Raw genomic sequence first — 113482 nt, forward strand, 5'->3', positions numbered from 1 at the left:
CTGCGTGACCTCGGCGCGCACTGGGCGTCGTTGCGCGCGGCGATCGAGGCGTGCAGCGCACGCATCGAGGCCCACGCGCAACAGGACGCGCGGTGCGTGCGGATCGGTGCGATCGTGGGCGTCGGCCCCATCACGGTCGATGCGATGGTGGCCAGCGTCGGCAACGCCCGGGAGTTCAGGAACGGACGGCAGCTCGCCGCGTGGCTGGGTCTGGTGCCGACCCAGCATTCCAGCGGCGGGCACACGCGACTGGGCACGATCAGCTGCCGCGGTGACGCGTACTTGCGCACCTTGCGGATCCAGGGCGCACGCAGCAGCCTGCAGCGCGCCAAGGCGGTCAGCGTGGAAAGGTGCACACCCGAGCAGCAATGGATACGGCAACTGGACGGCCGCATGCCCTTCGGCAAGGTGCTGGTGGCGATCGCCAACAAGCACGCACGGCAGCTATGGGCGATGCTCGCGCACGATCTCGACTACGACCCGCACGCCAGCGTGAAGCACCCGATGGCGCGTCGTGCGGACAGCCACTGCGCCATGACGGTCGCCGCCATGGCATGAAAAGGTTCCACGTCAGCGCGCAGCGGTAGCAACGGGTCAGACCCACCCGGAGAGAACCTGACTAACCATTTGGACGTCTACAAAGTGTTTCGGCTGATCCTCGAACACCGACGACACCGATGAACGAATGAGGTCTCCGGGCGCGGTTTATACCCTGGTCCGCATCGGCACCATCGATGCAACAAGACCGTTTACGGAAATGCAGTCTGGCAACGTTCAACGCCGCAAGCACTGACACGCACGACGCAACACAGAGGACAACACGATGACCAGCGAAAGCCTGAAAGCTCAAGGCAAGAACATCAAGCGGGCGGTGTTGACGGGAAGTCTCTTACGGAGAGGTTAGGGCTCAACACCTGCCACCTACTCGCGGTCATAAATATCCAAATCGAGCGCGATTCCACGCTGACCGAGAGCAAGCATTGCTTTTGCGGAGAGTGGGAGACCGTCATTGCCACTGCTCATGAAGATACCGCAGAAAAGATTTGGCTTATAGCTCGATAGCGAATCCCATACGGCGAGGTCGTTCGTGAGCTGGCCAAGTAGCTCGAAGACTTGAGCCTCAAGATCCTCAGGCTCACGGCGCGCTGCCTTGAGACGCCAGCTACCCGTTTTAGCAATGCGTACATTGCCAGTTGAAGCGCTGACGACCTCTTGGCCCTTGTGCCAAGACTCCGTGGGGGTCGCCCCCAACGATGCGGAAACATTCTCGGGTACGAGATCGTCGCCGAAGAAACGAAGTGTCGCGGCGGAGTGATCAAGAACTCCCATCTTGGGCCCTAACTACTGAATATACGGACCCGTGGGTCCGGTTATACATCTGGCGCAACGCACCACGAATGGTTACGCAACCCCATGTTTTACAAACGACTTCGCCGCGTTCGGTCTGGCTATTCGGCTGCAGTATAGCCGGACCCAGCAGACGCGCGAATTTCGCTATCTTGATGCTATTCCTACCAGCTGGAGTGACCGTTAGAGGGTGAACTGCCCGGTACCCCCACGTCACCCGGATCAGGTGTCCGCGCGCTGCCGCCGGCGCCATCGTCGTTGAAGATTCCGAGCACAGAACTACTGCTATAGGGCGACCCGACTGATTCACCGACTGGCTCTTGTTGGCCGGTCAGCGACCTTTGGCTGGAGGTCACTCGTTGGCCCGTTGGCGGCTCTTGCCCCATGGTCGCTGACTGACCCATTGCTACCGGTCGTGGAACAAAAAGAGAGAGAATTCCTCTCCCTCGCACAATAGCCTGCACGGCCGAAACCGTGTTCCAAATTGCAACTGACCTACCGTGAGGTAGCCACTGGGGTTAAGCCGCCTCCCGGCACTACCGACATCGCGAGATTAGACGGCTGGATTAGGCTGCAACAATGTGATCAAGTCGTTGATTTCTTTAGGCCGTAGCTACCACCAAAAAGCTGCTCGTCTGGGATAGGCTGACGGGATTAGACTTCAGCTTGAAATCTACTTAGCGTTAGGCCGTTATGTCCGATCTCGATATAGCCGAAATTCCATATCCTTCAGGCATTGTCCACTTCAGGTACTCACGTTACTTGGCTGCGGACGGCTCAGTTTGGATTCGGCACGGCCTATTCCGTGCGTTCCATGAAAATGGTTTGCTCGCCTCCGAAGGGAATTATGAGCACGGTAAAGAGCATGGTATCTGGCGCGACTATCACGCTAACGGCCAACTCGCCGCAGAAGGGACTTATGCTAGCGGTGAGGAGTCAGGCACTTGGGAGTACTGGTCTGCAAACGGTGCGCCCGATCCTTCTGGCGCAGCCTAACAATTCGTTCAAGGCGGACGGCTTCGCCGCCGCTTAACTCCAGCGTTAGACCCTATGAAAATGTTTCTCGCAGTAGCGCTATTAGTCTTGTCAGTCCACGCAACAGGCTCAGATCAGCGCCTAAGCAAAGACGACATCATTAGGTTCGCCAAGGCCCAGGCAAAATCCTTTTGTCACAGCGTCCTCCATGGGCAGTTCACCAAAGTTGGATGCGAATTTTCTGCAACGTTCCATGACAATTCGTGGAGCGTCCTAGCCATTCCGCGTATTGAAAATGGAAAGGGTGAGCGAGTGGCCGCTTCTGACGTAGAGCGCTTTTACATCTTCTCTCCAACCGGCCGACTGTTAAAGCAGTTCAATGCTGAGTAGTCTAACAACTCGTTCAAGGCGGACGGCTTCGCCGCCGCTTAACTCAAGCGTTAGACATACAGCATGAAATCCCGCGAAGCTGACATTTTCACAATCTCGCTTCAGGATGGCCGCGAAGCCCTGTGTCGTATTCTTTATGAGTCGAGCTATTTCAAAAACGTAGTTCTTATCGGGTGCTATGGGGTGCGCTCCGACAACTTTTCTACAACTGAGCAGGTCAGCGTGAGCCCTAAGGCAATGATGTATACCGGCTGGTCAAAGACTTGGCCGGTCATCGGCCACGAGCCCATGGCCAGCCATGAAGGTATTCTCTCCCGGCGTATCGTTGCAGGTGACGTGTGGGAGGGTGACAGGCATATGGGTCAAGCCACAGAAACTGAGTTGGCATCGCTTTCAAAAATGGAAGTTTACGGGCATCGTAGTCTGGTTAGGCAGCTAGCAAAGTATGTCTAACTACTCGTTCAAGGCGGACGGCTTCGCCGCCGCTTAACTCAAGCGTTAGAGCACAAAATGAGAGTTACGGCAGCCGCAAATTTGTCACTTGTAATAGCGGTCATTTCTGTTGCACTGCTGTTCTTCGGATTTGCGTCGGCGCTTGGCGATCCTGCACCATGGGTCACCCCTGCTGAAATTGCATCGCGTAAACTCCATGCGACTATCGCCTTCTCAATAGGAATTTTTATTCTTCCTTTTGCACTTTGGCTTTCTGGGTATAGCTTCCCGGCTGCCCGCTGGCGTTCGTCGATAGCTTTACTTATCTGCTTAATTCCGTTCGGCACCATGTGCGTTCTCTGGTTCACATGAGAAATGTGCTCTAACAATTCGTTCAAGGCGGACGGCTTCGCCGCCGCTTAACTCTAGCGTTAGGCACTAAGGGGAGACTTTTATGGCAACACAAGACAAGATCATCGCGGGCATCTTGCTAGCACACGGTCTTCTTGGCGCCGCATGGACGTACTTTGCCGCTTCTCAACTTAGCTTTCCCGCGATTTTTATGATCTCTAATCTTGTCTTAGTTGCGATTGGCATCGCCGCTGGCATTGGCTGCTTCAAAGGTTTTTATTGGGCTGCCCTACTTGGCATGTTGTTCTTCGCAATCCAGCTTTTACATATAGCCACTCCGTCCTTCCGGTTTTCTTTCACACTCGGACTCAACTTCATCATATCCTTCGGTTGGTTCGGCTCCGGCCAAATAGGCATCAACCTATTCGCCGTGGCAATGTTGCTCTGGTTAGGTTTTCGCCTCGGAGTGCCTAACAAATCGTTCAAGGCGGACGGCTCCGCCGCCGCTTAACTCCAGCGTTAGAGGGCGGCGGGAATGATGTTCTTGGTGTTTTTTTATCTAGCCCTCGCCTTGCTCATGCTTCTTCCGCTTCTGTGCGTCTGGTTCATGGTCAAGCGCGTGCCCGATTCCAAGCGCTCGCTCATTCTCGTCGCTGCCGCCACCATTTTCTTTACCCCTTCTTGGGCGCCCGTAACCATCACTGTGGTCCTTGTTCCGTTTGGGCTCTTGTTTTTCGTTGCACTATTCACTTGGTCGTGGGGTGAGCTTGCGGGGCTAGTGAGTCTGTTTCCGCTCTGGCACGCAATAGCTTTTCCGCTCACAGCTTTGATCTCTTACTTTGTGATTCGCAAGCGGCCCTCTAACAATTCGTTCAAGGCGGACGGCTCCGCCGCCGCTTAACTCAAGCGTTAGGCGGCAGAGCATTTCCTTCTGCGTTTGTCCCGCATCATCTGGTTCGCGTTCCACACAGGTGGTGGTGTTGGCCAGCGTGCGTTGCCGTATTTCTTAGCTCTGTCGTGTATGGCACGTTGCACGCGTTTTCGTTTCTCGCTTCTTCGGGCCGCGCATTTCGCGCGGTTCGCGGTAACGTCCCGGTCATCGCAGGCGTTTCGTGCTCGTCGCGCACGCCATCACCGTCAGGGCATTGCCGACCATTAAAAGCAGCGCTATCGTGCAGTCATACTTCGGCGTGGCGGGCCGCCGTCCTAACAAGTCATTCAAGCGGACGGCTCCGCCGCCGCTTAATTCCAGCGTTAGGCGAAGGATGCGCGTGAAAGAGAACCGCTCAACTGAAATGTTCGACGAGCTTAATGGCGCGCAACTTAGCGCGGTCACCTTCGTTCACGACTACTTGCAACTCTGGTTCGGCGGGCCTGGCATCAACGTCACGAATCCACTCACCGTCCACGCAGCATCGGTCAAAATCACCTCATCGCAACCTGGATTCCGTCACGCAATCTGCGCTCAAATCACCAAGGTTGTGGCCTCGTCGGAACTTCGGTCCAACGATGCATTCGTTATTCGCTTCACCGATGGTTCGTTTCTTTCCGTTTCTCTGCGCCCGGAAGACTACACTTCTGCTGAGGCAATCTATGCACACGGCTTCAAGCGCAATGGGTGGCTTGTCGCCTAACAACTCGTTCAAGGCGGACGGCTCCGCCGCCGCTTAACTCAAGCGTTAGGCATCAAATATGGAAGGTTCTCGCCACGACGTCTGCCAACTTCTCGACCAGCTCGTGGTCGCGCTTTCTGCGCCACTTACAGGCGCAGCTCGCACGGATGGCTGGACTGAAGCTGTTCAAGCCAAGTGGCTCTGCATTTTCCAAGACATGCGCGCGTCATTCGACTCTGGTCGCGACATCCCAGAGGCATCTATCTCGCGGGGCCTTGACCATGACGGGATCATTGCCGGTCACGTGCTCGAAAAAGCAGCAACGCTCAGCAATCTACTTCGTCGGGAAGGCATCTCGCATGCCTAACATCTCGTCCAAGCGGACGGCTCCGCCGCCGCTTAACTCCAGCGTTAGGCTTGCACATGAAGCTTGTCACTACATTGATGGAAACCGCCGCAGCCGACACGGATGTACTTCGGTCGCTTGATCGCAATGGCGATCACTTTTCGGTATTCCGCGACGTTGATTTTCTTCTGGTGGCACCCGACGCAGAAAAGGCTGCGCTCGTTGCATCCTTCGTTAACGAGCACAGCTATGGCAAGGCTGTCCTTCAAGATCCCGCGTCCGTTCTTGTCACTATCAACATGCCCGTAGAGCAACCCGTAGCTCTGTGCGTCTCGGGCTTCTTCACGTGTCTCGCGCAGCTATTCGGCGTCGAGTACGATGGCTGGGGGTGTGTGGCGCAGGCGCAAGCCTAACCACTCGTTCGAGGCGGACGGCTCCGCCGCCGCTCAACTCAAGCGTTAGAACTCAATGGCCACTTCGCGCAAGATTGTTCTACATTCACTGCACGGCTATCGCCCGGAACTCGATGCGATCGTTGCGCAGTGGATTCAAGAGCGCGTCGGTTATGTTGGGGTTGTTGGCATTGGTGCATCAACGATCGAGGACGTCATCGATGAGTTGTGCGTTGGGGACGGCTCAAACTCATACTTCATGCTCACAGCATCCCACGGCTCAAACGAGACACTTCAAGACGCTATCCTTCTTGCAGAGCAACTTTCAGGTGAGCTCGCCGGCGATGTACGTGTCGTTGAGTTCTAACTACTCGTTCAAGGCGGACGGCTTCGCCGCCGCTTAACTCCAGCGTTAGGCGTCAGAGCATCTTTCCTTCGGGGTTGCTTCGCGTGCGTGTCGCGTTCTGGCTTCGCATCAGCTGCATGCATTCTGTCGTTTCGGGCCAGCCTGCGTTGTTGTCTGTAGCGCGCTTGGTCCTTTGTCGCGGCTGGCGCGCGCTGACGTATCTCGCATTCTCATGCTTCGTCGTGCGCGCGGTTCTTCGCAACGTGGCGTTTGTCGTCAGCGGCTCGTTCGTCGCTCGCAGGCCAAAACCTTCGCGGCATTGCCGGGCTTTCAAAGCAGCGCTATCGTGCACTTCACCGACGGCGTAGCGTGCTGCCGTCTAACCCGTCATTCAAGCGGACGGCTTCGCCGCCGCTTAATTCCAGCGTTAGCACTCACAAGCAGGGGGCTCGGTAAATGAACGAGACACGTATCACTCTCCGCAAGGTTGCTACCGGCACCGCATTTAGCTTAGTTGGCTTCATCGTAGGAGGTCTGCTGGTCAGGGCAGCGGCACGCCACTTCGCAGGTTCGCCAGCATGGGTGTTACCGGCAATAATTTGTGGCGCACTAGCTTTGTTTGTCGTTGCCGCTTTGGTTGTCGCCCCTGCTATCGGATCACGCCCGCCCAAGGTTAAGTAGTGCGGTGGCGTGCTAACAACTCGTTCAAGGCGGACGGCTTCGCCGCCGCTTAACTCAAGCGTTATGCTCGAAAGCAGCACTCCGGCATTTAATGAAAACTTGACATTGCGCTGCAACTTTGATAAGCTTCCAAGTCTTCGGAGGTGTGGACGGTTCGAATCCGTCGCTGCTTAAAAAGTCTGTCTTACTGTTTTGTACCAGTGTTGCACTAAGTGTCTTGGCGACTGAGCCAGCCACAGTTATCAATGCAATTACATGCCTAACAGGAGGGCTTATGAATATAATTAATTCTTTTAATGCAGTAATGTTTGCTTCAACCAAGTCAGTCGTATTAACCGCTTCATCAGTAGTGGCAGCCTTGGCAGCGAACGGTTTAACTCCTCACCTACATTAAAGCGCCCTTTCGGGCGCTTTTTTTTGCAAAATTGCATAGAGTTATGCCGCAGGCGGCTCCCTTCTTGCCCCTTCAGCAACCTACTTTCCGTTCTTCCGCGCCTTCTTCCGCAGTTGGCTGATCCGACCCTCGCTCAACTCCAAGTAGTCGGCCGTCGCCTTATTCGACCCAAGCGAAACTGCCAAGTCGTCAGCAAAACGAGCTTTCCCGTTTGCCGTGTGCCCATTGTAAGTCGCCTTGGCCACTGCCCGGGTTACCTCGGCCTCACGGCGGATAGCTTGAGCAGCCGTAGTGAATCCAAACGCAAGCATTTTTTCAAGAGCATCAAGTTCTGGGTTTGTTGCCATTGTCCTTACTCCGGAGTTTAGTCTATCTTTAGCCAGTTCTTCTGGCTTGAGTGGCTCAACCATGCCATATTTTGGTCTTTCGTCAATATCCAGGCTAAAGTTTGTGTAACATTTCACGAGCCTCGGCATGGTGCGCGGTGACGTGCGCATAACAACTCGTTCAAGGCGGACGGCTACGCCGCCGCTTAACTCCAGCGTTAGATGTTTGGAGAATTTAGCTCCATGCTCACAGGCCTTCAAAAGCACTTTGTCCCAGCGCTCTATGTCGTTTTTGGACTGCTTGTCGCAGTAAACACTTTGACGTTGGTTTTGGGTGGTTTGCGTGCCCTATTGCCAATAGCTATTGAGTGCACAGTTTTGGGGGCGGTCTACTTTCGCAAACCTTGGGCTTACATTGCAGTTATGTTGTGGACGGTCATCCCCCTGTTCACCGGAGCCGCTATGTGGCTAGCTGTTCTCCTAGACGGACCTAAATATTTCCATTCTGCGATCTACGGGGTATTTAATACGCTCATGTTCTTTGCTGGCATCTACTTCTTCAAATATGCTAAACCGGCACTCCAGCAACTTCCTGAGCGCATCTAACATCTCGTTCAAGGCGGACGGCTCCGCCGCCGCTTAACTCCAGCGTTAGACCTTACTCCATGCGAGCAACCATCCAGACATTCCTGGCATTCTTAGTAGCGGCTCTCTGCGCGCCGGCTCTAGCCTCTGCGTCTGCAATTTCGAGTTCGTCCGCCTGTGGCCTTCTTAAGGCTGCGGTCGCTCAAAGCCAATCGCCACGTCACGGCATAAACGAGTATCGCTGTGAACTCGATGCGGACGAAGGCAATGGTCGTTACTTCGTCTTTGCGTTGCGCTCAAACTATCCTGCGCCGCCTGGCGCCGTTCCGAATTGGGTTGGTAGCAGCCTCGTAGGCTGGTTTGCCGTGTCGCGTTCGACCGGCATGGTATTCAACTGGGACGTCGCTGCCCTAGCACTTGGTCAAAAGCTCTAGCCTTCGCATTGCTGCCCGTACGGTCTAACATCTCGTTCAAGGCGGACGGCTTCGCCGCCGCTTAACTCCAGCGTTAGCCACCCAGGGGGAGTTTCATGGCAACTGACCAAACGCTCGCCCAGCTGGATGAGTACTACCAGCTCAACGTCCAACACTTGCGTTGGAGTTTCGGCTCAAGCCTGGCCGCGCTATTCGCTGGCTTGGCCGCGTTGCTGGTTGGCATTTGCCTCGTCATTGGCGGCAACTACGGTCTCGCCGGCCAACTAGCTGTTATCGGCGGCGTGCTCACCCAATTTGTCGGTGCCGGCTTCTTCGTTCTGTACAGCCGCAACCTCAAACAGCTCAATGTCTTCTACGACAAGCTAATCAAGCACAAGGACACTTTGTACGCGATCAGCCTAGCAAGAGAGGTTCCAGAGCCCGACAAATCCAAGGCCTTGCTTGCTGTAATCGGAAATCTCCTGGCTCGTGGTGAGCCCCCGTTTCCACCTGAGGTACTCACCGCCTTTGCAAACCGGTCGGGCGGTGGCTAACAATTCATTCAAGCCGAAGCCGCTTCGCGGCTCGGCTTAACTCCAGCGTTAGGCCTCTCGACAGTACATGGTCAAATACGACGACTCTTTTGTATTCCTCCGCACTTGGCAACGCGTGCTATGTGGTCTCGTCGCCGTACTGATGCTCTACAACTACATGCTCCCTTGGCCACCATTGAGCCAGAATCAGTTTGGCCTAGGATTTTTTGGCTTTTTGGCCTGGTCTCTTTTGGCCATCTTTGGCAACAAGGTTCGCGGCGCTCGTTTGCTCGCTGCTACTGCGCTACTTGTGTGGTTGGCATTCTTTCTCACGAAGCTTTCGGGCCATGCGGCCTAACCCGTCATTCAAGCGGACGGCTACGCCGCCGCTTAACTCCAGCGTTAGGCATCATGTCCATTAGCAATCTTGCAGGCACAATCCAATCTGCTTTGTCGTCGGTACAATCGGGCGATACGGGTTGTGGCACGTTAGCAAGCACGCTAACAACTTGCAGTCGCGCAATGGAGGGCTTGTCTTACTCGATGCATCGAGAAGCCAGTGATCTCGCTCTGAGCTTCGAGCAGGCTTCGTGGGCAGCGGAAGACGGGTTTGTTCCAGAGCTAGAACCACTTCTCCGGCAACTCGACGATTGGTTGCGTAAGCTGCCTGTACGGGATGCCTAACAATTCGTTCAAGGCGGACGGCTTCGCCGCCGCTTAACTCCAGCGTTAGCCTTCATGAATTACACCCGAGACATTCTGGTAGCAGCAAGTCAAAGTGGCATCGGTGATGCTTACTACAAATTGTGCAAGGAGCATCCGCTTCTCCCCGGTACGAGCGTCAAGAAAGTCCCGTACAAGGACATCCTTTCGGCCGCAGTGGGAGTGGTTCTGCTCTCTAAACTTGCTGGCCCTGGCATCGTCTTTAAACTTGGCGGGCTGCCAGATGGCGTATGTCTAAATTTCATCATCCAAAGTGGTGGCTGGGTCGAGACTCATTTCGTCATCGCACAAGCGGGGCAAGAGCAACATGGCACTTTCGCCATACTCTGCAATGAAGCGCTCAAGCATGCGGGCCAACCAGCTCCTGTTCCCGCGTATCCACGCCCTGTCTGCTCTTCCGCCACCGAGTTGGTTACGGTTTTCTGCGTGTTTCAAGAGCTTATCCTTGCTCTTTCGAAGGCGTTCCATGAGGCTGGCTAACAATTCGTTCAAGGCGGACGGCTCCGCCGCCGCTTAACTCCAGCGTTAGAACTCAATGGCCAGCATCGGAATCATTGTTCGCTCCAATCAAGAGCTCGTGGAGTTGGGCCACCACTGGGTGCCTCAGCCGCTCGGTGCAAGAGCAGACGTCACCGCGGCAATCAACCGTTGCGTTCCACTGCACGACGGTTCTTTAGCACTCACCCTAGAGGTTGAGGCGCCCGACGAGAGTTCAGAGCCAAGGACCATTTCTGTGTCTGGGGTCTGGGGCCCACGCGAGTCGGCTGCCCTGCGCCAGCTATGCAGCGAACTCAATGCTCGCTTTTACGACGTCGAAGCGGCGGAGTTCATCGAGCTATGAGGTCTAACTATTCGTTCAAGACGGACGGCTTCGCCGCCGCTTAACTCCAGCGTTAGGTCTACATGGGCATTTCGGAAGTTCGTAAGCAGATAGCTCAACAGCAGGCGACCGTTGATGACGTCCTGCATTGTTATACAGACAAGAACGGGTGTCCCTGTAAATGGCCAGAATTCGAATATTGGGTTAGCAAACCGCAGGGCCCAGGGTGGCAAGACAATATTCAAAACGACTTAGTCGAAGCCGCTCTTAAGCTGCCTTGTTTCTCTAATTCGGGCATCACTTGTTCCAATTGCGGTAGAAAATGGCGCCACTCTTCCGAGGAGTGGCGCATGCTTGCCTACCATGAGCGGCTTATTCCAGTTGAGCCTTCAACTACCACTAAAGGGTTTGGCACTGCGGTGGGCACTTACTTCGCTACTGTTGGTCTAGAGCCTACGAATGCTCGTTCGCTCAGCTTGGCTGAATGGGCGCAATTTATGCTCGGCGAACCCTACCAGCCAACCGCAAGCATTCCCGCCACACCTAGTATTCCGAGGAGTCCGCAGCCTTTGGTCGACCGGGTCATTGCTTGGTTCAAGTGGCGGACCTAACATCTCGTTCAAGGCGGACGGCTCCGCCGCCGCTTAACTCAAGCGTTAGGTGCTAAATGAAGTCCATTGCGTTTGGTGGTGAAGAGCATGAGCGCTTGGAGGTCACTGTTTTCGGTTATGAGCGCGCTGCGTCTGGCGACTATCACGACGACAACTGACTATCTGTGGAGGTCTCTGTCCAATGCGGAGCTTTTCACGGCAGGTTTCCCGCCGCGTTCTTAACCGGTGAGCTTGAGTCCTTCCATGCTCAGCTCATTTCCCTCTACCAAACACTCCTCGGTACCGCTAAATTCCAAACTCTTGAGGGTCAACTGGAGCTGCAGGCTACAGGTGACGGCTTGGGCCATGTCAGGATCTCGGGTGAGGCACTTGACCAGGCAGGCATTGGCAACAAGCTCGTCTTTGAAATCGTTATTGATCAGACTCAGCTTCAAACTTCGGTGCAAATGTTGGCAGCGGCGATGCTCGCTTTCCCTGTGCGCACCTAACCATTCGTTCGAGGCGGACGGCTGCGCCGCCGCTCAACTCCAGCGTTAGGCACACAGGAATGGCTATGGAAATTGATCAGCAAAAGCGCACCTCTTGGGGCAAGCCTAGTGCGTTCTTGTGGTTCTTCGGATGCATCTCCGCCATTGGCCTAGCGGCTGCGGCTCGTTGGCGAGAACTAGACATCGCATTTGCGTCGGCTTGGCTCACCCTCCTTGTGGTCGGCTCTTCTGTAGTTCTGTGGCGCGCATGGAGACATACTGGCGAGCCAAGTACAGCCAAACTTGGACAACTTGCGGCGCTACCTCGAAGCTGGCAGCGGTGGCTACTTGGGGAAGACAAAAATGGCAACACGAAATAGCGAGCAAACCGGCACAATGCCTAACTACTCGTTCAAGGCGGACGGCTTCGCCGCCGCTTAACTCCAGCGTTATGTTCAAGAGGGAAGACGATGAGGTTTAGTCAACGGGCCGGCATGGTTGAAGTGAGCGATGTCGTTCAGACCGAAGGAATGAGCGACGCACTCCGGAATTCACTCTGGAACGCAATTGACCAGTGCCTATGGTCCAAAGAAACGTTTTTGATAAATCGTCGCGAGGGTGGGCTCGGCTTCGTAGATGCGTTTAGCCGCCAGCTATGGTTTAATTTCTTCAAGCTTCGCATTGACTCCAGGCCAGAATATGGTTTTGAGATCCTTGATCAAATTCGCAAGTACTTTTTCTCATCCAAGTGGTACGAGGTTTACGATTTCATCGAATTTGTTGTTCAAACCTACAAGATTCCGGGGCTTACAGAACTCATCAACGATGTCTTGGAACGTGAGCTATCTGGGTTTCGTCTCATAGATGGTTTGTTCACACCTGTATCCGACGCCTCAGAGCGGGAAGCCATCGAAAACGCGCTGGCCCCTGGACCATTTGCAGGCGTTCAAGCCCACCTTCATCAGGCGTTGCAACTCCTGGCGAACCGCGATCAGCCGGACTATCGTAACTCGATTAAGGAGTCGGTCTCGGCTATAGAAAGCGCCGTCTGCGAACTAAGCAACAACCCCAAAGCGACGCTTGGCGACGGCTTGAAAATTCTTGAGCGTAGTGGAAAGCTTCACAACGCGTTGAGAAATGGCTTTTCTGCGATATATGGGTATACCAGTGACGCGGACGGTATCCGACACGCCATGCTGGAGGAGACAGCACTCGATGAGGCAGATGCAAAGTTTTTCCTTGTTTCAAGTGCAGCGTTCATAAACTATCTAAAAGCGAAGCAGGCAAAGAGCACATAACCATTCGGTCGAGCGGACGCGCAGAAAACGCGCGCCGCTTACCTCAAGCGTTAGGCCCGCACCCAAATGGCGCTTTTTATACAGCCACCTCCAAATACGTCGGCGGACACGCTCCGCCAAATGTCGCTGGACTACAACTGGAGCGACGGCTTTGCTTTCCCACAAGCAATCGCCGATCACCCAAATTGCGATCTTGCTGTGGCGCTTGAGCTGTTCTGGTTGACTGACGCAATTTCGGTTTATCTTGGCGAGGCTTCTGTGCAAGAACTCAATGTTGCGTGGCGTTCTTTCTGCAAGTTGCTTACTCAACGGCTACTTGGCGGTTACTACATTCACGGTCCTGCTTCATTTCGGGTACCGTTAACAAAAACTCAGATCTACAAGTATCAAAAACTTGGTGTGCCAAGCATCTTTCTAACCGGTGTCGAGCAGGCCTAACATTTCGTTCAAGGCGGACGGCTCCGCCGCCGCTTAACTCCAGCGTTAGGGCTCAGAATGGCAAACGCACGCTTCGTACTGTTCGCCATCGTGTTATTGACCACTGCATGTGCTGGTCTTTCTCAACGCCAAACTACTTATAGCGGCGACTACTTCTACAACTTCGAGTACGCCTCTTTTTTCCCTGACGGCAAAGATGTCAGATGGTGTGTCAATGGAGATATGTCCAAAGCAGAATTGCCTGCCAAAGACGCTAACGGTCCTTGGGGCACGAGTCACGTCATTGTTCAAGGCACACTCGGTTCATCAGGACACTACGGCAACCTGGGAGCCTGTAAGCGCATCCTGACAGTCACTAAAATTCTCAAGGTAAGTAACATGCGGGCGCGCGAGTAACCATGCGCCCTAACAACTCGTTCAAGGCGGACGGCTCCGCCGCCGCTTAACTCCAGCGTTAGACCCTATGAAAATGTTTCTCGCAGTAGCGCTATTAGTCTTGTCAGTCCACGCAACAGGCTCAGATCAGCGCCTAAGCAAAGACGACATCATTAGGTTCGCCAAGGCCCAGGCAAAATCCTTTTGTCACAGCGTCCTCCATGGGCAGTTCACCAAAGTTGGATGCGAATTTTCTGCAACGTTCCATGACAATTCGTGGAGCGTCCTAGCCATTCCGCGTATTGAAAATGGAAAGGGTGAGCGAGTGGCCGCTTCTGACGTAGAGCGCTTTTACATCTTCTCTCCAACCGGCCGACTGTTAAAGCAGTTCAATGCTGAGTAGTCTAACAACTCGTTCAAGGCGGACGGCTTCGCCGCCGCTTAACTCAAGCGTTAGACATACAGCATGAAATCCCGCGAAGCTGACATTTTCACAATCTCGCTTCAGGATGGCCGCGAAGCCCTGTGTCGTATTCTTTATGAGTCGAGCTATTTCAAAAACGTAGTTCTTATCGGGTGCTATGGGGTGCGCTCCGACAACTTTTCTACAACTGAGCAGGTCAGCGTGAGCCCTAAGGCAATGATGTATACCGGCTGGTCAAAGACTTGGCCGGTCATCGGCCACGAGCCCATGGCCAGCCATGAAGGTATTCTCTCCCGGCGTATCGTTGCAGGTGACGTGTGGGAGGGTGACAGGCATATGGGTCAAGCCACAGAAACTGAGTTGGCATCGCTTTCAAAAATGGAAGTTTACGGGCATCGTAGTCTGGTTAGGCAGCTAGCAAAGTATGTCTAACTACTCGTTCAAGGCGGACGGCTTCGCCGCCGCTTAACTCAAGCGTTAGAGCACAAAATGAGAGTTACGGCAGCCGCAAATTTGTCACTTGTAATAGCGGTCATTTCTGTTGCACTGCTGTTCTTCGGATTTGCGTCGGCGCTTGGCGATCCTGCACCATGGGTCACCCCTGCTGAAATTGCATCGCGTAAACTCCATGCGACTATCGCCTTCTCAATAGGAATTTTTATTCTTCCTTTTGCACTTTGGCTTTCTGGGTATAGCTTCCCGGCTGCCCGCTGGCGTTCGTCGATAGCTTTACTTATCTGCTTAATTCCGTTCGGCACCATGTGCGTTCTCTGGTTCACATGAGAAATGTGCTCTAACAATTCGTTCAAGGCGGACGGCTTCGCCGCCGCTTAACTCTAGCGTTAGCTCCCTCCGTATTGAACGGCAGCTATGCGACATGCATTTGCGGCCCGCAAGAGGCCGCTATTGGCCGAATAGAGACTATGCTTCGCGCCGATATCCCACCCGAAGCAGACTTGTGCTCGGCGTGGCTGATCGAAGCGATGTTCGACAACTGAGAGTCTCGCCTAGTTAGCGCCAGCGGCGTCGCTCTTGCTCGGCTTGGGCATCGGCATATACCCATCATCCAGCGCGTGCACGAAGGCGATGATGTCCTGGATATCGAGATTCGACATCGCGGGTTTGTCGCCGGCCTTGCGGTCGAAGGGGGCGTCTTTGGTGTCGACGTTGCCGTGCAGTGCTTCGGGGATGTCGTTGTAGAGGGCGAGCTTGCCGCTGGCGTCGCGGGGGTAGATTTTTTCGGGCTGGACGCTGCGCAGGTTGTAGAAGTCCAGCACCTGTTTCAGCGTGGTGTATGCGCCGTTGTGGAAGAACACGGCGCGGCGGTCGACGTTGCGCAGGGTGGGGGTGAGAAACATGCCGCAGTATTGTTTCTGGCTGGCCAGATCCTTGCGGATGGGACCGCACAGGCCAAGGTCGAAGTGCTGCGGATCCTTGTTGGCCGCGAGGTGCGTGTTGCGCGGTACGCCCAGCGCTTCGTACTGGGTGTCGGTGAAAAGCGGCGGCAGGCCGTCGGCGGTGACCTGGCTGAGGTGGCAGGCAGCGCAGTTGCCTTTTTGCGGATCGTTGAAGGCCTTGAGCCCGCGCATTTCGGCGGCGCTGAGCGTGGCCTTGCCCTGCAGCCACGCGTCGTATTTGCTGGTGAAGGCGTGGAAGGATGGGTCTTCGATCTGGTAGCGCACGAGGGCGAACATCGCCTCGGACACCAGCCTGTCCGGACTGTTGACGATGGCCGGGCCGAACAACTGGACGAACTGCTGGCGGTAGGGCGGCTTGGCCAATGTGCCGGCCAGCGTCGATACGCTGGTGTTGGCCATCTCGGCAGGATCAAGCGCGGGGAAAAAGGCCTGCCTCTGCAGTGAATCGGCGCGGCCGTCCCAGAACAGGCCGCCCTGCGGCACCATGGCGACCGTTGGTGCGGCGCCGGCGGATTTTTGTGCCCGCGGTTGGCTGCTGGTCGATGCGGCGAGAGCGTTGAGATTGACGGTGACATCGTCCGGCGCGGTGTCCGGGCCGATGCTGAAAGGTTGCTGCCGATAGAGATAGGCCAGCGACGGTGGCGGCCGTTCGCCGAGACGATTCATGTCGGCGCCGCCGGGCTGAACGGTGAGCTTGTTCGGCGGGTTGTAGCCGTATTGGGGGCTGTGGCAGGAAGCGCAGGACTCACGCCCCGAGCCCGACAGCGAGGGGTCGAAAAAAATCTGCCTGCCCAGCTGTGCAACCGCGCTGAGCGGCTGCACCGGCGGTAGATTCAATACGACCGGATGAGGATTGATGCCGCCTGATTCGGCGGGGCCGGTGTGGGCCGACGCTTTGGTTCCGCCGACAATTCCGCCAACCAGCAGGCCGCTGCAGACCAGCGCGAGACACCACGCGGTTTTCAATGACGGCGCGCGGCGACGGCGCGCGGATGTTTGACGTGGACGCATGGCGAACGGCAAGAGCGTGTATCCGATAGCTTCAATGGCGTTGTCGCAGCGAACCGGCACGCAGTCAGGCACGGTCGGGGCGTGTGACATCGGGTGAGGCAAGTCGACGACAGAAAACCCCTGCCCGGTGAGACCCGGGCAGGGGCGTCGTCCTTGGGAGATTTACAGTCCCTTGTTCGAACGCGGCACGGCCTGTGCCGTCTGCTGCAGGCGCGGATCGATCGGTGCGGGAACCTTGGTGCCCAGGACGGGATCGAGAAAGATCGGCCTTGCCACGGTGAACTGGTTACGGTTGAAGTCGAACATGCCCATGATGCTGCCGGTGGTCGCATCGTTCGAACCCTGGCCGATGCGCTGGCCGCCGAGCCAGTTGTCCTCGATGAAGCGCACCACGGAGGACTGCGTTACGCGCGTATCGTCCACGTAGTTGACGCGAGCGTAGGGCGAGATGACCAGCATCGGCACGCGCGTGCCCGGACCGCAGCGGCCGTTGACCACGCCACCGTTTACGCCGATGCCGGGCTTGGCATCGGGGCCGGTGCACACGCCCGGGCCGTTGAGCTGATCTGCACCGGTCACCGAACCTTGCTTGGTCGTCGAGTCGAACGACGAAGTGGTCGGCGACGCATAGCGATGGTCGTACCAGCCGTCGGAATCGTCGTAGGTGATGATGATGGCGGTGTTCTTCCAGTCAGGCTGCTTCTCGAGGAAGTTGACGACCTTCACGATGAACTGCTGCTCGTCCAGCGGATCGGAATTGCCCGGATGCGCATCGCCCACTGCCGGCGCTTTCAGGTAGCTCACCGAGGGGAAATTGCCGGCCGACACGGCGCTGAAGAAATCGTTGACGTCGTATTCGTGGTGCACCGGCGTGGCGCCGCTGTCCTTCGGATCGGTGTAGCCGACCTTGGCGATCGAGCTGGGGCGCGCATGCGTTGGGTTGGCCGTGGAGGCGTAGTACTGGAACCAGTTGTGGTGCGGAATGTAGTCGGTCTTGGTCGCCGCCAGCACGCTCGAGTAGGTGCTGCGGGTGCAGCCGGTGCTGCCGTTCTGGTTGGTGGCGGTGAGGTCGAAGCCGCCCATGAAGCCGCCCCAGGTCAGGTTGTGCGCATTCAGCAGATCGCCGATGTTCTTCGAGGTCATGCGCACCGTGCTGGTGCTCGAGGAGCAGCTGTCGTAGGCGGGGTCGGTGTCGCCGACCAGGGTCAGCCCGGACTGACCGTCCGGAATGGTGGACGACGAACCAACGATATTCTGTGCACCGTTCGTGGTGCCGGCGACGACTTCGAGTGCGCCTGGCGTGGAGGGGCCGAACGTGTCGCTGTAGGCGTTGTCATTCAGCGCAAAATGCTGGGCGTAGTTCCACAACGCGGTGACGGTGTTGCCGTCGAAGTAGGCCATGACCAGGCCGTTGGTGCCGAAGGTGCCGGTGCTGCTCACCGTATTGTTGCCGGTGTAAGCGGGGAAACGATCGGCCAGACCGTTGTCGTAGGCCAGCTGCTCCGGCGTGTAGGAGTGATTCTGGCCTTCGGTATTGGCCTGCGTGCGATCCAGACGGAACGGGTTGACCGCGTTGACGCCGTTCACCGGATTGGTGGCGTTCGGGTTCTGGGTCAGCAGCGCCTGCGTCAGGCCCTGTACGGACGGCGTGTTGGGCGCCGCAATGAAGGCCGGCTCGCCTGCGGGATTCTGTGCAACCGGGTAGGTGCCGAAGTAGTGGTCGAACGAACGGTTCTCGCCGAAGATCACGACCAGATGCTTGATCGGGGTGGCGGTGGGCACGGCGTCCTGCGGGGAGGTGTGGACCACCGGGCCGGGAATGATCTGGCCTGTGGCCGGCGCCCTGGCCAGCGGCGATGTCACCTGGGCAGATACGGCAAACGCGAGGCTGACCGAGGCGATCGAAGCGCAAAGCAGCGTTTTGCGGATGGGAGGATGCAGCATGGCAAGGGACTCCTGATGAGAGAGGCAACGAGGGTGGCTAACCGGCCGGGTCGGACCGCAGCAAATTCACTGGAATACCCGGCACGGTTGCGGCAAACCGTGGCAGGAGCGCGCGAAGGTCGACGGGCATTTAATCACCCGTGTATGAACATTCAGAGACAGCGAGGCAGGTGCGGAGCACCTGGCGTGAAGCGGCTCGGCGAGCGCAGGTTTTTGCGTCTTTCATGCGTAAAACCCGCGTAAAACCCTGCGTAAAGCGTGGTGGTGGCGCGCGCAGGCTCGCCGCTGCGCATCGCGGCCTGACTGGCATATGGCTGTTCATGTCCACGCAGGGGTGCAACACTCCTGACACACGGCGATCCATGCCGCGTTCGCGTCAGCGATCCCGATCGAACAGGCACTTGCCCACGATGTCCGCGTCATCCAAGCCTGTTTCCGCTGCCGGCCCCCGCGCTGCGCCGGAGCCGACTGCGGGTGGCCAGGCGAACGGTCGGCGCCTGCCCCGGACGCATTCCGCCTTCTGGGTCATGACCCGTCGCGTCACCCTTCTGGCGGCCTCGGTCGACGCGGCGTTCCTGGTTTTCTTTCTCGCCGTGAGCTCGCCGCTGCTGGCGTGGCTCAACGTGGTCAGCATCGCCATGTATGTCGTGGCGTACGCGCTGCTGGTGCGGCGGCGGAATGTTCCCGCACTGCTGCTGATCTGGGCCGAGGTGGTGGGACACGCGACGATCGGCACGTTGCTGGTGGGCTGGGACAGCGGCTTTCACTACTACCTGCTGATGTTCATTCCCGCCATCGCGGTGAGCGGCAGCGTGCGGCGAGTGGCGCTGCCGCTGATCGTGCTGTTTCTGGCCTATATGGGTCTGCATCAGGCGGCGCATGTCGTCGGCACGCTGGCGCCGATGGGCGATACGCCGCTGCAGATTCTCAGCGTGTTCAATGTCTCGATTTTTTTCGCGATGGCCAGTTATACGGCCCGCTTTTATTACGCGCTGGTGCGCAAGAGCGATCGCAAGCTGCGCGATCTGGCTACCCGCGACGCGCTGACCGGACTGTCCAACCGACGCCATCTGATCGAGCTGGCGAAGCCGGAAATTGCGCGCGCGCGTCACGCCGGTCAGCCGGTGTCGCTGGTGCTTGCCGATATCGACGATTTCAAGCAGATCAACGACGGATACGGGCATGAGGCCGGCGACGTGGTGCTGACACGCGCCAGTGCCGTATTTCGCGACGCCTGCAGCAGCGAGGACATCATTGCGCGCTGGGGTGGCGAGGAGTTCCTGTTCCTGCTGCCGAATATCGGCACTGACGATGCGCTGCCTATCGCCGAGCGCGTGCGTGCGCGGGTTGCCGAGATGGCAGTCGATCACGATGGCCGCCAGATAGGTTTCACGCTGTCGATGGGCGTGGCCTTGCTGATGCCGGAGGAAAATCTGGAAGATGCCATCAGACGCGCCGACAACGCGCTCTATCAGAGCAAGTCCGAGGGCCGCAATCGCGTCACGCCGGCATCGCCGCTGCCCGTGGATGCGCCGCGCCCGTCCGGTGCGGCGCGCGTTTGTTCGCCCTGAGCTGACGCCCTGCACCTGTGGGATTATGCGTCCTCCTTCGTATTGAAGTGCGACGATGCTTTGTACTGACTGCCAATCCGGCTATCACGCGCCCTACGACCGCTTCGAGCGCGTGGCCGCGAATCCGAAAGGCCCGGCTTACCTGATGCGCTGCAAAGTGTGCGGCGCGCTGTGGAACGAGACCTCCGGTCCCCCGGCGCTGATGACCCGCACCGAAGCGCGGTGGGTGTACCCGCAGGCGCGGATCTGAATTGCAGCCTGACCGGTCGGGTATCGATCCGACGCGCAGCGGCGTCGGCGTCGTGGTCGCGCCGGAACGCCGGCATCCGGGCATCGAATGATGCCGGCATGACCTTCGGCATATCCGGCATGGCGCTGCAGGGTCTACGCTCGGTTATCTACCGGGGAGATCCATCCATGTTGAAACCATTGATTGCGGGTATCGCGTTGGCCATCAGCGGCGTGGTCGCCGCCCAGGTGGCGCCCGCCAGCGCATCGACTTCCACCACGCCGGCCACGCCGGACTGGGTCGCCAAGAGCAACGCCGACGCGCAGCCGCTGCTGAAGGCGCTGGCCGATTTCAATCCGGAGTTTGCCTCGCAGTTCGGCTTTCCCGGCTTCGACGACAAGGCCATCGACCTCAAGCCCAACGTGGACGATCGCTCGCGCGCCGCGCTCACGGCCGCGCGCGACCAGCTGCAGAAAAATCTGACGGCAGAAACCGACGCGAACGTGCGCCAGGATCTGGAAATCATGATCAAGGCGGCTGACCGCAGCATCGAGGACAGCAAGCTCAACGAGCAGTACCTGCTGCCGTACAACGACATCGGCCAGACCATATTCCAGGGCGAGTTCACCCTGCTGCAGGATCAGGTCGCGCCGGCGCGCCGGCCGGCGGCGCTGAAACGCCTGCAGTGCTATGTCGGTATGACCGCCGGCTGCGTGCCGGTAACGAAGGAGGCGCAGGCGCTGTTCCAGGCGAAGCTCGGCGACGCGAAGCTGATCGGCCCGTACAAGGTCGAGGTGGAACAGAATCTGGCCAACACCGGACGTTACGTCGACGGCATACGCAAGCTGTACGCGAAGTACAAGATCGACGGGGCGGGTCCTGCGCTGGACAAACTGCAAAAGCAGTTGAACGACTACGACGCCTGGGTCAAGGCCACGGTGCTGCCGCATGCGCGCACCGACTTCCGCCTGCCGCCGGCGCTGTATGCCAACAACCTCAAACAGGTCGGACTCGACATCACGCCGCAGGAGCTGATCAAGCGGGCCGAGCTGGAGTTCATGGAAACCCAGGCGCAGATGCAGATGATGGCGCCGGACGTGGCCAGGGCGGAAGGCATCAAAGGTGCCACCGACTATCGCGATGTGGTCAAGGGCCTGAAGAAGGATCAGCTCGATCGCGATTCGATCGAGCCTTATTACCACCAGGTGATCGGCAAGATTCAGGACATCATCCGCCAGCAGGGCATCGTCTCGCTGCCCAATCGCGACATGATCATGCGCGTGGCCTCCGAGGCGGAAAGTGCGCAGGAGCCCGCGCCGCACATGGACCCGCCGCCGCTGATCAACAACCACGGCGAACGCGGCGCGTTCGTGCTGCCGCTGGGCAATCCGCCCAATGGCAAGGGCGACAACCAGGCCTACGACGACTTCACCTGCAAATCCTGCGCGTGGACGCTGGTGGCGCATGAGGGAAGGCCAGGTCACGAGCTGCAGTTTTCGGCGATGGTCGAACACGGCGTTTCGCTGGCGCGGTCGCTGTTCGCCTTCAACAGCGTCAACGTCGAAGGCTGGGCGCTGTATTCCGAATACATGATGATGCCGTACGAGCCCAAGGGCGGGCAGATGATTGCCCTGCAGCTGCGTCTGCTGCGTGCGGCCCGCGCGTTCCTCGACCCGATGCTCAACCTTGGCCTGATCACCCACGACCGCGCGCACGACATCCTGGTCAACGACGTGGGTCTGTCCGAGGCCTTTGCACGCGAGGAGCTCGACCGCTTCACCTTCCGCTCGCCGGGGCAGGCCACCGCGTATTTCTACGGGTATACCCGCCTGCTCGAGCTGCGCGCGCACACGCAGATCGAACTGGGCAACAGCTTCAATCTGAAACAGTTCAACGATTTCCTGATCGCTCAGGGCCTGCTGCCACCCGACCAGTTGGCCGAGGCGGTGGATACGCAGTTCATTCCCGCCCACGGCGGCAAGCCGGCGCAGTAAGAACGTTGGCGGTTATCGCCCGGCAGACAGTCGTCGGGCGATAACGGCCGCCGGATCTGTCGGCGCGTCGCTCACAGGTCGAGCTTGCCCAGTTCGGCGTAGGCGTTGTTCAACCACACCTTGACCCGCTGGCGTTCCAGCAGACCCAGACCGGTGCTGGCGCGATCGGGATGATTGAGTGCCGCCCAGAAGCTGACGTTCGACTGGTCGATCTTCAGCATGGCGGTGTCGGGCAGGCGGCGCAGGGAAATAACTTTTGCGCCGAGCGCTTCGGCGCGCTGACGCTGCCCGGATGCGTCGAGCATGTCGAAGCGATCGCCGCGCAGCTCGTTCAGCACGATCACGAGATTGAGCTTGCCGCCGAACTGATCCAGCCACTGCTTCAGCAGATCGACCGAATCGCGACCGCTGTCCATCACGTGCCACCAGGTCAGCGTGAGGCCGCTTTCCGTGGCAAGCCCCGGTATATCGGAATCGGTGAGCCAGCGCGTCAGCGCCTCATGCGTTTGCGCCGCGAGGTCGACCAGCACGTGTTGCTCAGGACTTTCCAGCGCGCACTCAATGACCGGGTCGAGGCTGTCGTGCTGGTCGAGTAAGGCCGGCTGGGCGAAGTCGGCATAGAAGCGCAGCAGCGCGCCGTGCGAGCGGTCGGTATCGAAGCCGCGGAACTGCATGCCGTGATCGATGAAATACTGGGCCAGCACGCGGCACACGACCGACTTGCCGACGCCGCCTTTTTCACCACCGATGAAGTGGATGTGGCTCATGTCCGAATTTATCCTGGTTGCTTGAACGGGTGAGAGGTAGCGGAAAAGCCCGAGCGTAGAAAATACCGGGTGAAGATGTCGATCAGACGCTCGCGATTGTTCGTCACCCGCGGCGTCATCGCGCAGGCGATCGCTCGATCGCCCGGCTGTGCCTGCGAGGCATCGTCAGATCGGTGAAACGTGCGGGGCCGGGATATCCCGTCTTCGAAGCCGGTGGACCACAGGGGCGGGCTCAGCGCCCGACGTTCAGCACTTCACCGTACCGCCGGCAACCGGCACGCACGGATGAAAGACGGGCGGGGGAGGCAGGGCGGGCGGCGCGCCGTCGTGATCATGGCCAGGGCCATGACCCTGGTCGTGGTCGTGATCATGACCGTGCTCGCCTCCGTAGGGTAGACCGCCGCCCAGGTAACCGGGCACGGCGTTGTAAAACGGGCCGACATCGTCGTAGACCGGTTGCGCCATCTGATTCTGGTACTGGGCGTTCTGCTGGCGCAGTACATCGTTCTCGCCCTGCAGTCGCCCGCGTGCGGCGGCGGCATCGATCTGCGCCTGCTGCAGATCGGCTTGCTGCTGCTGTCGCTCGGCCGCCGCTTCGTCGGCCTGCTCCTGAGCCTTGGCCGCCATCCGCTGCTTGCGTGCCTCGACGCGCTCCTTGTAGAGCGCGGTAATGTTGTGTGAGACAGCGTAGCGCCTGGCTGCATCGTCCTGGCCCAGGTCGAGATACTGATCGATGATCTCCGTGTCGTCGGCCTGATGCAGCAGTTCGCCCTTGCCGCCGGCGCAGGGTCGATCGGTATAGACGACCTGCCCGGCCTTGGTGCACTTGTAGATATCCTGCGCGCTGGCCGCGCACGAGGTCGCCAAGAGAATCACGGCGAGGCAGAAAAAGCGTTTGGCGTTGGGCTGGCTGCTCATGCTGGCGCTATTTTGCACCTATCGGGCGTAATAAAAGCGTTGAGGCGTAAAACCGCGAGGATGACGGTCCGGCGTCGTTTCACGCTGTTCGACGCGATCGTTATCGGGGGAGATGCACGATACAGCCGGGACCGGCAAAGCGTCCTGCTGCGCATCGTAAGGCTGCATACGCCGGGTCAGCGAAGCGCGAACGGCCAGGTCATGACCTTCGTGCCAGGCGCTCGCCGATATGCCCGCGCCATTCCGGTGACAGTTCCGGTATCTCGATCGCACGCGCCAGCAAGCGCAGCGCTTCGCGATCGTTGGGCTTCAGATAGCCATCGAACAGCGATCGAATCGGCAAGCATCCCGCCCCTCGTGCAACGACATCTACCGTGTCTCCGGCCTTGACGGTCCCTTCCTTCAATACGCGCAGATAAAAGCCGGTGCGCAGGGAAAGCGCAAACATCTTCGGTACGCGCTTGTCCGCAAAACGAATGCCGAGCTTGAAACAGGGCACGCGTGGCTGGCTGATGGTGAACAGCGCGTCGCCAATCTGCAGCTGATCGCCGACGCAAAGCTGCGCCTCGTCGAGTCCGGCCACGGTGAGGTTTTCCCCGAACTGTCCGTAAGTCAGGTCATCCCGGCTGAGAGCCTCGCGCCAGTAGTCGTAATGATCCAGCGAATACGCGTAGACCGCCTTGCTCTCGCCGCCGTGATTGATCAGGTCCGCCTGCCCGTCGCCATCGAGATTGAGCCGGCGCACCGCGACCGCACCCGCCACGGGGCGCTTGAAAATGCCGGTCAGCACCGACGTATCGCCGTGCGGCACTTCCACTGGCCGCGACACATTCACTGACATCAGGCTCATCGGCATCGCGACTCGCTCCACAGGTTTGCCGGGTCGGCCAAATGCACGCCCAACGTCGTTCCGGCGTGCCTTCAGCTTACCCTTATATGAGCCGCTGGAAGGATAGGTGGAAGCGGGCGGGGGGAGAACAAGCGGTCGATATTTCGACGTCAGACGACAGCAGGTTTCGTATCCGCCACGTTGCCTTGACCGGCCTTTTGCCAGCTGCGCACGCCGATGCATGCCAGCACGATGAAGCCGGCATACAGTACCGACGTGATCACCAGATGCTTGTAGACGTATTCGCCCACGTAGATCACGTCCACCACGATCCACAGCCACCAGGCGGCGATATGACGGCGCGCCTGCCACCACTGTGCAACAAGGCTGAAGGCGGTCAGCGCCGAATCGAGCCAGGGCAGCGCGGCGTCTGTCCAGCGGTGCATGACGAAGCCGAGCAACAGCGAACCCACGACACCGATGGCGATATGCGCCAGCGCCTCTCCGGTCGCCAGCGGGGCCACCTGCACGCGACCGTCGTCGTCGAGATTGCGCAGCCAGCGCAGCCAGCCGTAGACGATGAGCACGGCGAAGGCGATCTGCAGCAGGGCGTCGGAATAGAGCTTGGCCTCGGCAAAGATGCCCACGTAGACCGCTACCGAGAGCAGCCCGATCGGCCAGCACCACGGCCGGCGCTGCGCGGTAAGCCAGACCGCCCATGCGCTGAGCAGGGCGCCGACCAGTTCTATCCAGGAGATTTCCATCAGCGTAGTTCCATCACGTGCGGCTCAAAACGCCAGCGTTGCGGAAAGTCGCGCCAGCCGTGGCGCGCCCGGAAACAGGAAGCTGTCGCCGCCGGAGGTGCCGGTATCGCGCCAGTAGAAGTGATTGAACAGGTTGTCGATATTCAATCGCCAGGTCAGCGCGTGGCCTCCCAGCACGGTGGTGTAGCGCATGCCGGCGTCGAAGACGTTATACGCCGGTACGCTGACCAGGCCGTTGGGCGTGGCCGGATTGGCGCTGGCGTAACGCCAGCCGCCGAGCAGGCTGAAGTTGTTGGCGAACGGCAGGCGGTAATCCAGATAGACGGCCGAACGCGCGCGTGGCACGTTCACCACCTGATGGCCTTCGTACGCGGGTGTGCCGGTGTCATACGCTTGCGCCTGAATGAAGTTGAGGCTGGCGGTGAGGCGAAGGTTTTCGGTGAGACGGCCGTCGGCGTTGAGCTCCAGGCCGGTGTGTTTCTCGATGCCCTCCTGCACGAAGGTGAAGCCCGCTGCGGTATTGCTGGGCTGCGCGAACTGATACGGCTGGCTGATGCGATAAAGCGCAGCGGTGAGATCCAATGCGTCGCTCCACGCGTACTTCGCGCCGGCTTCGACCTGCCGTGACTGCAGCGGCGGCAGTATCGCGTCGCCGTTGGAGGTCCAGTACGGCGCCTGGGCGCCGAGCGAAAGGTTTTCGCTATAGCTCACGTAGAGCGTCAGCGGTGCCGTCGGCTGCCACATCACGGCGGCCTGCGGCAGCACCTTGCTCAGGCGCGTGTCGCGCTGAAGCACGCCGTACGGATCGTAGGCGCGCTCTTCCAGATGCACGAAGCGCCCGCCCACAAGCACCTGCCATTGCTCGCCAAAGTGAATGCGATCGAGCCCGAATACCGCATGCTGCCAGCTGGTCAGCGTGCGTGCGGAGGGTCCCGGCTGATTCGGTGAGGGCGCGTAGTAGGGCGGGTTGAATTCGCTGATATTTGCCGTGCCGACGTAGTCGTAGACGTATGGACGCTGATCGAGCGTGCGACGGAAGGCGCTGGTGCCCAGGCTCACCTCGTTGCTCAAGCTGCCGAGATCGAAACTGCCCTTGAGCACGGCCCGCGCCTCGTCGTTCTCGCGGGTGTCGTCGGGGCTGCGGTAATCGTAGATGTCGTAGTCGCCATTGGGCGCGAAAAAGTAGCCGGGCGTTGCGCCACTCGCGCAGGAGGGCGCGTAGAAGCAGCCATACGCATACGCCACGTTGTCGTCGATCACGCTGTGGCTGTGGCTGCCGGAAAGTTGAAGGCTCCACTTGTCGCTGAAGCGGTAGTTGAAGCGCAGCGTGGTGTTGCTGGCGTGGATCCCGACCGGCTGCTGCCACGGCTCGTAGCCCAGCAGCTGGGTGCTGCTCGGATGCGGCGGCAGCGTGGTGCCGCCCAGCAGCTGGTAGCCGGAGACCGAGCGCTGGCCGCTGGTCTGGTAATCGGTATCAAGCTGCAGGGTGGCGCTGTCGCTGATCTTCCAGTCCGCCGCGAGCGAGATAAAGCTGCGCCGGCCGTTGGTATGGTCGACGTAGGAGTGGATGTCCTCGTGTGCCGCGTTGACGCGCACGCCGAAGTTCGGGGTGAGCCAGGCGCCCATGTCCAGCGCGGTGTACTGCGAGCCGTGCGAGTCGGTGCCCACGGTGACGGTGTGCACGTCCGCCGGCCGTTTGCTGACGTAATTGACCAGGCCGCCGGGTGCGACGACGCCGGCTTCGAGACCGGCCAGACCCTTGAGAATCTCGACCTGCTGCTTGTCTTCCAGCGGGGTCAGCTGCTCGGCGGTGATGGTCATGTCGTTGAGACGAAAGCCGGTCGCCAGATCGAGCGGGAAGCCGCGGATGGAAATGTCCTGGTAGTAGCCGACCGGCGCGTAGTTGTCGCCCAGGGCGGCGTCGGAGTGGGCGATTTCGCTCAGCGTGCGCGGCTGGCGATCGTCGAGCTGGTCGCGCGTGATGACCGTGACGGCGGCCGGCGTGTCGTGCAACGGCGCGTTGCCGAAACTGCCGAAGGTGTCGACCTGCGAACTCTCGGCGCGATAGCCCTTGTCGGTTTTGCCTTTGACCTTGACCGTGGCCAGCGGCGTCGCCTGCGCCGCGCTGGGCGTGGTGGCGTCGCCGGCCCGAGCGGCGGGCGCAGCAGCGAACGCCAGTGCAGACAGCATGGCGAGCGTAAGAACATTGCGGGTAATAGTCATCGATCATCGTCTCGTGGTGGCACACACGAAGCGACGGCAAGCCGCGCGCCCGAACGGACGCCAGCGACTCAGCAAGCTCCCTACGCCGGTACTAACCGGGTCAGGTTCCAAGGGACTCTCTCAGCCCGGCAAACGCCGGGCACCCCCGCTTCAAGACCGCTATTGAATCACGAAACGTGGGCTCTGCGTCAGGCCAGCGCGCGAATCGCCTGCAGCAGGGTCTGCCCGTGCGGCGTCGCGAACCACGACGCGTGGCCCAGCAGAAAGGTGTCGTAGGCGACGTCGGCATTGGCGCGCGAGCCGGTGACGGCGTGAAAATATTCCACCTCGGACAGCGCAAAGTCGACGTGCACCAGCGGCAAAAGGTCGGCCAGCAGCTGGATATCGTCGGCGCTCAGTGCGCGTATCTCGCGGTAGCCGTCGATCAGCGCGCGGGCGATATCGGCATGCACGGCGCCATCGCCTTGCTCCAGCGCCAGCCAGGCGATTGCATTGCGTTCGATCGCGGTCGCCAGATCGAATAGCGCAAACGTGCGCGAGGACAATCCGAAATCCAGCACCGACCTAACGCAAGCGCTGGGGCCGGCGTCGCTCCAGCAAAGATTGGAAACGTGCCAGTCGTTGTGGGTCCACAGCGCCGATTGTGTGGCCACGCGCTGCGGCAGCGTGTCATGCCAGGGCGCCAGCACGCGCTGAACATCGGCTGCCCAATCGCGCTGGCGCAGGTAATCGGCCAGGCCCGGCCGATCGGGCAGTTGCTGAGCAAACGCGGCGATGGGGTCGGCCGCGGCAAGCAGTTCGCTGCGTGCTACCAGAATATGCGTGTCGCGCTGATCGGCCGTATAGCTGGCGGCCGCATCGTGCAGCGTGGCCAGCATGCGGCCGGCCGCGCGCGCATGACCGCGTTCGGCGATCGGCGACCAGGAAACGGCGTCGCGGTAGAGGTCGATGCCCTCTGCCACAGTGTGGATCTCATACACCCAGTCGCCGATTGCTATGGCCGTTTGGCCGTCCATACCTGCAAGCAAGTCGGGTATGGGGATACCGCCGGTCTGTAGATGCGCGATGAAGCGATGCTCTTCGCTGAGCGTTGCCACGGAACGCACCAGACGATGATGTCGTTTCACAAAAACAGCGCCTTCGTCGGTGTCGACCAGTACGGCGGCGGACAGCGGCCGCGGGCTATGCCAACGAATGCTCAGCGGCGCGCCCAGGGCGGGGTAGCAACGCAACAGCCGCGCGACTTCGCCGGCGCGCAGCGCTGGCCAGTCTGGTGCAACGCTGTCATCGGCAAGGCCATGCACGCGATGGGTGATGTCCGGCATGGGTGGGCGCGCAAGTCGAAGGAGGCGGGGATTATCGCCCAACGCCGCCACTGCCGCTTTCAGGCGGACGCCGCATCGCGTCTAATAGCTGTTGCTGTCGCCGCCACGCGAGATCCGATGAGTGCCTTGCTGCTGTTGTTTGCCTGTCTCGTGCTCGGCGTGCTGGTGGCGCGTTTCGCCAGCCCGCCAGCCGGCATCGTGCCAGGCATCAACTGGTGGGTGATCAATGCGGCGCTGCCTGCGCTGGTGCTGGAGCTGATCCCCAAAGTCGTCTTCGATCCGCAGCTGTGGTTTCCGGTGGCGACGATGTGGATCACCTTCTTCGGTGCCTGGCTGGTATTCGGCCTGCTCGGCCTGTGGCTGGGCTGGTCGCGCGGCCGCATCGGTGCGCTGATCCTGGTGTGCGGGCTGGGCAATACCTCGTTCATGGGCTATCCGCTGATCCAGGCGCTGCGTGGCAAGGACGGTTTGACCCTAGCCGTCGTGGCCGACCAGTTGGGCTGCTTTCCGCTGCTGGCCTCGGCCGGCGTAGTGGTGGCGTCGATCTACGCCGGGCGCACGCCGCGGCCGGCGATGATCGTGCGGCGCATTCTGACGTTTCCCGCCTTCGTGTCCCTGGTCATCGGCATCGTCGCCGGCCGCCTGGGCGGCTGGCCTTCCGCGATCGATGGCGTACTGGTGCCGCTGGGTGCCACGCTCACACCGCTGGCGCTGTTCTCGGTCGGCCTGCAGTTCACCTTTCGCCCCGGTGAACGCGAATGGGGCGCGGTAGGCGCCGGACTGGGCTGGAAGCTCCTGCTGGCGCCGCTGGTCTGCCTTGCCGTGGGCAAACTGGCCGGCGTGCAGGGACTGGTGCTGACGATAGGCGTGCTGCAGGCCGCGATGGCGCCGATGATTTCGGCGGCGATTCTCGCCGACGAATACGATCTCGACCCGGCGCTGGCCAATACGGTTCTCAGCACAGGCATCGTTCTTTCGCTGGCCACCATACCGCTGGGCAACTGGCTGCTGGGCTAGCCGGCGGCGCTTGCGTGCGGAGGCGGCTGCACCGAGACTGAGGCCATACTCAGGGGAGTGTCGTCGCATGGCCACGTTCGAACGGATCAAGCGGATCTTTGGCAGCGGCCAGCCGGAGCGTCGCGCTGCGCCGCGCAGCGGCGTGCCCAAGGGCCTGCACGTGCTGGTCGTCGATGACTCGCCCACGATCTGCGCCGTGCTCGGCAAGATGCTGAGCCAGGACGGGCACGTGGTGATCAAGGCGACGACTGGCGAAGAAGCGATCGCGCTGGCCGGTCGCGAACTGCCGGATCTGATTTTTCTCGATATCGTGATGCCGGGCATGAACGGCTTCGCCGTGCTGCGCGCGCTGCGCCGCGAGACGCTGACGCACGACATTCCGATCGTGATGATCAGTGGCAACCTGCAGGCGACCGAGCAATTTTACGTGCAGCGCTTTGGCGCCGACGATTTCATGAAAAAGCCGTTCGGCCGCGGCGAAGTCTTTGCGCGTATCCAGGCGCTGACCGGGAGCGGACGACTGACAGTGCGCGAACGTGACCCGGCGGAGCTGGCAGAGGAACCGATCGATCAAACGGTGCACGACGCGATCCCGGATATCGCCATGCCCGATCCGCACGATCGCTGATGCGCCGTGCGCTTTATCGTTGCCAGGGTCGTCACTGACGGGCGATGGTTCAGAAGCGCACGTTGCTGCGGTGGGCGATCGCCTCGACCGCCTGCATGGCTTCCTTCAGGCCGGCGCCGTTGCGCTGGCGGTAAAGCCTGATGGCTTCGATCTTGTTTCCGCTGCGAACCGCCGTCTCGATATGAACGTCCTCGATGTTGAGGTTCGGCGTCCATCGGGCGCGCGAGTCGCGCGCGATGGCGAGCGCCTTGCTGATGCGACCGAACGCATAGCCGGCGACAAATAGCAGCGCACCGGTGATGATATGGGACATATGCCAGTCCATGGTTTTCTCCCTGCTGTGACGTCGATCAGGCGAGACTATCGCGCATGAGCGAACGAGAGAGTGAATCCGTGGATGAAGTGCGTGTCGACATCTGGCTGTGGGCCGCACGCTTCTTCAAGACGCGCAGCCTGGCCAAGCAGGCGATCGAGGGTGGCAAGATCGACGTCAACGACCTCGGCTGCAAGCCGGCCAAGGCGCTGCACGTGGGCGACCGGCTGAAAGTAGTGCGTGGCGACGAGCGGATGGAGGTCGAGGTGCTGGCCCTGTCCGACAAGCGTGGCCCGGCCAGCGTGGCGCAGGCGCTGTACCGCGAAACCGACGCCAGCCGCCTCGCGCGCGAGACGTTGAAGGAGCAGCGGCGGCTCAGCGGCGCGGCCTTCGATCACCCGCCGTCGCGTCCGGACAAGCACGCGCGCCGCGATTTGCGCCGGATGAAGGACGCGCGCTGAGCAGTACATCGCATTCTACCGGCGCAATTTGCGGAACTATCCTCCAACAGTCCCATCGGCACGGCGCGGCGCCGTTTTGACCATGGGTCTACCGAAGGGGATTGCACCATGAGTACCGTCAGTTTCGCCAAGCCCAGTTTTGTCCAGCGTCTGCTCAACAGCATCGGTTCCGGCGCGCGCCCGCAGGCCGCCGCGGGTGCGCGGGTGCTGGTAGTCGACGATTCGCCGACCATCTGCGCGGTGCTTGGCAAGATGCTGGTACAGGACCAATACGCGGTGTTGAAGGCGAACGACGGTCATAGCGCCATCATCATGGCGATTCGCGAGCAGCCGGCGCTGATCTTTCTCGACGTGGTGATGCCCGGGCTCAACGGCTTCGACGTGCTGCGCGCCCTGCGCCACGATCCGCGCACCCAGCACATCCCCATCGTGATGATCAGCGGCAACGCGCAGGCGACCGAGCAGTTCTACCTGCAGCGTTTTGGCGCCGACGATTTCATGAAGAAGCCCTTCGGTCGCGACGAGGTATATCACCGTATCGGTCAGTTGGTGCTGGCCGGGCGGCTGGCGCCTCGTTCCGCGGCGAGCGCCGTCAGCACACCAGCGATGGCGTCGGCCCCCATCGCACACGATTCCATTCCCGATATCGCCATGCCGGATGCAGAGACCGCGCACGGATTGAGCCACTGGCACACCTGAGCTGTTGTAGGTTGGGGTGAGCGCAGCGAACCCCAACACCGAGTGCACGCGTTCGTTGGGGTTCGCTGCGCTCACCCCAACCTACGTGGCTCTGTCGCAATCGTTGATAGGTCTTGTGACGTTCAAATAAAATAAAAACGGCGGCTATCGCGAGCCGCCGTTTTTATTTGGCCATCCAGATGTCTGGAAGGCTTTCTACGTTTTCATCTTGATTACGCCAGATCGAAACGATCCAGGTTCATCACCTTGGTCCACGCGGCGACGAAATCCTTGACGAACTTCTCCTTCGCGTCCGAGCTTGCATAGACCTCAGACAGCGCGCGCAGCTGTGCGTGCGAGCCGAAGACCAGATCCACGCGCGTGCCGGTCCATTTGACTTCGCCGGTCTTGCGATCGCGGCCTTCGAACTCGTCCGTGCCACCGCCGACGGCCTTCCATTCCGTGCCCATGTCGAGCAGGTTCACGAAGAAGTCGTTGGTCAGCGCTTCGGGCTGCTTGGTGAACACGCCATGCTTGCTCTTGCCATGGTTGATGTTCAGCACGCGCAGGCCGCCGAGCAACACGGTCATTTCGGGCGCAGTGAGTTCCAGCAGTTCGGACTTGTCGACCAGCAGCGCCTCGGCCGACACGCGGTACTTGCCCTTGGTGTAGTTGCGGAAGCCGTCGGCGATCGGCTCGAGATAACCGAACGACTCGACATCGGTCTGCTCCTGCGAGGCATCCGCGCGTCCCGCAGTGAAAGGAACGGAGATGGTGTGGCCGGCATTCTTGGCTGCTTTTTCCACGCCCACGCCGCCGGCCAGCACGACCAGGTCGGCCAGTGAGACTTTCTTGCCGCCGGACTGCGCCGCGTTGAACTCGCTCTGGATGCCCCCGAGCGCTTTGAGTACCTTGGCCAACTGCTCGGGCTCGTTGACCTTCCAGTCCTTCTGCGGGGCCAGACGAATACGTCCGCCGTTGGCGCCACCGCGCTTGTCCGAGCCGCGGAAGGTTGAGGCGGCTGCCCATGCGGTGGACACCAGTTCCGAGACCGACAGGCCCGAGGCCAGAATCTTCTCCTTCAGCGATGCGATGTCCTTGTCATCGACCAGGGCATGGTCGACGGCCGGAATCGGATCCTGCCAGAGCAGCTCTTCGGAGGGCACTTCCGGTCCGAGATAGCGCGCCAGTGGGCCCATGTCGCGATGGGTCAGTTTGAACCAGGCGCGAGCGAACGCGTCGGCGAGCTGGTCCGGATTCTCCAGAAAGCGGCGCGAGATTTTCTCGTAGGCCGGATCGAAGCGGAGCGCGAGATCCGAGGTCAGCATGGTCGGCGCGCGACGCTTGGAGGGATCGAATGGGTCCGGAATGGTGCCGGCGCCGCCGCCGTTCTTCGGCGTCCACTGATGCGCGCCGGCCGGGCTCTTGGTCAGCTCCCAGTCGTAGCGGAACATGTTCTCAAGATATTCGTTGCTCCATTTCGTCGGCGTGCTGGTCCAGATGACTTCGAGGCCGCTGGTGATCGCATCCTTGCCCACGCCGGTGCCGAAGCTGTTCTTCCAGCCGAAGCCTTGCTGCTCGAGCGGCGCGGCTTCGGGCTCAGGGCCGACGTTGTCGGCGGGACCGGCACCGTGGGTCTTGCCGAAGGCGTGGCCGCCAGCGATCAGCGCCACGGTCTCTTCGTCGTTCATGGCCATGCGGCCGAAGGTTTCGCGGATGTCGTGCGCCGACGCCAGCGGATCGGGATTGCCGTCCGGGCCTTCCGGGTTCACATAGATCAGGCCCATCTGCACCGCCGCCAGCGGGTTCTCGAGCTTGCGGTCGCCTTCGTTGCGACTCTTTTCGCTGCCATGCAGGTCTGCCTCGGCAACCAACGTGCCATCACCGGGCTTTTCCATGGCTTTCATGTCGTTGCCATAGCGCACGTCGCCGCCAAGCCATTTGGTTTCCGAACCCCAGTAGACGTCCTCTTCGGGCTCCCACACGTCGGCGCGGCCGCCGGCAAAGCCGAAGGTTTTGAAGCCCATCGATTCCAGCGCGACGTTGCCGGTGAGTACGATCAGGTCGGCCCAGGAGATCTTGCGGCCGTACTTCTGCTTGACCGGCCAGATCAGGCGGCGTGCCTTGTCCAGGCTCACGTTGTCCGGCCAGCTGTTCAGCGGGGCGAAACGCTGTTGACCGGCGCCTGCGCCTCCGCGGCCGTCACCGGTGCGGTAGGTGCCGGCACTGTGCCAGGCCATGCGGATGAAGAACGGGCCGTAGTGGCCATAGTCGGCCGGCCACCAGTCCTGCGAGTCGGTCATCACGGCCAGCAGATCCTTCTTCACCGCCGCCAGATCGAGGCTGCTGAACTCTTTGGCGTAGTCGAACTCCTCGCCCATCGGATCGGACAGCGAGGACTGCTGGTGCAGAATCTTCAGGTTGAGCTGGTTCGGCCACCAGTCGCGGTTGGTGGTGCCGCCGCCAGCGGCGTGATTGAACGGGCATTTGGCTTCGTTGGTCATGGGTTCTCCACCTTTAGTTCGTTGGAATCTGGCTACGTGTGTCGTCTCGGCGTACAGGTAGCGGCATCAGTGATTTCTGTTTTGCGGTTGCAGAGGGGGGTGATGCGCCAGCGCCTCGATCACAGTGGACTGCCCGAGGGCAAACATCCCTACGGAGCCGGCGTAGCGTTGGCGTCAGCGGTCGGGCTTGGCCGTACTGATGCCTGTCGGGGTGTCGCGATGGTCTCTCATGGTGCGGGCTCCTTGCTGGCGAGTGGCGGACAAGAGTGGCTGGCTGGTGCCGTGCTGCCCGTTCGAATCTACGCGCTCTGCATCATCAATAGAACTAGATTATTTTTATGTAAACGATAGTGCTGGCCTATGATCGTTTTGCTGCTCCGCATCATGGAGAGGTACAGAAGTACGTGAGTCTCGCGATGAGGTCGACCGCGTTTCGGGCGTCGTGATGCGCTCACTCGCTGCGTCGGCAAGCAACAGCGTTCGACAAGAGCGAGGCCTGCATGGTGGTCTCGGTGCGTCGGCGTGGATAGCGTCGATCAGGGCAGCAGCAGGCCCTGCGTTTCGATGAAGCGAATGATCTGATTGAGCCCGTCTTGCCTGCGCAGATCGGTCATCGCGAACGGCTTGTCGCCGCGCATGCGCAAGGTGTCCTCGCGCATCACCTCGAGCGAGGCGCCGACGTAAGGGGCCAGGTCGGTCTTGTTGATCACCAGCAGATCGGAGCGCGTGATGCCGGGGCCGCCCTTGCGCGGAATTTTTTCGCCGCCGGCCACGTCGATCACGTAGAGGGTAAGGTCGGACAGCTCGGGCGAGAACGTGGCGGCCAGGTTGTCGCCGCCCGATTCGATGAACACGATGTCGGCATCGGGGTAGACGTCGAGCATGCGCTCGATCGCTTCGAGGTTGATCGAGGCGTCCTCGCGGATCGCGGTATGCGGGCAGCCGCCGGTTTCCACGCCCATGATGCGCTCGGGTTCCAGCGCACCGGCCACGGTAAGCAGGCGCTGGTCTTCCTTGGTGTAGATGTCGTTGGTGATCACCACGAGGTCGTAGCGGTCGCGCATGGCCTTGCACAGCATTTCCAGCAGGGTGGTCTTGCCCGAGCCGACCGGGCCGCCGATGCCCACGCGCAGCGGCGGCAGCGCGCGCGTGCGGGGCGGTCGGGTGACATGGCTGCGTGATGCGGTGGCGATGCTCATGAGCGAAACAGCCTCGTGTATTGGGTTTCGTGATGCGCGGACAGAATGCCCAGCATTGGCGTGAAATTGCAGGCCTGGCTTGGTTCACGGGTCATTGCTTGCTCGACCCAGCTCGGCAGGCGGCTGGCGAGGCGGCGCAGCATCGCCTGTCCGGCAATCTGGCCCAGTGGTACCAGCTTCACTGCTGCGGTGGTGAGGTTTTCCGCCAGGCTCCAGCCCATCGCCTGCAGCGCATCGCGCTCGCTCAGGCCGAGCACGGCGGACGCGCACGCGTGCACGCTGGCGTAGGCCGGCGGAAGCAGTCGGCCCAGCATCGCGCGATGGGCTTCGGTGAACGCGGGCAACTGCGGCAGCGCCTGCAGCCACAGCGCCAGCGAGCGGCCGGTCTGTTCGCTCTCCATGCGCAGCTCGGCGGTTTCGCGCATGGCGACCAGCCGTTCGTTGATCGCCAGCAGGGTGCTTTCATCCAGCGTCAGCCACGCGGCGTACTGCGCCCGCCACAGCGGCGCCTCGCCCTCGGCCCATGCCAGCGCGAGGTAATCGGCAATCCACTGCTCGGCGCTGGCGGCATCGCGCACCACGCCCGCTTCCAGCGCGGCCTCCAGCCCGAGCGAATGGCTGAAGGCGCCGATCGGCAGCGCCGCCGACGCCAGCTGCAGCAGCGCGGGCAGGCTCGAGCGATCAGCGCTCATGCGGGTCGTGCAGCGGCGAAAGCTTGGGCTCGTGCCGGCGAAATACGGCCTGCGCCAGCGCGTAATCCTCGGCAAACGTGGCGTCGTGGCCGTGCTTGTGGCCGCCGCCGTAGGCGCCGGTCTCCGGCTGGAACGGCGCTTCGGTCGCCTCGACCCTTACGCCGAGCTGATCCAGCATGTCGCGCAGCACGGGATCAGGAGTGATCGCCAGATAGCCGTCGCCGACCTCGACGGCGATATGCCGGTTGCCCAGGTGATAGGCCGCGCGCGTCAACGCGATCGCTGTGTCGGCGGTTACGCGCAGCACGGGCTCGGGCGCGGCCACCACCACAAACACCGACGCGTCGTCGGCCAGCAGCCGGTCGCCCGGGCGCAGCGTCAGGCCCGGCATCAGCGCCCACGCGAGTTCATGACCGTCGGGCAGCGTGAGCCGGTGCCGGCTGCGCTTGCGGGTGTCGAATGCGAGTTCGAGCGGCACATCGCCGGCCTGTCGCTTCGTCGATGCATCGAGGTGACGATGGATCATCAGCATGCGCTGACCTCACAGTAGGTTGCTTTCAAAACAGGTACTCAAAACAGGAAATAACGCTGCGCCATCGGCAGCACCTCGGCCGGCTCGCACCACAGCCGCTCGCCATCGGCGGTGACCACATAGGTTTGCGGATCGACCTGGATATCGGGCATCGCCGCGTTGTGGATCATGTCGGACTTGCCGATGTGTCGGCAGTTACGCACCGCGACCAGTTTTTTCTGCAGGCCGAGTCGTTCGCCCAGTCCCTCATCCAGCGCCGCTTGCGATACGAAGGTCAGCGAGCTCTGCGTCAGGCTGCGGCCGAAAGCGCCGAACATCGGCCGGTAATGCACCGGCTGCGGCGTGGGGATCGAGGCATTCGGGTCGCCCATCGGCGCCGCCGCAATGCTGCCGCCCTTGAGAATCAGCGCGGGCTTCACGCCGAAGAACGCTGGCTTCCACAGCACCAGGTCGGCCCACTTGCCGACTTCGATCGAACCCACCTCGTGGCTGATGCCGTGCGTGATCGCCGGGTTGATGGTGACCTTTGCCAGGTAGCGTTTGACCCTGCCGTTGTCGTGTCGCGCCGGGTCACCGGCGAGCGAACCGCGCTGCACCTTCATCTTGTGCGCGGTCTGGAAGGTGCGCAGGATCACCTCGCCGACGCGGCCCATCGCTTGCGAGTCAGAGCTGATCATCGAGAACGCGCCCAGGTCGTGCAGGATGTCCTCCGCGGCAATTGTCTCGCGGCGGATACGGCTTTCGGCGAACGCTACGTCCTCGGCGATGCCCGGGTCGAGGTGATGGCAGACCATCAGCATGTCCAGGTGTTCGTCCAGCGTGTTGACGGTGAACGGCCGGGTCGGATTGGTCGAGCTCGGCAGCACGTTCGGCAGTGAGGCCGCCTTGATAATGTCCGGCGCATGCCCTCCGCCGGCGCCCTCGGTGTGGTAAGTGTGGATGGTGCGACCCTTGAACGCGGCCAGCGTCACTTCGACAAAACCCGATTCATTGAGCGTGTCGGTATGGATGGCTATTTGCGTATCCGTCTCGTCGGCCACGCGCAGCGCGCAGTCGATTGCCGCGGGTGTGGTGCCCCAGTCCTCGTGCAGCTTCAGGCCGATGGCGCCGGCGAGGATCTGCTCATGCAGAGCTTCGGGCAGGCTGGCGTTGCCCTTGCCGAGAAAGCCCAAATTCATCGGAAACGCTTCGGCCGCCTCCAGCATGCGCTGCAGATGCCAGGGCCCGGGCGTGCAGGTGGTGGCATTGGTACCAGTAGCCGGTCCGGTGCCGCCGCCGAGCATGGTGGTGACGCCGGACATCAGCGCTTCCTCGATCTGCTGCGGCGCGATGAAATGGATATGGCTGTCGATGGCGCCGGCGGTAAGAATCAATCCTTCGCCAGCGATGATCTCGGTGCCGGGGCCGATGACGATGGTCACACTTGGCTGAATGTCCGGGTTGCCGGCCTTGCCGATGCCGCTGATGCGCCCGTGCTTGAGGCCGACGTCGGCCTTGACGATGCCCCAGTGGTCGACGATCAGCGCATTGGTGATCACCGTGTCGGCGCAGTCGGCGGTCTGCCGCTGGCTCTGGCCCATGCCGTCGCGGATCACCTTGCCGCCGCCGAACTTCACCTCCTCGCCGTAGGTGGTGAAATCCTTTTCCACTTCAATGATCAGATCGGTGTCGGCCAGCCGCACGCGGTCGCCCACAGTGGGGCCGAACATTTCGGCGTAGGCGCGGCGGCTGAGTGTGGTCATGCGTGCCTGTCCATTCGAAACATGTTCATCAGAGCCGCCCCATCACAAGGCGCCCATCACGTCTGCGTTGAAACCGTAGACGATCCGATCGCCGTCTAACGCCACCAGGCTGACTTCGCGTGACTGCCCGGGTTCGAAGCGCACCGCGGTGCCGGCGGCGATGTCCAGCCGAAAGCCGCGCGCGGCAGCGCGATCAAAATGCAGCGCGGTATTGGTTTCGGCGAAGTGATAATGCGAGCCGATCTGGATCGGTCGGTCGCCCGTGTTGGCGACGGTGAGCGTGCGCTTGTCGCGACCCACGTTGAGCGCGATGTCGCCATGGTCGATCAGGTATTCGCCGGGTATGCAGCCACCGCCGTTCATCGGGCTGGGCCTCATGCGCTGATCACTCCCGTCAACAGGGCGACGCCGCTCAGCGCGGTGATGCCGCCGGCCAGTCGCGTGGCCCAATCGGCATGCCGTGATGCCAGCCGGCCGGCCAGCGCGCCGCCCAGGTGCAGCAGCGCCGTGGCGGTCACCATGCCGGCCAGCCACGGCTCGCCCATGACGCAGGTGGGCATCTCCACGCCGTGCGCATAACCGTGAAACAGTGCGAAAGCCCCCGCGATGCCGCAGGCCGCCGGCGTCGGCAGGCGCAGTTTGCCCATCAGCAGTGCGCCCAAGACCATCAGCGAGAGCGCGATCATGGTTTCGCTGGCGGGCGGCCGCAGTACACCGTTCAAGCCGATCAATGCACCCAGCAGCGTGCAGCTGGCAAAGGCCAGCGGCACCATCCACCAGCGTCGCTGCTGCGTGGTGGCACTCCACCAGCCGACCGCGGCCATGGCCAGCAGATGGTCGATGCCGGTGAAGGGGTGGGCGATGCCGGAGACAAAGCCGTGGCCGCATTGGCCCGGATGCGCCATCGCGATGGTGGGCAGCAGGGCGGCGCTGGCGACGATGAGGCGGCGTGGCAGGGTGCGGTGCATGGCAATCCTCAAAGGTTTTCAGGGCTTCAGCGGTGCGGGTTCAACCGATCGGATCGTGCACGGTGACCAGCTTGGTGCCGTCGGGGAAGGTGGCTTCGACCTGGATGTCGGGGATCAGCTCGGCGATGCCGTCCATCACGTCGTCGCGGCCGAGCAGGGTGGTGCCGTAGTGCATCAGCTCGGCGACGCTGCGGCCGTCGCGTGCGCCTTCCATGATCGCCGCGCTGATAAACGCGATCGCTTCTGGGTAGTTGAGCTTGAGCCCGCGCGCCTTGCGCCGCTCGGCCAGCAGGCCCGCGGTGAAGATCAGCAGCTTGTCCTTTTCGCGGGGCGTCAGTTCCATGGTTCATCTCGACGAGTTTGGTTTGTTGCGGCTCAGGTAGACCAGATGCGCGGCCGCTGCGGCGGCATGGCCGAGCTCCATGGCCTCAAGGTATGCCACAACGCTTCGCACAATTCACGCACCGTGTGACCGCTGGCGCCGAGTGCGCGTATCACCAGCAGCTCGGCAGGTGCCCCCAGCCAGCTGATGCCGCAGGGCAGATTGAAGCGTGATGCCGTGGCGCGTGCCGCGGCCAGCGCGTCGGCATGCTGGGCCGAGAGTCGCGGTGAACACGCCCACGCCGCGGCGAATACCGGGTGGCCGGCCAACCGCAGCGGCGAATCGCGCAGCGGGTCGTCGGCATCCAGATACGCCTGTTCCAGCCACACCGGCCGATCGCCGCGGGATAGCGCCAGCCGCTGCTGCCAGAAGCCCTGGTTCCATCGTTCGCCCGCCGCCAGCCGGCCCAGCTGCACGATGTCCCAGCCGAACATCGCCGCGTGCTGCGCCAGGGTGATCTGGCACGACTGGTTCACCTTTGCACCGTCGAAAAGTATGGATTCCTGCGGCAGCCATTCCAGGCAGGCGTCGTCATCCACAGTGAGATGCAGCGACTGCTGCGCCGCTGCGGCATAGCCGGCACGGTACCACTTGGCCGCACCCGGCGTGGTGAGCAGGGCGTGCGCGCCGGTTTCCATATGGACGTCTATTTCAAGCCGGTCGCCGCCAGCGATGCCGCCGGGCGGATGCAGCAGCAGGGCATGGCAGCAGAGCGCACCTTCCGGATACAGCATGCGCTGCACGCGCAGCGGGCCGCGATGGTTTCGATGCACAGCTTCGGTGGTGTCGCCGCGGCGGCCAAAGCGCAGTTCGAGCCGCGCCGACCATGCGTCGAGCTGCGATACCCGGGGAGGGGCGTCGACAGCGGGGGCAGCATCTGGCATCGAGCGATAGGACAACGACGAAATCCCTGCGCGAAATTTGTGGGCGGCTCAACCCGACGTTAGCAGACCTTTAAGCCGGTACAGCGCATCGAGCGCTTCGCGTGGGGTCAGTGCATCCGGATCGATCTCGGCGACGGCACGGTCGAGCGCCGACGGTTCGGGCGCCGCTGGCGCCGGTGTGCCGAAGAGGCCGAGCTGCGGCGACTGCGCGGAACCCCGTTTACGCGACGCATGATGCTCGGCGCCGCCGCGCTCCAGCTCGGCCAGCGTGCGCCGCGCGTCGGCGATTACCGATTTCGGCAGGCCGGCCAGCGCCGCCACCTGCAGGCCGAAGCTGCGGTTGGCCGGGCCGTCCTTCACCGCGTGCATGAAGACCAGCTGCTCGCCCAGCTTTTTGTCGTGAAACTCGACCGCGTCCAGATGCACGTTGGCGATCGACGGATATTCGCCGGCCAGCTCGGTCAGCTCGAAATAATGCGTGGCGAACAAGGTGTAAGAGCGGCTGCTCGCCGCCAGATGCACGGCCGCCGCGCGCGCCAGCGACAGGCCGTCGTAGGTGCTGGTGCCGCGGCCGACTTCGTCCATCAGTACCAGACTATGCTCGGTCGCGTTGTGCAGGATGTTGGCCGTCTCGCTCATCTCCACCATGAAGGTGGACTGGCCGCGCGACAGGTCGTCACCCGCGCCGATGCGGGTAAAGATGCGGTCGATCGGGCCGATCACCGCGCGCGTCGCCGGCACGTAGCTGCCGATATGGGCCAGCAGCACGATGAGCGCGTTCTGGCGCATATAGGTCGATTTACCGCCCATGTTCGGGCCGGTGATCACGAGCATGCGGCGACCCTGCTGACTCGCTGCGTCGTCAAGTATCAGATCGTTCGGCTCGAACGGCTCGTCGCGAACTTTCTCCACCACCGGATGACGCCCGCGCTCGATGGCGATGCCGGGCACGTCGGTGAGTTCGGGGGCGCTCCAGTCCAGTGCGTCGGCGCGTTCGGCCAGGGTGGCCAGCACGTCGAGTTCGGCCATTGCGATGGCGGCGGATTTCAGCGGCTCCAGCTGTTCGATCAGCGCGTCGAGCAGCGCCTCGTAAATCGCTCTTTCGCGCATCAGCGAGCGCTCTTTCGCGGAGAGCACTTTGTCCTCGAAGTTTTTCAGCTCTTCGGTGATGTAGCGCTCGGCGTTCTTGGTGGTCTGCCGGCGCGTGTAATGCGTCGGCGCCTTGTCCGCCTGCGCCTTGGTGATCTCGATGTAGTAGCCGTGCACGCGGTTGTAGCCGACCTTCAGCGTGGTGATGCCGCTGGCGGCTTTCTCGCGCTCCTCTAGTTCAACCAGGTACTGATCGGCGTGGGTGGACAGCCGGCGCAGTTCATCGAGCTCGTCGTCGTAGCCGTCAGCGATGACGCCGCCGTCGCGCTGCAGTACCGGCGGCTGCGCGACCACAGCGCGGCCCAGCATCGCGGCGATGCCGGCGTGGTCGCCGATGCGCTCGACGAGAGCAGCCAGCAAGGGCGACGCTTCTCGAGGAGTGCGGCCAGGGATGGCCGCTTCTTGATCTTCGCGCTCATGGATGAGCGCACTGATACCAGGCGCTGCGGCGAGCCCGTCGCGCAGCGTGGAAAGATCGCGCGGCCGCGCCGAGCGCAGCGCCACGCGGGCCAGGATGCGTTCCAGATCGCCGATGCCGCGCAGCGCTTCGCGCAGCGGTTCATGGCGGCGGGCGTCGATCAATATGCCGATCGCCTGATGCCGAAGACGCAGCACGACGCGCGAGCGCAGCGGCCGGTTGAGCCAGCGGCGCAGCAAGCGCGCGCCCATCGGCGTGACGGTCTCATCGAGCACGCCGAGCAGCGTGTGTTCGGTGCGGCCGCTGGGGTGGGTGTCGATTTCCAGATTGCGCCGCGTGGCGGCATCCAGCGCGATCGTCTCGCTGGCGCTTTCCACCGCCATGCCGGACAGATGCGGCAGCGCGCTTTTCTGCGTTTCCTCGACGTAGCCCAGCAGGCAGCCGGCAGCGGCGATGGCCAGCGGCAGATCGTGCGCGCCAAAGCCGCCGAGGTCGCGGGTGCCGAAGAACCGGTTGAGCTCGCGTTTGGCCGTGTCGATATCGAAATGCCACGGTGGCCGCTTGCGCAGGCCGGGCAGGTTGCCGACGAATTTCGGCCACGCGATGTTTTCGTCGATGAGCGTTTCGGCCGGCTGCAGCCGCGCCAGTTCCGCGGCCAGCGCTTCGGCATGGGGCACTTCGCTGAGCAGAAAGCGGCCGCTGCTCAGATCGACCCAGGCCAGTCCGTAACTGTCGCGCGGGCCGCCGGCGATCGCCAGCAGCAGGTTATCGCGGCGTTCCTCCAGCAGCGCGGCGTCGGTCACCGTGCCCGGCGTGACGATGCGCACCACCTTGCGCTCGACGATGCCCTTGGCCAGCGCCGGATCGCCGATCTGCTCGCAGATCGCCACCGACTCGCCCAGGCGCACCAGCCGCGCCAGATAATTTTCCGCCGCGTGATACGGGACGCCCGCCATCGGAATCGGTGCGCCGCCCGACTGCCCGCGCTGGGTCAGCGTGATATCCAGTAGCCGCGCGGCCTTGCGCGCATCCTCGAAAAACAGCTCGTAAAAATCGCCCATCCGGAAAAACAGCAGCACATCCGGATGCGCCGCCTTGGCGCCAAGGTACTGGCGCATGAACGGGGTGTGCTGGCTAAGATCGTCTTGGGTCATGCGCTGCAGTTATTGGCGTGGTCGCTTGGAGCTGTGAATGGATCGAGTCAGGCGGTTTGCTCCGCGCGACAAATGAAAATTCGAGTTCGTCAGTCTCGCATGGCGGCGCGGTGTGTTCCTATCGATGCGAGCCTGGCACGTACCGCGAAGCCGTGGTCATTCAAGGGCTGAACACCAGCACCAGAAAAACCGCGAACAGCGAGAGGTGGACTGCGCCCTCGAGCATGGTGGTGCGCGAGCCGGAGAACGTCAGGCCACTGAGGATCAGCGTGGCCGCGAGCAGCACGATGCTGGCGGGCGGCAGGCCCAGCACGACTTTCTGACCGGTGATCAGTCCGATGATCAGCACGGCGGGAACGGTCAGCCCCACGGTGGAGGTGGCGCCGCCGAGACAGAGATTGATGGCGCGCGTGAGCTGGTTTCGGCGAATGGCGATCAGCGCGGAAATGCCCTCCGGCGTGAACACCAGCATCGCAATCACCACGCCACCCAGCGCCGGCGGCGCGCCCATGGCGGCGATGCCGTGATCCAGCACTTTGGCCAGGCTCTTGGAGAGAATGACGATCGGCAGAATGTGGACCAGCAGCATCGTCACGTGCCCGAACAGCTTCCGTTTGGAGTGGGCTGGCGTCGCGACGTCGGCGTCGACGACCGCCACCTGATCGCCATTGGCCGGCTCGACGAAAAAGCCCTTGTGCCGTCCCGTCTGCAACCAAAGAAAAATGCCGTACAAGGCGATGGTCAGGATGGAAAAACAGGCGGCCTGAAGCGAGGTCAGCGTGCTGTCCGAGGTGGATGCGGTGAATTTAGGCAGCACCAGCGCAATGGTCGACAGCGGAATGACCACCGCCAGATAAGCCGACGCCCCTTGCAGGTTGTAGGACTGCTCGTGATGACGCGCGCCGCCGATGAGCAGGCCCAGCCCGACCACGCCGTTGAGCACGATCATCAGCACCGCAAACATGGTGTCGCGCGCCAGCGTGGAGGCGTCCTGCGCACTGATCATCACGGCCGAAATCAGCGCTACCTCGATCAGCACGATCGACAAGGTAAGAATCAGGGTGCCGAACGGTTCGCCCAGCATGTGGGCGAGTTCCTCCGCTTCGTGCACGACGCCGAAGGCGACCCAGATGATCACCAAAAAGAGCCACGCGAACAGGCCGATACCCACGATCGGGCTGGCCAGTGCGCTCATCCATCCGGCGCCGAACACTAGAAACAGAGCGACCGAAAGCCATGCAAGGACGGGACGAACAAACGCTTTCATGACGCAGCTCCAATCGACGGCGGATTTCCATGCCCGAAGGGCAGCGGGAGGGTTGCAGCGAGTGTAATGCGGCGAGCCATGGCCAACGGCGTTGGATGGCCTGCGGCGACAGAGACCCAAAGCGGCCGTGACATAATCAAATAACTCCCTGTAATCGAGTGTCCGCGATGGATTTTTCCGATACGCATCTGCATGAGCTGGCCAAGGAAGTAGCCGCCATCGTGATCGCGCAAAAGCTGATGGTGGTGACCGCCGAGTCCTGCACCGGCGGCTGGATCGCCAAGACGCTGACCGATCTGCCCGGAAGTTCGGGCTGGTTCGACACCGGCGTGGTGACCTACAGCTACCAGGCAAAGGAGGCGCTGCTCGGGGTGAATCCGCGCACGCTGGAGCGCACCGGCGCGGTCAGTGAGGAAACCGCGCTGGAAATGGTCTCCGGCGCGCTGGCGCGCTTTGGTGCCGGGGTCGCGGTGGCGGTTACCGGCATCGCCGGGCCCTCGGGCGGGACGGTGGAAAAGCCGGTCGGCACGGTCTGGATCAGCTGGAAGCGGCGCGGCGGCTACGGCCGCGCGCAGTTGTTTCACTTTCCCGGCGACCGCGAGGCCGTGCGCCGACAGACCGTGGCCGCCGCGCTCACCGGCTTGCGCCAAACCCTGACGGAATGAAGCGCCGCACGCCGCCAGATCGGCTTGACGGGTGTGGGATACTTCAACGGTATCGAACCGATCCGCCGTGATCGCAGCCCGTGAGACCCGCGCCGGGCATGATCCTCTCCAGTGACTCACCCGTCTTTCAGCCACACATCATTTCAGACCAACCGGAATTCAAGACCATGACGATCGATGACAACAAGCGCAAGGCACTCACTTCCGCGCTCGGCCAGATCGAAAAGCAGTTCGGCAAGGGCGCGATCATGCGCATGGGCGACCGCGTCAACGAAGCCATCGAAACGGTGTCCACCGGCTCGCTCGGGCTGGATATCGCGCTCGGCGTCGGCGGCCTGCCGCGCGGCCGCGTTGTGGAAATCTACGGGCCGGAGTCGTCGGGTAAAACCACCATGACCCTGCAGGCCATCGCCAGCTGCCAGCGCGCCGGCGGCACCGCGGCCTTTATCGACGCCGAGCACGCGCTCGACCCCACCTACGCCGAAAAGTTGGGCGTGAAAGTGGACGACCTGCTGGTGTCGCAGCCCGATACCGGCGAGCAGGCGCTGGAAATCGCCGACATGCTCGTGCGTTCGGGCGCAGTCGACATGGTCGTGGTCGACTCGGTTGCCGCGCTGACGCCAAAGGCGGAAATCGAGGGTGAGATGGGTGACTCCCACGTCGGCCTGCACGCCCGCCTGATGAGTCAGGCGCTGCGCAAGCTCACCGCCAACATCAAGAAATCCGGCACGCTGGTGATTTTCATCAACCAGATCCGCATGAAGATCGGCGTGATGTTCGGCAGCCCGGAAACCACCACCGGCGGCAACGCGCTGAAGTTCTATGCCTCGGTGCGCCTGGATATCCGCCGCATCGGTGCGGTGAAACGCGGCGACGAGATCATCGGTTCGGAAACCCGCGTCAAGGTGGTCAAGAACAAGGTGGCGCCGCCGTTCCGCCAGTGCGAGTTCGAAATCCTCTACGGCGAAGGCACCTCGCGCGAAGGCGAGATCATCGAGCTGGGCGTGGCGCAGAACCTGATCGACAAGTCCGGCGCCTGGTACAGCTACAAGGGCGACCGCATCGGTCAGGGCAAGGAAAACGTCCGCCAGTTCCTGCGGGACAATCCGGCCATCGCCAACGAAGTCGACGCGCAGCTGCGCGAGCGCCTGCTGGTGCCGGTCGGCAAGCCGGCTGCTGCGTCGACCGAAGAGGCGCTCGAGGAAGCGTGAGTCTTGCATCCTGACGCTGCAAGGCAGGCAACATGGCCCGGCTCGTCCGGGCCATGTGCGTTTGTGGGGGCAACCCCATGAAACGCCGCCCGGGCGCCGATGACCCGGCCAAGCCCAGGCGCAGCGCCTACGACAAGGCGTTGGGCCTGCTGGCGCGGCGCGAGCATTCCAAGCGCGAGCTGAAAACCAAGCTGCGCCAGGGCGGCTACGAGGGCGAGGAAACCACCGAGGCGATCGATCGCCTCGGCGAGCAGCAGTATCAGGACGACGACCGCTTCGGCGAAGTGCTGCTGCGCAGCCGGATCGCGCAGGGCTACGGCCCGATGCGACTGCGGATGGAGCTGAAAACCCACGGGCTCAGCGATGCCCGTATCCGTGAATTGTTGAACGACGCGGAGGTCGACTGGGTCGCTTCGGCATCCTCCCAGCTGCGCCGCCGCTACGGCAGCGTGGGCGTCGCGGACCCCGCTGAAAGGGCGAAGCGGGCGCAGTTCCTCTTGCGCCGGGGCTTTGACGGCTCCACAGTACGGAGTGTTACCCACGCCGACGTGGACGAAGCCGCCGACGACAGCCCCTGAGATCCATCATCCAGCGATGATGCCCGGGCGCCTCGCTTGGGTTCGAGCGCGGCGTGGCCTTCTGACTGATGGCCATGACGATCCGCATGAAAACCTCTGAAATCCGCTCCACTTTTCTCGACTACTTCCGCTCCAAGGGTCACACCATCGTGCCGTCCAGCTCGCTGGTGCCGTCCAGCGATCCAACGCTGCTGTTCACCAACTCGGGCATGGTGCAGTTCAAGAACGTGTTTCTCGGCAGCGAGAAGCCGGGATACGTGCGGGCGGCCGACGTGCAGCGCTGCCTGCGCGCAGGCGGCAAGCACAACGATCTGGACGCCGTGGGCTATACCGCGCGCCACCACACGTTTTTCGAGATGCTGGGCAACTGGTCGTTCGGCGACTATTTCAAGCGCGACGCGATCCATTTCGCCTGGGAGCTGCTGACCGGCGTGTTCAAGCTGCCGGCCGAGAAGCTCTGGGTCACCGTGTATCAGACCGACGACGAGGCCTTCGATATCTGGCACACCCAGATCGGCGTGCCGGCCGAGCGCATCGTGCGCATCGGCGATAACAAGGGCGCGCCGTTTGCCTCGGACAATTTCTGGCAGATGGCCGACACCGGCCCCTGCGGCCCGTGTACGGAAATCTTTTTCGATCACGGCGCGGACATTGCCGGTGGTCCGCCGGGTTCGCCCGATGAAGATGGCGATCGCTATATTGAAATCTGGAACCTTGTGTTCATGCAGTTCGATCGTGCGCCCGACGGCACGCTGAGCCCGCTGCCGGCACCTTGCGTCGATACCGGCATGGGCCTGGAGCGGCTGGCCGCGGTGCTGCAGCACGTGCATTCCAATTACGAAATCGATCTGTTCGCGCACCTGATTGCCGAGGCTGGCAAGTTCACCGGCACGGCGGATCTGGGCAACAAGTCGCTGCGCGTGATCGCCGATCACATCCGTGCCTGCGCGTTCCTGATCGTCGACGGCGTGCTGCCGTCCAACGAGGGCCGTGGCTATGTGCTGCGCCGTATCATCCGGCGCGCCTTGCGGCATGCCTGGATGCTTGGCGTGCGCGGCGACTTTTTCTGGAAGATGGTGCAGCCGCTGGTCGAGGAGATGGGCGAGGCTTACCCCGAGCTGGCCGCGAAGCAGTCGTTCGTCGAGGACGCGCTGCGCACCGAGGAGCAGCGCTTCGGCGAGACGCTGGAGCATGGCATGCGCGTATTCGACGACGTGGCCGGAAAATCCGGCACGACGATTCCCGGCGCCGATGCGTTCCGCCTTTACGACACCTACGGTTTTCCGGTCGACCTCACGGCCGATATCGCGCGCGAGCGCGGGCTTGAGGTGGATATGGACGGCTTCGACAAGGCCATGAACGAGCAGCGCGAGCGCGCCCGTGCGGCGGGCCGCTTCGAGGCGAAAGGATTGATGCCCGCCGACCTTGCCAGCCAGCTCAAGCCCACCGTGTTTCTCGGCTACGACGCCATGTACAGCGACGCCAGCAAGGTCGTCGGCATCGTGCGCGACGGCAAGCAGGTGAGCGAACTGGCCGATGGCGAAGAAGGTCTGCTGATTCTCGACCGCACGCCGTTCTATGCCGAGTCGGGCGGGCAGGTGGGTGATACCGGTGAGCTGATCGCTACCGCCGGCCGGCTCGAAGTGCGCGATACGCTGAAGATGGGCGGCGTGTTCTTCGGCCACGCAGGCCGCTGGCATGGTGCACAGCCGCTGCGCACGGGCGACGTAGTCGAGGCCAGCGTCAACGCGCTGCGTCGGCAGTCCATCGTGCTCAACCACTCGGCCACGCATCTGCTGCATGCGGCCCTGCGCAAGGTGCTGGGCGATCACGTCACCCAGAAAGGTTCGCTGGTAGCGGCTGAGCGGCTGCGTTTCGACTTCTCGCATTTCAAGCCGATGAGTCGCGAGGAGCTGGCCACCGTCGAAGCGATGGTGAATGCCGAAGTGCGCCGCAACGCCGAGGCTGAAATCCACAACATGGCGTATGACGAGGCGATCGAGTTCGGCGCCATGGCCTTGTTCGGCGAAAAATACGGCGCCGAAGTGCGGGTGCTGAAGATGGGCGATTTTTCCACCGAGCTGTGTGGCGGCACGCACGTCAGCCGCACCGGCGACATCGGCCTGTTCAAGATCGTCAGCGAGGCGGGCGTGGCCTCCGGCGTGCGCCGGATCGAGGCGGTCACCGGCGATGGCGCGCTGGCTTACGTGGCCGATGAGGAGCGTCGGTTGAGCGAGCTGTCGCACCTACTGTCCAGCAGCGGCGACGACGCCATCGAAAAGCTGCGGCAGATCTTCGATCGTCAGAAAAAGCTCGAGCGCGAGCTAGAGTCGCTGCGCAGCAAGTCGGCCGGTTCGGCCATCGCTGATCTTGCCGGGACGGCGACGGACGTCGACGGGATAAAAGTCGTCGCTGCGAGGCTTGAGGGGCTCGATGCCAAGTCGCTGCGCGACGGTGTCGATCAGCTCAAGCAGCAGCTTGGCGATTGCGTGGTGGTGCTGGCGGGCGCGGCGGATGGTCGCGTCTCGCTGATTGCCGGCGTGCATGGCAAGGCGCTGGGTCGCATCAAGGCGGGTCATGTAGTGGCCCACATCGCTGCACAGATTGACGGCAAGGGCGGCGGTCGACCCGACATGGCGCAGGGCGGCGGCGCGGATACGCCCCGGCTTCCCGCGCTGCTGGCCGACCTGCCTCAGTGGATTGCCAGCCAGTAATTGAAGCCGGATTTGGCGCCCGAACTGCAGCCTGTCACGGTTCGGACGCATTGCGCGTGGGGATGGCGCTCGGCTAGTATCAGCCTAATGTGCACTTGCCGAACAACGGTGGAGTCACCAGTCGCGACAGCTAATTCAGTGTTGTTGCTGTGAACCGGGAAGGCGGTAGGGCCTTCGATGGATCAATCGTCGAACTGCCATGAAGATGAAGGCTCAGGGGTGAGGCTGTTATCGGCTGGCAGGCCCAAGACCAAACAATTACGGAGTTATAACCATGTTGATTCTGACCCGCAGGGTCGGCGAAACCCTGATGATCGGCGACGAGGTGACCGTCACCGTTCTAGGCGTCAAGGGTAATCAGGTGCGCATCGGCATCAATGCTCCCAAGACCGTCGCAGTGCATCGTGAGGAAATTTACCAGCGCATCAAGGGCGAAGGTCCGTCGGACGACGGCGCCCCGGATGAGGCCGTCGAGCACTGATTGAGCATCAAGCCTTTACCTTGATGACGTCCATCGGTATCCTTGCCGGCTCCACAGCGATGTGGAGAATTATGGAGAGATGCCCGAGTGGCCGAAGGGGCTCCCCTGCTAAGGGAGTATAGGGTCAAAAGCCTTATCGAGGGTTCGAATCCCTCTCTCTCCGCCAAACAGACGACCCGCAGAGATTGTATCGCTGCGGGTTTTTTGTGCGCCAATTTTGACGCGCTTCGATAAAGACACGCAAAGAGATGGGTGGTTTTGAAGGACCACAGTCTGCCCGACTGTCGCGGCGTAACGTCCTTTGCGCCGCTCCCTGAGCATTCAGTCTGCATCCGCCAGGTAAAGATCTGCAAAGTTTCGCGCGCGGTTCGGCCTTCGATTTCGAACGCGGACGCAGTTGGTCTTCAAACTGATCGATCCGGTCATCGAAGCCATCGTGGCTCGTTTCCGCTGGAGCAACGGGGCGAATCGGCCGCGCGATGGTTCCCCCCATGTCGCTCAGCGATTGTCGCGCCTTTCTGGCGGCACCTGTCATTTCTTCCAGTGGCAGCGATCGGCTTTTTGACCTCTAATCGACGCACCGGCGGTCGTGGGGAAATGGCCAAGGATTTGATAGGACGTCACCGGTAACAATCGCTCAAACGTACCCGACCGATGGCACATCGGCCGGGTATTTTTTTATGGCATGCACGGACTGAAGCGCAGGTTTTGCCAGGATCGTCGCCCGGAGCCGGGTTCGTCGGTGCGTGACGCCATGCTAAGCCTGGCCCATGGCTCCCTGCCGGGCAATGGCGATGCTCGAATGGCATCTTGTTCCTATTCGCAGTAGCCTCAACCCAGCGTTTCGAATCCCGGGTGAGAAGGTGCTCTCGATACGCGTTGTAAATCTTAGTCTCGGCTGATTGGGCGGCAATCGAGAGATTGCACACGTGGGGATCAATGGCAAAGGCGTGGCGGGAAGATTGCCTGGATCGGCTGATGTCACAGTCGGCGTCTTCGGCGCGGCTATTGCGGGAGCTCGCATCGATCGCCGATCGACTGGGCTTTGAGTATTGCTCGTACGTACTGCGCATTCCTGCTCCCATCGCCAGCCCCTCGGTGACCTGGTCGAGCACCTATCCAAGCCAGTGGCTGGACCACTACTTCGCCCACAGCTATCTGGACAGCGATCCGGTGATCCAGCAGACGGCCCGTGAACTGGCCCCCGTTGTCTGGGCCAGCGCAGAGGCCAAAGGCCAGCCTGAATTCTGGGAGGAGGCCAGGGCGCATGGCATCCAGCATGGATGGGCGCTTGCGACCCATGGTAAACACATGACCACGGGCATGCTTTCGCTCGCGCGCAGCCACGATAAGGTCAGCGCGATGGAACTGTCCGAAAAAGAGCCTCAGCTGGTTTGGCTCTCGCACGTGACGCACGGGCTGCTCGGTGCGATCGAGACGAAAGAGGAGCGCGCCGATATTGACGATCGTCTTTCGCTTCGCGAACTCGAAGTCCTTCGGTGGAGTGCCGAAGGAAAAACCGCGGACGAGATCGGCAGGATTCTCGGCATCGCCACGCGCACGGTCACTTTTCATATCACCAGCACGCTGGCCAAGCTCAACGCAACGAACAAGACGCACGCCGTCACCAAGGCGTTTCTGTTTGGTCTTCTGTGATGGCGTGGGAGACTCGGCGGCATCCAACCTGCTCAAGCGCCGGCGTTCGCTCGGTCGACCTCGATTTGGATGAAGGCCTCATCGATCTGCTCGATGATGTCGGCCTGTTCGAACGGCGTTCGCACGAAACGATAGCGATCGATCAGGCCTTCCACCGCCGACCGCTGCCGGGGCGAGGTCATCACCACGGCGATATGCGGGTGGGTGACCACTGCAAGTGCAGCAATGTCGATGCCGGCCATTTTTCCGGGGAAATACACGTCGCAAAGAAGTAGATCGATTTTTTCCACGGTTTGATCCACACCGCGGCGGAGAGAAAGTTGTCGGCGGAAAAAACGCTGGCCCCTGGCCAGGACGCCACTACGCGCTCCAGCGATATTCGGATATCGGGATGATCTTCCACGATAAGAACCGTCAGGTCGGCTAGCACGGTTTTCCCGGAGACAGCATATGGTGGGTCCGTTTCGACAGTAGTCTGTATCGGCGGCCCTGTCGCGAGTTATCTCACGCCGTCCGGCCCGCTCTGCGCGTCCAGGCCGTGGCTCGGGCGAAGGTCGGCGCTGCACGCTGGCTTCAGCAGGCGCGCAAATCCCAGCCAAAGAGTCAGCGATCCCAGGGCGATCGCGCCGAGCAGAAGAAAGGCCGCACGGTAGCCGAACAGCTCGGCGATGAAACCGCCCAGCGCGGGGCTGAGCGCGGCGCCGAGCCCCTGCACCGTCATCACGGCACCCTGGCCCACGTTGACGTGGCCGCTGCCCTTCAGCAGTCGCGCAACCAGCGCCGGTACCGCCACGCTCTGCAGCCCCGCGCCGATACCGTCCAGCGCCTGTACCGGCCAGACGCCCCAGCTCTTGATCATTAGTGCGGCGATGAGGCCCCGCAGCGGCAGCGCGAGAAAGGTCAGCAAGATCACGCACCAGTGGCCGCGCGTGCGCATCAGGCGGATCGCCACGATCGAGGCAAGCACCATCACCAGCTGGGCCACCACGATGGTTTTGGCCGTAAAGATGGCTGGATTGCCCTGATGCGCTGCGACCACTGCCAGACCGTAGAGCGGCAGCATGGCGGCGTTGCCGAGATGAAAAAAGGCCAGCGAACCGGCGAGAATCAGCAGCGGACGATTGCCCAGCAGCACGCGCAGTCCGGACACGTGCTCATCGCCGTCGTCGTCGCTTTCCAGGCCGCGTGCGTAGCGGTCGTTGATCGATTTGCGCGGAATCAGCCATACGCTGATGATGGCCAGGACCGCGAACAGTGCGGCCAGAAAAAACACCGCGCCAAAGCCGAACTTCCAGCCCAGAAAGCCGGACAGGCTGGCACCGATCACGTTGCCCGTATGGTTTGCCACCTGGTTGCGCCCGAACTGACGGTCGAAGCCGGCCTGTCGCACCATGCCCAGGGTGATGCCGGCCAGCGCCGGGCCCAGCGCTGCGCCGGCTACGGCTGTGGCGATCTGAGAAGCGGCCACTACGCCGTAAGAGGGTGATATCCAGAGCAGGGCCGACGCCAGTACGGTAAAGATGCTGCCGATGACAACCAGCGCGCGCTTGCTGCGCGTAGCGTCGACCAGGGCGCCCGCGGGGCCCGTCGCAAGCATGCCGGCAATGCCGCCGATGGTCATCACCGAGCCGATGGCGCCGGTTCCCCAACCCCGGCCCTGCAGAAAGACGCCGAGAAAGGGGCCGATACCGGCCTGCACGTCCGCCATGAAGAAATTCAGCGACTCCAGCGCGCGTCGGCCGGGAATCCTCGATGGCGACGGCGCGCTCACAACTTGCGCCCGTATTTGTTGGGGCCCAACTGCGAGCCGAGGATGCCGTGCTCCGGCCATGCTTCCACCGCATGCGCGTTGGTCCCGGGCAGGGCGTCGGGTCGCCCGATGGACGCGGCTGCCTGCGGCGTCAGCCCATCGATGCGATCTTCGTCGCTGCCGCCGTCGCCACTTTGCGCATGCACAATCACGCTGCAAGCATCCGGCGTTTCGGGCACGGTCGCGCACCACGCGCCGTTCTCGCCGTCGACGGGGCGCATCAGCACAGGCTTGCCGTCGTCCACGCTGACGGTCACTGCGCGAATATCGTCGCCGAAAACCCTCATACGCACGGTGATCGTGTCCGTGGGCACCTGCTGCAGCGAGCTGATGTCGGTCTCCAGACGGCGATCGGCGGGGCTGGTAATCGCTACGAAAGGCCACGTCGAGCCCGGCGTCTTGAAACGCCAGCTGACCGAGGATCCGTCGACGGCGGCGATGGAAAACCCGGCTTCCCCATCGCCTTCTTCGACCTGCGCCATGGAGCGCGTCGAGGCGTAGGTCACCGATCCGTCGTTGAGCAACGCGTTGTAATGCGTATGGCCAGTGTCGACCATGGCGACATGCGCCTTGGCGAACAAACGCCCGATCTGGCCGCCGTGTTCGTGCAGATCGCCGGGGTACGCGTGCATGAAAACAACGGGTCGGTGCGCCGCGGCGGACGGTTTTTCCAGCTGCTGTTCCAGCCAGCGCAGCTGCGTTTCGCCGAGGCGAAAATCTGGCCTGCCGGATCCCGGCGAAACGATATCCAGAAACACGCAGGATCGGCCGCCGATCGTGACGGCCATCGGCAGCGGGTGGGCGCCATGCATGCGATAGAACGCGTTCAACGTGCCCGGTTCGACATCGTGATCGCCCGGTATGGCGTGTACCGGCAGATGAATTTCGCTCAGCGCGTCGCCGATGCGTTGATACTGTTCCATGCTGCCGTTGTTGGCGTTGTCGCCGGGCAGAAAAACGAAATCCACGGTATCGGCAAGATAGCGATTGGCCTCGGCGACCTTAGCCTTGAGCCTCGAAATGCCGAGATGGCCGTCTTCGTGGCTGACATGAATGTCGCCACAGTGCGCCCAGGTCAGCACGATGGGGATCCCGCTTCGGCCTTCGGCGCACAGCGCGCGGGCCGTTGTGAAGCACTGCCATCGCGGTGGGTAACCGGCCTGGCTACTGCTCCGGCGGCGGCGCAGCAAGTGACCCGATTCGAACCATTCGACCGCATGGTGTCTCCTCGATGAATGCCCCTGCGCTGGACGACAGCCAAGATCTGGCTCACGGCGGCGCTGTGGCGCTTGTCCTTTACTCCACGCCACAGCGGCGAGCCGCTTGTCATCGCCAGCCGTCAGTGATGTGCCGCGTGATGCTTGGGCGGGTGATCCTTCTTTGGCGTCTTTTCGTCGTGCTTGGACGGCTTCGGGGGTTTGGCGATTTCGGTCAGGGAGGATTCGTCCTTGCCCATCGCCCTGGCGTCCACGACGCTGCCGTGCTTCGTGGTCAGCTCGTGGCCACGTACGGCAAGCGGCGCCCCTGCCACGAGAATGCTGGCGAACGGCTCGGCGCCATGTGGCGGAAAGCGAACGAGGGTGCCGTCCTCCAGCAGCGCGCCGTGGGCGTTGCCTTTGGGGCCGTGCAGCAATCGGCTCACCACGCCGACATGCGTTGTCGGCTCGCCACGCTCGGCGGGTTTTTTCGGCTTTTCGTGCTTGGGATCGGGGCCGTCATCGACGATGCGTTTTCCTTTGGCAGGATCGATCGCTACTGCCACGATCAGGTCGCTGTCGCGCGTTTTCACGCCGTGCACTGTCAGCTTGTCGCCGGGCGACAGCGCCTTGAGCAGCTTCTCGGAAAGATGGGGAGGGGTATAAATTTCGGTGCCGTCATCGAGTAGCAGACCGTCGACATCGGCCTTGGGGTTGAGCAGAAAGCGGCCGAGCGTGCCGACAGTTTTCGGCAGGTAATCAGGATCGAGCAGGTGCATGGGACAAACTCCGCTGGGGACGTGGGGACCGTACTGGGTGGCGACTGACGAGGGCTTTCGTGAAAACAAACGCTGACCGCCGCCTCTTTCAACGCAACCACTATGACCTTCAAATTCGCAGAAATTGTGCAGGGACCATGCGTGACAAAAACGTCGCGTCAATGCTGCGGCCTGGTCGGCTGGAGCGCCTGCGAACGTATGCCTGTCGCGGGCTGCCCATGCGCGCAGCCCGCGACGCGCTTCACACGGCTTTCGCGGTTTCACTCGTTGGGGATGTCGAGAAGCTGAGCAGACAGCCGTCAGGCTCGGCACAGTGCAGGGTGATTTCGACCGGTTTCGTTGCGACGCCATGGCGGTTGTTTTCATCCGAGCCGAGGTTGCGCGCAAAGCGAGGGAAGGCGCCCCCGCAGACGAGTAGCCGCAGGTGGTGGCCCCGGGGCACCTGCCATGCGACAGGGGACGCCTTGAGCAGGGTAGTGCGGCCGTTGGTGGTGGGCGACGGCGAGGGTCGAAGCCTGATATAGGCATCTGTGATGTTGATCGTGCGGCCGCGCGGATCGACATCGCACAGGCAGACAAACAGATCGTGATGCGGATCGCTTGAGGACGTGCGCAACGTCACGCGAACATCGCCAATGATGTCGAGGGGCTGGACGAGGGTGGGGCCGTCGAAGCTCAGCACGTCGCTACGCGCGCAAAGCGAGCGAACGTCACCGCGGCCCTTGCTGTTCGCCAGCATCGGTCCGGCAAGGCTGGGTGTGGGATCGGACGGGTCGTAGGTAAATGAGCGCGTGCCCGTCTCGATGGCGTTATCGGCAAGGCGACCGTCGGCGCTCAAAGCCAGTTGAGTCGTCTTGCTGTCGGTGGGCGGCCACGCGTCTGCCTCATGCCAGCTGTTCGGCCCGTTGAGCCAGAATCTGACTCGACCGAGGTCTTGCGGGTGCGTTGGCCTCAAATCCCTGAGATGGATGTCGAACCACTGCAGCGCGTCGCGCAGGCTTTCGCCGATCATACCGATGCTCGAGTGCGTCCACTGGCCGACGGTCATTCGTGCCGTGCAGCCGCACGCCCTCAGCGCCTGAAAGTCGCGCATCTGGTATGCGAATAAAAAATCCGACCAGCCGGTGACCATGCTGACCGGCGTTTTGATGCGGTCGATCGTGTCGGTGAAACGAATCGGCGCCCAGCGCTCGTCCTGCGGGTTGCCTGTGGCCCACTCGCGCCAGAAATCGACCCGCCTGCCCAGCGCGTCGACGTCGATGGTGTGGACCGGCAACCGAGCGTAGTAGCGTTTAAGCGGATCGCCGAACAGACGTTCGCGGATGGCGTTACGCAAGCGATGGCTGCGCTCCTGATGCTCCAGCAGGTGCGCCCAGACCAGCAGATCCTGCAGCCGAAAGCCGCCGCCGTCGTGGATGGCTTCTTGAAAATCGCTGGTGGTGACGCTCATGGCCATGGCGGAAAGGCGATCGCCCAATTCGGCCGCCATCGCCCACTGCACTTGTCCCATATAGCTGCCGCCATAAAGGCCTAAACGGCCGGCAAACCAAGGCTGGTTTTCGATCCAGCTCACCGTATCGATGCCGTCGGCAGACTCCTGGAAAAAGGGATGAAAGCGACCCTCGGAGCCGAATGTGCCGCGGCAGCTTTGGATGACAGTTGCATATCCGCGGTTGGCAAAGGCCTGCGCCATCAGGCCGAAAACGCTGCCGCGGCCGTACGGCGAGCGCAACAATACGGTTGGCTGACCCGATGGCTCTGCCGGGAGATAGACGTCACCGAGAAGGCTCACGCCATCGCGCATTGTCATGCGCACATCGCGATGCCGAACGGTGCGCGACGTGCGTGGCGGCAGTTTCAAAAGGCGATCGAGCAGCATGCGGGTCTCGCGACGTTGGGTTACGCCTAGCGTCGCACTCGCGAGGTGTTTTTTACGGCAGCATGGTTCAGCGCGGCGCGGTTCGATCGGCTGTTACGGGCCTGCTTGATGGCGTAGGCGTAAGTTCCCAGCAATACCTGGCTGCAGTTGCGCACCATCCTTTCTTCGGAGTCGCGATAACCCGAGAGCAGCCAGGCCGTGCCTGCGTTGGTCATTGCGCCGACCAGCGCCATGCCGACAATGCGCTGATCGGCGTGATCGCCCAGCGCGTTCTGCGTGGTCGGGTCGGCCGAGGCAATGATCTGCTTGGCGAATTCGGACAAATTGCGCTGATAGGTGGCGTCGGTTTCCGCGTTGATGCCCATCACTTCGAGCATCAGCACGCGCGCCGCGCAGGTATCGCGTAAAAAAGCGAAAAATGCGCGCAGACCGGCATCGATGCGTTCTTCAAGGCGTTCGCCCTGGCTCTCTATCGCCTGCTGCAGCGCTGCGTGCAGCCGCTGGGCGTGGTGTTCATAGGTCGCGCGCAGCAGGTGGTCGGTGCTGTCGAACGCCGCGTAGAAATAACGATCGTTCAATCGGGCTTGCTGGCAGATGGCGCGCACGGTCGCCTTGCGAAATCCGAACGTGCCGAACACCTGGGTCGCCGCCTGGATCAACGCCTGGCGCCGCTCGGCGGCACGGTCCTCGTGGGCGACGCCGCCGTAGGGCCGGCCGGCAGCTTGGGGTTCAGCAGTTTTTTTCATGCGTTCATTTGACAGCAGAAAGAGCAAAATTTAAAGTGGTGACACGTAACACCACACTTGCGTGGTGGTTGAGGAATGTCCAGTGCAGATCTTCAAGGGCAAGGTCGCTGCTATCACCGGCGCGGCATCGGGGATGGGCCGCAGTCTCGCCGTCGAGCTGGCCCGGCGCGGCTGCGCTCTGGCGCTCAGCGATCGCAACGAGGCGGGCCTGCAGGAAACCGCAGCGCTGTGCGCAACACACGCGGTGAAGGTAACGACCCAAATGTTGGACGTATCCGACCGGGCGGCGGTATTCGAGTGGGCACGCCTGTCGAACGCCGCGCACGGCAAGATCAATCTGATCTTCAACAACGCCGGTGTGGCGCATACCGCCTCGGCGGCCACGGCGACCATCGAAGATTTCGAATGGATCATGGGCATCAACTTCTGGGGCGTGGTGCATGGTACGCAGGCGTTTCTGCCCTATCTGCGCGCCTCCGGCGAAGGCCACGTGATCAATCTATCGAGCCTGTTCGGTCTCATGGCCATGCCGACCCAGAGCACCTATAACGCCAGCAAGTTCGCCGTGCGCGGCTACACCGAAGCGCTGCGTATGGAATTGGAACTGGAGGGTGCACCGGTCAGCGCAACCAGTATCCACCCCGGCGGCGTGGCCACGAATATCGTGAACTCGTCGCGCATCGACAAGCAGATTGTCGACGCCACCGGACAAGATGAGGAAACCCACCGCCGTCGCGCCAATCGGCTGATCAACGTCACCACGCCAGACGCCGCAGCGCTGCAGATTCTTGCCGGGGTGGAGAAAAACGCGCGTCGCGTGCTGGTGGGCAAGGATGCGTGGGTGATGGACAAGTTGATTCGCCTGCTGGGTTCGGCGTATCAGGTGCTGGTGCTTCGACGCGCGCGCAGCATGCTGGGTAGTCCAGCGAAAAGCAGCAGTGAGCCGCCTGCGGGCCATTGAATCCACCGTTTTGTATGGCCGTCCAAATCACGGCGGCAAGCAAACCTCGCCAGGAGCGATCGCATGACATCGATGAGCGAATTCAAATCATCCGGTGCGCCGGCTAGTACCGAGGTCGACTACGACGTGCTAATCGTGGGTGCCGGGCTATCTGGCATCGCTGCGGCCTACCATTTGCAGGATCGGCTGCCGTCGATGCGCTTCGCCATTCTGGAAAGTCGCACGACACTAGGCGGCACGTGGGATCTGTTTCGCTATCCCGGCGTGCGCTCGGACTCGGACATGTACACACTGGGCTTCAGCTTTCGCCCATGGCAGGGCGACAAGGCGATAGCCGAGGGCCAGAACATCCTCGACTACGTGAAGGACACCGCGCGCGAGTTCGGCATCGACAAAAAGATCCGGTTTCAGCACAAGATGCTCGGCGCCGAGTGGAACTCGGCCACCGCGCGCTGGAGCGTGCTGGTGGAGCGTACCGTCGAGGGCCGCCGCGAGCAGATCCGCTACAGCTGCAGCTTTCTCTATATGTGCAGCGGCTATTACGACTACGACACCGGCCACGCGCCGACATGGCCGGGCATGGATCAATTCGGTGGGCAGATCGTGCATCCGCAGCACTGGCCGGCCGACCTCGCCTACGCGAACAAGCGCGTGGTGGTGATCGGCAGCGGCGCGACCGCGGTCACGCTGGTGCCGACCATGGCCGAAACGGCCCAGCATGTCATCATGCTGCAGCGCTCGCCGACGTATATCTTCGCGCTGCCGTCGCGCGACGTGATCGCCGACAAGCTGCGCAGCTGGTTCCCCTCGAAGATCGCCCACCGGCTGATCCGCACCAAGAACGTGCTGCTCAGCATGTACCTGTACAACTACGCGCGGCGCAAGCCCGATGCGGCCAAGAAGGCCATTTTGAAAATGGCGTCGAAGCAGCTCGGCCCCGACTTCGATGTGGGCAAGCATCTGACGCCACGCTACAAGCCTTGGGACCAGCGCCTGTGCGTGATCCCCAATGGCGATCTGTTCAAGGCGATTCGCGCGGGCAATGCGTCCATCGTGACCGACGAAATCGAATCCTTCACCGGCACTGGCCTGCGCCTGCGCAGCGGCGAACAGCTCGATGCCGACATCATCGTCACTGCCACGGGCCTGAAGTTGAAGCTGCTCGGCGGCGCGACCATCACGGTTGATGGCCAAACAATCAACCTCGGCGACACGGTGTCGTACAAGGGCATGATGTCCAGCGGCGTGCCGAATCTTGCCTCGACCTTCGGTTACACCAACGCGTCGTGGACGCTGAAGGCCGAGCTGGTGGCGAAGTACGTGTGCCGTCTGCTCGAACACATGAAGGCCGGCGGTTACGACACCTGCGTGCCGGTGCTCGACAGCGCCGACGCCGGCACACAGCCGGCGGTCGACCTCACATCGGGCTATATTCAACGGGCTGCCGCGCAGCTGCCGAAACAGGGCGTGCACAAGCCCTGGATCTACCACCAGAATTACGCGCGTGACCTGGCCGCTTTCCGCTACGGCAAACTCGAAGATGGCGCCATGCGGTTTGAGCGCCGCAGGGTGTCGAACAGTGCCGCCAGCCGTGAGCCACGCCAGCCAGCCAAAGCGAGTGCCAGCCTGTGACCATCCTTCTTTCCATCGTCATTTTGCTTGTTGTGGTGATCGCGGCGCTGGTCGTGTTCTCGGCACTTATCGCCGCCAAGGTCGAGAAGGCGCTGCCGCCGCGCGGCCGTTTTATCGACATCGGCGCCGATCGCATTCACTACGTCGAGCAGGGCAGCGGTTCGCCGATCGTGCTGGTTCACGGGCTCAGCGGCCAGTTGCTCAACTTTGCCTATCTCGACCTGCAGAAGCTGGCGCGCTCGCACCGGGTGATTATGATCGACCGTCCGGGGGCGGGCTATTCCACGCGCGGGGAAAACTCGCCCGCCACCATCGTCAATCAGGCCGCGACTGTCGCCGCGTTCATCGAGGCGTTGAAGCTCGACAAGCCGCTGCTGGTCGGCCATTCGCTGGGCGGCGCCATTGCGCTGGCGGTTGGCCTGAATCATCCGCAGTCCATTTCACGGCTGGCCCTCATCGCGCCGCTGACGCACACGCAGAGCGAGCCGCCGGAATCTTTTCGCGGCCTGATGATTCCCTCGCCGCTGATGCGCCGTGCAATCGCTCATACGCTCGCCACGCCGCTGTCCATTCGCAAGGGTCCCGAAGTGTTGGCGTTTGTCTTCGGGCCGGAGCCGGTGCCGAAGGATTTTCGCACCAGGGGCGGTGGCCTGCTTGGGCTTCGCCCGAACAGTTTCTACGCGGCCTCATCCGACATGCTGGCGACAGCCGAGGATTTGCCCAACATGGAAAGCCGGTACGGCACGCTGAAAATGCCGGTCGACGTGCTGTATGGCCGGCAGGATCAGGTTCTCGATTATCGGCAGCACGGTGAAGCGTTGACGCGGAAAATTCCTCACGCCACGCTGAAACTGGTCGACGGCGGCGGCCATATGCTGCCGGTCACCGTACCTGCGTTGACGACGCAATGGCTGCTTGAGATCGCCGACTCGGGCGTCTAGCCGACTGCGTTGCTTCGCCTGAGACGAAACCGGTAACGGTGCCGACACATGTCGCCGCCGCAGCCAAAACTAGCCGTCGGAAGAAAGGCCGCGCAATGCCACGCCGTCAGGCGTGACCCTCAGCACCGAGCCGTGCTCGTACCAGTCACCGAGCACGATGCGTTCGGCGGGCTGATGGTCGAGCTGCAGTGCGTGTACTGCAGGGCGATGGGTATGGCCGTGGATCAGTCGAGTCACGCCTGCATGGCGTAGCGCCTGCTGCACGGCGTCGGTATTAACGTCCATGATGCTTTCCTGAGTCGCGCCCGTATGCGCACGGCTGTCTTCGCGCGCCTTGCTGGCGAAGGCGCGGCGCGCCTCCAGAGGCATGGTCAGAATCTGCGCTTTCCACTGCGGCGTACGCACCTGCTGGCGTACGGTTTGATAGGCCACGTCGTCGGTGCACAGCAGGTCACCGTGCATCAGCAGCGTGGGGCGACCATAGAGTTCATGGACCGCGCCGTCGTCCAGCAGCGTGAGGCCGGCGCGCTGCGCGAAGGTTTCGCCGAGCAGAAAGTCGCGATTGCCGGCCATGAAGTACACCGGCACCCCGGCGTCTCGCACGGCGCGTATCGCCGTGGCGATGCGTTCGGGCAGCTCGGCATCGTCGTCGTCGCCGACCCACGCTTCGACCAGGTCGCCGAGGATATACAGCGCATCGGCGCGGCGCACTTCGTCGCCGGCCAGATAGTGTTCAAACAGCTCGGTGATCTGCGGACGCGATGGATCCAGATGCAGGTCGGCGATGAAAAGCGTGGCCATGGTGCTGGCAGTCCCTAATGCTTTGTGGCTTTCTTGGCTGGCTTGGCCGAGGCTGGCGACCCCGTGCTGGCGGCAGCTGCCGGGGCATCCTCGCCGATGACGCGGGCGCTGTTGATCACCACCAGCGGGTTAGGCACGTCAGCGGCAAACGGGCCGAGTCCGCGCGTGGGCAAAGCAGCGATCTTGTCGACCACGTCCATGCCCTTCGTCACCTTGCCAAAAACGGTGTAACCCCAGGTCAGGCTGCTCTGGTTGCCGGTGAAATCCAGCCGGCGGTTGTCTACCAGGTTGAAGAAAAACTGCGACGCGCCGGAGTTCGGGTCGGCGCCTCTCGCTACGGCAAGTGTGCCGCGCAGATTGGACAGGCCGTTGTCCGATTCGCTGGCGATGGCCGGGCGCGTGCGTTTGGGCTGCAGGTCGCGCGTATACAGCCCACCCTGCACCAGATAGCCCGGGATTGCCCGGTGGATCACCGTGCCGTCGTAAAAGCCGTCGCGCACATATTGCAGGAAATTGGCCACGCTCTTGGGCGCCTTGTCCGGATAGAGCGCTACCGTGATGTCACCCTGCGAGGTATGCAGCACGACCTCCGGAGCGGCGGTGACAGGCGCAGAAGCCGCGGGGGCGGGCTTGGCGGTCTGCGCCGCTAGCGTCAGCGGCGCAGTGAGCATGAGGATGGCGAGCAGGGATTTGAGCATGGGCATCAGGCAATATTTGGCGTGCCGACATGATACGCGCACGCAACCGGCATGATTCATGAAAACCCGTCACTCAGCTGCTTGAAAGATCCAGCTTCAGTCCCAGCTCAGCCATTGGCGACTGCTCTTGCTGCAGATCGGATTCGCTCAGCGGGTGCTGCTCGAACCAGGCCAGCGGCAGGGTGACACGCAGCTTCTGGCTGGTCGCAGTCACGCGCATGGGCGGCAGCGACTCGGCGCGGCGTGCGCGGCGAAACAGCACGGCCAGGCGCAGCAGGGCGGTGGTGTAGCGCGCCAGCGCGCGGTAGCGCACCGGCAGCGTGAGGATCAGCGCCCTGTCCGGCTTGCGCCGATGCATTTCGACCACCGCCGCCAGCAGCTGCTGCTCCTGTCGCGAAAAGCCGGCCAGGTCCGCGTGGCGCAAGATGTAGGCACCATGATGGTGGTGCTGGCTGTGGGCGATGGCGAGGCCGATTTCATGCACGCGCGCGGCCCAGGACAGCCATTCGCGCGCGTCGGCGTCGAGCTTCCAGGCTTTGGCCACCTGATCGAACAGCATCAGCGCGGTGGACTCCACGCGCCTTGCCTGCGCGCGATCCACGCCGTAGCGGGTTGCCAGTGCGTCGATGCTGGCCGTGCGCGGATCACTGCCGCCCGCGCGGCCGATAAGGTCCCACATCAGCCCTTCGCGCATCGAGCTTTCGCACACGCGCAGCCGTTCGATGCCCAGCGCGGCAAAGGCGGCCTCGAAAATCACCACGCCGCCGGCGAAGACGGCAGCCCGATCTTCGACCAAGCCGGGCAGTTTAAGCAGGCTGATCTGGCCCTGTTCGAGAATCGCCTCGCGCAGCGACGCCAGCGACGCCGGCGTGATGCCGTCGTCGGAGAGCTTCATCGCCTGCACGACGGCGCCGATCGACTTGGCCGTGCCGGACGATCCGTAGGCGTCCTGCCAGCCGGCTTCGCGGTAGTCCTCGTCGAACTGCTGCAGCAGCACGCCGATTTCGCTGCGCGCGCGCTGCCAGCGCTTGCGAGTCAGCTTGCCGGCGGGAAAAAAGCGCAGCGTCGAGGCGATGCAGCCGGCCTGCACGCTTTCCGTATGCAGCGGCGCCAGGCCGCGCCCGATGATGAACTCGGTGCTGCCGCCGCCGACGTCGATGATCAGCCGCGGTTCGCGCGAGGCCGGCAGGTCGTGGGCGGCGCCCAGAAAGATCAGTCGTCCTTCCTCGCGCCCGGATACCACTTCAATGGGATGGCCGAGCGCCGCTTCGGCGGCGGTCAGAAAGGTCTGCGGGGATGCCAGCCGGCGCACCGTATTGGTGGCCACCGCGCGCACGCGCAGCGAGGGCAGGCCGGCGATGCGCTGGCCGAAGCGGGCCAGGCAGTTCATCGCGCGGGCGCGCCGTTCGGCGTCCAGCGTGCCGTCGGAGCGCAGGCCGGCAGCCATACGCACGCTTTCGCGCAGCCGATCGATCACGCGGGGTTCGCCGTGTTCCATCCGTGCCACCACCATGTGGAAGCTGTTGGAACCCATGTCCACCGCGGCGATCAGTTCGCCGTCGCGGATCGGTGTGGCATCGGCTGGACTCACGTCAAGCCTCCCTGGTCGAATGAACGCGAATTCTCGCACGCTCGCGTGAGGCTGACGTCACATGCATCCCGGCAGGCTTTCTGCGCGACGAAAAAAATCACGGGCAGTAGCGATCGAGCAGACGCTGTTGTGCGCTGAAGGGCGGATCGTTGCCGGGCTCCGCACGCGTGTATCGGCCATCGGCGTCAAGCACCCATGCCTGCGTGTTGTCGGCCAGGCTGCCGGCGAGGGTTTCCTCGAACACCCTGGCGGAAAGTTCGGGATCGAGAATGGGAAACGCGATCTCGATGCGGCGCATCAGATTACGCGCCATCCAGTCGGCGCTGGCGCAGTAAAGCTCCGGTTCGTCGTTGTTGGCGAACCAGTAAACGCGGCTGTGTTCGAGGAATCGGCCGATGATCGAGCGCACGCGAATGCGCTCGGAGATGCCGGGCAGCCCCGGCCGCAGCGTGCAGGCGCCGCGCACGATCAGATCGATTTCCACGCCGGCCTGCGAGGCGCGATACAGCGCCTCGATCACGTGCGATTCGTTCATCGCATTGAGCTTGGCGACGATGCGCGCCGGCCGGCCGGCTTTCGCGTGTGCTGTTTCGCGCTCGATCTTGGCGACCAGGCCGGTATACAGCGTAAACGGCGAATGCAGCAGGCAGTTGAGCTTGATCATCGGGCCCAGGCCCGACAGCTGCTGGAAGATCTTGTGCAGGTCTTCGCCGATGTCCGGGTTGGCCGTCATCAGGCCGATGTCGGTATAGGTGCGGCTGTTGATCTGGTGATAGTTGCCGGTCGACAGGTGCGCGTAGCGGCGCAGCCCGTCGCCCTCGCGCCGCACGATCAGCATCATCTTGGCGTGCGTCTTGTAGCCGACCACGCCATAAACCACCTGCACGCCGGCCTCCTGCAGGCGCACGGCGAGCTGGATGTTGGCCGCTTCGTCGAAGCGCGCGCGCAGCTCGATCACCACGGTCACGTCCTTGCCGTTGCGCGCCGCGTCCACCAGCAGGCCGACCAGCGGGGTGTCCTCACCGGCGCGGTAAAGCGTCTGCTTGATCGCCAGCACCTGCGGATCGACGCTAGCCTGGCGCAGCAGATCGACCACGGCAGCAAAATTCTGATACGGGTGATGCAGCAGCACGTCGCGCTGGCTGATAAGGTCGAACTTGTTCTTCGCGCCGTCGAGCGCCGCCGGCAGCTGTGGATTGAAGCGCGGAAACTTCAGCTCCGGCCGATCGAGCAGGTCGTAGATCAGCTGCGCACGGATGATGTTGACCGGACCGTCGCAGCGGTAGACGTCGGCGTCGCCCAGCTCGAAGTTGCGCGTCAGCATGGCGGTGATCGCTTTCGGGCAATCGTTGGCAATTTCCAGCCGCACCGGACGCGCGTAGCCGCGGCCGATCAGCTCCTCGCTAAGCGCATGCGCGAGGTTTTCGACTTCGGCTTCTTCAACGATCAACTCGCTGTTGCGCGTGACGCGGAACTGATAGGAACCCACCACCTTGAAGCCCGGAAACATCAGGTCCGTGAATGCCTGCAGCAGTTCGGCCAGAAACACGAAGTGATCGCCATCGCCACCCACTTCGTCGGGTACGCGGATGATGCGCGGCAGCGAGCGCGGCGCGCGCACCAGGGCCATGTGGCCTTCATGACCGAAGGCGTCGCGGCCTTTCAGTACCACCGCGATATTCAGCGTCTTGTTGAGGATGCGCGGAAACGGATGCGACGGATCCAGCCCCAGCGGCGACAGTACCGGTAGCACCTCGTGCTCGAAATAGCCCTGCAGCCAGCGCCGCTGCTTCGCCGTCCAATGCTTGCGCGTCAGCACGTGCACATTCTCTGCATCGAGCTGGGGAATGAGGTGTTCCTGCCAGGTCGAGAACTGCTCGGTGACCAGATCCAGCGCGCGCGCGCGGATGCGGTTGAGCAACTCGCCGGACGTGATGCCGTCCGGCCCCGGCGCCGACGTGCCGTACGTGTGGTGATGCTTGAGCATCGCCACGCGCACCTCAAAGAATTCGTCGAGATTGTTGGCCACGATGCTCAGGTAGCGCAGCCGCTCCAGGATAGGCACATGCGGATCGCGCGCCATCGCCAGCACGCGGAAATTGAATTCCAGCGTCGCCAGTTCGCTGCTCAGGTACAGCTGCGGAGAATTCAGGTCGATCGGCGAAGGTTCGATCGATGGCGAGGATGTGGGGGAGACGCGTGGCATATCGCCATTCTGGCCCATGCTGCCACTCAAATACACATGGAGCGGTGCTGCAGTTCAGCTCTCGTCGCTACCGCCTGCGGTCAGCAGGCGTGCGTTGCTGAAGTGGCAGGAGAAGGTCGAACCGACACCTGGCGTGCTCTCGATCTGCAGCTGCGCCTGATGCAGGTTCAGCACGTGTTTGACAATCGACAGGCCAAGGCCGGTGCCACCGCTGTCGCGCGAGCGGCTCGAAGAGATGCGGTAAAAGCGCTCGGTCAGCCGGGCGAGATGCGACGCAGGAATACCGAAACCCGTATCGCTTACGGAATAGGCCGCGCCCAGCGGCGTGCGCCGCCAGCGAATGGTGATGCTGCCGCCGATCGGCGTATAGCGCACGGCGTTGCTGACCAGATTGGACAGCGCGCTGTGCAGATCCTTGGGTGAGCCGAGCAGGTCGGCTTCCGCGGTGGACTCCAGGGCGATCTGATGACGGCCCTGGCTGAGCGCTTCGGCCTCCTTGCGCACGGTCGCCAGCAGCGACGCCATCGGCACGCGCTCGTCGGCTACCTGATGCTGGGTTTCCAGTCGCGACAGGGTAAGAAGATCTTCCACGATCTGACCCATGCGCTTGGACTGCGCGCGCATCTCGCCCAGCACGGGTGCCAGCTCGGGCACGTCTTCAGGGTCGATCAGTTCGAGATAGCCGTGGATCACCGTCAGCGGCGTGCGCAGCTCGTGCGAGACGTTGGCGACGAAGTCGCGACGAATCTGTTCCAGCCGGTTGAGGTGGCTGATGTCGCGCGCCAGCAGCAGATGCTGACGGCGGCCGAACGGCAGCATGCTCACGTTGAGCTGGCTTTCCGGATGGCCCGGTGCCATCACGTCATTGATCGGCTCCAGCGCGCCATCCTGTAACCAGCCGGAAAGATCCGACGAGGCCAGCCGCTGATGCAGCAGTACGCCGCGGTCGCGTGGGCGGCGCAGGCCCAGCAGGCTCTCGGCGGCGTGATTGAACCAGCGCACCTGCTGTTGCTGATCGAGCAGCACCACCGCATCGGGAAGATGGCTGGCGGCGTTGCGCAGATCGCGCAGGCTAGAGGCAATACGTCGGGAACGTGTCATGAAACGGTCATGCTGTAGGGGGCTGGCGCCAGCGGGTGCGGGCATGATGAGCTGCGTTTGATGACGAATTCGAGTCAGCAGCAAGACGACTTCGAAAAGCGCGACAAGCGCCACGCCGGTAGCGACATGGCCGCCGGCAAGCCAGCCCAGCAGCGCGCCCACGGCCAATGCTGCCGCCAGAGCAATCGACAATGTTCGAAACGATGGTGTGGCAGGTTGTGCCATCAGGCGCTTGGCTGGAAGGCTCTGCAGCCCGGGCCGCCAGCATCGGCAAAAGCTTGCGCCACCGCAAGCCCGGCGAGCCGTGCCATGACGACCGGGCAGGGCGCGTGCGGCTCAGCCATGCATGGTCTCAGGCGCTGACGGAAAACCGGTAGCCGGTGCCGCGTACGGTCTGCACCATCTCGTCCAGCTTCCACGGCTCCAGCGTCTTGCGCAGGCGGCGGATGTGCACGTCGACCGTGCGCTCCTCCACGTAGACACTGCCGCCCCATACGTGATCAAGCAGCTGCGTGCGCGAGTACACGCGCTCCGGGTGGGTCATAAAGAAGTACAGCAGGCGATATTCGGTCGGGCCGATCGGCACCGCATCTTCGCCTGCAAACACGCGGTGCGCGGGGCCGTCGATGCGCAGGCCGCCGAGTTCGACCATGCCCGAACCGTCGTCACCCTGACTGCGACGCAGCACAGCCTTGATGCGGGCAATCAGCTCGCGCGTCGAGAAAGGTTTGACCACGTAGTCGTCGACGCCGGCTTCCAGTCCGTTGACCCGGTCCATCTCCTCACCGCGCGCGGTGAGCATGATGATCGGTATCTCGCGGCTCAGTTCTTCCTTGCGCATGCGCCGGGCCAGCTCCAGACCGCTGGTGCCGGGAAGCATCCAGTCGAGCAGGATCAGGTCGGGCACCTGCTCGGCAATGGCCAGCTGCGCCGCTCGCGCATCGGCGGCCTGCATGGCATCCATGCCCGCCTTGCGCAGTGCGAACGCGATCATCTCGCGAATCGAGACTTCATCTTCAACGATCAAAATGCGCTTGTGCACGCGGTGGTCCGCCGGAGGCTTGTGACGGGAGTATTGCAACCCATCAATGTTACGCGTCGATGACATGGGTCAGTACGTTCTAGTCCAACCGCGCGGGATTGTCACGAAGCGTGGCAGACCGGCAGATGCAGATGCCGTACCGTCAGCGCGCGCCGAAGCAAAGCCGGCCGCTGCACAGCTGATTCTGTCCCGGCTGCTGCCAGCCGTCGGGATTGTCATCGGTGCTTATCCGACGCTTGTGCAGCTCCATCACCAGCGGGGTCAGCTGGCTGATGCGCGACTGGATGCGCACCCGGGCGTAGTAGTCCAGATCGGTGCGTTTGAGCATCCGCTTCAGCTGTTCCATCGCATCGAACGGTCGGCCGGCGTAGTAGGTGGCATCGGCGAACGCCTCCCCGGCACGCACGCTGTCGCCGGCCTTTTCGCTGGCGCGCGCGTAGGCGCTGTAGATCTCCGGCTCGTCGGCGTTGTCCAGCAATGGCCGCAACAGGTCTGCTGCCTGAGTGGCCTGCGCCTTGTCGCCGTAAGCCACGAGCGCATCGGCGTAGGCCAGCGCCACCGCACGATTGCGCGGCGACTGCGTGGTCAGTTCCTGATACATCGCCAGCGCCGCACCGCGCTGGCCGGCCTGCAGGCGCGCGTCGGCCATCGCGAGTTTCAGGATCAGATTGCCGCCGTCCAACTTCAGCAGCGGCTGCAGCTGCTCGATTGCCTGAGCGCCGCGGCCGCTGCGGGTGAGCGCCAGCGCGTAACCATAGCGCGTCGCCGGCGTGTCGAAGCCATATTGATCTTTCAGATTAGAGGCGTAGTAGATCACCGCCTTGGGCGCATCGTCGGTCAGCACTCGCGTGCGCTCGCGCATGAGTGAGTAGGCGTCCAGCTGGTCGGGTGTTTTCGTGCTGGCGGTCAGCACCGAGGGGTCGCGGACGAAAGGCATCGGTGCGGTGATTTTCTCCCACTGGCTCTTGTCCATGCTGGACACGGTAGGGCGAAGTTTCTGCGCGGCCACCAGCGCGCCGGCGCGGGATTTCGCGTCGCTGATGCGCTCGGTAGTCACCGGGTGCGATTGCAAAAGCGACGGCGTCTGGATGCCGCCGGCGTCGGCGCTGGTGACGTCTTCGAGATGCTCGAAGAAGGTCGCCATCGCATTCGGATCGAAGCCGGCCCGGCCCAGAGTCTGGATGCCCACGCGATCGGCTTCGATCTCGTCGTGGCGAGTGAAGTTGATCGACTTCTGCGCGATCAGGCTTTGCCCGCCGGCCAGCACCGCGACCGGCGCGTCACCGGCGTGGCCGCCGGCGCCGGCGAGAATGGCGCCGAGCAACACCAGCGCCATCAGCGGCGCATCCTTTTTGGAATCCTCGAACGCCCGCTCCAGATGGTTTTGCGTGATGTGGCCAATTTCATGGGCCATCACGCCGGCCAGCTCGCTCTCGTTGCGGGTGATCGTAATCAGGCCGGAGTTCACGGCGATGTAGCCGCCTGGCGCGGCGAACGCGTTGATCTCGGGATCCCTCACGACGAAAAACGCGAAATGCTCTTTCGGTTTGTCGCTGCTGGCGACCAGCCGAAAGCCCAGATCGTTGATGTAGTCGTCCAGCAGCGGGTCGTCGACGACCAGATCCAGCGCGCGCATCTGATGCAGCATGGCGGCGCCGTAATCCTGCGCCTCCTGCGGCGAGATCAGTGCGTTGGCCGAACTACCCAGATCGGGCAGGCGTACGTCCTGCTGGGCGCTGGCGGCACAGGTCACGCCGGCCGCCAGCAGAGCGGTCAGCAGGCGCCGCGCCAGCGGGCGTTTAACGGGTAGTCGTGGTGCCATGGTCATTGGTAGGCGACAATACCACTCAGACCCCGCCGATTTGCAGGCGTTCATCGCCGCAAATCCTTGAGCCGGGCTACCGCTGCCCCCAAGTCACTCGCCATCGTCCATTTTTGTTCCGGAGTACCGTCATGTCCAAGATCGAGGTCTATTCCACCGCGGTGTGCCCGTACTGTGTCTCGGCCAAGAATCTGCTCAAGGCCAAGGGGCTGGAGTGGACGGAAGTGCGTATCGACACGGACCCGGCGCAGCGCGATGCCATGCTGACCCGCAGTGGTGGCCGTCGCACCGTGCCGCAGATTTTCATCAACGATCAGCATGTCGGCGGCTTCGACGATCTGGTCGCCGCCGATCGCAGCGGCAAGCTGACCCAGCTGCTGGAGCTGTCCGCATGAGCGACAGCCTTGCCGAGTTCAGCGAATTCCGCCAGCGCATGAACGACCGCATCCTCGCCGAGGACAACCAGGTCGTGCGTCGTTTTTTTGCGCTCGACACGCAGACCTACAAGGCCGGCGCGCTCGATGTCAAAACCAAGGAGATGCTGGGCCTGGTGGCATCCATGGTGCTGCGCTGCGATGACTGCATCAGCTACCACATTGCCCAGTGCAAGGAAGCCGGCGTGCAGCGCAACGAGTTTTTCGAGGTATTCAGCGTGGGTCTGGTGGTCGGCGGCTCCATCGTGATTCCGCATCTGCGCCGCGGCGTGGATCTGCTCGACAAGCTTGAGGCTGGTACCGCCAGCGACGCTGCAGGCTGTGCGGATCACGCCGCCCAGTAAGGGTTCAAAGGCCGCGTTTCGCGGCCTTTTTTTGCGCGCGTAACGCACATGGGTTGCGAAACCCACGTGCTGCCTGGCTTTCGCGTGCTGCTCGTCCTTCACCCATGCGCCTTTTCGCAACGCTGCGTGCGAGTATTTTCAGCGCCGCAGCAAGCCTGCGCACTGGCCGCATCGCGCCACATCGGCGATAATCAGCAGGTTATCAGCGCCGCCTTTGCTTCTTCCCCCGCCTGCGCGCGCTGCTCGATTCCCCGTTTCAAGGAGTTTCCCCATGAGCAAGACGATTGCTGTGATCGCCGGTGATGGCATTGGCCCGGAGATCATGACAGCTACGCTGCGCGTGCTCGATGCGCTCGACTGTGATCTGACGTACGACTTTGTCGATGCCGGCATGGTCGCCCTGGAAAAGCACGGCGACCTGCTGCCGGCCTCCACGCTGGAAATGATCGGCAAGCACAAGGTGGCGCTGAAAGGCCCGCTGACCACGCCGATCGGCGGCGGCTTTACCTCAGTCAACGTGACCCTGCGCCGGCATTTCGACCTGTACGCCAACGTGCGTCCGGCGATTAGTTTCCCGGGGACCAAGTCGCGCTACGAGAATATCGACATCATCACGGTGCGCGAAAACACCGAGGGCGCGTATCTCGCCGAAGGCCAAACGCTGTCCGAAGATGGCGAGATCGCTCAGTCGATCATCCGCAATACGCGCAAGGGCAGCACGCGCATCGTGCGTTACGCATTCGAGATGGCGGTGAAGAAAGGCCGAAAGAAGATTACCGCCGTGCACAAGGCGAACATCCTCAAGACCAGCACTGGCCTGTTCCTCAACGTGGCGCGCGAAATCGCCAAGGAATATCCGCAGATCGAGTTCAACGAGATGATCGTGGACAACACCTGCATGCAGCTGGTGATGAACCCGCATCAGTTCGACGTGATCGTGACCACGAATCTGTTCGGCGACATCCTCTCCGATCTGTGCGCGGGTCTGGTCGGCGGCCTGGGTCTGGCGCCGGGCGACAACATCGGCACCAACGCGGCGATCTTCGAAGCCGTACACGGGTCGGCGCCGGATATCGCCGGACGCGGTATCGCCAACCCCTGCGCGCTGCTGCTCGCCGCCGCCGACATGCTGGATTATCTGGATATGGTCGCCAAGGGCAATCAGCTGCGCGCGGCGATCCGCGCCGCGGTGGAAAGCGACCGCGACGAGATTACGCCGGATCTGGGTGGCAAGGGCAGCACCGACAGTTTTGCGGACGCCATCGTCAAGCGCCTCAAGGCCTGAAGTTCACGCTTCCGGTTCAGCCGTCCAAAAGAAAAAAGCCGCGGATTGCTCCGCGGCTTTTTTTTGATAAGTGGACAGTCGCTTCAGAAATTTTTCAGCGGAAGATCGGCCAGGGCGCCAGAAAGATCAGCCAGATCATCACCACGATGCCGAGGTATTTGAGGCCTTTGTAGACTTTCTTGTGGCGGCTCTTGAAGCGCGCTTTGAACGAGTTTGAGGAGTCACCCTTGCGCTTGCTCAGCGCGAACATACGGTTGATGAAGCCGGTCTTCTCGGTGTCCGTATCCGAGTTGGGCGATGCGGTGATGCTGCCCATGAAAGCGCCGACGCGATGGTTGATCGCGTTCATCCAGCGCGTGCGCAAGGGGCGCTCCACGTCGGCGAACAGAATCACCCGGGTTTGGTCGGTGCCGTTTTCCGCCCAGTGCACGTAGGTTTCGTCGAAGACGACATCCTTGCCGTCGCCCCAGGCGTGCTCGTGGCCATCAACAAAAATGCGGCACGCCGGCGAATTGGGCGTGATCAGCCCCAGGTGGTAGCGCAGCGACCCGGCGAACGGGTCGCGATGCGGATTGAGTTTGGCGCCCGGCGGCAGCAGGGCGAACATGGCCGCCTTGACGCTGGGGATCGACTTCAGCAGCGCGACCGTGTTGGGGCAGAGCGTTTCGGCCGAGGCCAGCGGCTCGCCGTACCACTTAAGATAAAAGCGCTTCCAGCCCTGCTTGAAAAAGCTGTTGAAGCTGGCGTCGTCGTTCTTCGCGGCCGCGCGGATATAGCCTTCGTCGAACAGATGCATGGCTTCATCGCGTATCACGCGCCAGTTGGCCTGCAGAAGGTCGAGCTGGGGGAAACCGCGGCGATCCAGAATCGGCCGCGCCGGCACCGCCGAGAAGGCGTACATGAGTAAGTTGTACGGCGCAAAAACCGCCGAATGGTCCACCAGCTGCCGATCAAACCGAAGCCGGACGCGTCCGCGCAGGTGCACCAGCAGCACGCACAGCGCGAAAAAGGCGAACAGAACCAGCAGGACAAGTCGGGGGGTAAAGATCATGTAGGCAGTTAGTACCGTCAAAGCCGATACCCTTCATTGTACTCGCTTGCCCCAAACAACCATGACCCCGTCTTCAGCATCGAGAAGATCCGGGAGCTCCAATTACGGGAGAGATTTCATCTTTTTCTTCATGTAACTACCGCTGATCCACATGAGCCTCGTTCCCGATATAACCAAGCCAAGACCAAAAATCAGGCATAGCAAGTCGATGAGCAGGGGTAAGTACATAGCCATGGTGAAAGTCCATTTTTGGTTTTTGGATCAATAAATTGCAGCAATTTTGTGCGAGCGGGCAAAGCGCGTGTAGTAGTCGATTAATTTGAAGGGATAGGGAACGAAAACTTGGGCTCGCCGTGATTCGCTCTCCCCGTTCCCCGTTCCCCGTTCCCCGTTCCCCGTTTACTCGCGGCTTTGCCGCTCGCCCTTCGGGCCGCGCCTTCGGCGCTCGCGCTGCGCGCGTCCCGTTCCCCGCCTTAAAGCGCCTCCGCCGCAAAGTCCGCCAGCCGCGAGCGCTCGCCGCGCCGCAGGGTGATATGCGCCGAATGCTCCCACTGCTTGAAACGGTCCACCGCGTAGGTGAGGCCGGAGGTGGTTTCGGTGAGGTAGGGCGTGTCGATTTGCTCGACGTTGCCCAGGCAGACGATCTTGGTGCCGGGGCCGGCACGGGTGATCAGGGTTTTCATCTGCTTGGGCGTGAGGTTCTGCGCCTCGTCGATGATCAGGTAGCGGCTGAGGAAAGTGCGCCCGCGCATGAAGTTGAGCGAACGGATCTTGATGCGCGAGGCGAGCAGGTCGTTGGTCGCCTGGCGCCCCCAGCTGCCCCCGTCTTCGGGGTTGGCAAGCACTTCGAGGTTGTCGGTGAGCGCGCCCATCCACGGCGTCATCTTTTCTTCCTCGGTGCCGGGCAGGAACCCGATGTCTTCGCCGACGGACACCGTCGCGCGGGTCATGATGATCTCGCGGTAACGCTGCTGATCCATCACCTGCGCCAGACCCGCGGCCAGCGCCAGCAGGGTCTTGCCGGTGCCGGCGTTGCCCAGCAGGGTGACGAAATCGATGTCCGGATCCATCAGCGCGTTGAGGGCGAAGTTCTGCTCTCGGTTGCGCGCGCCGATGCCCCACACGTGATGGTTGGCGTGCGAGTGATCGTCCAGCAGCACCAGCGTGGCGTTGACATCGTCCAGATGCAGTACGCGCAGTTCGACCTCGTTTTCGCCTGGCAGAAACAGGCACTGGTTGGGATGCCATTCTTCGTCGTCATGGCGATCGACCTTGTAGAAGGTGCGGCCGCGCTCGGTCCAGGATTTGACTTCGGGGTGCAGGTTCCAGAAGTCTTCCGGCAGTTCCGCCGCGCCGGTATACAGCAGCGAAAAATCGTCCAGCGCGCGATCGTTTTCGTAGTCTTCGGCGACCACGCCCTCGATGCTGGCCTTGATCCGAAGATTGATGTCCTTGGTGACGAGGATGACGTCACGATCGGCGTGCTGATCGCGCAGCTCCATTACCGAGGCAAGAATCTGGTTGTCGGCCTTGCCGCGATTGGCGCTGAGGCGCTGCTCGAAATAAAGCCTGCCCACCGCGTTGTCGCGCTTGAGGTTGATCCCCTGCGGATTGGAGAGTTCAAGGCCCTCGTTGAGGTTGTGGCCCTTGCCGCGCTCGATCAGCTCGTTGAGAAATCGGCTGACCTGCCGGCCGTTGCGGGACACCTCCGAGGCGCCTTTCTTTTTTTCGTCCAGTTCCTCCAGCACGGTCATCGGGATAAAGACGTCGTGCTCCGCGAAGCGGAACAGCGAGGTCGGGTCATGCAGCAGGACGTTGGTGTCGAGAGCGTAGATTCGCGTGCTTCCGGTCATGCGGAAGAGTCCTCGCTGGTGGGTGGGTGGCACAGTAACGGTGGCGGGTTCGCCGTCGTCGGATACTCGCGGCGCACGGCGCGGCGACGCCGGACGGCCGTGACTTTGAAAATGTAAGCGTGAGCGAAGTTCACTTCGACGGAATGGCGTCGAGCACGGCCTGGGTGTGTCGGGGCACTTTCACGCCGCGCCACTCCTTGCTGAGCTTGCCATCGGGGTCGATCAAAAAGGTGCTGCGCACGACGCCCAGGTGGCGCTTGCCGTAAAGCACTTTTTCGTGGATGACATCGAACGCCTGGCACCAGGCCTCATCAACGTCGGAAATCAGCGGAAACGGCAGCTCCTGCTTCGCGCTGAAGTTGGCGTGCGACTTCAGCGAGTCGCGCGATACGCCGATGACTTCGGCATGACGCTTGCGAAATTCGGGGTACAGGTCGCGAAAATCCTGCGCTTCAGTGGTGCAGCCGGGGGTGCTGTCCTTGGGATAGAAATACACGACCACCCACTGGCCTTTGAGGCTGGCCAGCTTCAGCTCGCTGCCGTCGCTGACCTGGCCTTTCAGTGGGGGAAGTTTCTTGCCGAGCTCGGGCATGGTTACTCCGGCACGGTGAAGCCTCACCGTGATTGATGCTTTTGCGGGAAAGGGAATCGGAACAGGGGATGGCGAACACGCGAACGGCAAGAGGGTGCGGCCTAGCAGCAGCGATCTGCAGTGACGGTGTTACCCGCGCGGCGACTGGTGGGCCGTTGGCTGACCGCATGAATCGAAGAGCTGACTGCAATGCACGTCCCTCTGAAGTCCCGCCGCTAGACTAGCGCGTGCGCGACTGGCTATAACAGTCCTTGTCAGCCGGCCGTTATCGCGCGATGCTCAACGGCCGGGCGAGTTTCAGAATTTCACCGGATCCATGATCGCGTCGAGGTTCATCCCGTCGCACAGTTCGAGGAAATCGTCGCGCAGCGCGGCAATGTGGATTTCCGACGGCACGCCAATGGTGAACTGGGCCTGGAACATCTCGGCGCCGGTCTGCATGGCCTGATAGCGCGTGGAGTTCAGCTGTTCGACGCTGATGCCGTGCTGGGTGAAAAATTCCACGATGCGCACCACGATGCCGGGCCGGTCCGCCGCCACTACCTCCACCAGATACGGCAGCAGATGCGAGCTGTTTTCGCGCGGCCCGGTACGGTACTGCACCAGCCGCAGGCTCTCGTCGCGCGCCAGCTTGGTCAGTGCGGTTTCGAGTTTGGCCAGCGCATCCCACGCGCCGCTGGCAAGCAGCATCAGCGACACCTCGGTACCGATGCTGGAAACCCGTGACTCGGTAAGGTTGCAGCCGGCGTCGGCGATGCGCTTGGCCAGCGCCAGCAGCGGCGACTTGGTCGACGGAGTAAGCGCATGGATGAGCAGCTGGTTGTCGCTGCTGGCATGTGCGGAAGCGGAAGAGGGTTTCAAAAAATCCACCTGATGACGGTATTTGCAGCAAGCCGCGTGGTGCGGAATCAAGACATTACTCTATCGGGTTTACTTGCCGGCCTTGTGAAGCCGCAAGTAACATGCGCGTTCTGCCCAGGAGCGGAATCGATTCTTGAACATTCGCGGAAGCATTTGCGCGCTGGTTACCCCTTTCACGGCAGACGGCGCGCTCGACCTGCCGGCTTTCGGTCGGCTGATCGATTTTCAGCTGGCTGGCGGCACGCAGGCGCTGGTGGTGGCCGGGTCGACCGGCGAAGCGCATATGCTGGAGCACGATGAGTTCGATCGCCTGCTGGCTTATGCGGTAGAGCACGTGGCCGGGCGGGTGCCGGTGATCGCCGGTACCGGCGAGGCGGGTACGGCCAAAACCATCGCGTTGACCCGCCGTGCCAAGGTTCTCGGCGTCGACGCCGCGCTGGTTGTGGTGCCGTATTACGTTCGCCCGACCCAGGAAGGCCTGCGCCGACACTACCTCGATGTGGCCGACCACGGCGAGCTGCCGGTGCTGATGTACAACGTGCCCGGCCGTACCGGTAGCGACCTGCTGCCTGAGACCGTGGCCAGCCTGCGCGATCATCCGGCCATCATCGGCATCAAGGAGGCGCGCGGCGATCGCGAGCGCATTGATGCCCTTGCGGAACTTGTGAGTCCGGATTTCGTCTATCTCTCCGGCGACGATGCATCGGCCGGCACCGCCATGCTGGCGGGAGCGGGCGGTACAATATCGGTGGTGGTCAATCTGGTGCCGCAGGCTTTCAGGGCACTGTGCGATGCGGCGCTCGCGGGAGACACGGCGCAAACGGCGCGCTGTCACGCCGCGCTGAGTCCGCTGGTGCAGGCGCTGGACTGTGCGCCGAACCCGATTGCGGTGAAGGCCGGATTGCCGGTTTTGGGGCTGGGCTTGGCCGTGCCAAGGTTACCTCTGGTTGAATTGAACGACGGTCCGGATCGCGCCCGATTGCACCAAGCGCTGTCCAGTCTGGCATCCTTGGCGACTGCCGCTGCTTGACGGCTGTCTGAACTTTCTCACGGAATCCGATTACATGAAGAAAACACCACTCCTCGTGGCCCTGCCGCTTCTGGCCCTCAGTGGTCTGCTGCTCTCCGGCTGCGGCATGTTCCGCTCGCACAAGGCGTGGGACACCGCTCAGCAGGAGGCGCCGCTGGAGATTCCGCCGCAGCTCGATCGCCCCACGACCACGGCGGCACTGGTAATTCCGCCGCCGGGCGCCAACCAGCCCACGTCGAACGGTGCCACGGCCAGCGTCAACGGAAGTTCGTCCGGCGCGATTACCGACGGCTTTGTGATGGCCAGCAACGTCGATGATGCGTACAAGGCAGTCGGAGCCGAGCTCGCCGGCGGAAGTCTTGGCCAGGTGACGGCGCACGATGATGCCGCGCGCACGTACACCGTGAGCGTGCCCAACGCTGTGATCCAGCAGAAAAAGAAGGGTTTCTTCGGCATGTTCAAGAAGAGCGCGCCTGTTTCGGCCGATGCGGCCGGTTCGACGACGCATCCGGTGCAGATCATGATCGACAGCAGCGGCACGGAAGCCAGCGAGGTGCGTGCGCAGGGCGATGCGCCGGCCGTGATCAAAGTGGTCGATGCGCTGCGGACCAAGCTGGGCAAGAAGAAGAAAGACAAGTAAGCCGACGCCAGCCCTGCATCATCATGGTGCAGGGTGGGCATCAAAAAAGCCGCCCTTTCGAGGCGGCTTTTTTGTTTGCGATGTGCGGAGAAGTCAGCGCTTGAGGAGGTCGAGCTTGCCGGGTTTGTTTTCCCAATCCTTGGCATCAGCGGGGGCGTCCTTGCGCTCGGTGATCACCGGCCAGCCCTTGGCGAGCTCGGCGTTCAGCGCAACAAACGACTCCTGGCCGGCCGGTACGTCGTCTTCCGGGTAGATCGCATTGATCGGGCATTCCGGCTCGCACAGCGTGCAGTCGATGCACTCGTCCGGATCGATCACGAGAAAATTGGGGCCTTCATGAAAAGCATCGACCGGGCACACTTCAACGCAGTCGGTGTATTTGCACTTGATGCAGTTGTCGATGACTACAAACGTCATGAGGCAATTCAGCTATAGATATGGTGGTCGAAAGGCTCTAACGAAGAGTGCGGCCATGGATGGCCGATTCTGGACTAACCAAGGCAGAGAGCAGCGTGTCACCGGAACCCTCTCCAGACAGCAGCAATCATGGAGGATTGCAAAAACACATGGAAGATTGCAAAAACAATGGTGCTCCCTACGAGACTCGAACTCGTGTTCCCGCCTTGAGAGGGCAGTGTCCTAGGCCACTAGACGAAGGGAGCGTTATGCTGTGAGGCGCGCTAGTATAACGGAATTGTTTCGCCCGGCAATGCTGGATATACAAAGGTATTTGGCAACGCCGGCCGCATCGACTTCATCGATTCACACGCATGGTTATCGATAGAGTCGCGCATCCAACTTTGAACCCACGGGCCAATCGTCCTGCAAGGATTCCTACAGCTTGAACCTCGAACCAGGGACTGACACCGACTTCACGCCGACGCTGCGGATCATTCCGCGCGACCAGCACATCATCTCCCGCAAGAACATCAGCAAGGCTGCTCTGCGCGTGCTCTATCGCCTGAACGAAGCGGGCTACACCGCGTATCTGGTCGGTGGTGCCGTGCGCGACCTGCTGCTGGGGCTGCATCCGAAGGACTTCGATGTCGCCACCAGCGCCACGCCGGATGAGGTCAAGCGGCTGTTTCGCAACTGCCGGCTGATCGGCCGGCGCTTTCGTCTGGCACACGTAGTGTTCGGGCCGGAGATCATCGAGGTGGCGACGTTTCGCGGGCTGGGTGAAGAAGGGGGCGAAGGCGACCGGCACATCGTCGACGGGCGCATCGTGCGCGACAACATCTGGGGCACGATCGAAGAAGATGCGATTCGCCGCGACTTCCGCGTCAACGCGATGTACTACGACATCAGCGATTTCTCGGTGCGCGACTACGTCAACGGCAGCAAAGATCTCGACGACCGTGTGCTGCGCCTGATCGGTGATCCGGTCACGCGCTACCGCGAAGATCCGGTGCGCATGCTGCGCGCCGCGCGACTGGCAGCCAAGCTCGACATGCAGATCGACGCGGCGGCGATGGCGCCTTTCGAGACGTTGGGCCCGCTACTGGCCGAGGCGGCGCCAGCCCGACTGTTCGACGAATCGCTGAAGATGTTTCTCGGCGGCCAGGGGCTGAAAAGCTTCCGCATGCTGGAAAAGTGCGGCCTGCTGAAGTTTCTGTTCCCGGCCACCGCGCGTGCTCTCAAGCGCGGCGATCAGGCGCTGCGTTCGCTGGTCGAGCAGGGCCTGACCAATACCGATACGCGCATCGCCGAAGGCAAGTCGGTCACGCCGGCTTTCCTGTTTGCGGTGCTGCTGTGGGGTGAGGTGCGTGATCTGGCGCACCAGTGGATCGGCCAGGGCATGGACGGCAACGAAGCCTGGGCACGTGCGGCGGCGCAGGTGGTGGCCGAGCAGTGCCAGCGCGTGGCGATCCCGCGCCGTTTCACTTTTACGATGGAAGAGATCTGGTCGCTGCAGCCGCGCTTCGAGCAGATCCAGCGCAAGCGCGTGTTCCGCCTGATGACCCATCCGCGCTTTCGCGCCGCGTTCGACTTTTTGCTGCTTCGCGCCGACGAGTCGCCGGCGATGCGCGAGCTCGGGCAGTGGTGGGCACACGCGCAGCTGCTGCCGCAGGACGTGCTGTCGGCCGCGCTGCCGGCCGGCGGCGGCAATTATCCCAGCGACAGTGTGGTGGCGAGCTCAGGCAAACCCCGCCCTCGTCGCCGCCGTCGCAAGCCAGGCGACAAATCGGGCTCGGCGTGACGCTGGCTTACGTCGCGCTGGGCAGCAATCTCGGTGATTCGCGGCAGCAGGTTGTCGCTGCGATGGACGCGCTCGATGGCTTGCCTGTTACCCGTGTGCTGCGCCGTTCGCCGCTTTATCTGACCGCGCCCTGGGGTGTGCTCGAACAGCCGCCGTTTATCAACGCCGTCGTCGCTTTGTATACCGAGCTGCTGCCGGAGCCCTTGCTCGACGCGCTGCTGCAGATCGAGAGCAACGCCGGTCGCGTGCGCGCCAAGCGCAACGGTCCGCGCACGCTGGATCTGGATCTGCTGCACATGGACGGCGTGACTCGGCACGATGAGCAGCTGATCCTGCCGCACCCGCGCATCGCCGAACGCGCCTTTGTGCTGCTGCCGCTGTTCGATATCGCGCCCACGCTGGAGATTCCAGGCCAGGGAACGGTGCGCGCGCTGCTGGAACAGCTCGATGCCTCCGGCTGCGAGCGTCTGGGCTGAAAGTTTTCAAGCTTGAGCCACCATCGTGCGCGGCCGATAATCGGCGGCCGATGTTCCCGTTAATCTGAGGAATTGCCGTGTACGTGCAGAACGCCAGCACCCCCGAACGCAAGCCGGTCACCGTGCCGGGCCTGCATGCGATGAAGGCGCAGGGGCGGCGCATCGTCATGCTGACCGCGTACGACGCCAGCTTTGCTTGGCAGCTGGAAAACGCCGGCGTCGACATTGCGCTGGTGGGCGATTCGCTGGGCATGGTGGTGCAGGGGCATCGCAGCACGCTGCCCGTGACGCTCGATCACATGGTTTATCACACGGCGGCCGTCGCCCGTGGATTGTCTGCCACGATGCTGATAGCCGATCTGCCGTTCATGGCCGATCGCGACACGGCGCACGTGCTGGAAGCTGGCGCGCGGTTGGTCGGCGAAGCCGGCGCGGCGATGGTGAAGATCGAAGGCGCCGCGCCGCATATCCTCGAAGGCATCGCTGCGCTGGTCGCGCGGGCGATTCCCGTATGCGCGCATCTGGGCCTGACGCCGCAGTCGGTGCACAAGTTCGGTGGCTTTCGCATTCAGGGGCGCGAGCAGACTGCGGCGGATCACATTTTGGCCGAGGCGCTGGCGGTACAGGCCGCTGGCGCTGACCTGCTGGTCTTGGAAGGCGTACCGAAGGCGTTAGGCGAGCGCGTGACCGCCGCCGTGAATATACCGGTCATCGGCATCGGCGCCGGCCCGCATTGCGACGGGCAGGTGCTGGTGATCCATGACATGCTCGGCATCACCCCAGGCAAACGACCGAAATTCAGCAAGGATTTCCTCGCTGGGCGCGATTCTGTCGCGGCAGCCATCGCCGCCTACGCCGAGGATGTGCGCAGCGGCGTTTTCCCCGCGCCCGAACACTGTTTCAACTGACCGGCCAAAGCCAACCATGCAGACCGTACAAGACGTCTCCGCGCTGCGCGCGGCTATCCGCGGCTGGCGCAGCAAGGGCGAAACTGTCGGCTTTGTGCCGACCATGGGCAACCTGCACGCAGGCCATCAGTCGCTGATCAAGCTGGCGCGTGCACGTACCGAGCGCGTGATTGCCAGCGTCTTCGTCAACCCGACCCAGTTCGGTCCGAACGAGGACTTCGAGCGCTACCCGCGCACGCTGGTGCAGGATCAGGCCGCGCTGGCCGACCAGGACTGCGATCTGCTGTTTGCCCCCGATGTCGGCACGATTTACCCGTTCGGCCCCGAGCACAGCGTCAGCCTGCGCGTGCCACAAATCACCGAAACGCTGGAAGGCGCCCATCGGCCCGGGCACTTCGACGGCGTGGCCACGGTGGTGTGCAAGCTGTTCAATCTGGTGCAGCCGGACATCGCCGTCTTCGGTCAGAAGGATTTTCAGCAGCTGAAGGTGATCGAGCGGATGGTGCGCGACCTGTCCTTGCCGGTGAAGGTGATGTCCGCGCCGACCCTGCGCGCTGACGACGGCCTGGCGCTGAGTTCGCGCAACCAGTATCTGTCACCCGATGAGCGAGCCCGCGCCGTCCTGATCTACGACACCCTGAGCAAGATGCGCGAGCTGTTTCTGCAGGGTCACGCCTGGCGTGCGCTGGAGCAGGTGGCCGCCTCGCGGCTGACGCGCGCGGGTTTTGCGCCCGATTATGCGGTGATTCGCCGCGCCGACGACCTGGCCGAACCGGCCGAAGATCAGCGCGAGGGCCTGGTCGCGCTCATTGCCGCCCGGCTGGGCACGACCCGTCTGATCGACAACTTGATGTTCGACTAGCACGTCCCTAAATAGTCCCCATCCGGCCGCCCAGTTGCGGCCAAGCCTCCGGGCTTCGATAATTACTCGTTGCGCAGGCTGTACCTGCGGGAAGTACGTCATGCACCTGAACATGCTCAAGGCCAAGATCCACCGGGTCACCGTTACCCATGCCGAGCTTCATTACGAAGGCTCGATCGCGATCGACGGCCTGTTGCTCGACGCGTCGGGCATCCGTGAGTACGAGCAGATCCACGCCTGGAACATCAACAACGGCAAGCGTTTCGTCACTTACGCGCTGCGTGCCGAGGAAGGCTCGGGCATCATTTCGGTCAACGGCAGCGCGGCGCATCGCGCCCAGCCGGGTGATCTGATCATCATCGCCGCCTTCGCCCAGCTCAGCGAGGCGGAGCTGGAGAAATTCCAGCCCACTCTGGTATACGCCGATGCGCACAATCGCATCTCGCACACCAATCGTTCGATCCCCACGCAGATGGTCGCCGCCTGATTCGTCAGCGTTGATGGCGGGCCAGCGCCCACTGCACGTGTTCGCGTACAACGGGTGACACATGCGCCGCTTGCGCCTCCAGCGCGGCGGTGACTGCGGCTGATGTCGGCGAGTTGCCCAGCGCCACGGCGATATTGCGCAGCCAGCCTTCGTAGCCCGTTCGACGGATCGCCATGCCCTCGGTGCGCTTGAGGAATTCCTCTTCGCTCCAGCCGAACAGATCGACTAGTTTGGCGCCGTCCAGGCTATGGCGCGGCGCGAAATCCGGCTCGGTGGTTTCCTGCGCAAACTTGTTCCACGGGCAGATCAGCTGGCAGTCGTCGCAGCCAAAGATGCGGTTGCCCATCGGCGCGCGCAGCTCTTCGGGGATGCTGCCCTTGAGTTCGATCGTGAGATAGGAGATGCAGCGTCGCGCATCGAGTCGGTAGGGCCCGACTATGGCCTGCGTCGGGCAGATGTCGATGCAGCGGTTGCAGCTGCCGCAGTGTGCGCTGGCCGGTGTGTCCACCGGCAACGGCAGGTCGGTGTACAGCTCGCCGAGAAAGAAATACGAGCCGGCGCGTTTGTTGATCAGCACCGTGTGCTTGCCGATCCAGCCTAGCCCGGCGTTGCGCGCCAGCGCCTTTTCCAGCACCGGCGCCGAATCGACGTAGGCGCGATAGCCGAAGTCGCCGACGACGCTGTGAATGCGTTCGGCCAGCTTCTGCAGCCGGCTGCGCATCAGCTTGTGATAGTCGCGACCCAGCGCATAGCGCGCCACGTAGCCGGCTTCAGCATCCTCGATGACGCCCCAGGCGTTGGCCGTCCCGGGCGGGATGTAGTCCATCCGCACCGAGATCACGCGCTGCGTGCCGGGCTCCAGCTCGGCGGGGCGGCTGCGCTTGGCGCCGTGTCGCGCCATGTATTCCATTTCGCCGTGATGGCCGTCGTCGAGCCAGCGTTCGAGGTGCAGTTCGTCGGCGCCGAGATCCGTGCCGCTGATGCCCGCATCGGCAAAGCCAAGTTCCTTCGCCCAGCGCTTGATGTCGCCAGCCAGTGCGGCGTAGTCGATGCGAGGGCGTGTATCGGGCTCGGACATCGATCCATTGTAGACGGTGGCCGTGTCTATAATTCCGGATGGCCAACGCACACCACACCCGCGATCTCTACACCGTCGAACAATTGCGCACGCTAGAAAGCGAGGCGTTTGCCGCTCTGGATGTTTCCGGCACGGATCTGATGCGGCGCGCGGCCAGTGCGGCTTTGAACAGCCTGCGTCGCCACTGGCCCGAAGCGCGTCGCATCACCGTCTACTGCGGACCCGGCAACAACGGCGGCGACGGGTTTCTGCTCGGGCTGCTGGCGCGGGAAGCGGGCCTGCATGTCGAGATCGTTGCGCTCGGCGAGTCGTCGCATGGCGACGCAGCGCTGGCGCGAGCGGCCTGGGCATCCGATGGCGGCACGGTGCGTGCGTGGCGCGTCGATAGCGAACTGCCAGTGGCGGATGTCCAGGTCGACGCGCTGTACGGCATCGGCCTCAATCGTGCGCCGGAACCGGCGGTTGCCAACCTGATCGAGCGCATCAATGCGCTGGACGCGCCGGTGCTTGCGCTGGACGTTCCGTCGGGGATCAACGCCGATTCCGGTCGGCACCTGGGTGCCGCGGTGGCGGCTGACGTCACGGTGACCTTCATCGCCAACAAGCGCGGCCTGCACACAGGGCAGGCGGCTGATTTTGCGGGCATCGTCGAAGTGGCCACGCTGGGCGTTCCTGACAGCATGTACGCGCCGATCCCTCCGGATGCGCAACTGCTGGCGGTGGATTCGTTGCCGCGGCGTCCACGTTATGCCAACAAGGGCAACAATGGCCACGTGCTGGTCGTCGGCGGCGACCACGGCACGGCGGGTGCGGTGCGGATGACCGGAGAAGCGGCCCTGCGCACGGGAGCGGGGCTGGTCACCGTGGCGACGCGCGCGGGCAATATCACCGCATTGAACGCCGCGCGGCCGGAGCTGATGGCGCATGAGGTCGACGGGCCGCAGACGCTGCAGCCGCTGCTCGAACGTGCCAGCGTACTGGCGGTTGGACCGGGTCTGGGCAAAGCGGGCTGGGGTCACGCGCTTTGGCTGACCGCGCTGGACGCCGGCAAACCGCTGGTGCTCGATGCCGACGGCCTGAATCTGCTGTCGGTCGAGTCGCGGCAGTTCACGGCAGCGACCGTCCTCACCCCGCATCCCGGTGAAGCCGGGCGGCTGCTGGGTATCGAGACGAAAGACATCGAACGCGATCGCTTCGCCGCCGCGCGCGAGCTGGCCCGGCGCTACCACGCCGTGGTGGTGCTCAAAGGTTCGGGCACGCTGATTGCCGATCCGTCCGGACGTTTGAGCGTCTGTCCCTGGGGCAATCCGGGCATGGCGTCGGGAGGCATGGGCGACCTGCTGACGGGCGTTATCGCGGCGCTGCTGGCGCAAGGATGCGACGCCTGGCGAGCGGCCTGTCTTGGCGTCGGCCTGCACGCCCGTGCGGGAGACGCGGCGGCACGCCACGGCGAGCGCGGCCTGTTGGCCACCGATCTGCTGCGGCCGCTGCAGGCCCTGGTGAACGGTTTGCCCATCATTGAGCACTACGATGACTGATTCACTGGACGCTACGCGGCAATGGGAGTTGCCGAATGAGGACGCCACGCGTGCGTTGGCTATTAAGGTCGCTGACGCACTCGAGGAGGGCCAGGTCTTCTATCTGCACGGTCCCTTGGGCGCCGGCAAGACCAGCTTCGCGCGGGCGCTGCTGACCGCGCTGGGCGTCGGCGAGCGGGTCAAAAGCCCGACATACAGTTTGATCGAAGGCTACGTCGCTCAAGGGCGACCGGCCTGGCATCTGGATCTCTATCGGATTGCCGATCCGGCCGAGCTGGAGTGGCTCGGTCTGGATGCGCTCAGTGACCCCGCGGCTGTCGTACTGGTCGAATGGCCCGAGCGCGGCACTGGCGCCTTGCCGGCGGCTGATCTCGAATGGCAGCTGGCTTATGCCGGCGACGGCCGCCACGCCACGGTGCGCGCGCTGACCAACCGTGGCCAACGGCTGCTGTCACGGCTGGATTGATGGCGCGCTTTCCGGTTCGTCGGTAGAAGAATCGGCGACGGAAAAAAGCTAAGTGTCTATTTTTGCTTGAAAATTTCTTAGTCGACGTGCAGCCATGATCCTTATCTTAAAGTGCCACTTGCAGCCGATAACTTGACGTAGCCTGACAAAGAGCCCGCAGGTTACGGAAATACAAAGAAAAATGCTGTTGCATTCGCATTGAGACTGCGCTTCAATGCGGCTTATGAGGGGATACCTGAACAGCCTTGGTGGAATCGTCGTCGCAATCGCCGCAGCCACCCCGCTGTGTGCGGTTCATGCGGCCGATCTGAAGGGCGCGCGCGTCTGGGCCGGTCCCGCGTACACGCGGGTGGTCATCGATGCCGCCGGTCCACTGGATTACAAGGTGACCCAGTCGGGTGACCAGCTGCTGGTCGATCTCAGCGGCACCCGGTTGGCGGGCAGCTTTACCGACCCTGCAGCGCACGGCCTTTTCCACGGCATGACGCACGCACAGCAGGGCGATCATCTGCAGCTGACGGCCAAGGTCGAACCCAACAGCCGCCTGAAAAGTTTTGTGCTGAAGCCGGCGTCCGGCTCGGATTACCGGCTGGTGCTGGACCTGTATCCGGGTACGGCGCCGACCGGTCCGGTGATGCCGCACAGCACGGTGGTGGCAGAACATCGCCCCAACGATGACGCCGCCGATACGGCAAAGACGGTGGCGGCCGACGCTGACGCCGATGCAGGCAGCGCGCCGGCGATCGAACCCGCGCCGGTTCCGGTCCGCTCTTCGCGCAGCGGTCGCAATAGCGGTACTTCGGCGCGCGATGCGGCGGCCATGCTCGGCGGCCAGCGCAAGGTGGTGGTGGCGATCGACGCCGGCCACGGCGGCAAGGACCAGGGTGCGCATGGCCCCGGTGGCACGCTGGAGAAAAACGTCACGCTGGCCGTGGCGCGCGATCTGGCCGCGCTGATCAACCGCCAGCCGGGCATGAAGGCCGTGCTGACCCGCGACAACGACTACTTCATCGAGCTGACCCAGCGCTTCAAGATCGCCCGTGACAACAAGGCCGATCTGTTCGTGTCGATCCACGCCGACTCCTACACCAGCGACGATGCCAAGGGTTCGTCCGTATGGGTGCTGTCGCCGCGCGGCAAGACCAGCGAGGCAGCACGCTTTCTGGCCGATCGCGAAAACGCCGAGCTGATCGGCGGCACCACGCTGGACGACAAGGACGATGGCCTGGCCAAGGTGCTGATGGATCTGCAGCAGAGCTGGGCCATCCAGGCCAGCGACACGGTGGCGAACAACGTGCTGCGGGCGCTCGGCATGCTCGGTCCGACGCACCGTGGTTACGTCGAGCGCGCCAATTTCGTGGTGCTGCGTTCGCCCGACGTACCTTCGATCCTGGTCGAAACGGCTTTCATCAGCAATCCGTCGGAGGAGCGCAAACTGCGCGACCCGGCGCATCAGGATCAGCTCGCCGCGGCCGTCATGGGCGGCGTGAAAAGCTACTTCGAGTCGACTCCGCCACCAGGCACCTGGTTTGCCGCCCAGGCCGCCCGCCATAACGGTGACGTGGCATCGTCAGGCACTCATGACAAATCCTCGGTGGCGCTGGCCGATACTGATGACGACAGCGGGGCATCCCAGGCCGAAAGCCCGTCGTCGACCGTGCACGTCAAGGCACGCGACATGCACCGCGTCGGCCCGGGCGAAAGCCTGCGCAGCATCGCCAATCAGTACGGTGTCAGCGTCAGCTCGCTGAAATCCGCGAATCAGATCAGCAGCAACAGCGTGCGGGCCGGCACCATGCTGGCGATACCGACCAGCTGAGCCGGTAAACGCGCGATCGCGGCGCGTGCGCTTTCATGCCGCTGCCCGCTCGCTTAAGCTTGCGGGATGTCGATCATCCGCCTGCTGCCTCCCGAACTCATCAATCAGATTGCCGCCGGCGAGGTCATCGAACGGCCGTCCTCCGTGGTCAAGGAGCTGGTGGAAAACAGCCTCGACGCCGGTGCCAGCCGCATCGAGGTGGACATCGAGGCCGGCGGCTCGCGTTTGATCCGCGTGCGTGACGACGGCGACGGCATTGATGTCGACGAACTGCCGTTGGCGGTTGCATCCCACGCCACCAGCAAGATCGGCAGCTTCGATGATCTGGAGCACGTCGCCAGCATGGGTTTTCGCGGCGAGGCGCTGGCGTCGGTGTCGTCGGTGTCGCGCTTTGCCATCACCTCGCGCGTGCGCGGGCAGGACGCGGCGTTCCGCATCGAGGTCGATAGCGGTCAACTGCTGGCGGCCCGTCCGGCGCAGCATCCGTCCGGCACCAGCGTCGAAGTGCGCGATCTGTTTCACAACGTACCGGCGCGCCGGAAATTCATGCGCGCCGAGCGCACGGAATTTGCGCATATCGACGATCTGCTGAAGTCGCTGGCGCTGGCGCGCAGCGGCGTGGAATTTCGGCTCAGCCACAACGGCAAACCGGTGCGCATCTGGAAAACCGCCAACAGCGAGCAGGCGGCATTGCAGCGCGTTGCCGAAGTGCTGGGCGAGGATTTCCCCGCGCAGAGCCTGCGTGTCGATCACGAGGCCGCTGGCCTGCGCCTCTCCGGTTGGGTCGGCCTGCCGACCGCATCGCGCGGGCAGGCGGACTCGCAGTATTTCTACGTCAACGGGCGGCTGGTGCGCGATCGCATCGTCGCCCACGCGGTGCGTCAGGCGTATGCCGATGTGCTGTTCCACGGTCGCCATGCGGCCTTCGTGCTGTATCTCGAACTTGATCCGGCCGGCGTCGACGTCAACGTGCATCCGGCCAAACACGAAGTGCGCTTTCGCGAGCAGCGGCTGGTGCACGATTTTCTCTATCGCACGCTGCACGAGGCGCTGGCGCAGACGCGGGCCGGGCAGGTGGCGTCGAGCGCGCACGCCGATAACGGCGCACTGACGATGTCGACATCGGCGCCGACTTCGAATTCATCCGCGTACGCCGCGGCCCCGGCATGGTCGGGCAGCTTCAGTCAGAGTCGTTTGAGCCTGGGCGTGCGCGATGCGCCGCTGGCCGAATACGCCGCGCTGGCCGGCGAACCGCCGCGCTACGCCGAGGCTTCCTACCAAGCGGCAACGCTGCCCGCCAATGACGACAGCGAAGCGCCGCCGCTGGGCTTCGCCATCGCGCAGCTAAAAAGCATCTACGTGCTGGCCGAGAACGCGCAGGGCCTGGTGCTGATCGACATGCACGCCGCGCACGAGCGCATCACGTATGAAAAGTTGAAGGCCGGTCGCGCGGGCAGCAATCTGCGCTCGCAGCTCTTGCTGGTGCCGCTGAATATCGCAGTGAGCGCCAAGGAAGCCGTCGCCGCCGAGGAGCATGCCGAAGCGCTCGCCGACTGGGGGCTGGAGCTGTCGCGCAGCGGACCGTCGGGCGTGGTGGTGCGACGTATTCCGTCGGTGCTGGAAGGCGCCGACGTCGGCCAGCTCACCCGCGACGTGCTGGCCGAACTGGCCCAGCACGGCAGCTCGCGCCGACTGCAGGAGCTCGAAAACGAGCTGCTCTCGACCATGGCCTGCCACGGCTCGGTGCGCGCAGGTCGACGGCTGACGATTCCCGAGATGAATGCGCTGCTGCGCGAAATGGAAGCGACCGAACGCTCGGGCCAGTGCAATCACGGTCGACCGACCTGGACCCAGCTCAGCGTGGCCGAGCTGGATCGTCTGTTTATGCGCGGACGCTGATCGCGACTTGCCCTGCGCGCAAAGCGCCGGTGATACTCGGCGTTCTGCCTGCTACGGATTGCCGCCATGCTTCGCCACACCTTTCTCGCCCTCGCGCTGTTTTCCGGAGCCGCTCTCGTGCACGCTGATTCGCCAACACCATCGTCGTCCTCAGTCACCGATCCGGCTGCCTACGTGCAGCAGATCAAGCAGCTGCGCGACGCACGCGTTGCCCGGCTGACGTCACCCAACGGCTGGCTGAGCCTGATCGGTCTGGAGTGGCTGAAGGTCGGCGCCAACCGCGTTGGCGCGGCGGCGGACAACGACATCGTGCTGAAGGCCGGCCCGGCGCATCTGGGCACGGTGACGCTGGGCAAGGACGGCAGCCTGCATATCGCGCTGGCCAAGGACAGCGGCGCCACGATCGACGGCAAGACCCTCGCGGAAGCGGCGCTGATCGACGATGCACATGCCACCAGGACGACCAACCCGACGATGGTGAGCTTCGGCCACGCCAATTTCTACGTGATCGATCGCGACGGCCGCAAGGCGCTGCGCGTGAAAGACAGCGACGCCGAGACGCGCACGCATTTCCTCGGCCTGGATTATTTTCCGACCGACCCGTCGTGGCGCATCACCGCCGACTGGGTGCCTTTCAATCCGGCGCACACGATGGAAATCGGTTCGGTCATCGGCACGATCGACAAGGTCGACGTGCCGGGCAAGGCGGTGTTCAAACGCGACGGGCACACCTACGAGCTGATGCCGTATCAGGAAGAGCCGGGCGGCGACCTGTTCTTCGTGATCGCCGACCGCACTTCGGGCAAGGAAACTTACGGCGCGGCGCGCTTCATGGACGTGCCGCTGCCGAAGGACGGCAAGGTGATTCTCGATTTCAACCTGGCCTACAACCCGCCGTGCGCGTTCACGCCGTACGCCACATGTCCGCTGGCGCCGCCGGAAAATCGGCTCGATCTGCGCGTGACGGCCGGCGAAGAAAAATACCGTGGCGGTCATCCGCACTGATGGCATTCCGGCCAGCGCGGGATCGACAGCGAATGATCGTCCCTGCGCCGGCCGTCGACTACTGAAAGTTCAGCGGCCGACGAAGCTGGCCTTGCGCTTTTCCAGAAACGCGGACGTGCCTTCGCGCATATCCTCGGTGGAGAACGCCAGCGCGAAGCCCTGGGTTTCGAAAGCCAGACCCTGATCGATCGCGGTTTCGCCGCCGCTGAGCACGGCATCGAGAATGCCGGCAGCCGCCAGCGGCGCCGCGGCGGCGAGTTGATCGGCCAAGGTTGCCACGGCTTCATCCAGAGCGTCGGGCGAGACCACACGCGTGACGATGCCGAGCTCGTAGGCCCGCTGCGCGTTGATCGTGGCGCCGGTCAGGCACAGCTCCAGCGCAGCCCCGCGGCCGGCCAGGCGCAGCAGCCGCTGCGTGCCACCGAAACCGGGGATCAGCCCCAGGTTGATCTCCGGTTGGCCGAACTTTGCTTTGTCGCTGGCCACGCGCAGATGGCAGGCCATGGCCAGCTCCATGCCGCCGCCGAGAGCAAAGCCCTGGATACGCGCGATCACCGGCTTGCCGAGGCGTTCGATCGAGCTCATCAGGCGCTGACCCGTGCGCGAAAACGCCAGCGCCTGGGTGGGGGTGTAGCCGTTCATCTCGGCGATGTCGGCACCGGCGACAAAGGCCTTTTCGCCGGCGCCGGTCAGCACCACGGCGCGCACGCCATCGTCCTGCGCGGCCTGAGCGAACGCTAGGGTCAGCTCGTTGAGTGTTTCGCGGTTGAGCGCATTGAGCTTGTCCGGCCGGTTAACCGTAATTGTTTCTACAGCGCCGCGGCGGGTGATTTCCAGGTTGCGAAAAGCCATGAGCAATCCCAATGAAGGCAAAACCGGCATGTTAGCAGCGGGAACCTTTGTCACCGGGGAGGTTCTCACTTTCCGAACAAGCCGCTGCATGCGCGCCCTCAACCGCTTAGGATGTCGCATCCGGCGGTGATGCTCAGTCGGCCGTGGCGACAGAGAAGGACTCGATGGACAACCGCTCGACACATTGGCCGAAGTACTGGCACGCGATCCTGCTGGGCGGGTTTCTGCTCGGCGGCCAGGTGTGCGCGCAAGGTCGTCCGCCGGATGCGCCGCCGGCACCGGCCAGGCTCGACAAGGTCAAGCTGTCATATGCCATCGGCTACCAGATCGGTGACCAGTTTGCCGACGGCAAGCCCGACGTGGATATTCCGACCCTGCAGCGCGCCATCCAGGACGCCTACGCCAAGCGGCACCCCGCGGTTCCCATGGAGCAGATGCATCAGCAGCTGCAGCTGCTTGCGCAACAGATGCATGCCGATGCATTGACCGAATACAAGCACATCGCCGTGGACAACGCGCGCAAGAGCAGCGATTTCATGGCGGCCAATGCGCAGGTGAAGGGTGTGGTGCAGCTGCCTTCCGGCATCCAGTATTCCGTGATCACCAAAGGTACGGGCACGACCAAGCCCGGCGTTACCAGCACGGTGATGTTGAACTATCGCGGCATGTTGATCGACGGCACCGAGTTCGACAGCACCTGGGCGCACGGCGCGCCGGCGATCATGACCGTCAACAAGATGATTCGCGGCTGGCAGGATGTGATTCCGCGCATGCGTGTGGGCGATCGCTGGAGGGTGGTGATCCCGCCGCAGCTGGCCTACGGTGAAACCGGCGCGTTGCCGCGCATCGGCCCCAACGAAGCGCTGGTATTCGAAATTCAATTGCTCGACATCAAGCCGCAGTCGGACAAGCCCTGAATCAGCCATCCATCGAGTGGGCCCTGGCTCGACGGCCGCCGGGCTGCTGATCGAAGCAAGCCGCGGTGGTAGCATCACGGGGATGCCCAATGCCTACCGTCTAGCACCAGCCACGGCTCTCTCTCCCTGCATCGGCATATGCCGGCTGGACAACCGCGGACTATGCGTGGGATGCCAGCGCACCGTGGAAGAAATTGGCCGCTGGGCAAGCATGGGCGACGACGAGCGGTTGTCGATCATGCACCACGAACTCCCTGCACGGAAAAATCCGGCGATGCAAGAGGATGCGCTGGCACGGCTGCTGCCGGCGCTGCATCCGCTTTCCACGCCGCCGAGCGGGCCGGGCTGGAATCATGACGACATGACCACGCTGCTCGGCACGGCCGATCGTCAGCCCGCAGCGGTGCTGGTCGGGTTCCGCGAAGGCGTACAGCCGCGCCTGGTGCTGACCGTGCGCACCGCACACCTGCAGTCGCACGCCGGTCAGGTGGCTTTTCCGGGCGGGCGCAGCGATCCGGAGGATCGCAACGCGATCGGTACCGCACTGCGCGAGAGCCAGGAAGAAATCGGCCTGGATCCGGCCCTGGTGACGCCGCTGGGTTATCTGGACTGCTTCGAGACGATCAGCGGCTACGTCATTACGCCGGTGGTCGCGCGTATCGCCGCCGATGCGCCGCTGCATCCGGCGCCGGACGAGGTCGCCGAAGTGTTCGAAGTACCGCTGGATTTTCTGCTGGAGCCCGCCAACCTGCGTCGCTACACGATGGACTTTCGCGGCCACCGACGACCGATGGTCGAATTTATCTACGGCGGCCATCGCATCTGGGGCGCCACCGCGTCGATGCTGTTGAACCTGCTGCAGCGCATGGGCCTGGACCACGTATGACGCTTCTGACGACCTTGATCGATGCCGCCAGTCTCGCCCGACTCGCACTACACGAAGTGCTGATCGTCGATTGCCGCTTCGATCTGGCCGATCCCGCCAAAGGCGAGCGCGAGTATCTGGACGGCCATATCCCAGGTGCGGTTTACGCCAGCCTCGATCGTGACCTGTCCGATCTGTCGCGCCAGGCCGAAGGGCTGGGGCGACATCCGCTGCCGCTGGAATCGGCGCTCGCGCAGTCGCTGTCGCGCTGGGGCTGGCAGCCGGGCATGCCGGTCGTCGGTTACGACGCGGCCGGCGGCGCGCTGGCGGCGGCACGGCTGTGGTGGCTGCTGCGTCTGATCGGCGAGAAAAACGTCGCTGTCCTGGACGGCGGCTACGCCGCTTGGCGGGCCGCCGGCTTGCCCATCGAAAAAGGCGCGGCGGCAGCGCGTCCCGCCAGCAAAGTCTCACTGAGATTCAACGACGGCCTCATGCTGCTCGATCACGCGGCCGTGGCCGACGCGGCGGCAGGCACTTTGCTCGATGCCCGGGCCGCGCCGCGTTATCGCGGCGAGGTCGAGCCGCTGGATCGTGTCGGCGGCCACGTGCCTGGCGCCTCGAACAGGCCGTTCAGCGACAACCTGGGCAGCGACGGTCGTTTCAAACCGGCTGCCCAGCTGCGCGATGAGTTTCTGGCTGTGCTTGGCGCGGCCGACCCATCAAGCGTGGTGCATATGTGCGGCTCGGGCGTTACCGCCTGCCATAACCTGCTGGCGATGGAACACGCCGGGCTGCACGGTTCGCGACTGTATCCGCCGTCGTGGAGCGGCTGGGTCAGCGACCCCGCACGCCCCGTAGCGAAGGGTTGAACCGGCGACGCCCGCTCAGGCCTTGTTCTTCAAGCGCGCGACCAGCTGCTGCAGCACCGCCTGCGTCTGCGGATGAAAGAAACCGTCGACGAATCCGTCCAACGGCAGCGCCTCGGGGTTCGAGTAGGCGGTGGTGAGATCCGCGCGGGCAATGGCGCGGGTCGCAAGCATCGCTTCCGACGGTAGGGTCAGCAGTTCGTTCAACCAATACAACGAACGCACGGTGACCTGATCCACGCCGGTGGTCTCGTCGACAAAACCGCAGGCCAGCGCTTCAGCCGCGTCGATCATCGCTCCGGAAACCAGCAGCCGTTCAGCGCGATACGCGCCAACCACGCGGCGCAGCGCCATCTGGATGTTTTCCGGCACGGGCAGGCCGACGCGCACTTCGTTGAGGCCAATCTTGTAAGGGCCCTCGGCCATCACCCGGTAATCGCAGAACAGCGAGATGACCGCGCCGCCGGCCGGGCTGTGTCCCGTGATCGACGCAACGACGGGCACCGGCGAACGCGCTAGCGCCGCACAGACCGCGAAGAACTCGCTCCAGAAGGCGTGCACGCCAGCGCGGTCGATACCCAACAACGAGGGCACGTCGGCACCGGCGGAGAACATGCCCGGCGCGCCGGACAGTACGATGCCGCGGACGCCCTGGGCGATGCTGTCGTCAATGGCAGCACGCAGTGCGCGCAGCATCTCCAGATTCAGCGCGTTGACCGGCGGGCGAGCCATCTGGATTTCGCGGATGGTGCCGCCTGTGGTGGCGTCGTGAGTGATCAGATTGAGCATGGCCAACTCCTCGAGTAATTGCCTATTGTGGCTGATCGCCGGCTGTCCAGGCGTAATGCACGGCGTAGTCCAGCGTGGCCTTGCCGTTGGCCGGCACGTCGATCTTGAATTCCAGCGTGTCGGTCGTCTGCTCGCTGGGCTTGCTGCTCGACGAGGTGAGCGTCCACTGTCGCCAGCGGTTGGGATGCTCGCGCACGGTGACTACGCGCGCGCTGTCGCTGGCGTTGCTGAGGACGATGCGGAAGGCTTCGTCCAGTGTATGGCCGGCCTTGTCGACGCTAAAGTGAGTGCGCGTGCGTTCGGCGTGCAGGTCGAACGCGGTGCCTAGCGTGATGGTGGCATCGCTGCCTTTGGCGGTGTCATTGATGCGGCCTTCGCCGATAAACTGCGGCGTGCCGTTCTTGTCGGCGGTCAGCACGCGCAGATAGCCGGCCGGCAGGCTGTCGAACGCCGTCAGCTTCAAGGTGCTGACGATCGCGCCGCCGCCGTCCTGATTAAAGTTTTCGTCCACCATCGGCTGACCCGGCTGGTAGCTGTTGCCGTTGTCGAACAGCGCCGTGCGTTCACAGCTCATCGTGCGCGTGGCGTACAGCGGCACCTGGCTGACGCTGCCGTCGGGCAGGTCGATGGCTCCGGGCAGGGTATAGCTGCGGTAATCGGCGAGCGTCGACTGCTCGGGCATCGCATCGGCGTTGGTCATCGCACGGGCGGCTTTCATCATCATCGGTCGTGGCGCCGAGGCTTTGGCGAAATTGGGTTCGCCGGCAATCAGGGTGAGCTGCGTGTCTTTCCAGTCGCGGCCGCTGCGGTTGGCGATGCTGGCGTGCGACTCGAACTGCATGCGGCACGCGTCGCCCGGCTGCAGCGTGGCGACATACGCCGCGCGCCAGCCGAGTCCGGAAGTGGGATAGCTCAGTACCGCCTTGCTGGGCCCCGCGTGTGCGGCGTCGATGCGCAGGCTCAGGCTGGAACCCGTAGGAAAGTCGGCGCCGGTGGTGCGCACGCCGGCATAGCTGGTGATCAGCGTCGTGCTGCCGTTGCCGTCGCGAATCAGCAGCCCGTCGCCGGCTCGCATCAGCGTACCGCGGGCCAGCGTCTGGCCGGTGCTGCCGAGCACGTCCACGGTGTGGCCGGTGAGTCCGGTCAGCGCCGCGCTCTGACCCTGCGCCAGAAGCAGACGCTGCGACAGCACCTTGGCGTCGCCGCCGGGAAAGCCTAGCGCCAGCGCCTCGGCATCCAGCGAGGTCGGCAGATCGCCGATCACCACGTCATGCGTACCTGCCTCAAGCGTTAGCGCGCGCTGCTCGCGCACCACGGCGTAGCCGCCATCCACATTGGCATCGCCACTGCTCGCATACAGCGACGCGCTGTCGCTGCGATAAAGAGTGAGTTCGGTGGCGCTGGAGGCATGCGCGACACTGATGCTCGCGATGCCGGCATAGGCGGCTATTGCGAGGGAAAGGATGGTGCGACGCGGTGAGGACATCGGGCGAACTCCGTCGAAAAGTCGAAGCTCATCATAACGACGGCCGGTGAACGCCATCCGTCGCAGCGGCTTTTTCAACCAACCCCTTTTTGCCTCAATCCGCGTTGCGCTTGCCGGCTGCCTCGCGCACCGTCGGCGGCAGAGGAACCGGTTTGCCGGTCGCCGGATTGACCCACACCATCACCACCTTGCCGTCGCTGTAGACACGGCTCGCGTCGCCGGCATCGACAATGCGGTGCGCGAGCGTCAGCGAGCTGCTGCCGATCCGCGCACAGCGCAACTCCACATGCAGTGAAGCCGGCCAGGTGATCGGCTGGCGATAGTTCAGTTCGCTGGCGGCCAACACCGGCGAACTCGCGCTATCGGACCAGTCCCGCAGCTGCTGCAGCCACTGCAGGCGCGTTTCTTCCAGATAGGTCTGGTAGTTGGCGTTGTTGACGTGATTGAACGGATCGAGATCGCGCCAGCGCACGTCGATGGCAGCCACGAACAGCGGCTTGCCCGAGTGATCGACAGATGCATCCGCACTCACGAACGCTTCTTCCGCGGCAGCGGGTGATGCTTGTCGGCGGAGGCGATGTGCTTGGTCGCCGCCTTTACCCGCTTCTCGGCGCCCGGCGCGCGCGCTGCCTTGTTGGCCTTGTGCGCGTTCAGATGCGGCGCGAGGAAATGGCCGGTGTGCGAGCTGGCCGTTGCCGCCACCGTTTCCGGCGTGCCGGCAACCAGGATCTGGCCACCGCCGGCGCCGCCCTCGGGCCCGAGATCGACGATCCAGTCGGCGGTCTTGATCACGTCGAGGTTGTGCTCGATCACCACCACGGTATTGCCCTGGTCGACCAGCTGATGCAGCACGTCGAGCAGCTGCTCGATGTCGTGGAAGTGCAGGCCGGTGGTCGGCTCGTCCAGGATATACAGCGTGCGGCCGGTATCGCGCTTGGACAGCTCCTTTGACAGCTTCACGCGCTGCGCTTCGCCGCCGGACAGCGTGGTCGCGCTCTGGCCGAGCTTGATGTAATCCAGGCCGACAGCGCGCAGGGTGTCGAGCTTGCGCGCGACGGTCGGCACGTTCTCGAAGAGCTTCAGCGCGTCCTCCACCGTCATGTCCAGCACGTCGGCAATCGTGTGGCCCTTGTAGAGGATGGCCAGCGTCTCGCGGTTGTAGCGCTTGCCGGCGCAGACGTCGCACGGCACGTAGACGTCCGGCAGAAAATGCATCTCCACCTTGATCATGCCGTCGCCTTCGCACGCCTCGCAGCGGCCGCCGCGCACGTTGAAGCTGAAGCGGCCCGCGGTATAGCCGCGCGAGCGTGCCTCGGGCACCTGCGCAAACATCTCGCGCAGCGGGGTGAACAGGCCGGTGTAAGTGGCCGGGTTAGAGCGGGGCGTGCGGCCGATCGGCGACTGGTCGATGTCGACAACCTTGTCGAACAGATCCATGCCTTCGATTGCTGTGTACGGAGCTGCCGTGGTGCCGGCGCCGTTGAGTTCCGACGCGGCCAGCGAGAACAGCGTGTCGTTGATCAGGGTCGACTTGCCCGAACCCGATACGCCGGTGACGCAGGTAAACAGCCCGGCCGGAATCGCCAAGTCGACGTTCTTGAGATTGTTGCCGCTAGCGCCCTTCAGATGCAGCCACGACGCCTTGTCGATCGGCTGACGACGCTCCTTCGGCACTTCGATCGCGCGCTTGCCCGACATGAATTGCCCGGTGATCGAGCGCGGTGAGGCAAGCAGATCCTTGAACGTACCTTGCGCAACCACTTCACCACCGTGCACGCCGGCACCCGGGCCGATATCGAGCACGTGATCGGCCATGCGGATCGCGTCCTCGTCGTGCTCAACCACGATCACCGTATTGCCCAGGTCGCGCAGCCGCGTCAGCGTGCCGAGCAGGCGCTCGTTGTCGCGCTGGTGCAGGCCGATCGACGGCTCGTCCAGTACGTACATCACGCCCACCAGGCCGGCGCCGATCTGCGAGGCCAGACGGATGCGCTGCGCTTCGCCGCCCGACAGCGTGTCGGCCTGGCGATCAAGGGTGAGGTAGTTGAGGCCGACGTCGTTGAGAAAGGTCAGCCGCTCGCGGATTTCCTTGACGATCTTCGCCGCGATCTCGCCGCGCCAGCCGGTCAGCTTCAGCGTCTCAAAAAAGCTCAGCGTGTCGTCGATCGAGCGATGGGTCAGCGACGGCAGCGCATGATCGGCCACGAACACGTTGCGCGCCGAGCGGTTCAGCCGCTGGCCCTCGCAGGTGGGGCAGGGCTGGTCGCTGATGTACTTTGCCAGCTCCTCGCGCACGGCAGCGGATTCGGTTTCCTTGTAGCGCCGATCGAGGTTCGGCAGGATGCCTTCGAAGGCATGCTCGCGGGTGACCTTGCCGCCGCGCTCGGTGATGTAGCGGAACGCGATTTTTTCCTTGCCGCTGCCGAACAGGATGGCCTTCTGGACGTCCGCAGAAAGAGACTTCCACGGCTTGTCCACATCGAACTTGTAGTGTGCGGCCAGCGACAGAATCAGCTGAAAATAATGCGCGTTGCGCCGATCCCAGCCGCGCACCGCACCGCCGGCCAGGCTCAGCTCGGGGTGGCCGACCACGCGCGCCGGATCGAAGACCTGGGTGATGCCCAGGCCATCGCAATCCGGGCAGGCGCCGACCGGTGAGTTGAACGAAAACAGCCGCGGCTCCAGCTCCGGCAGCGAGTAATCGCACAGCGGACACGAGAAGCGCGAGGACAACATCTGCTCCTTGGCGTTCTGATCATCCATGTCGACCACAATCACCAGCCCGTCGCCGAGTCGCAGCGCGGTCTCGAACGATTCGGCCAGCCGCTGCTTGATGTCCTCGCGCGGACGGAAGCGGTCGATCACCGCTTCGATGGTGTGCTTCTGCCGCAGCGTCAGCGGCGGCACGGCGTCGAGGTCGTAGACCGCGCCGTCGACGCGGGCACGCACGAAGCCCTGCGCGCGCAGCTGGTCGAACACCTGCACATGCTCGCCCTTGCGCTCGCGGATGACCGGCGCCAGCAGCATGTAGCGCCTCTCGCTGTCCATCGCCAGGGTCGCATCGACCATCTGGCTCACCGTCTGCGCTTCCAGCGGAATGCCGTGGTCCGGACAGCGCGGCGTGCCGACGCGTGCGAACAGCAAGCGCAGGTAGTCGTACACCTCGGTAATCGTGCCGACGGTGGAGCGCGGGTTGTGCGAGGTGGACTTCTGCTCGATCGAAATCGCCGGCGACAGGCCTTCGATATGATCGACGTCGGGCTTTTCCATGATCGACAGAAACTGCCGCGCATAGGCCGACAGCGACTCGACGTAGCGGCGCTGGCCCTCCGCGTAGATGGTGTCGAACGCCAGCGACGATTTCCCTGACCCGGACAGCCCGGTAATCACGATCAGCTTGTCGCGCGGCAGGTCGATGTCGATATTTTTGAGATTGTGCGTGCGTGCGCCGCGGATTTTGATCGTGTCCATGACGCTCGGATTTTGGGGTGGAGGCGGACTATAACAACCTGGGTTGTGGCTTCGTTGTGTGCGTGTCTGCCGCCGATGTCGCAGACCCGCGATCGTCCATCGCCTTTCGCCCACGGCGCGGCAGCGAAGGTTTCGGAACTTTGCCCATCGGGCCACATAGGCTCGGCCAGAGATCGCCCAGTCAGCCGCGGTTTGCGGGCTGGCCGGCGTATCTGGTTACTATGTGAAGCTCAGATCACGCAGTCGTTTCGAACGGAAGGTATATAGATGGCAATGCGCAAGCGTCTCGGCTTTGTCGCCGGCATCCTGCTGGCAGTGGCGACCACCCAGGCCTTTGCCGCGCAGCCCACGGAGCAGCAGGTTCGCCAGCTGATGGACGCGATCGGGCTGGGCAAATCATTGAGCCAGATGAACAGCCAGGTCGCCACCAGCATGAAACAGGCGCTGCCGTGCGTGTCCTCCAACTATTGGCAGGGCTACATCGACGACAACAGCAGCAAGGATTTTGTCAGCCGCCTCGTGCCGATTTACCAGAAGCATTTCACCGCCGACGAGGTGGACGGCATGGTAAAATTTTACAGCTCGCCGTTGGGCCAGAAGGTGCTTACGGAAATGCCGCTGGCCCTGGCCGAGGCCAATCAGGCCGGCCAGCAGTGGAGCCATGACCATACCCAGCAGATGATTGCCAAGCTTGAGCAGGCGGGCACGCTCGGTGCCGACGGCCGCTGCCCGGCGTCATTTGCCGGCGGCCCTGCGTCCGCTGGCTCCGCAGCCGCCGCTTCCGATGACTCCAGTCCCGATGCCGCCACCGATGCCGCGGATGTCGCGGTCGCCACGCACGTCACGTCGTCCCGGCATCACGGGCATACGCCGATCAAACGGCACACCACGACCAAAAAGGCGGCGTCTGCCAAAAAGGCTTCCGCGACCAGGAAAAGCGCCCCGGTAAAGGCGAAAACGTCATCCAAAACGCCGGCCAAGCACCACGCCACCACGAAAAAGCCCGCTTCCGGAACCCCGAAAACCACGCCAGCCAGCCAGTGAGCTCGGTCGCCCTGTCAAGACGGTAGGGCGTCGGGAATGAGGGTGTGGTCAGTATTTGACCAGCGCGGGCCCAGGTCGTTATAATCCGCGGTTCGCCAAACCGTGATTAGGATATGGCGGTACCCAAGAGAATAACTAAAGAAGGGCAATACGATGAGTTACGCAGTCATCAAGACCGGTGGCAAGCAGTACCGCGTACAGCAGGGCGATGTCCTGCGCGTGGAGCTGCTGAACGCCGAAGAAGGCGCGACCTTCAACTTCGACCAGGTGCTGATGCATGGCATCGGTGAGTCGGTGGTTGTGGGCGCACCGCTGGTTGATGGGGTCACCGTCAGCGCCACCATTCGCAAGCATGGTCGTGCCGATAAGATTCGCATCATCAAGTTCCGCCGCCGCAAGCACTACAAGCGTCAGCAGGGACATCGCCAGCATTTCACCGAAATCGAAATCACGGGCATCAACGCCTGAGTATCTGGAGACTTAAGTCATGGCACATAAAAAAGGCGTAGGTTCCAGCCGCAACGGTCGCGATTCGAACCCGAAATACCTGGGCGTGAAGATTTACGGCGGCCAGGCTATCGAAGCAGGCAACATCATCGTGCGTCAGCGCGGCACCCAGTTCCATCCGGGTACCGGCGTGGGCCTCGGCCGCGACCACACGCTGTTCGCGCTGGTGGACGGCACGGTGCAGTTCAAGATCCGCGGTGACAAGAATCGCCGCTTCGTCGACGTCGTTCCGGCGTAAGCCTCCAGCGACGCGACATCGAAGGCCCCGCTTCGGCGGGGTTTTTCATTTTTAGAGCGGGAACGGGGAATGGGGAACAGGGAATGTGTGCTTCCGGCAGCCTGGAACCATAATCTCCCCCGTTCCCCGTTCCCCGTTCCCCGTTCCCCGCTTTATCCCCCGGACTTACCCATGAAATTCGTCGACGAAGCCAATATCAAAGTTCTTGCCGGTGACGGTGGCAATGGCTGCATCAGCTTTCGCCGCGAAAAATTCATTCCCTTCGGCGGCCCGGACGGCGGCGACGGTGGTTTCGGCGGCTCGGTCTGGCTGGTCGCCGACGAGGGTTTGAACACGCTGGTCGACTTCCGCCATCAGCGCAGCTTCAAGGCCAAGCGCGGCGAGAACGGCATGGGCAGCCAGATGTACGGCAAGGGCGGTGAGGACACCACCATCCGTGTGCCGGTCGGCACCATGATTACCAACGTTGATACGGACGAAGTGATCGGCGACCTCACCAGCCACGGCCAGCGCATGCTTGTGGCGCAGGGCGGTAAAGGCGGCCTGGGCAATATCCATTTCAAGACCTCGGTCAACCGCGCGCCGCGCAAGGCCACGCCGGGTACGCCGGGTGAAGCGCGCGAGCTGAAGCTGGAGCTGCGCCTGCTCGCCGACGTTGGTCTGCTGGGTTTCCCGAACGCGGGCAAGTCGACCTTTATCCGCGCGGTGTCGGCGGCGACGCCGCGCGTGGCGGATTATCCCTTCACCACGCTGGTGCCGAACCTCGGCGTGGTCAGCCTGGGCGTCGACTCGAGCTTCGTGATTGCCGACATTCCCGGCCTGATCGAAGGCGCCGCCGATGGTGCCGGCCTGGGTATTCAGTTTCTGCGCCACGTGGCACGCACCAGCCTGCTGCTGCATCTGGTCGACATCGCGCCGGTCGACGATATCGACGTGGCGGGCCAAGTGCGTGCGATCGAGCAGGAGCTGGCCAAGTTCAACCCCGAACTGCTGGAGCGTCCGCGCTGGCTGGTCTTGAACAAGGCCGACATGCTGGACGAGCACGAGCGTCAGGCCGTCGCCGAAAAAATCATCGCCGAACTCGAGTGGACCCAGCCGTGGTTCCTGGTCTCGGCCATCGCCCGCGAAAACACGATGAACGTTTGCCAGCACGTGCAGCGTTTCTTCGAGTCGCAGCGGGAAGAGCAGGTCGGCCGCATCGATATGCTGCCCAACGACGTGCGCCTGCGCGGCGAGGAACCCTCGGCTTGACGCCAACAAAGGTTCTGCCAGTCCGGCAGACCCTTTCGTGCGGGATTTTTTAAGTCAGCTGCCGTTCCAGTCGTTTGGATGCACTGCGCACGCGCAGACGCCGCCGGCTTTTCCACAGATCGATGGACCAGATTAAAACGGCGACGCCAGCCAGCACGCCCGGCAGGAACGCGATATCGTCTGCGGCCACGTTGCTTTCTTTCAGCGCATGCACGATCTGGCTGAGCACTACCGCCGTGACCCAGATAAAGCGTCGCCCGACCGCAAAGATCTTGCCACCGCCCTGCCGCCGGCCGTAACGACGCAGGGCCAGCAGCGTTGCGGGAAGAATCAGCAGCAGGCTGGTCGAAGGGAAGGGCGATAGCGTCAGCAGCATGCCCGCCGCACACAGCAGGGGTACCAGTAGCAGGCAGAGCCAGGGCCAGCGCGCCGGCAGCTCCTCGCGGCGCGAGTGCCAGTTTTCCAGCGGCAGCCACGCCATCAGCAGCGCCCAGGCCATGCCTGCGGCAGCAGCACAGCCGACTAGGAAAAATGCAGGTCCCGCGGTAAACCTGTCGGGATAAACGCTGAAAACCGGTCCGCACAGCAGGCCGACCAGCAGCATCGCGAACATGCCTGCGACGCTGCGAGAAAGGCCTAGCAGCAGACGCGGTTTGCTGACTCTTGTGCGGTCTGCCGCCGCCAGCCAGAACGCCAGCTGATCGCGCCGGATAGAAACAGGCAAGGCGTCGGGCATGCCGCCCGTCAATCGGCCAACGGTTTCCGCGATGCGTCGCGGCCTGGTTACATCGAGGCCCGATAGCAGCACCTGCGGCCAGTGAAACGGGAGCGCAAGCTGGCGCAGCGTGCGCTCCAATTTCTTTCTGTCCGGCTTGTCCCGCATGCGCAGCCGTGCGATCAGCTCGCCGCGATGATCCGGCTGCAGCTCCCACGCCAGCTGCGTTCGCCGCTGCAGCATCTGTAGCGCCAGCGGATCGTGCCCGGCCAGCGCATGATCCAGATCGAAAAACCGCAGTATGGTGCTCAGGCACGCCGCCGGCATCGGCGGCTCCTGCCGATAGATCTGCTGCACCAGCAGCCGGCCAGCCTGCGCCTTGAGCTGCAGCGACCATAGCGCGGGGTGACGCCCGAGCCAGCGCTGCAGTTCATCCGCGTCGCCTTTCGTTGCCAGCGTGATGGCCTCGTCGCAGAAGGCTTGCATCGAAAAAGTTGGCATCGGTGGCGATACGGCTTTGGCGCTGATGCGCGCGTCGCTCGTATCCACGGCAGGTGATATGGCTGCAGGCACTGCCGTTGATTCGACGGACGGGTCATCGTTTGCCGCTGGCGGCGCCGCGGCGTCATCAACGCTGGCAAGCTCCGACAGCGCGCGCTGTCGACACCAGTCCAGCGCAGCCTGATAAGCCGCGTGCAGCTCCTGAAAACCGGCGGGATCATCTTCCGGGCGCGTCTGCCGCAGTCGCTGCGCATAGGCGCGCTTGATCGCCCGTTCGTCGGCATCTGCTGGCAAGCCCAGGCGCGCGAAGGGCGACACTCAGGGCGCTTCCAGCGTGTTCATCGCCGTGGCGAATTCACGGCGATGTTCGCGAATGAGCAGCTCGTCCTGGCTCTCCAGCGCGGCGCGAAAGCGCGCGATCCACTCCTGCAGCAGGTCGCGTGCGTTCAGATGCTCTTCGTACAGGCGTTCGGCGCGCGCGAGCAGGGCGATGTTTTCCTGCTTGCCGCGCGGATGGATTTTTATTTCCTCCAGTGCCGCCAGCCGTTCGCGGATCTGCTGCGGGCTCAGCACGCCGGGATTCTGTTCCAGTACCAGCTCGTAGCGCCGGCTGCTCGCGTGCACCAGCGCTTCGACCTGCAGGACGCCGTTGATGTCGTAGGTGAAGCGCACGGTCACCAGGTTTTCCTGCACCGGTAGCGCGGGGTCCAGCGGCACCGACAGCTCGCCGAGGCGGATGTTTTTTTCCACCAGCGGGTTTTCGCCCTGATAGACGTCCAGCTGCATGAGCTTCTGCCCTGCGTCGACCGGTGCAAAGGTCTTCTCACGGCTGACCGGCACGGTGCTGTTGCGGTGGATGATCGGCGCAAAGAAACCGCTCTGCGCACGCCCCTGCGCGTCGCGCCGTGCGACCTCGGTGCCTAGCGAATACGGGCATACATCGGTGAGGATCACCTCGTCGAGCCGCTGGTCGCGCGACTTCAGCCCGGCCGCCACGCAGGCGCCGAGTGCGATGGCCTGATCGGGGTTGATATGCCGCAGCGGCAGCCGGCCGAACATGCGCGATACCATTCGCGCGACCAGCGGCATGCGGCTGGCGCCACCGACGAGGATGATTTCGTCCAGCTGTGCCGCCTGCAGTTTGGCGTCGCGCATGGCGCGCTCGAGCGGCGCGCGCATGCGCTGCACCAGCGGTTCGGCCAGCCGTTCGAAACGGGCTTCGTCGATCGTCCAGTCGATCGATTGCTCATCGAAACGCATCTCGACACCGGCATGGCCCTTCGCGCCAAGCTCGCTCTTGGCAATCTCCAGCCGGCGACGCAATTGCCCGCGCTGTGTCGCGGTAATTCGTTCGGCATCGAGCCGCGCGTCGGCGAGACAGGTAGTCTCCAGCAGGTCCAGAAAATCCTCGCCGCCGAGAAAATTGTCGCCCGCGCTCGCATGCACTTCGACCACGCCGTCAAACATTTCCAGCACCGACACGTCGAACGTGCCGCCGCCCAGATCGAACACCAGAAAGCGCGAGCCGTCGGGCTTTTCCTGCAGGCCATACGCCAGCGCCGCCGCCGTCGGCTCGTTGATCAGCCGCTCGACGCGAATGCCGGCCAGCTCGCCGGCCACCCGCGTGGCCTTGCGCTGGGCGTCGGAAAAATAGGCCGGTACGCTGATCACCGCCTCGGTGACTTTTTCGCCCACCGCGGTGGATGCGTCGTCGAGCAGCGAGCGCAGGATCAGCGCGGACAGCTCCTCGGGACGAAAACGATGCTGGCCTAGCGTGGTCTCCCGCGTGGTGCCCATCCATCGCTTGAAACTCGCCACGCTCAGCGAAGGATGGCTGACCAAGCGTTCACGTGCCGCCTGTCCGACAATGACCTGGCCGTCGTTGTCGACGCTGACCACGGACGGCGTCAGGTAATCGCCCAGCGCGTTGGTGAAAAGGCGCTGCCCCGATTCGCCGTAGCAGCCGATCAGCGAATGCGTCGTGCCCAGATCGATACCTACAATCATCCGCAACTCCCCTGGATCTGAAAATCGTCGCGCTGGTTACATGCGGAACACGCCGAAGCGCTGCGGCTCGATCGGTGCGTTGAGCGAGGCGGATATCGCCAGGCCCAGAATGCGGCGCGTGTCTGCCGGATCGATGATGCCGTCGTCCCACAGTCGCGCGCTGGCATAGTAGGGATGACCCTGCCGTTCGTACTGTTCGCGTATCGGTGCCTTGAAGGCTTCTTCCTCGTCGGCGCTCCAGGTCTTGCCGGCGCCTTCGATGCCGTCGCGCTTCACCGTGGCCAGCACCGCTGAGGCCTGCTCGCCGCCCATCACCGAGATGCGCGCGTTCGGCCACATCCACAGAAAGCGCGCGCCATAGGCGCGGCCGCACATGGCGTAGTTGCCGGCGCCAAAGCTGCCGCCGATCACCACGGTGAATTTCGGCACGTGCGAGCACGCCACAGCGGTGACCATTTTCGCGCCGTCCTTGGCGATGCCGGCCTGCTCGTATTTCTTGCCGACCATGAAGCCGGTGATGTTCTGCAGAAACACCAGCGGCACGTTGCGCTGGTTGCACAGCTCGATGAAGTGCGCGCCCTTGAGCGCGCTTTCGGCGAACAGGATGCCGTTATTGGCAACGATGCCGACCGGATAACCGTGGATATGCGCGAAGCCGCAGACCAGGGTTTTGCCGTAGCGCGCCTTGAACTCGTGCAGCTCGGAGCCGTCGACGACGCGCGCGATCACCTCGCGGATATCGAACGGTTTGCGCGTGTCCTGTGGAATGACGCCGTAGAGTTCGTCCACGGGATACTTCGGCTCGCGCGGCGTCTGCAGCGCGAGCGGGATATGTTTCTTGCGATTGAGGCTGGCGACGATATCGCGCGCGATCGACAGTGCATGCGCATCGTTCTCCGCATAGTGATCCGCGACACCGGAAATGGACGTGTGGACGTCCGCACCACCGAGCGTTTCGGCATCGACCACTTCGCCCGTCGCGGCTTTCACCAGCGGCGGGCCGCCGAGGAAGATTGTGCCCTGTTCGCGCACGATGACGGTCTCGTCGCTCATTGCCGGCACATAGGCACCGCCGGCCGTGCATGAGCCCATCACCACCGCGATCTGTGGAATGTTCAGCGCCGACATGCGAGCCTGGTTGTAGAAGATGCGGCCGAAGTGCTCGCGATCGGGAAACACCTCGTCCTGCAGCGGAAGGAATGCACCGCCCGAGTCGACCAGGTAGACGCACGGCAGGTGATTCTCCAGCGCGACTTCCTGCGCGCGCAGGTGTTTTTTCACCGTCATGGGGAAGTAGGTGCCGCCCTTGACGGTGGCGTCGTTGGCGACCACCACGACTTCGATGCCGTTGACACGGCCGATGCCGGTGATGATGCCGGCGGCCGGGGCGGCGTCCTCATACATGCCGTAAGCCGCCAGTGCGGAAAGTTCAAGAAACGGCGAGCCCGGGTCGAGCAGGGCGCGAATGCGTTCGCGCGGTAGCAGCTTGCCGCGGGCTTCGTGCTTTTCACGGGCTTTTTCACCGCCGCCTTCGGCACTGCGCTCAAGTTCGCGATGAAGGTCGTCGGTCACCGCGCGTAGCTGTAAAGCGCTGGCCTGGAACTCGGCCGTGCGAGGATCGATCTGCGAAACGATCATGGTCATGGAAACATGCTCACCATTCATTGCCATCGCTGGCCAGTCACTGATGATAACCGGGGTCGATGGTTGATTGGATTGTCGTGATCATCCCGCGGACAAAGCATAAAAAAACGGCCGCACAGGGCGACCGTTTTTCCATTACGACTTACTTTACCGCAACGCGGATTGATCGCGAGGATCAATTGCCCTTGGAGGCATCCTTCGCAGCGTCTTTCGCATTGCTTGCGGCGTCCTTCGCAGCATCCTTGGCCTTGGAAGCCTGGTCGGCAGCGTTCGACGCAGCGTCCTTGGACATCGACATGGTCGAGCTGCTGGCGGCCGGGGACTGCGACGAAGCCGCAGCAGCGGCCTGCTGTGCCTGATCGGCAGCCTGACCAGCGGCGTCAGCCGCTGTCTTGGCCTGCTGGGCTGCCTGCTGGGCTTCCGGAGTCGGAGCCTGTGCGGCGGCCTGCTGTGCCTGGTCCGAAGCCTGCTGTGCCGTGTCGGCCGACTTCTGCGCGTCCTGTGCAGAATCCTGCGCGCTGTTGCTGCAAGCTGCCAGCAAAGCGACCAGCGCGGAGGCGAGAAGGGTGCGCGTCAATTTCATGGGTGGATCTCCTGATTGCCGTGGAATGCCTTTATGGCGGGCGTATTAATAGCCGGTATGGTGTGACGACGCCACTTTTTTATAGTGAATTCGAAGTACACATTAAAAGCGCGTTTATCTGCATTTCCGCATAACAACGCCGCTTTTATCGATTTGTTTTAATCCACGCGTTCCACGGCGATCGCCGTGGCTTCGCCGCCGCCGATGCACAGCGTGGCGACTCCGCGCCTGAGCCCACGCGCCTTGAGCGCATGCAGCAACGTCACCACCAGACGTGCACCGCTGGCGCCGATGGGATGACCAAGCGCACAGGCGCCACCGTTGACGTTGATCTTGTCGTGCGCAATACCGAGCTCGCGCATCGGCGTCATGGCGACTACCGCAAACGCTTCGTTAATTTCGAACAGGTCCACGTCCGCCACGGTCCAGCCGGCTTTTTCCAATACCTTCTCAATCGCGCCAACCGGCGCTGTGGTGAACCACTCCGGCGTCTGGGAATGCGTGGCGTGCGCCACGATGCGGGCCAGTGGCTTGAGTCCGCGTGTGCTGGCCTCGTCGGCCGAAAGCAGCACGACGGCTGCGGCGCCATCGGAAATGCTCGACGAGCTGGCGGCGGTGATGGTGCCGTTTTCCTTGCGGAAAGCCGGACGCAGCGTGGGTATCTTGGCGATGTCGGAGCGGCCGGGTTGCTCGTCCGTATCGACCACCACGTCGCCCTTGCGGCCGGCCACGGTCACCGGAACAATTTCATCCGCGAATCCACCGCTCTGCTGCGCGGCCTGCGCGCGCCTCACGGATTCGATCGCGTAGGCGTCCTGCTCTTCGCGGGTGAAATGGTATTTGTCGGCGCACAGTTCGCCGAACACGCCCATCGCCTGGCCGTCGTAAGGGTTGGTGAGTCCGTCCCAGGCCATGTGGTCGACCAGCTGGCCGTCGCCGTAGCGGATGCCGGTGCGCGCATTGACCATGTGCGGTGCGTTGGTCATCGACTCCATGCCGCCGGCCACCACGATGCTGGCCGAGCCGGCCTTGATCAGGTCGTTGCCCAGCATGATCGCCTTCATGCCCGAACCGCAGACCTTGTTGATGGTGGTGGCGCCGGTGCCGAACGGCAGGCCGGCTTCCAGCGAGGCCTGACGGGCCGGCGCCTGACCGAGATTGGCCGGCAGCACGCAGCCCATGATCACTTCGCTGACGTCGTCGGCCGCAATCGTCGCTTGCTCCAGCGCTGCGCGAATGGCCGCCGCGCCGAGCTTCGGCGTTGGCACACCGGTGAACTGGCCGAGAAAGGAACCGATGGCCGTGCGCTTGGCACCGACGATGACGACGCTGACATTCGACATGGATGACTCCAGTGACTGATAAGAGGTACGTGGGGTGCAGACTCTGTCATGGCACGAATGCCCGACAGACAACCCGCTGATTATCGCAGGCCGCCGTAAAGAGCGGCAAATGCCGATGTCCCGCTGGCTGGCGCAAGTGCCGGATGGCTTTGCCTCGGCATGAATGCCATCGAGCGCCAGCGCCCGGCGAGGCTACGGGCGTTCGTTCATCCCGGCGAGCGGGCAGTCAATACTTGCCGTGAAACAGCTCGCGCCCGATCAGCATGCGGCGGATTTCGTTGGTGCCGGCGCCGATCTCGTACAGCTTGGCGTCACGCAGCAGGCGGCCGGCGGGGTAGTCGTTGATGTAGCCGTTGCCGCCGAGCGCCTGAATCGCTTCCAGCGCGACCTGCACCGCGTTCTTCGACGCGTTGAGCAGGCAGGCGGCCGGATCGATGCGTGATTTCACGCCGCTGTCGAACTGCTGCGCCACCATGTAGGCGAAGCCGCGCGAGCTCTGCAGGGCGGTATACATGTCGGCGATCTTGGCCTGCATCACGCCGAAGGTGCCGATCGGCGCATTGAACTGCTTGCGCTCGCGCACGTAGGGGATGGTGAGATCGAGCGCCGCCTGCATGATGCCGAGCGGGCCGCCGGACAGCACCACGCGCTCGGTGTCGAGGCCGCTCATCAGCACACGCACGCCTTCGTTCACTTCGCCGACGATGTTTTCTTCGGGAATTTCGCAGTTCTCGAACACCAGCTCGCAGGTGTTGGAGCCGCGCATGCCGAGCTTGTCCAGCTTCTGCGCAGTGGTGAAGCCCTTCATGCCTTTTTCAATGATGAAGGCGGTCATGCAGCGGCTGCCGGCCGGGCGCGGCGCAGTGCGCATGTAGACAAGCAGCACGTCGGCATCCGGGCCGTTGGTGATCCACATCTTGCTGCCGTTGGCGACCCACACGTCGCCAACCTTCTCGGCCTTGCAGCTCATCGAGCCGACCACGTCGGAACCGGCGCCCGGTTCGCTCATCGCCAGCGCGCCCACGTATTCGCCCGAGCACAGCTTGGGAATGTACTTGCGCCGCTGCGCCTCGTTGCCGTTGTGGAAAATATTCTGCGTGGCGAGGTTCGAATGCGCGCCGTACGACAGGCCGACCGAACCGGAGGCGCGGGAGATTTCCTCCATCGCCACCATGTGCGCCAGAAAGCCCATGCCGGTGCCACCGTATTCGGTGGGTATGGTCATGCCGAGCAGGCCCATCTCACCCAGCTTTTGCCACAGGTCGGCCGGGAACAGGTTGTCGCGATCGATGCGGTCGGCGCGCGGGGCGATTTCCTTTTCGGCAAACGCGTGCACGGTTTCGCGCAGCAGGTCGAGGTCTTCTCCGAGCGGAAAGGGGCGCATGCGATGTAACTCCTGAAGGATGACTGGCGGTCAACGTAGCGCGGCAGTTTACAACCTGGCCGGGTTATCGCCGTGAAACCGATGGTCGCAGCTGCGCAAACGCGCGAATCAGGCCTCGGGATACAGCGCCACGCCCAGCTCCGCCAGCTCGTCGTGCAGTGCCAGCACCAGCGCCAGCTGTCCCATCACCAGCGTGGCAATATCGTCCTCGGCGCCGTTGGCGTCCAGCGCCACGAACAAAGGGTCGCTGTTTCCAAAGCGCGTGGCCGGCGTATTGCTGGCCAGCGCATCGGCGAGGCGGTCGAGCGCCTGCGTCGTGATGTCGCCGGCCTGCGTCACCGCCCGCAGCACGTCGGCGGAGGTGATCGCACGTCGATGCGCGCCCAGCGTGGAGAGGTGGCCGAGCAGCCGGTGCGAGGC

111 protein-coding genes, 2 tRNA genes and 1 riboswitch (2 of these 114 only partly in view) are annotated in these 113482 nt (G+C 62.9%); of the genes, 57 read left to right on the forward strand and 56 right to left on the reverse strand.

The features are described from left to right. Positions 1 to 558, forward strand: partial view of an IS110 family RNA-guided transposase gene (locus ACDK93_RS06315; RefSeq protein ID WP_458071758.1) — the 3' portion only. 540 nt of this gene lie to the left of the window's left edge; the window shows 558 of its 1098 coding nt (coding positions 541-1098); its start codon lies off the left edge, out of view; its stop codon occupies positions 556 to 558. 363 nt (positions 559 to 921) lie between these two features. Here ACDK93_RS06315 and ACDK93_RS06320 read toward each other — a convergent pair whose 3' ends face one another. Continuing rightward, on the reverse strand, positions 922 to 1329 hold the full coding sequence (locus ACDK93_RS06320; protein WP_458071759.1) for a DUF4279 domain-containing protein: 408 nt from the start codon (positions 1327 to 1329) through the stop codon (positions 922 to 924). A 711-nt stretch (positions 1330 to 2040) separates the two neighbouring features. On the opposite strand from ACDK93_RS06320, the gene ACDK93_RS06325 reads away from it, so the two are divergent. Then, positions 2041 to 2343 carry a toxin-antitoxin system YwqK family antitoxin gene (locus ACDK93_RS06325; protein WP_458071760.1) on the forward strand — a complete coding sequence of 101 codons (303 nt, stop codon included), beginning with the start codon at positions 2041 to 2043 and terminating at the stop codon, positions 2341 to 2343. Positions 2344 to 2775: 432 nt separating this feature from the next. Continuing rightward, positions 2776 to 3165, forward strand: a complete 390-nt coding sequence (locus ACDK93_RS06330; RefSeq protein ID WP_458071761.1) for a hypothetical protein — start codon at positions 2776 to 2778, stop codon at positions 3163 to 3165. Between the two features lie 38 nt (positions 3166 to 3203). On the opposite strand, the gene ACDK93_RS06335 is transcribed toward ACDK93_RS06330, so the two are convergent. Continuing rightward, positions 3204 to 3542: a hypothetical protein gene (locus ACDK93_RS06335; protein ID WP_458071762.1), complete on the reverse strand. Its 339-nt coding sequence runs from the start codon at positions 3540 to 3542 to the stop codon at positions 3204 to 3206. 56 nt (positions 3543 to 3598) lie between these two features. On the opposite strand from ACDK93_RS06335, the gene ACDK93_RS06340 reads away from it, so the two are divergent. The 6 genes from ACDK93_RS06340 to ACDK93_RS06365 all read left to right on the forward strand — a co-directional run bounded on the left by ACDK93_RS06340 (position 3599) and on the right by ACDK93_RS06365 (position 6213). Then, complete coding sequence (locus ACDK93_RS06340; RefSeq protein ID WP_458071763.1) at positions 3599 to 4006, forward strand: hypothetical protein; 408 nt, start codon at positions 3599 to 3601, stop codon at positions 4004 to 4006. A gap of 24 nt (positions 4007 to 4030) precedes the next feature. After that, on the forward strand, positions 4031 to 4396 hold the full coding sequence (locus tag ACDK93_RS06345; protein ID WP_458071764.1) for a hypothetical protein: 366 nt from the start codon (positions 4031 to 4033) through the stop codon (positions 4394 to 4396). A gap of 211 nt (positions 4397 to 4607) precedes the next feature. Next, positions 4608 to 5129, forward strand: a complete 522-nt coding sequence (locus tag ACDK93_RS06350) for a hypothetical protein (protein WP_458071765.1) — start codon at positions 4608 to 4610, stop codon at positions 5127 to 5129. Between the two features lie 58 nt (positions 5130 to 5187). After that, positions 5188 to 5475, forward strand: a complete 288-nt coding sequence (locus ACDK93_RS06355; RefSeq protein WP_458071766.1) for a hypothetical protein — start codon at positions 5188 to 5190, stop codon at positions 5473 to 5475. 56 nt (positions 5476 to 5531) lie between these two features. Then, on the forward strand, positions 5532 to 5867 hold the full coding sequence (locus tag ACDK93_RS06360; protein WP_458071767.1) for a ribonuclease E inhibitor RraB: 336 nt from the start codon (positions 5532 to 5534) through the stop codon (positions 5865 to 5867). A gap of 55 nt (positions 5868 to 5922) precedes the next feature. Beyond that, positions 5923 to 6213, forward strand: a complete 291-nt coding sequence (locus tag ACDK93_RS06365) for a hypothetical protein (protein ID WP_458071768.1) — start codon at positions 5923 to 5925, stop codon at positions 6211 to 6213. Positions 6214 to 7347: 1134 nt separating this feature from the next. On the opposite strand, the gene ACDK93_RS06370 is transcribed toward ACDK93_RS06365, so the two are convergent. Beyond that, the gene (locus ACDK93_RS06370; RefSeq protein ID WP_458071769.1) at positions 7348 to 7764 is read right to left on the reverse strand and encodes a hypothetical protein; all 417 of its coding nucleotides are present in this window, start codon (positions 7762 to 7764) and stop codon (positions 7348 to 7350) included. A gap of 72 nt (positions 7765 to 7836) precedes the next feature. Here ACDK93_RS06370 and ACDK93_RS06375 point away from each other — a divergent pair, with 72 nt between their 5' ends. From ACDK93_RS06375 to ACDK93_RS06415, 9 genes are all read left to right on the forward strand, one after another. Continuing rightward, positions 7837 to 8199 (forward strand): hypothetical protein, encoded by a 363-nt coding sequence (locus tag ACDK93_RS06375; protein WP_458071770.1) that lies wholly within the window; start codon positions 7837 to 7839, stop codon positions 8197 to 8199. A gap of 508 nt (positions 8200 to 8707) precedes the next feature. Continuing rightward, positions 8708 to 9145, forward strand: a complete 438-nt coding sequence (locus ACDK93_RS06380) for a TRADD-N-associated membrane domain-containing protein (RefSeq protein ID WP_458071771.1) — start codon at positions 8708 to 8710, stop codon at positions 9143 to 9145. A 67-nt stretch (positions 9146 to 9212) separates the two neighbouring features. Further along, on the forward strand, positions 9213 to 9482 hold the full coding sequence (locus ACDK93_RS06385; protein ID WP_458071772.1) for a hypothetical protein: 270 nt from the start codon (positions 9213 to 9215) through the stop codon (positions 9480 to 9482). A gap of 380 nt (positions 9483 to 9862) precedes the next feature. Then, positions 9863 to 10327 (forward strand): hypothetical protein, encoded by a 465-nt coding sequence (locus tag ACDK93_RS06390; protein WP_458071773.1) that lies wholly within the window; start codon positions 9863 to 9865, stop codon positions 10325 to 10327. Between the two features lie 1115 nt (positions 10328 to 11442). Further along, entirely contained in the window at positions 11443 to 11766 is a 324-nt protein-coding gene (locus tag ACDK93_RS06395; RefSeq protein WP_458071774.1) for a WapI family immunity protein, read from the forward strand. A 449-nt stretch (positions 11767 to 12215) separates the two neighbouring features. Beyond that, the gene (locus ACDK93_RS06400; protein WP_458071775.1) at positions 12216 to 13043 is read left to right on the forward strand and encodes an AbiJ-NTD4 domain-containing protein; all 828 of its coding nucleotides are present in this window, start codon (positions 12216 to 12218) and stop codon (positions 13041 to 13043) included. A gap of 120 nt (positions 13044 to 13163) precedes the next feature. Continuing rightward, positions 13164 to 13481, forward strand: coding sequence for a DUF4274 domain-containing protein (locus tag ACDK93_RS06405; protein WP_458069144.1), 318 nt, complete (start codon positions 13164 to 13166; stop codon positions 13479 to 13481). A gap of 57 nt (positions 13482 to 13538) precedes the next feature. Continuing rightward, positions 13539 to 13877 (forward strand): hypothetical protein, encoded by a 339-nt coding sequence (locus ACDK93_RS06410; protein ID WP_458071776.1) that lies wholly within the window; start codon positions 13539 to 13541, stop codon positions 13875 to 13877. 445 nt (positions 13878 to 14322) lie between these two features. Beyond that, complete coding sequence (locus ACDK93_RS06415; RefSeq protein WP_458071761.1) at positions 14323 to 14712, forward strand: hypothetical protein; 390 nt, start codon at positions 14323 to 14325, stop codon at positions 14710 to 14712. Positions 14713 to 14750: 38 nt separating this feature from the next. Here the strand turns inward: ACDK93_RS06415 and ACDK93_RS06420 are convergent, their stop codons facing one another. From ACDK93_RS06420 to ACDK93_RS06430, 3 genes are all read right to left on the reverse strand, one after another. Beyond that, a complete protein-coding gene (locus tag ACDK93_RS06420; protein WP_458071762.1) occupies positions 14751 to 15089 on the reverse strand; it encodes a hypothetical protein in 339 nt (112 codons plus the stop codon). 198 nt (positions 15090 to 15287) lie between these two features. Continuing rightward, positions 15288 to 16709 (reverse strand): cytochrome-c peroxidase, encoded by a 1422-nt coding sequence (locus tag ACDK93_RS06425; RefSeq protein ID WP_458071777.1) that lies wholly within the window; start codon positions 16707 to 16709, stop codon positions 15288 to 15290. 162 nt (positions 16710 to 16871) lie between these two features. Then, complete coding sequence (locus tag ACDK93_RS06430) at positions 16872 to 18653, reverse strand: phospholipase C (protein WP_458071778.1); 1782 nt, start codon at positions 18651 to 18653, stop codon at positions 16872 to 16874. 527 nt (positions 18654 to 19180) lie between these two features. On the opposite strand from ACDK93_RS06430, the gene ACDK93_RS06435 reads away from it, so the two are divergent. From ACDK93_RS06435 to ACDK93_RS06445, 3 genes are all read left to right on the forward strand, one after another. Then, positions 19181 to 20224 carry a diguanylate cyclase gene (locus ACDK93_RS06435; RefSeq protein WP_458071779.1) on the forward strand — a complete coding sequence of 348 codons (1044 nt, stop codon included), beginning with the start codon at positions 19181 to 19183 and terminating at the stop codon, positions 20222 to 20224. A gap of 55 nt (positions 20225 to 20279) precedes the next feature. Continuing rightward, positions 20280 to 20474, forward strand: coding sequence for a hypothetical protein (locus ACDK93_RS06440; protein ID WP_458071780.1), 195 nt, complete (start codon positions 20280 to 20282; stop codon positions 20472 to 20474). Positions 20475 to 20644: 170 nt separating this feature from the next. Continuing rightward, positions 20645 to 22447 (forward strand): DUF885 domain-containing protein, encoded by a 1803-nt coding sequence (locus tag ACDK93_RS06445; RefSeq protein ID WP_458072364.1) that lies wholly within the window; start codon positions 20645 to 20647, stop codon positions 22445 to 22447. A gap of 71 nt (positions 22448 to 22518) precedes the next feature. On the opposite strand, the gene ACDK93_RS06450 is transcribed toward ACDK93_RS06445, so the two are convergent. The 6 genes from ACDK93_RS06450 to ACDK93_RS06475 form a co-directional block, all read right to left on the reverse strand. After that, a complete protein-coding gene (locus ACDK93_RS06450; protein WP_458071781.1) occupies positions 22519 to 23214 on the reverse strand; it encodes a nucleotide-binding protein in 696 nt (231 codons plus the stop codon). Between the two features lie 246 nt (positions 23215 to 23460). Next, positions 23461 to 24132: a DUF4124 domain-containing protein gene (locus ACDK93_RS06455; protein ID WP_458071782.1), complete on the reverse strand. Its 672-nt coding sequence runs from the start codon at positions 24130 to 24132 to the stop codon at positions 23461 to 23463. A 199-nt stretch (positions 24133 to 24331) separates the two neighbouring features. Further along, a complete protein-coding gene (locus ACDK93_RS06460; protein WP_458071783.1) occupies positions 24332 to 24982 on the reverse strand; it encodes an MOSC domain-containing protein in 651 nt (216 codons plus the stop codon). Between the two features lie 149 nt (positions 24983 to 25131). Further along, positions 25132 to 25725: a nicotinamide riboside transporter PnuC gene (pnuC, locus tag ACDK93_RS06465; protein ID WP_458071784.1), complete on the reverse strand. Its 594-nt coding sequence runs from the start codon at positions 25723 to 25725 to the stop codon at positions 25132 to 25134. Positions 25726 to 25749: 24 nt separating this feature from the next. After that, on the reverse strand, positions 25750 to 27948 hold the full coding sequence (locus ACDK93_RS06470; protein ID WP_458071785.1) for a TonB-dependent siderophore receptor: 2199 nt from the start codon (positions 27946 to 27948) through the stop codon (positions 25750 to 25752). Between the two features lie 60 nt (positions 27949 to 28008). Beyond that, a riboswitch (TPP riboswitch) is annotated at positions 28009 to 28105 on the reverse strand. A 31-nt stretch (positions 28106 to 28136) separates the two neighbouring features. Beyond that, positions 28137 to 29273 carry a phosphotransferase enzyme family protein gene (locus ACDK93_RS06475; protein ID WP_458071786.1) on the reverse strand — a complete coding sequence of 379 codons (1137 nt, stop codon included), beginning with the start codon at positions 29271 to 29273 and terminating at the stop codon, positions 28137 to 28139. A 117-nt stretch (positions 29274 to 29390) separates the two neighbouring features. On the opposite strand from ACDK93_RS06475, the gene ACDK93_RS06480 reads away from it, so the two are divergent. Continuing rightward, the gene (locus ACDK93_RS06480; protein WP_458071787.1) at positions 29391 to 30290 is read left to right on the forward strand and encodes an AEC family transporter; all 900 of its coding nucleotides are present in this window, start codon (positions 29391 to 29393) and stop codon (positions 30288 to 30290) included. Positions 30291 to 30357: 67 nt separating this feature from the next. Then, the gene (locus ACDK93_RS06485) at positions 30358 to 30918 is read left to right on the forward strand and encodes a response regulator (protein WP_458071788.1); all 561 of its coding nucleotides are present in this window, start codon (positions 30358 to 30360) and stop codon (positions 30916 to 30918) included. Positions 30919 to 30967: 49 nt separating this feature from the next. Here ACDK93_RS06485 and ACDK93_RS06490 read toward each other — a convergent pair whose 3' ends face one another. After that, complete coding sequence (locus ACDK93_RS06490) at positions 30968 to 31231, reverse strand: hypothetical protein (protein WP_458071789.1); 264 nt, start codon at positions 31229 to 31231, stop codon at positions 30968 to 30970. 56 nt (positions 31232 to 31287) lie between these two features. Here ACDK93_RS06490 and ACDK93_RS06495 point away from each other — a divergent pair, with 56 nt between their 5' ends. Further along, positions 31288 to 31692: an RNA-binding S4 domain-containing protein gene (locus tag ACDK93_RS06495; RefSeq protein WP_458071790.1), complete on the forward strand. Its 405-nt coding sequence runs from the start codon at positions 31288 to 31290 to the stop codon at positions 31690 to 31692. Between the two features lie 108 nt (positions 31693 to 31800). Next, positions 31801 to 32391 carry a response regulator gene (locus tag ACDK93_RS06500; RefSeq protein WP_458071791.1) on the forward strand — a complete coding sequence of 197 codons (591 nt, stop codon included), beginning with the start codon at positions 31801 to 31803 and terminating at the stop codon, positions 32389 to 32391. A 212-nt stretch (positions 32392 to 32603) separates the two neighbouring features. On the opposite strand, the gene katG is transcribed toward ACDK93_RS06500, so the two are convergent. The 11 genes from katG to ACDK93_RS06555 form a co-directional block, all read right to left on the reverse strand. Continuing rightward, a complete protein-coding gene (gene katG / locus ACDK93_RS06505) occupies positions 32604 to 34874 on the reverse strand; it encodes a catalase/peroxidase HPI (RefSeq protein ID WP_458071792.1) in 2271 nt (756 codons plus the stop codon). A gap of 536 nt (positions 34875 to 35410) precedes the next feature. After that, complete coding sequence (ureG, locus tag ACDK93_RS06510; protein WP_458071793.1) at positions 35411 to 36073, reverse strand: urease accessory protein UreG; 663 nt, start codon at positions 36071 to 36073, stop codon at positions 35411 to 35413. Continuing rightward, a complete protein-coding gene (locus ACDK93_RS06515) occupies positions 36070 to 36765 on the reverse strand; it encodes an urease accessory protein UreF (protein ID WP_458071794.1) in 696 nt (231 codons plus the stop codon). Before ACDK93_RS06515 ends, ureG begins: the two co-directional genes overlap by 4 nt. Further along, positions 36755 to 37297, reverse strand: a complete 543-nt coding sequence (gene ureE / locus ACDK93_RS06520) for an urease accessory protein UreE (RefSeq protein ID WP_458071795.1) — start codon at positions 37295 to 37297, stop codon at positions 36755 to 36757. Before ureE ends, ACDK93_RS06515 begins: the two co-directional genes overlap by 11 nt. Positions 37298 to 37335: 38 nt before the next feature. After that, positions 37336 to 39039, reverse strand: a complete 1704-nt coding sequence (ureC, locus tag ACDK93_RS06525) for an urease subunit alpha (RefSeq protein ID WP_458071796.1) — start codon at positions 39037 to 39039, stop codon at positions 37336 to 37338. A 42-nt stretch (positions 39040 to 39081) separates the two neighbouring features. Next, entirely contained in the window at positions 39082 to 39417 is a 336-nt protein-coding gene (locus tag ACDK93_RS06530) for an urease subunit beta (RefSeq protein ID WP_458071797.1), read from the reverse strand. Further along, positions 39414 to 40007 (reverse strand): HupE/UreJ family protein, encoded by a 594-nt coding sequence (locus ACDK93_RS06535; RefSeq protein WP_458071798.1) that lies wholly within the window; start codon positions 40005 to 40007, stop codon positions 39414 to 39416. Before ACDK93_RS06535 ends, ACDK93_RS06530 begins: the two co-directional genes overlap by 4 nt. 40 nt (positions 40008 to 40047) lie before the next feature. Then, positions 40048 to 40350 carry an urease subunit gamma gene (gene ureA, locus ACDK93_RS06540; protein ID WP_458071799.1) on the reverse strand — a complete coding sequence of 101 codons (303 nt, stop codon included), beginning with the start codon at positions 40348 to 40350 and terminating at the stop codon, positions 40048 to 40050. Positions 40351 to 40382: 32 nt separating this feature from the next. Then, positions 40383 to 41288 (reverse strand): urease accessory protein UreD, encoded by a 906-nt coding sequence (locus tag ACDK93_RS06545; RefSeq protein ID WP_458071800.1) that lies wholly within the window; start codon positions 41286 to 41288, stop codon positions 40383 to 40385. Between the two features lie 33 nt (positions 41289 to 41321). Further along, positions 41322 to 43994: a DNA mismatch repair protein MutS gene (mutS, locus tag ACDK93_RS06550; RefSeq protein ID WP_458071801.1), complete on the reverse strand. Its 2673-nt coding sequence runs from the start codon at positions 43992 to 43994 to the stop codon at positions 41322 to 41324. 160 nt (positions 43995 to 44154) lie between these two features. Beyond that, complete coding sequence (locus tag ACDK93_RS06555; RefSeq protein WP_458071802.1) at positions 44155 to 45261, reverse strand: calcium:proton antiporter; 1107 nt, start codon at positions 45259 to 45261, stop codon at positions 44155 to 44157. Between the two features lie 167 nt (positions 45262 to 45428). On the opposite strand from ACDK93_RS06555, the gene ACDK93_RS06560 reads away from it, so the two are divergent. The 7 genes from ACDK93_RS06560 to ACDK93_RS06590 all read left to right on the forward strand — a co-directional run bounded on the left by ACDK93_RS06560 (position 45429) and on the right by ACDK93_RS06590 (position 52566). Then, positions 45429 to 45926 carry a CinA family protein gene (locus tag ACDK93_RS06560; RefSeq protein WP_458071803.1) on the forward strand — a complete coding sequence of 166 codons (498 nt, stop codon included), beginning with the start codon at positions 45429 to 45431 and terminating at the stop codon, positions 45924 to 45926. 173 nt (positions 45927 to 46099) lie between these two features. After that, entirely contained in the window at positions 46100 to 47137 is a 1038-nt protein-coding gene (gene recA, locus ACDK93_RS06565) for a recombinase RecA (protein WP_458072365.1), read from the forward strand. A gap of 77 nt (positions 47138 to 47214) precedes the next feature. Then, entirely contained in the window at positions 47215 to 47715 is a 501-nt protein-coding gene (locus ACDK93_RS06570; protein WP_458071804.1) for a regulatory protein RecX, read from the forward strand. A gap of 86 nt (positions 47716 to 47801) precedes the next feature. Beyond that, positions 47802 to 50429 carry an alanine--tRNA ligase gene (gene alaS / locus ACDK93_RS06575; protein ID WP_458071805.1) on the forward strand — a complete coding sequence of 876 codons (2628 nt, stop codon included), beginning with the start codon at positions 47802 to 47804 and terminating at the stop codon, positions 50427 to 50429. Between the two features lie 274 nt (positions 50430 to 50703). After that, complete coding sequence (gene csrA, locus ACDK93_RS06580) at positions 50704 to 50910, forward strand: carbon storage regulator CsrA (RefSeq protein WP_458071806.1); 207 nt, start codon at positions 50704 to 50706, stop codon at positions 50908 to 50910. 73 nt (positions 50911 to 50983) lie between these two features. Further along, positions 50984 to 51076, forward strand: a tRNA-Ser gene (locus tag ACDK93_RS06585). 812 nt (positions 51077 to 51888) lie between these two features. Then, entirely contained in the window at positions 51889 to 52566 is a 678-nt protein-coding gene (locus ACDK93_RS06590) for a LuxR family transcriptional regulator (protein WP_458071807.1), read from the forward strand. 32 nt (positions 52567 to 52598) lie between these two features. Here ACDK93_RS06590 and ACDK93_RS06595 read toward each other — a convergent pair whose 3' ends face one another. The 6 genes from ACDK93_RS06595 to ACDK93_RS06620 all read right to left on the reverse strand — a co-directional run bounded on the left by ACDK93_RS06595 (position 52599) and on the right by ACDK93_RS06620 (position 58976). Further along, positions 52599 to 52856 carry a hypothetical protein gene (locus ACDK93_RS06595; protein WP_458071808.1) on the reverse strand — a complete coding sequence of 86 codons (258 nt, stop codon included), beginning with the start codon at positions 52854 to 52856 and terminating at the stop codon, positions 52599 to 52601. 209 nt (positions 52857 to 53065) lie between these two features. Further along, positions 53066 to 54337, reverse strand: coding sequence for an MFS transporter (locus tag ACDK93_RS06600; RefSeq protein WP_458071809.1), 1272 nt, complete (start codon positions 54335 to 54337; stop codon positions 53066 to 53068). Then, on the reverse strand, positions 54334 to 55458 hold the full coding sequence (locus tag ACDK93_RS06605; RefSeq protein WP_458071810.1) for a metallophosphoesterase family protein: 1125 nt from the start codon (positions 55456 to 55458) through the stop codon (positions 54334 to 54336). Before ACDK93_RS06605 ends, ACDK93_RS06600 begins: the two co-directional genes overlap by 4 nt. Before the next feature lie 257 nt (positions 55459 to 55715). Continuing rightward, positions 55716 to 56351: a hypothetical protein gene (locus ACDK93_RS06610; RefSeq protein WP_458071811.1), complete on the reverse strand. Its 636-nt coding sequence runs from the start codon at positions 56349 to 56351 to the stop codon at positions 55716 to 55718. A 241-nt stretch (positions 56352 to 56592) separates the two neighbouring features. Beyond that, positions 56593 to 58230, reverse strand: a complete 1638-nt coding sequence (locus tag ACDK93_RS06615) for a CocE/NonD family hydrolase (protein ID WP_458071812.1) — start codon at positions 58228 to 58230, stop codon at positions 56593 to 56595. 26 nt (positions 58231 to 58256) lie between these two features. Beyond that, entirely contained in the window at positions 58257 to 58976 is a 720-nt protein-coding gene (locus tag ACDK93_RS06620; protein WP_458071813.1) for a TetR/AcrR family transcriptional regulator, read from the reverse strand. A gap of 82 nt (positions 58977 to 59058) precedes the next feature. On the opposite strand from ACDK93_RS06620, the gene ACDK93_RS06625 reads away from it, so the two are divergent. The 3 genes from ACDK93_RS06625 (at position 59059) to ACDK93_RS06635 (ending at position 62510) form a co-directional block, all read left to right on the forward strand. Next, positions 59059 to 59937: an SDR family NAD(P)-dependent oxidoreductase gene (locus tag ACDK93_RS06625; protein WP_458071814.1), complete on the forward strand. Its 879-nt coding sequence runs from the start codon at positions 59059 to 59061 to the stop codon at positions 59935 to 59937. A 63-nt stretch (positions 59938 to 60000) separates the two neighbouring features. After that, the gene (locus ACDK93_RS06630) at positions 60001 to 61569 is read left to right on the forward strand and encodes a flavin-containing monooxygenase (RefSeq protein WP_458071815.1); all 1569 of its coding nucleotides are present in this window, start codon (positions 60001 to 60003) and stop codon (positions 61567 to 61569) included. Continuing rightward, positions 61566 to 62510, forward strand: coding sequence for an alpha/beta fold hydrolase (locus ACDK93_RS06635; RefSeq protein WP_458071816.1), 945 nt, complete (start codon positions 61566 to 61568; stop codon positions 62508 to 62510). Before ACDK93_RS06630 ends, ACDK93_RS06635 begins: the two co-directional genes overlap by 4 nt. 69 nt (positions 62511 to 62579) lie before the next feature. On the opposite strand, the gene ACDK93_RS06640 is transcribed toward ACDK93_RS06635, so the two are convergent. From ACDK93_RS06640 to ACDK93_RS06670, 7 genes are all read right to left on the reverse strand, one after another. Next, entirely contained in the window at positions 62580 to 63311 is a 732-nt protein-coding gene (locus ACDK93_RS06640; RefSeq protein WP_458071817.1) for a UDP-2,3-diacylglucosamine diphosphatase, read from the reverse strand. 14 nt (positions 63312 to 63325) lie between these two features. Further along, positions 63326 to 64009: a peptidylprolyl isomerase gene (locus tag ACDK93_RS06645; RefSeq protein WP_458071818.1), complete on the reverse strand. Its 684-nt coding sequence runs from the start codon at positions 64007 to 64009 to the stop codon at positions 63326 to 63328. A 73-nt stretch (positions 64010 to 64082) separates the two neighbouring features. Continuing rightward, entirely contained in the window at positions 64083 to 65600 is a 1518-nt protein-coding gene (locus tag ACDK93_RS06650) for a Ppx/GppA phosphatase family protein (protein ID WP_458071819.1), read from the reverse strand. A 97-nt stretch (positions 65601 to 65697) separates the two neighbouring features. Continuing rightward, a complete protein-coding gene (gene ppk1, locus ACDK93_RS06655) occupies positions 65698 to 67806 on the reverse strand; it encodes a polyphosphate kinase 1 (protein ID WP_458071820.1) in 2109 nt (702 codons plus the stop codon). 54 nt (positions 67807 to 67860) lie between these two features. After that, the gene (phoR, locus tag ACDK93_RS06660; RefSeq protein WP_458071821.1) at positions 67861 to 69132 is read right to left on the reverse strand and encodes a phosphate regulon sensor histidine kinase PhoR; all 1272 of its coding nucleotides are present in this window, start codon (positions 69130 to 69132) and stop codon (positions 67861 to 67863) included. Positions 69133 to 69259: 127 nt separating this feature from the next. Further along, positions 69260 to 69949 (reverse strand): phosphate regulon transcriptional regulator PhoB, encoded by a 690-nt coding sequence (gene phoB / locus ACDK93_RS06665; RefSeq protein WP_458071822.1) that lies wholly within the window; start codon positions 69947 to 69949, stop codon positions 69260 to 69262. A 142-nt stretch (positions 69950 to 70091) separates the two neighbouring features. After that, on the reverse strand, positions 70092 to 71777 hold the full coding sequence (locus ACDK93_RS06670) for a M48 family metalloprotease (RefSeq protein WP_458071823.1): 1686 nt from the start codon (positions 71775 to 71777) through the stop codon (positions 70092 to 70094). A gap of 125 nt (positions 71778 to 71902) precedes the next feature. On the opposite strand from ACDK93_RS06670, the gene grxC reads away from it, so the two are divergent. The 3 genes from grxC (at position 71903) to ACDK93_RS06685 (ending at position 73834) form a co-directional block, all read left to right on the forward strand. Beyond that, entirely contained in the window at positions 71903 to 72166 is a 264-nt protein-coding gene (grxC, locus tag ACDK93_RS06675; protein WP_458071824.1) for a glutaredoxin 3, read from the forward strand. Then, positions 72163 to 72549: a carboxymuconolactone decarboxylase family protein gene (locus tag ACDK93_RS06680; protein ID WP_458071825.1), complete on the forward strand. Its 387-nt coding sequence runs from the start codon at positions 72163 to 72165 to the stop codon at positions 72547 to 72549. Before grxC ends, ACDK93_RS06680 begins: the two co-directional genes overlap by 4 nt. A 271-nt stretch (positions 72550 to 72820) precedes the next feature. Then, a complete protein-coding gene (locus tag ACDK93_RS06685) occupies positions 72821 to 73834 on the forward strand; it encodes an isocitrate dehydrogenase (protein WP_458071826.1) in 1014 nt (337 codons plus the stop codon). A 94-nt stretch (positions 73835 to 73928) separates the two neighbouring features. Here ACDK93_RS06685 and ACDK93_RS06690 read toward each other — a convergent pair whose 3' ends face one another. The 4 genes from ACDK93_RS06690 to ACDK93_RS06705 all read right to left on the reverse strand — a co-directional run bounded on the left by ACDK93_RS06690 (position 73929) and on the right by ACDK93_RS06705 (position 78191). Beyond that, positions 73929 to 74885, reverse strand: coding sequence for an aspartyl/asparaginyl beta-hydroxylase domain-containing protein (locus ACDK93_RS06690; RefSeq protein WP_458072367.1), 957 nt, complete (start codon positions 74883 to 74885; stop codon positions 73929 to 73931). A gap of 473 nt (positions 74886 to 75358) precedes the next feature. Then, positions 75359 to 76738 carry a PhoH family protein gene (locus tag ACDK93_RS06695; protein WP_458071827.1) on the reverse strand — a complete coding sequence of 460 codons (1380 nt, stop codon included), beginning with the start codon at positions 76736 to 76738 and terminating at the stop codon, positions 75359 to 75361. A 130-nt stretch (positions 76739 to 76868) separates the two neighbouring features. Then, entirely contained in the window at positions 76869 to 77330 is a 462-nt protein-coding gene (locus ACDK93_RS06700) for a peroxiredoxin (protein ID WP_458071828.1), read from the reverse strand. Positions 77331 to 77627: 297 nt separating this feature from the next. Then, positions 77628 to 78191 carry a glycine cleavage system protein R gene (locus ACDK93_RS06705; protein ID WP_458071829.1) on the reverse strand — a complete coding sequence of 188 codons (564 nt, stop codon included), beginning with the start codon at positions 78189 to 78191 and terminating at the stop codon, positions 77628 to 77630. Positions 78192 to 78324: 133 nt separating this feature from the next. Here ACDK93_RS06705 and dapA point away from each other — a divergent pair, with 133 nt between their 5' ends. Continuing rightward, a complete protein-coding gene (dapA, locus tag ACDK93_RS06710; RefSeq protein WP_458071830.1) occupies positions 78325 to 79221 on the forward strand; it encodes a 4-hydroxy-tetrahydrodipicolinate synthase in 897 nt (298 codons plus the stop codon). A 34-nt stretch (positions 79222 to 79255) separates the two neighbouring features. Beyond that, positions 79256 to 79861: a hypothetical protein gene (locus ACDK93_RS06715; RefSeq protein ID WP_458071831.1), complete on the forward strand. Its 606-nt coding sequence runs from the start codon at positions 79256 to 79258 to the stop codon at positions 79859 to 79861. 93 nt (positions 79862 to 79954) lie between these two features. On the opposite strand, the gene fdxA is transcribed toward ACDK93_RS06715, so the two are convergent. Next, complete coding sequence (gene fdxA / locus ACDK93_RS06720; RefSeq protein WP_458071832.1) at positions 79955 to 80278, reverse strand: ferredoxin FdxA; 324 nt, start codon at positions 80276 to 80278, stop codon at positions 79955 to 79957. A 169-nt stretch (positions 80279 to 80447) separates the two neighbouring features. Then, a tRNA-Glu gene (locus ACDK93_RS06725) sits at positions 80448 to 80523 on the reverse strand. A gap of 179 nt (positions 80524 to 80702) precedes the next feature. On the opposite strand from ACDK93_RS06725, the gene pcnB reads away from it, so the two are divergent. The 5 genes from pcnB (at position 80703) to panD (ending at position 84794) form a co-directional block, all read left to right on the forward strand. After that, a complete protein-coding gene (gene pcnB / locus ACDK93_RS06730) occupies positions 80703 to 82061 on the forward strand; it encodes a polynucleotide adenylyltransferase PcnB (protein ID WP_458071833.1) in 1359 nt (452 codons plus the stop codon). Next, positions 82058 to 82537, forward strand: a complete 480-nt coding sequence (gene folK / locus ACDK93_RS06735; RefSeq protein WP_458071834.1) for a 2-amino-4-hydroxy-6-hydroxymethyldihydropteridine diphosphokinase — start codon at positions 82058 to 82060, stop codon at positions 82535 to 82537. The genes pcnB and folK overlap by 4 nt, the downstream gene beginning before the upstream one ends. Before the next feature lie 77 nt (positions 82538 to 82614). After that, positions 82615 to 83445: a 3-methyl-2-oxobutanoate hydroxymethyltransferase gene (gene panB, locus ACDK93_RS06740; RefSeq protein WP_458071835.1), complete on the forward strand. Its 831-nt coding sequence runs from the start codon at positions 82615 to 82617 to the stop codon at positions 83443 to 83445. Between the two features lie 16 nt (positions 83446 to 83461). Continuing rightward, on the forward strand, positions 83462 to 84307 hold the full coding sequence (gene panC / locus ACDK93_RS06745) for a pantoate--beta-alanine ligase (RefSeq protein ID WP_458071836.1): 846 nt from the start codon (positions 83462 to 83464) through the stop codon (positions 84305 to 84307). A 100-nt stretch (positions 84308 to 84407) separates the two neighbouring features. Further along, on the forward strand, positions 84408 to 84794 hold the full coding sequence (gene panD, locus ACDK93_RS06750; RefSeq protein WP_458071837.1) for an aspartate 1-decarboxylase: 387 nt from the start codon (positions 84408 to 84410) through the stop codon (positions 84792 to 84794). A 4-nt stretch (positions 84795 to 84798) separates the two neighbouring features. Here the strand turns inward: panD and queG are convergent, their stop codons facing one another. After that, positions 84799 to 85872, reverse strand: coding sequence for a tRNA epoxyqueuosine(34) reductase QueG (queG, locus tag ACDK93_RS06755; protein WP_458071838.1), 1074 nt, complete (start codon positions 85870 to 85872; stop codon positions 84799 to 84801). Between the two features lie 38 nt (positions 85873 to 85910). Between queG and ACDK93_RS06760 the strand changes: the two genes are divergently transcribed. The 5 genes from ACDK93_RS06760 (at position 85911) to ACDK93_RS06780 (ending at position 92599) form a co-directional block, all read left to right on the forward strand. Then, the gene (locus ACDK93_RS06760; protein WP_458071839.1) at positions 85911 to 87410 is read left to right on the forward strand and encodes an NAD(P)H-hydrate dehydratase; all 1500 of its coding nucleotides are present in this window, start codon (positions 85911 to 85913) and stop codon (positions 87408 to 87410) included. Next, complete coding sequence (gene tsaE, locus ACDK93_RS06765; RefSeq protein WP_458071840.1) at positions 87403 to 87876, forward strand: tRNA (adenosine(37)-N6)-threonylcarbamoyltransferase complex ATPase subunit type 1 TsaE; 474 nt, start codon at positions 87403 to 87405, stop codon at positions 87874 to 87876. The genes ACDK93_RS06760 and tsaE overlap by 8 nt, the downstream gene beginning before the upstream one ends. Before the next feature lie 223 nt (positions 87877 to 88099). Then, positions 88100 to 89695 (forward strand): N-acetylmuramoyl-L-alanine amidase, encoded by a 1596-nt coding sequence (locus ACDK93_RS06770; RefSeq protein ID WP_458071841.1) that lies wholly within the window; start codon positions 88100 to 88102, stop codon positions 89693 to 89695. Between the two features lie 66 nt (positions 89696 to 89761). After that, entirely contained in the window at positions 89762 to 91594 is a 1833-nt protein-coding gene (gene mutL, locus ACDK93_RS06775; RefSeq protein ID WP_458071842.1) for a DNA mismatch repair endonuclease MutL, read from the forward strand. A gap of 66 nt (positions 91595 to 91660) precedes the next feature. Continuing rightward, a complete protein-coding gene (locus ACDK93_RS06780; protein ID WP_458071843.1) occupies positions 91661 to 92599 on the forward strand; it encodes a DUF1684 domain-containing protein in 939 nt (312 codons plus the stop codon). A 69-nt stretch (positions 92600 to 92668) separates the two neighbouring features. Here ACDK93_RS06780 and ACDK93_RS06785 read toward each other — a convergent pair whose 3' ends face one another. Further along, positions 92669 to 93451, reverse strand: coding sequence for an enoyl-CoA hydratase-related protein (locus ACDK93_RS06785; RefSeq protein ID WP_458071844.1), 783 nt, complete (start codon positions 93449 to 93451; stop codon positions 92669 to 92671). Between the two features lie 164 nt (positions 93452 to 93615). Here ACDK93_RS06785 and ACDK93_RS06790 point away from each other — a divergent pair, with 164 nt between their 5' ends. The 3 genes from ACDK93_RS06790 to ACDK93_RS06800 all read left to right on the forward strand — a co-directional run bounded on the left by ACDK93_RS06790 (position 93616) and on the right by ACDK93_RS06800 (position 96102). Next, entirely contained in the window at positions 93616 to 94368 is a 753-nt protein-coding gene (locus ACDK93_RS06790; protein WP_458071845.1) for an FKBP-type peptidyl-prolyl cis-trans isomerase, read from the forward strand. An 82-nt stretch (positions 94369 to 94450) separates the two neighbouring features. Next, a complete protein-coding gene (locus tag ACDK93_RS06795; protein WP_458071846.1) occupies positions 94451 to 95254 on the forward strand; it encodes a CoA pyrophosphatase in 804 nt (267 codons plus the stop codon). Then, positions 95251 to 96102, forward strand: coding sequence for a sulfurtransferase (locus ACDK93_RS06800; RefSeq protein ID WP_458071847.1), 852 nt, complete (start codon positions 95251 to 95253; stop codon positions 96100 to 96102). Before ACDK93_RS06795 ends, ACDK93_RS06800 begins: the two co-directional genes overlap by 4 nt. Before the next feature lie 15 nt (positions 96103 to 96117). Here the strand turns inward: ACDK93_RS06800 and ACDK93_RS06805 are convergent, their stop codons facing one another. The 4 genes from ACDK93_RS06805 to uvrA form a co-directional block, all read right to left on the reverse strand. Beyond that, a complete protein-coding gene (locus tag ACDK93_RS06805) occupies positions 96118 to 96888 on the reverse strand; it encodes an enoyl-CoA hydratase/isomerase family protein (RefSeq protein ID WP_458071848.1) in 771 nt (256 codons plus the stop codon). Positions 96889 to 96910: 22 nt separating this feature from the next. Then, positions 96911 to 98374 carry a DUF4139 domain-containing protein gene (locus ACDK93_RS06810; protein ID WP_458071849.1) on the reverse strand — a complete coding sequence of 488 codons (1464 nt, stop codon included), beginning with the start codon at positions 98372 to 98374 and terminating at the stop codon, positions 96911 to 96913. A gap of 94 nt (positions 98375 to 98468) precedes the next feature. Next, complete coding sequence (locus ACDK93_RS06815) at positions 98469 to 98906, reverse strand: acyl-CoA thioesterase (RefSeq protein WP_458071850.1); 438 nt, start codon at positions 98904 to 98906, stop codon at positions 98469 to 98471. Then, a complete protein-coding gene (uvrA, locus tag ACDK93_RS06820; protein WP_458071851.1) occupies positions 98903 to 101845 on the reverse strand; it encodes an excinuclease ABC subunit UvrA in 2943 nt (980 codons plus the stop codon). Before uvrA ends, ACDK93_RS06815 begins: the two co-directional genes overlap by 4 nt. Positions 101846 to 102112: 267 nt before the next feature. On the opposite strand from uvrA, the gene ACDK93_RS06825 reads away from it, so the two are divergent. From ACDK93_RS06825 to cgtA, 4 genes are all read left to right on the forward strand, one after another. Then, positions 102113 to 102889 carry a DUF2059 domain-containing protein gene (locus ACDK93_RS06825; RefSeq protein ID WP_458071852.1) on the forward strand — a complete coding sequence of 259 codons (777 nt, stop codon included), beginning with the start codon at positions 102113 to 102115 and terminating at the stop codon, positions 102887 to 102889. 153 nt (positions 102890 to 103042) lie between these two features. Further along, entirely contained in the window at positions 103043 to 103357 is a 315-nt protein-coding gene (rplU, locus tag ACDK93_RS06830; protein WP_179477175.1) for a 50S ribosomal protein L21, read from the forward strand. A gap of 19 nt (positions 103358 to 103376) precedes the next feature. Next, complete coding sequence (rpmA, locus tag ACDK93_RS06835; RefSeq protein WP_458071853.1) at positions 103377 to 103634, forward strand: 50S ribosomal protein L27; 258 nt, start codon at positions 103377 to 103379, stop codon at positions 103632 to 103634. Between the two features lie 171 nt (positions 103635 to 103805). Then, positions 103806 to 104885, forward strand: coding sequence for an Obg family GTPase CgtA (gene cgtA, locus ACDK93_RS06840; protein WP_458071854.1), 1080 nt, complete (start codon positions 103806 to 103808; stop codon positions 104883 to 104885). A gap of 49 nt (positions 104886 to 104934) precedes the next feature. On the opposite strand, the gene ACDK93_RS06845 is transcribed toward cgtA, so the two are convergent. The 7 genes from ACDK93_RS06845 to yccS form a co-directional block, all read right to left on the reverse strand. Continuing rightward, positions 104935 to 106419 carry a J domain-containing protein gene (locus ACDK93_RS06845; RefSeq protein ID WP_458071855.1) on the reverse strand — a complete coding sequence of 495 codons (1485 nt, stop codon included), beginning with the start codon at positions 106417 to 106419 and terminating at the stop codon, positions 104935 to 104937. Further along, positions 106420 to 108108: an Hsp70 family protein gene (locus ACDK93_RS06850; RefSeq protein WP_458071856.1), complete on the reverse strand. Its 1689-nt coding sequence runs from the start codon at positions 108106 to 108108 to the stop codon at positions 106420 to 106422. 36 nt (positions 108109 to 108144) lie between these two features. Continuing rightward, the gene (locus ACDK93_RS06855) at positions 108145 to 109752 is read right to left on the reverse strand and encodes a carboxyl transferase domain-containing protein (protein ID WP_458071857.1); all 1608 of its coding nucleotides are present in this window, start codon (positions 109750 to 109752) and stop codon (positions 108145 to 108147) included. Between the two features lie 175 nt (positions 109753 to 109927). Beyond that, positions 109928 to 110335 (reverse strand): hypothetical protein, encoded by a 408-nt coding sequence (locus tag ACDK93_RS06860; protein ID WP_458071858.1) that lies wholly within the window; start codon positions 110333 to 110335, stop codon positions 109928 to 109930. Positions 110336 to 110493: 158 nt separating this feature from the next. Continuing rightward, a complete protein-coding gene (locus ACDK93_RS06865) occupies positions 110494 to 111678 on the reverse strand; it encodes a thiolase family protein (RefSeq protein ID WP_458071859.1) in 1185 nt (394 codons plus the stop codon). 226 nt (positions 111679 to 111904) lie between these two features. Next, complete coding sequence (locus ACDK93_RS06870; RefSeq protein WP_458071860.1) at positions 111905 to 113062, reverse strand: isovaleryl-CoA dehydrogenase; 1158 nt, start codon at positions 113060 to 113062, stop codon at positions 111905 to 111907. A gap of 108 nt (positions 113063 to 113170) precedes the next feature. Then, positions 113171 to 113482: the final stretch of a YccS family putative transporter gene (gene yccS / locus ACDK93_RS06875; protein ID WP_458071861.1), read on the reverse strand. The gene runs 1869 nt beyond the window's last position; 312 of the gene's 2181 nt are visible here — the last part of the coding sequence; its start codon lies beyond the right edge, outside the window; it ends in the stop codon at positions 113171 to 113173.

Source organism: Rhodanobacter sp. BL-MT-08, from assembly GCF_054161255.1.

Bases quoted from the DNA above. Each gene is read 5' to 3' on its own strand.
- ACDK93_RS06535 (WP_458071798.1), bottom strand. From the start codon at position 40,007: ATGCACCGCACCCTGCCACGCCGCCTCATCGTCGCCAGCGCCGCCCTG.
- uvrA (WP_458071851.1), bottom strand. From the start codon at position 101,845: ATGGACACGATCAAAATCCGCGGCGCACGCACGCACAATCTCAAAAAT.
- csrA (WP_458071806.1), top strand. From the start codon at position 50,704: ATGTTGATTCTGACCCGCAGGGTCGGCGAAACCCTGATGATCGGCGAC.
- ACDK93_RS06485 (WP_458071788.1), top strand. From the start codon at position 30,358: ATGGCCACGTTCGAACGGATCAAGCGGATCTTTGGCAGCGGCCAGCCG.
- panD (WP_458071837.1), top strand. From the start codon at position 84,408: ATGCACCTGAACATGCTCAAGGCCAAGATCCACCGGGTCACCGTTACC.
- rplU (WP_179477175.1), top strand. From the start codon at position 103,043: ATGAGTTACGCAGTCATCAAGACCGGTGGCAAGCAGTACCGCGTACAG.
- ACDK93_RS06715 (WP_458071831.1), top strand. From the start codon at position 79,256: ATGAAGAAAACACCACTCCTCGTGGCCCTGCCGCTTCTGGCCCTCAGT.
- ACDK93_RS06430 (WP_458071778.1), bottom strand. From the start codon at position 18,653: ATGCTGCATCCTCCCATCCGCAAAACGCTGCTTTGCGCTTCGATCGCC.
- ACDK93_RS06620 (WP_458071813.1), bottom strand. From the start codon at position 58,976: ATGAAAAAAACTGCTGAACCCCAAGCTGCCGGCCGGCCCTACGGCGGC.
- ACDK93_RS06785 (WP_458071844.1), bottom strand. From the start codon at position 93,451: ATGGCTTTTCGCAACCTGGAAATCACCCGCCGCGGCGCTGTAGAAACA.
- ACDK93_RS06870 (WP_458071860.1), bottom strand. From the start codon at position 113,062: ATGCGCCCCTTTCCGCTCGGAGAAGACCTCGACCTGCTGCGCGAAACC.
- ACDK93_RS06630 (WP_458071815.1), top strand. From the start codon at position 60,001: ATGACATCGATGAGCGAATTCAAATCATCCGGTGCGCCGGCTAGTACC.
- ACDK93_RS06805 (WP_458071848.1), bottom strand. From the start codon at position 96,888: ATGCTCAATCTGATCACTCACGACGCCACCACAGGCGGCACCATCCGC.
- alaS (WP_458071805.1), top strand. From the start codon at position 47,802: ATGAAAACCTCTGAAATCCGCTCCACTTTTCTCGACTACTTCCGCTCC.
- ACDK93_RS06800 (WP_458071847.1), top strand. From the start codon at position 95,251: ATGACGCTTCTGACGACCTTGATCGATGCCGCCAGTCTCGCCCGACTC.
- ACDK93_RS06385 (WP_458071772.1), top strand. From the start codon at position 9,213: ATGGTCAAATACGACGACTCTTTTGTATTCCTCCGCACTTGGCAACGC.
- ACDK93_RS06500 (WP_458071791.1), top strand. From the start codon at position 31,801: ATGAGTACCGTCAGTTTCGCCAAGCCCAGTTTTGTCCAGCGTCTGCTC.
- ACDK93_RS06615 (WP_458071812.1), bottom strand. From the start codon at position 58,230: ATGCTGCTCGATCGCCTTTTGAAACTGCCGCCACGCACGTCGCGCACC.
- ACDK93_RS06450 (WP_458071781.1), bottom strand. From the start codon at position 23,214: ATGAGCCACATCCACTTCATCGGTGGTGAAAAAGGCGGCGTCGGCAAG.
- rpmA (WP_458071853.1), top strand. From the start codon at position 103,377: ATGGCACATAAAAAAGGCGTAGGTTCCAGCCGCAACGGTCGCGATTCG.
- ACDK93_RS06680 (WP_458071825.1), top strand. From the start codon at position 72,163: ATGAGCGACAGCCTTGCCGAGTTCAGCGAATTCCGCCAGCGCATGAAC.
- ureC (WP_458071796.1), bottom strand. From the start codon at position 39,039: ATGACCACACTCAGCCGCCGCGCCTACGCCGAAATGTTCGGCCCCACT.
- ACDK93_RS06810 (WP_458071849.1), bottom strand. From the start codon at position 98,374: ATGTCCTCACCGCGTCGCACCATCCTTTCCCTCGCAATAGCCGCCTAT.
- ACDK93_RS06670 (WP_458071823.1), bottom strand. From the start codon at position 71,777: ATGACCATGGCACCACGACTACCCGTTAAACGCCCGCTGGCGCGGCGC.
- cgtA (WP_458071854.1), top strand. From the start codon at position 103,806: ATGAAATTCGTCGACGAAGCCAATATCAAAGTTCTTGCCGGTGACGGT.
- ACDK93_RS06690 (WP_458072367.1), bottom strand. From the start codon at position 74,885: ATGATCTTTACCCCCCGACTTGTCCTGCTGGTTCTGTTCGCCTTTTTC.
- fdxA (WP_458071832.1), bottom strand. From the start codon at position 80,278: ATGACGTTTGTAGTCATCGACAACTGCATCAAGTGCAAATACACCGAC.
- ACDK93_RS06530 (WP_458071797.1), bottom strand. From the start codon at position 39,417: ATGAGGCCCAGCCCGATGAACGGCGGTGGCTGCATACCCGGCGAATAC.
- ACDK93_RS06855 (WP_458071857.1), bottom strand. From the start codon at position 109,752: ATGACCATGATCGTTTCGCAGATCGATCCTCGCACGGCCGAGTTCCAG.
- ACDK93_RS06380 (WP_458071771.1), top strand. From the start codon at position 8,708: ATGGCAACTGACCAAACGCTCGCCCAGCTGGATGAGTACTACCAGCTC.
- ACDK93_RS06345 (WP_458071764.1), top strand. From the start codon at position 4,031: ATGATGTTCTTGGTGTTTTTTTATCTAGCCCTCGCCTTGCTCATGCTT.
- ACDK93_RS06560 (WP_458071803.1), top strand. From the start codon at position 45,429: ATGGATTTTTCCGATACGCATCTGCATGAGCTGGCCAAGGAAGTAGCC.
- ACDK93_RS06405 (WP_458069144.1), top strand. From the start codon at position 13,164: ATGTCGCTGGACTACAACTGGAGCGACGGCTTTGCTTTCCCACAAGCA.
- ACDK93_RS06470 (WP_458071785.1), bottom strand. From the start codon at position 27,948: ATGACTATTACCCGCAATGTTCTTACGCTCGCCATGCTGTCTGCACTG.
- ACDK93_RS06460 (WP_458071783.1), bottom strand. From the start codon at position 24,982: ATGAGCCTGATGTCAGTGAATGTGTCGCGGCCAGTGGAAGTGCCGCAC.
- ureE (WP_458071795.1), bottom strand. From the start codon at position 37,297: ATGCTGATGATCCATCGTCACCTCGATGCATCGACGAAGCGACAGGCC.
- ACDK93_RS06330 (WP_458071761.1), top strand. From the start codon at position 2,776: ATGAAATCCCGCGAAGCTGACATTTTCACAATCTCGCTTCAGGATGGC.
- ACDK93_RS06850 (WP_458071856.1), bottom strand. From the start codon at position 108,108: ATGATTGTAGGTATCGATCTGGGCACGACGCATTCGCTGATCGGCTGC.
- ACDK93_RS06365 (WP_458071768.1), top strand. From the start codon at position 5,923: ATGGCCACTTCGCGCAAGATTGTTCTACATTCACTGCACGGCTATCGC.
- phoR (WP_458071821.1), bottom strand. From the start codon at position 69,132: ATGGCACAACCTGCCACACCATCGTTTCGAACATTGTCGATTGCTCTG.
- ACDK93_RS06795 (WP_458071846.1), top strand. From the start codon at position 94,451: ATGCCCAATGCCTACCGTCTAGCACCAGCCACGGCTCTCTCTCCCTGC.
- ureG (WP_458071793.1), bottom strand. From the start codon at position 36,073: ATGAGCATCGCCACCGCATCACGCAGCCATGTCACCCGACCGCCCCGC.
- ACDK93_RS06610 (WP_458071811.1), bottom strand. From the start codon at position 56,351: ATGCACCTGCTCGATCCTGATTACCTGCCGAAAACTGTCGGCACGCTC.
- ACDK93_RS06760 (WP_458071839.1), top strand. From the start codon at position 85,911: ATGGCCAACGCACACCACACCCGCGATCTCTACACCGTCGAACAATTG.
- ACDK93_RS06515 (WP_458071794.1), bottom strand. From the start codon at position 36,765: ATGAGCGCTGATCGCTCGAGCCTGCCCGCGCTGCTGCAGCTGGCGTCG.
- ACDK93_RS06325 (WP_458071760.1), top strand. From the start codon at position 2,041: ATGTCCGATCTCGATATAGCCGAAATTCCATATCCTTCAGGCATTGTC.
- ACDK93_RS06825 (WP_458071852.1), top strand. From the start codon at position 102,113: ATGGCAATGCGCAAGCGTCTCGGCTTTGTCGCCGGCATCCTGCTGGCA.
- ACDK93_RS06865 (WP_458071859.1), bottom strand. From the start codon at position 111,678: ATGTCGAATGTCAGCGTCGTCATCGTCGGTGCCAAGCGCACGGCCATC.
- ACDK93_RS06640 (WP_458071817.1), bottom strand. From the start codon at position 63,311: ATGGCCACGCTTTTCATCGCCGACCTGCATCTGGATCCATCGCGTCCG.
- mutL (WP_458071842.1), top strand. From the start codon at position 89,762: ATGTCGATCATCCGCCTGCTGCCTCCCGAACTCATCAATCAGATTGCC.
- ppk1 (WP_458071820.1), bottom strand. From the start codon at position 67,806: ATGCCACGCGTCTCCCCCACATCCTCGCCATCGATCGAACCTTCGCCG.
- ACDK93_RS06425 (WP_458071777.1), bottom strand. From the start codon at position 16,709: ATGCGTCCACGTCAAACATCCGCGCGCCGTCGCCGCGCGCCGTCATTG.
- ACDK93_RS06695 (WP_458071827.1), bottom strand. From the start codon at position 76,738: ATGACCGGAAGCACGCGAATCTACGCTCTCGACACCAACGTCCTGCTG.
- ACDK93_RS06685 (WP_458071826.1), top strand. From the start codon at position 72,821: ATGAGCAAGACGATTGCTGTGATCGCCGGTGATGGCATTGGCCCGGAG.
- panC (WP_458071836.1), top strand. From the start codon at position 83,462: ATGCAGACCGTACAAGACGTCTCCGCGCTGCGCGCGGCTATCCGCGGC.
- tsaE (WP_458071840.1), top strand. From the start codon at position 87,403: ATGACTGATTCACTGGACGCTACGCGGCAATGGGAGTTGCCGAATGAG.
- mutS (WP_458071801.1), bottom strand. From the start codon at position 43,994: ATGACCCAAGACGATCTTAGCCAGCACACCCCGTTCATGCGCCAGTAC.
- ACDK93_RS06475 (WP_458071786.1), bottom strand. From the start codon at position 29,273: ATGCCGGACATCACCCATCGCGTGCATGGCCTTGCCGATGACAGCGTT.
- ACDK93_RS06435 (WP_458071779.1), top strand. From the start codon at position 19,181: ATGACCCGTCGCGTCACCCTTCTGGCGGCCTCGGTCGACGCGGCGTTC.
- ACDK93_RS06780 (WP_458071843.1), top strand. From the start codon at position 91,661: ATGCTTCGCCACACCTTTCTCGCCCTCGCGCTGTTTTCCGGAGCCGCT.
- ACDK93_RS06375 (WP_458071770.1), top strand. From the start codon at position 7,837: ATGCTCACAGGCCTTCAAAAGCACTTTGTCCCAGCGCTCTATGTCGTT.
- ACDK93_RS06390 (WP_458071773.1), top strand. From the start codon at position 9,863: ATGAATTACACCCGAGACATTCTGGTAGCAGCAAGTCAAAGTGGCATC.
- ACDK93_RS06340 (WP_458071763.1), top strand. From the start codon at position 3,599: ATGGCAACACAAGACAAGATCATCGCGGGCATCTTGCTAGCACACGGT.
- ACDK93_RS06400 (WP_458071775.1), top strand. From the start codon at position 12,216: ATGAGGTTTAGTCAACGGGCCGGCATGGTTGAAGTGAGCGATGTCGTT.
- katG (WP_458071792.1), bottom strand. From the start codon at position 34,874: ATGACCAACGAAGCCAAATGCCCGTTCAATCACGCCGCTGGCGGCGGC.
- ACDK93_RS06570 (WP_458071804.1), top strand. From the start codon at position 47,215: ATGAAACGCCGCCCGGGCGCCGATGACCCGGCCAAGCCCAGGCGCAGC.
- ACDK93_RS06415 (WP_458071761.1), top strand. From the start codon at position 14,323: ATGAAATCCCGCGAAGCTGACATTTTCACAATCTCGCTTCAGGATGGC.
- ureA (WP_458071799.1), bottom strand. From the start codon at position 40,350: ATGGAACTGACGCCCCGCGAAAAGGACAAGCTGCTGATCTTCACCGCG.
- ACDK93_RS06790 (WP_458071845.1), top strand. From the start codon at position 93,616: ATGGACAACCGCTCGACACATTGGCCGAAGTACTGGCACGCGATCCTG.
- queG (WP_458071838.1), bottom strand. From the start codon at position 85,872: ATGTCCGAGCCCGATACACGCCCTCGCATCGACTACGCCGCACTGGCT.
- ACDK93_RS06770 (WP_458071841.1), top strand. From the start codon at position 88,100: ATGAGGGGATACCTGAACAGCCTTGGTGGAATCGTCGTCGCAATCGCC.
- grxC (WP_458071824.1), top strand. From the start codon at position 71,903: ATGTCCAAGATCGAGGTCTATTCCACCGCGGTGTGCCCGTACTGTGTC.
- ACDK93_RS06370 (WP_458071769.1), bottom strand. From the start codon at position 7,764: ATGCGCACGTCACCGCGCACCATGCCGAGGCTCGTGAAATGTTACACA.
- ACDK93_RS06490 (WP_458071789.1), bottom strand. From the start codon at position 31,231: ATGTCCCATATCATCACCGGTGCGCTGCTATTTGTCGCCGGCTATGCG.
- ACDK93_RS06860 (WP_458071858.1), bottom strand. From the start codon at position 110,335: ATGAAATTGACGCGCACCCTTCTCGCCTCCGCGCTGGTCGCTTTGCTG.
- ACDK93_RS06555 (WP_458071802.1), bottom strand. From the start codon at position 45,261: ATGAAAGCGTTTGTTCGTCCCGTCCTTGCATGGCTTTCGGTCGCTCTG.
- ACDK93_RS06590 (WP_458071807.1), top strand. From the start codon at position 51,889: ATGTCACAGTCGGCGTCTTCGGCGCGGCTATTGCGGGAGCTCGCATCG.
- ACDK93_RS06440 (WP_458071780.1), top strand. From the start codon at position 20,280: ATGCTTTGTACTGACTGCCAATCCGGCTATCACGCGCCCTACGACCGC.
- ACDK93_RS06495 (WP_458071790.1), top strand. From the start codon at position 31,288: ATGAGCGAACGAGAGAGTGAATCCGTGGATGAAGTGCGTGTCGACATC.
- ACDK93_RS06355 (WP_458071766.1), top strand. From the start codon at position 5,188: ATGGAAGGTTCTCGCCACGACGTCTGCCAACTTCTCGACCAGCTCGTG.
- pnuC (WP_458071784.1), bottom strand. From the start codon at position 25,725: ATGGAAATCTCCTGGATAGAACTGGTCGGCGCCCTGCTCAGCGCATGG.
- ACDK93_RS06480 (WP_458071787.1), top strand. From the start codon at position 29,391: ATGAGTGCCTTGCTGCTGTTGTTTGCCTGTCTCGTGCTCGGCGTGCTG.
- ACDK93_RS06455 (WP_458071782.1), bottom strand. From the start codon at position 24,132: ATGAGCAGCCAGCCCAACGCCAAACGCTTTTTCTGCCTCGCCGTGATT.
- ACDK93_RS06700 (WP_458071828.1), bottom strand. From the start codon at position 77,330: ATGCCCGAGCTCGGCAAGAAACTTCCCCCACTGAAAGGCCAGGTCAGC.
- ACDK93_RS06645 (WP_458071818.1), bottom strand. From the start codon at position 64,009: ATGCTCAAATCCCTGCTCGCCATCCTCATGCTCACTGCGCCGCTGACG.
- ACDK93_RS06410 (WP_458071776.1), top strand. From the start codon at position 13,539: ATGGCAAACGCACGCTTCGTACTGTTCGCCATCGTGTTATTGACCACT.
- ACDK93_RS06320 (WP_458071759.1), bottom strand. From the start codon at position 1,329: ATGGGAGTTCTTGATCACTCCGCCGCGACACTTCGTTTCTTCGGCGAC.
- ACDK93_RS06360 (WP_458071767.1), top strand. From the start codon at position 5,532: ATGAAGCTTGTCACTACATTGATGGAAACCGCCGCAGCCGACACGGAT.